Here is an 89,218-nt window from a genome sequence, read left to right as displayed (position 1 = left end):
TGTCAATATAGGAATATAGTTTATTATTTTTCTTGTTTATCCATCACCTTTTGCTTCTTTTTCCTTCATTGTTGCATTTCTTCTGACATTCAAGCCTTTGTTTTTTTCACTATAAAATCCAATCCATAAAAAAAGATACTACTGTATCAATCAAAATCGATTACAATAATATCCTTTATCTTCTTTTTACTACTCTGGTTTTTTCTTTCCACAATCTCCACAGAATTTCCCTGTGTTCTCATGTCCACATTCACATGTCCATTTTCCATCATCTGGTTTCGCATCACCACATTCACTACAGAATTTTCCACTATTCATATGTCCACATTTTTTACACTTCCACTCATTGCTTGGTGCTTGTGCTGGTTCAATGAACGGTTCAGCATCAGATGCTGTATGTTGTGGATTGTTTTCAAAGAACGGACTATTTTCTTGTTGGTTGGTTCCTTCAAACATATTTCCAGTATTCATTCCACCAGCTTGAGCAGCAAAGCCCATACCTAAGAATCCTTGCATTGCACCTGCATCATTTTCAGCTGCTTTTTCCATTGCATTTGCTTGCGCTTCTGCTAATCGTCCTGCTGCAACACGTTGATCTGACATCATAATAGCATCATCAATCTTTTCAATACGTGCTCTTGATTCATCATCTGGTGTAACTTTTTCAATTGCTACCGAAGAAATTACAACTCCACGTCTTTCCTTCCAATCATCGTCAAGTGCATCGTTCATAAACTTAGCAATTTCTATTTGTTTTTTAGGCAAATCATTGTATTGATAGTTTTCATCACTACATTTCGCAATCGCTACATCTAATGCATTTACAAATTCTGCATGCCCTTGTTGCATCAAATCACTTTTTAAATATACACGTTCAACATTTCCACTTACATTTGTATAGAAACGAATTGGATCTTCAATTTTAATTGTATACTGTCCAAAATAACGAATATAGATTCCTCGGTATGTTGGATCTTTGTAAGGCATTGGTGTAGATGTACCAAATTTATTGTCAAAAATCTCTTTTAAATTGATGAAGTATACACGTTGATCTTTCCCTGGTGTACCACCCATTGTAAAACGTTTTCCAAATGTTTTAAAAGAATCTTTTAACCCTTGAAAACCACCGCTAAACAAACTAGGCTCTGATGAACTATTCCAAGTAAAACGTCCTGGTTCCATCGTAAACTCTACAACTTTTCCATCTTCTACAATAAGAACTCCTTGTCCTTCATTAACTGCTATTCCAGTTCCATCCGTAATAATATTAGGACTTCCTTTCGTATTACTACCACTGCTAACCGTTTTTTCACCTTTTTTTAATAATTCATCATTGCTTAATGAATCACAGTAGAAATACTCTACCCATTGATCTGCTAGTGTTGTTCTAGCAGAAGCCACTGCTGCTCTAATTAAACCCATTTCTTATTTCCTCCTTGCTGTTCTCCAAGCTCCATATTTATTTAATACCCATCCATATTTTCCATTAGTAATTACAGAACGACAATATTCACATTCTCCACTTTCTGATACTTGAAGTGGAGCTCCACAATTAGGACAATTTGTCAATTTTGGCGATATCTCTGGATCGCTCTGTACGCCTATTGATCTTATGAATTCTAAATAATAAGACCTATCATTAACCTTCTCCTTATCTCCATCTAATAAAGCTCCAGTTACATCACTTGTTATATAGTCTACACAATAAGCATTCAAACGAACAACCAAAATTTCCAATGAAGTATCTTTTCGATATTCTGTAATACACACTGAATCAACTGTCTGATATTTTAAATAATTTGTTTTTTGCTCGTCTATATATTCCTGTAACTGTCTTCTATGCATATTAAACAAAGTGTCACTTTCAAACAAACGAATTTGCTTCCAATCCTTTGCTTCCCATGACTTCTGTAACATTACATATAAATCGCCAACATAATCTTTAAATTTTAATAAATCAAAATTAGGATCACTTTTTCTAATCTCTTCAACAATACTTTCTTCATCGTAATAATCCTTATTAAACGCAGAGTTATCTATTTCATTTACAATGTATGGTTCGTCATTCTTTTTCTTACGAGTATATTGCACATACATAGAAACACCCCAAAACCCTGCAAAAATAAGTATGGATATTGGGCTACTAGATCCTGATCCTCCATCTGAACTAAAATCAGACCCACCACCAGAACTCCATCCTCCTGATGAACCACCAGATCCTCCACTATCAGATCCTCCATCAAAGCCTCCTGAGTTTCCTACTTCTGCTTTGATATCATTCATTGAGCAAAAGAATAAAATGGTTGTTAGCAAAACAAATACTATTCGTTTACCACGCACCATACTTATTCAACACCCATCCATACTTTCCATTGGTAATTACAGAATGACAATACTCACATTCTCCGCTAGATGTAACCTGTGTAGGTGCCCCACAATTTGGACAATTGGTTGGATTTAAACCAACCTCTACATCGGTCTTAACACCTACGCTACGAATAAATTCAAAGCGATATGAACGTTCATTCAACTGTCTTTCATTCCCACTAATTACTTTACCTGTATTATCATCCGTTGTATAGTCAATGCAACATGCATTCACACGAACGCTCAATACTTCTTGATCACCATCAATTTTATAGCTTGCTAATGTAACTTGTCTTACATCTTGCATATTTAAATGATTTGTCCAATTCTTATCAATATATTCTTGTAATTGTCGATTATGCATATTAAACAAAGCATTGCTTTCAAACGGTCTTACTGCTTTCCAATCCTTTGCTTCCCATGCTTCTTGTAATGTAATGTAAATTTCACCAACATAACCTCTAAACTTTTCAGCAGAAAAGTTTGGATCATTTTCTTTGATTTTAGCAATCACTGCATCTTCATTTATATATGAAGTATTAAATGCTGAGCGACTACTTGTACCTCTATCTGATTGTTTAGAAGAAGCATATAAGCGAATAGCTATAAAAATAATAAAAATAATAATAGCTACTGGACCACCTCCGAAAACAAAAAAGCCTCCTGAGCCTCCCCAGCTTCCGCCTCCACCGCTTGATCCTCCACCAAAGCCACCAGAGTTTCCAACCTCTGCCACAATTGGCTGATGAAACAGTAGAAATGCACATAAAACAACCACTAAGACACCTAATAATTGCTTGTGTTTTTGTCTCATAATTCCCTCCTGTATTTATTTTACCACCAATATAAACAAATTTCATTATAATTAAGTATATCAAGACGATGATTTTATAAAATAAAAAAGATAGGTAATAATCACCTATCTTTGAAAATATTCAATTTTTTCTTGCGCCCAAGTTTCATCAAGGATGAAAAAGTAAAGATCCTGTCCATAATACTCATCCCACATCATCATACCTTGACCTTCTGCAACTTCTTGTTCTAAACGAAAATCATTAAATGCCATATCAGCATATCCAATTAACTCCCATAAATCCAAATTCGTATCACTTATTTCTTTAACATCTTTATAAAAATTATAAATGTCAAAAACACCCGAACTCTTCACTTTGGAAACCATTGCTTTGATAACTTCTTGTTGTCGAGCAGCACGATAAAGGTCACTATCACTCTTTCGATGACGTGAATATGAAAGTGCCATAGCACCATTCATATGAACACTCTGTCCTTCTTCAAAACAATAGCTTTGTGCATTGTCCTTCTCATCCATTTCGCAAAAGGTTGCTGTTGGAGTTAAATCAATACCACCAATAGAATCTACCAGTGCTATCATTTTTTCAAAATCCACTTCAATATAATACTCAAAATCTGTTTCAAACAAATACTCCATGGTTTCAATCGTTCCCTCTTTTTTTGCATATGCATATGCATGTGTGATTTTATCATTTCGATCTACCGAAGGAATATGAACATAGGCATCTCTAGGAATTGAAATTAACTTTATTTCTTTATGATCTTGATCAATATGTGCAACCATCAAAGAATCACTACGTGCTCCATCTAACCCCTCACGTGAATCAATTCCAATAATTAAAACATTTAAGCTTCCACTTTGTGAAACCTTATATTTATAAACACCATAACTACAACCACCAATCAATAAAACAACAATTACTATAATCCCTATTGCTTTAAAGGCGCGCTTCATCTTACAATCCTTGCTTAATGAAGTCAATCAATTGTGGCTTTGCTTGAAAACCTACCGTTGTAGCCAATTCATCACCATTTTTAAACAATACTAATGTTGGAATTGACATGACATTGTATTTTTGTGCAATTGCAGGGTCATTATCAACATTTAATTTCACAATTGTGACATTTTCCATTTCCTTGCTTACTTCTTCTAACACTGGTGCTTGCATCTTACATGGCCCACACCAATCTGCATAAAAATCTACTAATACAACACCTTCTTTAATTACATTTTCAAATTCACTACCGCTTACTATTTTCATAATATTTCCTCCTTCTCCTTTAAGAAATTTATAATTCCATCTTCATCATTTGTGCCACATTCAAATGCACATGCAGCTTTTACACTTTCCATTGCATTTCCCATAGCAACACTGTTTTTTACAGTTCCTAACATCGATAAATCATTTTCTCCATCACCAAATACGATGACTTCATCATCCTTCCATTGATAACGTTCCATGATCTTAACTAAAGCATTTCCTTTACTAACTGATGCTGGACCAATTTCTAACCACACAGGTAATGTTCTACCACACCAATATGCATGTTTAAATGTATCTTTTGATAACTTTTCATATAGTTCATTAACAAGCTTTTCATTTTCAAAAACACAAACTTTATTAACTGCTTCATTAATTTCATCTATATCCTTAATATAAAAGAATTTTCTATTTTTTAATCCTTCCATATTGCTACTGCTGCGGATATAGCTACTCTCTTTTTCGCCTGGAGCTAATATAATAAACACATTTTCTTCACCCATAATCAAGATTTCAACCTTTTGGGTTTTTAAAAAATCAACAATTTCTTTTACCTCACCAAATTTCATCCTTCTGATTACTTCATAAGAATCCTTTTCATAATCATATATAGCAACTCCATTTGATTCAATTATTTTTCCATCACTAACTTCAAGGTCAATTATATCGGCATAATCTTGCATACGCTTTCTCGTACGTCCACTAGCTAGAATTAATTGCACTCCTTGCTTCGCATAGGATTTCAATCCCTGTTGCGTTTTTGAACTAATTGTTTTTTCACTTGTCAATAAAGTTCCATCCAAATCCATACATATTGCTTTGATCATACATCCTCCTGTTACTTAAAATTATATCACTAACCTTAGCATAGTTCCATTTTTTTGCAACCACTAAAAAAAGAGTCCAAGACTCTTTATTTCAACTTACTTGCTGCTGCTTCATCTACAAAAACTACAACGTTATCATGGTTTTGTAAGATTGATGCAGGCATGGATTCATCGATTGGCCCATTTACCATAGCTTCAACCGCATCAGCTTTATTTTCTCCTGTTGCAATTAACAAGATTTTCTTTGCTTTCATAATTGTCGCAATTCCCATTGAAATTGCTTGCTTTGGGACTTTGGTTACATCATTATCGAAGAATCTAGCATTATCTTCAATTGTTTTTTGATCTAAACTCACAATGTGTGTAAGTGAATCAAAAGAAGTTCCTGGTTCATTGAACCCAATATGCCCATTTCTTCCAATTCCCAATACTTGAATATCTACACGAACATCACTCATCGCCTTTTCATAAGCATCACAATCTGCTTGTGTGTTTCCATAAGGCAAATGTACATTCGCTTCTTTCACATCAATATGGTCAAACAATTCTTTGTGCATGAATGTTGAATAACTTTCTGGATGATCTTTTGCAATTCCTACATATTCATCCAAATTAAATGTTGTAACATCCTTATAGCTAACATTCCCTGCTTTATAATCAGCAATCATTTCCCCATATAATCCAATTGGACTAGAGCCTGTTGCCAATCCCAATACCGCAGTTGGTTTATTTACAACCACTTCTTTCATCACTTCATACGCTTTTTCAGCTACTTCTTTTTTATCTTTACATACTATAACGTTCATTTTTGAACCCCCCAGTCACCTCTTTATTTTAATATATAAATAATTAAAAAACAACTTAATTAACTTTCTTTAGAATCATATGTATCTAGAAAGTTTACTTCTTTTTCCTCATCATAATAAGAAAGAACTTTACTAATATTTACATTCGCCATAGAATGAAAAATATTACTATCTAAATAAGGGTTTATTTCCTTATATTTTTTGATTAAGTCTTTTATTTCTTTTCGTTTACTCGTCTGTTCTTTTAAATTACTATCATTTTCTTCCGTAAACCGACATGCACATTCTAAGAAATCTAAATCATTCCACTCTTTCCAACGAATAATAGCATCTTCCTTCACTAAATATAAAGGACGAATCAATTCCATACCTTTAAAATTTTGTGAATGAAGCTTTGGCATCATGGTACGAATTTCACCAGCATAGAAAATATTCATCAAGTTTGTTTCGATTACATCATCATAATGATGACCAAGTGCAATTTTATTACAACCGAGCTTTTGTGCATAATTATAGAGATACCCTCTACGCATCCGTGCACATAAATAGCATGGGTTTTTATCAATTTTTTCTACTGTTTCAAAAATTTGAGTTGAAAATATTTCAATCGGAATTTCTAACTTTTTGGCATTGCTTTTAATCTTCTCTAGATTTTCTTGCTTATACCCTGGATCCATTACAATATATTTTACTGTGAATGGAACCTCTGTAAAGCGTGAGAGAATAGCAAAACATTTTGCCATCAACATGCTATCTTTTCCTCCTGAGATACAAACGGCTATGACATCATCGCTTTGAATTAATGCATACTCTCGTAAAGCCTTCATAAATTTTGACCAAATATCTTTTCGATAGGTTTTGATAATACTATTTTCTAATTGCTTTTTCATCTTTTCCCCTTTATTGCCTAGCTATTATATCATAGATTTAATAAAGAAAAAAAATTATCCAAATCCCTTTTTCACAATATATGTATAACAGTGGATTCCTATGTGTAAATCCACTGTTATTACATATTTGGTGTGTTAAAATCCCTTTCCTTCTTGGGAACCAGATTATCTACCCTAGTACTTGTTTCTCCATTCATAATATAAAACCAATTTATGATAGTTTCCAAAATTCAGTTGTTTTTGAAAACATCGAAATTTTATATGGGGAACCTATCATAACCCAATAATCAACCTGCTAAGAAGTTTGAAATGAAACCTGTTGGATTATTAGTGTTTACTTATGAATGCGTTTCCATCCCCATGACTAAATTTTTATTGCTCATGCCTGTCATTTATATGAGCATAAAAAATCATTATCATATCACACACACCTATGTGGTTTTTAATATTGCGGTATCAAAAACATTTGGATCGTTTTCTCACAGATGATGTGTAAGAGAAACAAGTACTACAATAGACAATCGCGGAAGAAACAAAAAGGCAAGATTAACAAAAACACATCACTGTGATTTCGTTAGTCTTGCCTATTACTAGTTACAATCCAACCTTATCTATTCTACCTGTCAATTTCATTTTAACACGATATTTGTTGTTGTCAATATCCAGTTATTGCACTTCAAACAATACCGTTTCATTCACAACCGCTTTTGTCCCTATTTTCAAGTGACAAATTGGATGTTGTGAACTATTCAACACAATAATTGGAACAACAATATCGGTTTCTTTACACATCTTCTTTGAATCAAACGTTAGAAGTAATTCTCCTTTTTTTACTCTTTGTCCAGTTTCTACGTGGGATAAACATTCATTGCCTGTTAATGTATCTGTATGGATGCCAACATGAATTAACAATTCAATTCCATTATTCAATTTCATGGCAACTGCATGTTTGGTTTTGGCCAATACTGCAATTGTTCCATCTGCTGGCGCATATACTTTACCACAATGCGTGTTAATCGCAATTCCTTCACCCATAATTCTTCCAGAAAATACAGGGTCATCTACTTGATCAAGACTCATTGTCTGACCGTCTACTGGAGCAAAAATATCCAAATGTTTTTTCCGCTTAGAAAATCGTTGAAACATTTTTTACCCCCTTGTTTTCTTCAATCAGTATGCTACTGTAAATATTCGAATTTGTCAAATAATCACATAAATAAAAAATTGACAAACCCCTTTGTACTTCATATAATGAAGGCGATTAAGGGGAAAAATAAATAGGGGGTACTGCAGGTGAATACCTATAAAAGATACTGTCTCGGTTTACTGTTGCCACTTTTAATATTGCCGATAATTACTGGATTAAGTTTAATTGGTAGTTTTTTTTATGAGACTTTTCAATTCTCTGGATTATATTTTCTAATAAATCTAGAACCTTTATATTTTCACCATTTGCCACTCTTACTTGCAGCAAGTGTTACTTTTTTTCTAACTTTAAAAATGGATGGAACAAGTATTTTAAGCGGTATCATTAGCTACATTGTAGTTACTCAAATTCTAACAAACGATACATTTCAAAAGGCACTAGAAAGTACTACCTACCAATTAGATCCAACCTTTGTTTATATTCAAACACCATTTATTGGAATTTTGTGTGGAATTATAAGTGCTTGGATTTATAATCATTTTTCAAGTGTTCAACTTCCTCAAGGATTTGCATTCTTTAGTGGAAAACGTTTGGTTCCTATTATAACTGGTTGTATTATGATTTTCATATCAAGTATTCTTTTTTTTACTTGGCCATATATTGTTGAAGGTTTAATCACCCTAATTAATGGAATAAAACAATTTCATTTCATTAGTGATGGATGGATTGCCAGTATTCAAAAACTATTAACCCCTATTGGATTTTCATTGCTTCCCATGTTTGATATTGAAAGCCAAGCATTTCTTTCAAGCATTACAATGTATATAACTCCAATAGTACTAATTATTGTTTATCTTCATTCAAACAAACAACTTAAAAATTTATATTTATCCTTATTTATAATGATTTTCTTAAATAGTATAGTAGGTGGAAATGGTATGTTATTTGATATTATCATTTTTATGAGTAGTCCAATTCTTTATGGTATTCATATATTTTTAACTGGTTTGCTCATAATAGTATATAATAATAGTAGTATTCCTATCCCACTGCTCGGAATAGGTGCAAGCATTGCATATGGGGTGATTTTCTATACCTTATTTCAAAAGTTAAATATTCATTTTGATATAGGAGTAATCAATACAAAAAAACATGATGATAAAACTGTTCAAAACTTATTTCATGCATTTGGTGGTATTGAAAACATAATTCGTTTTCAATACCTTCCTAATTTGGGAATAGAAGTTTTTGTGATATCCATAAGTTTTGTAGATATGCAGAAATTTCAAGATTTGGGCTTTGCTATCCCTTATGAAAAAGAAGCGAATATTTTGATTTTAAAAATAGATAAAGATGGTGATAAACTAACAAAAGCATTGGAAGAATTGCAAAAAGAAGAAATGCAATCTTTAGTATTTTAGGAGGAAACTTTATGAAAATTGTCCGTATTTATAATAACAATATCATAGCCGCAAAAGATGGTGATAAAGAAGTTATCCTAACCGGAAATGGAATTGGTTTTCAAAAAAAAGCCAATGATTTTGTTGACGAAAAAAAGATTGATAAAAAGTATACATTTGAAGATAAACAACGTACTCAAATCAATCAATTATTGAATCGCACACCAGTTCTATACTTTCAAATTGCAGAAGCAATTGCTAGCAAAGCAACCAAAGAATTAAATATTACTTTAAGCAATCAAATTTTAATTTCACTTACCGATCACCTTTGGTATGCTGTCGAAAGAAAAAAACGAAATATGCAAATGCCAAATTTGATGCTTACCGAAATTAGAACTTTGTATAAAGATGAATTTAAACTGGGCTTGTGGTCACTAAAATTAATTGAAGCAAATACTAAAATTGAATTAGGTGAGCATGAAGCAAGTTATATCGCTATGCATATTGTGAATGCAAATATGGGGACAACCACTGGAAATGCAACCAAGATATTGCGATTTATTAAAGATATTCAAACGATTATTGAAAATACCTTTCATTTATCTTTTGATGAAAATGAACTTGATTATTCTCGGTTGTTAACACATCTGAAATTTCTAGCCCAGCATATTTTTCAAAATACTAAAAAAGAACCTATCGATTTGGATCAACTATATACCTTGCTTGTGGGTAATCATGCATTGATGGAGCGTTGCATTGAAAACATTTATGAAATTGTTAAGATGAACTATAAGTATGAACTCACACAGGATGAAAAAGTTTACCTGATGATTCATATCAATAAAATCATAAACTAATATGACTTTACAAAAAATTGGGAAATCCTTATTACTTCCCATTGCAATCTTTCCCATTGCTGCAATTCTCACAGGATTAGGTTACTCCTTTGAACAAATCGATAATTCTACTATTTATTTCTTTGCAATCATTTTAAAAACTACTGGAAATGCACTATTGAGCTTTATGCCTATGACCTTTGCTGTAGGTGTGGCTTATGGCCTTAGTGATGATCAAAGTGGTTTTAGTGCGTTTAATGGGTTATTAACATTCTTAATTATTACTTCCCTATTAGGAAGTGATAGTGTTGCTAGTTATCAAAGTGAAACTAGCGGGGCAATTCCCATCGCTTTTGAAAAAATTGATAATCAATTTATTGGTATTCTATCAGGAGTGATTGCTTCAGGGATATACAATCGCTTCAATAAAAAAACATTCCAACAAGTTAACAAGTATTTAGTTATTCTACTAATTACTATTTTAATAACAATTATTGTTGCCATCATTTTATACTTTTTATGGCCTTTCATTTACGAAGGTTTAATTTCATTTGGAGCTTTGGTAAGTGGGTTAGGACCTTTAGGTGCTGGGATATATGCATTTTTTAACCGTTTATTAATTCCGATTGGAATGCATCATGCTCTAAACTCTGTATTCTGGTTTGATGTCATTGGAATTAATGACATTGGGAACTTCTGGGCTTCTACAGGAACTTTGGGTGTTACAGGAATGTATCAAGCTGGATTTTTTCCCATCATGATGTTTGGCCTTCCTGGTGTTGCCTTTGCCATGTTGAAAACAGCTTATCCACAGAATCGTGAAAAGATAAAATCATTCTTATTATCAGCTGCTTTTGCATCTTTTTTCACAGGTGTAACCGAGCCTCTCGAGTTTGCTTTTATGTTTATTGCTCCACCACTATATTTATTACATGCAATAATAACTGGAATTTGTGTATTCATTGCTGCACAATTTCAATGGATTGCTGGATTTAGTTTCAGTGCAGGATTCATTGACTTCATTTTAAGTTTCAATATGCCATTTTCTAAAACCCCTATTATGTTGGTAGTGTTAGGTATTTTTATCTTCTTCTTATATTACTTTACCTTTACTTATGTTATTAAAAAATTTAATATGCATACATTAGGTCGTGAAGTAAGTGAAGATACACAATTTTTATCTACCAATCTAACAAAAGAAGAAGCGCTCCAAATCGCATCAATTTTAATTCGTGATTGTGGTACTTTAGATAATATAACTTTTATGGATTGTTGTATTACAAGACTTCGCTTTCGTTTATTAGACGTTGATAAATTTTCTTTTGATGAAATAAAAAAAACAGGGGCACTGGAATATCTAAAATTAGGAAATGAAATCCAAGTTGTATATGGACCGCATGCCAGTTATATAATGGACGTTATTGAAGAAATGCAGTCCCAAAATAAAAGCTGATTTCTAATCAGCTTCTTCTCCAATAATACGCACTTCACATTCAAGTTCATAACCTGTTTTTGCTTTTACTTCTTTCTTCACAATATCAATAAGCTCCAAAAACTCTTTACTTGTAGCATGATTGTGATTAATTACAAATCCTGCATGCTTATCGCTTACCATTGCATTTTTATGTTTATACCCTTTCATACCCGATTGCTCAATTAGAGCTGATGCATAATTCCCCTCAGGACGCTTAAAGGTGCTTCCGGCGCTTGGATACTCAAGCGGTTGCTTTGCCTTTCTTCGCTCCAACAAATCATCCATCAGTTCTTTTATTTTGGTTTGATTACCATTCCATAAACCAAATTTTGCTTCTAAAATCACAACATTTTTATCGCTAAAAAAACTATGGCGATAAGAAAAAAACAATTCATCACTATTCAGCATATGAAAGTTTCCATCACCATCCATATAACTACAATGAATCATTACATCTTTCATCTCACCACCATAAGCGCCAGCATTCATATATGCTGCTCCACCTACCGTAGCAGGAATTCCCCAGGCAAACTCTAGTCCACTTAAACTGTGTTCATATGCATAGCTACAAACATCTTTTAAAGTAGCACCAGACTGCGCAATTATATTTGTATCATCATCAATCATGATTTGATTAAAATTTGTTTTCGTAACAATTATTAATCCTTGAAACCCAAAGTCTGAAGCTAGCACATTCGAACCATTTCCTAAAACATAAAACGGTATATTAAGTCGTTTTGCTTCCGTTACTAAACATTTGATTTCATCACTACAATAAGGTTCTGCAAGCAATCTTGCAGGTCCTCCAATCTCTAAACTCGTATAATCTTTCAAAGCTACATTTTCACGTACAACATAGCCTTCTTCTTTCATTTTATTGATAAATTCATCAACCGTATTTTGCGTTATCATGACTTCACCTCATGATAAGTATACCTTAAGTACATACTTACTACCAACCTTTTGCAAGCTATCCATAATTCATTTATTAAAAAATTTACGATTTATGAAAAAAAAGATAAAGTCAAACGTAGTATTGTTAGATAAGTAATTAGCGATACCATGGATCCATTATTACTTGTCTGTCCTATTTTAAAAAAGTTATGATAAGATGAGTTAGAAAGTTTAGAGGATTATTTACAATGGATCATTCACAGTTTGAAGAATATATAGATAAATATTCCAATCTCGTTTTTCATGTTGCTTTGGCAAACACGTCAAGTTTTCATGATGCCCAAGACATTGCACAGGAAGTCTATATCAAATTATATAAAAGTAAGCCTTTTGAAAGTGAAGAACACTTAAAAAATTGGTTAGTTCGTGTCACTATAAATCAATGCAATAGCTTGCATCGCCGTTTCTTCAAGAAGAAACATGTCGATGTTGATATTAATGAATTTATCATTAGCAAAGAAAGCATTCAAGTACACGATGAACTTATGGCACTTTCAAAAGAAGAACGCACAATAGTATATCTGTATTATATTGAAGGTTACACCTATAAAGAAATATCAGATATGACAGGTCGTAGCATTAGTTCTGTCTCTCGTGATATAAAAAACTCATTAAAATATCTTAAATCTCAAATGGAGGAATCATCATGAACAAAAAAAATTATAAAACCTATATAGATGAAATAAATGAAAACAATAAACTAAAAGAGCATCTTCAAGAAATATCAAATGAAAAAGTAACAAAGAATAACATGAAACCTATTATGGCTCTAGCTATCGTTGTATGTTTAATGATTATAAGTGTATTTACACTACAAAAAATGAATTCAAATCCTAAAAAAGAGGATATATCACAAACAAAGGATGCTGGATCTAATTCTCGCAAAGGAGACGATGGACTTATTTATTTAAAAAAGGATGCTGCATATCCAAACAATTTAGAAATCTCTGATATAGCATTGTATGACACCTTACCAGTTTATGAAAATATTAGATTAGACTATTCGCAAGATGGACGTATCATTCAAAGTATCACAGATATAGTTTCACAAGAACAATTTGATAAACAATATGCAGAACCAATCGAAAAAATACTAAATCTAGATTCTAAAGATAGAACAATCACAGATGATGCAACTGAACAGGGAGTAAAAACAAGCATTACGTATTCTTATCCTAATGGTGTTTCATTTTCTATCGATGCACATATATATGTAACCATTTGGTTTAAAAACCCAAAAGAATATGGTATAGAAGACAGTGAAGCTGCTAATAATTTTGCAATTAAAATTTTGGAGGAGCTTACTGGTAACCCCTATGAACCATATACTTATACAAGTGCATTTGATACTCCCCCAGAATCAAATGGAAAGGGCTATGTAACCCGTAGTGATGTTAATGATATGATGAAATCATTTGAGCGAATGGACTATGATTTATTTGAGGGAGATAACGGAAAGGAACTTAGTATATCATTGCCAAATAATTTCACTTTAACTAAAGTAGCTGACAAAAAAATGATCAGCACTAAACAAGCACTAGAAAACTTGAAAAACGATTACGCATGTGGTCCAATACAGATTCCATATTTTGATAACGCTGATACGACTTATCAGACAATTATCCAAAATGCATTAAGTGATGAAACTTATAAAGATGTATTGGGTATTGAATTATATGATAGTCGTCATTGGAGTACCAATAACTATGTATATCCCTCATACTTAGTCTTAATCAAAATACCAGATGATATTGAAACCAACGCTGCACCTGGAGAAATACCTTGTATTGTGGCAATGGTATCAGCTACCGAGCTTATGCCAACACCTGAAGAATAAATCATTATCTAACATATTATTATAAATAACAAAGCCCATGAATCATTTCATTCTAGGGCTTTGTTTCTTTTTTCAAATAAGCTATACTAGTTTTTACGTTTTAGTAAAAAAAGGATTTTCACATGCCATACTTCATTTCAGCTTCTATTCAATTACAAGAATATTTTCAACATCTATCACATTATAATCTGGATTAGATAACAAAGTATTTTGTAAAGATGATTGCAATTTATCACAACACAACTTAAAACTTACATATGTAAGCCCTCCACCAATAACACCTCCAAGTACGACTGAACTTTTTTCTCTACTTTAAACATCTTAGCGTACTTAAGCAACTTGGAAAAGTTGATTTTCCCTTTGCTTGCATACATCTTAAATGCCGGAGCAATTATTTGAACATCCATTTTATAAACGCCCCGAAGACTCTCAGTTAAAGTTCTTTCAATCTCATAGACTCGAACTATCTGTCCCCCAGGTGTTCTCACCTCTACTATTCCTTCCTCGTAGTTTGAGCGGAGAATTATAGGTTTGATACCTGCTTCCTTAATCAGCTTGGTATTAGTCCCATAAGGAAAACTCATCGTTGGTTCAAATGGAACTGTCAGTGACAAACCATGTAGCCAGAGCGCTGTTTCAAGTGAATATACACCCTTAGGATAGCGATACTGCAGTGTATATGACTCATCAACATAGACATCAGGCTTTCGATAGATACCTCTACCAGCTTTTTCAAGCTCACCAGAATCGAGCTTCTTCCGAATAACTGAGTAAGGAACACCCTCCTCCTTTACTTGACTAAATGTAATAAAATCTTGATTTATATCTAGACTATTTTCTTTTTTTGACATGAGAGCACCTTCTTTCTGATAATTTAAAGCTAACATCATATCTATACGTTAGCATATATTCGTATCAATTTCAAACTAACGTTTTGTCAATTTGTTAGCGTATTCTTTTCAAAGTTTACTTTCATGCTCCTATTCCATATGAAGCAGGCTTATTTCAAGAGTTGCGAAATCTTGGAATTGACATTCTTCCGCTTCCAAATACTCCATAAAATAAAAATCCAGTAATCATTATTCTGATGATCTCTGGATTTTTATGAGGATAATTATTATCTGGAAGATAATTCAATGTATCTACTATATCACAATTAATCAAAAAATCCTCGTCTTCCTCAAGAACTACTTGATATGTGAAATTTCTTAACCATATTAAATGTAAAAATTATGGCTGGCCTCGTCGTACTAACTAAACTTAATAATCTTATCAATTATCTAGGGAGTAAAATTTTCTACCCTCAGGTGTAATTTTTTAAAACCTACCACTTCTGCAAGATCAGTAGAGGCTCCACCACAACAGCAAACCTACAATGTCAACGCTACCTACTAAAACCGCGTCATTTCAGCTTTTTTAACACAAAAAAGACCCTCAAGACCAAAATCTTGAGTGCCTTTAAATCCTCATAAAACAAGCATTTTTGGCGTTATTTTGACTTTGTTAGTAACGCCACACTCTCCACATGTGCAGTATTAGAAAACATATCTACAGGTATTACTTCTTCAACTTCATATTTTTTACTTAATGTTTTGATATTTTTACCTAATGTTGCTGGGTTACAAGATACATAAATTATTTTTTTAATATTACTTTTTAAAATACAGGTAATCATCGTTTCATCCAATCCACTTCTTGGAGGATCTACTACTAAAACATCAATTGCTTGTTTTTTTGATATCTTTACTAACTCTTTTCCTGCATCACCACAATAAAATTCCACATTATTTATTTTATTCATATCAGCATTTCTACGTGCATTCGCAATCGCATCTGAGATCACTTCAATACCAATTACTTTCTCTGCTTTCTTTGCTAACATCAAAGACATGATACCAACCCCACAATAAGCTTCTACAATCAATTTTGGAGTATCACTGATAAATTCTTCAACAAGATCATATAATCGCTCTGCTTGCCCTGTATTAAGCTGAAAAAAGGCTTTTGGTGATAAACTAATCGTCAAACCTTTAAACTTAAACTTGATTTTCTTCTTACCAGCTAAAAGCATCATTTGGTTACCAAACAATTGTACACTTTTCTTAGACATATTAATGGACTGCCATAAAGACACTAAGCCATCAATTTCCATAATCTCATCTATACACTCTTTCAAGAAAATCGTATTTCCACTTACAATCGTACATTGGAAAACACCATGAATTCCTCGCAAAACAAGATATCGCAAGCCATTTTTATGTTGATTAGAAAATGCCTCATAATGATATTTATTTAGAATCTTCAAAATATTCATTTTTATAGTTTCTAATTGTTCTTCATGGACGATACAGTTCTTTACTTGTACAAAGCGATTTGATTCTTTTGCATACATTCCTAATACCAATTTCTTATTATGCATATGAAATGGTAATTTTAAGCTATTACGATAGCCAAAAACATTTTCATTTTTAATAACACCATGAACTTTACTTTCACTTATACCTGCATACTTTTGCAAAGATTCACTTAAAATCATACGCTTATACAACAATTGCTTATCATAATCAGCATGCATAAGAGTACATGCTTGACACTCTTTCCAAACACTACATTTGGGTATAACACGTTCTGTACTATTCTTTACTATTTGCTTCATTTTCCCTATCTTATAACGAGGAAAATGTTTAATGATTTCTATATCCACAATTTCATCAGGTAATACACCATCAATAAAAACAGGTTGCTTATTTATATATGCAATACCTTCCCCATTAATTCCAATTTTTTCAATTTTTACTTTCATCTTTTTATGATTCCCTTAATTTTTTTCTTTATATTTGATATTATATCCATCATTGTATCATAAAGTTTTTCATGTTTATATGTTCTTTCTGGATAACAAGGTCCATATACCCAATTCAAACAATATCCAAAATATATAAGACTAGCTATTAAATAAATTGATAAAAGTGCAATTACTAAACTTGCCATTGGTCCATAAATATTTTGATATGAAGTAAAATGATCCACAATAAGTAAAAATAATTGACTTGCTAACATGATTGACACCGTTGAAAAAATAGCCCCTATAATTCCAAAATGCAGCGGTCTTTTTTCAAAGGTAAGAGTTCGATATAAAATATAAAACAATACAAATAAACCTATACCAAAAGTAACACTTGCTGGATAATTGAAGAAACTTGCTAACACGCCAATAAATCCAACACTCACTACTAACACAATAAACAATATATAAGATTTAACCCGAACAAAAAGTTTTGGAATATTATAGCTCTCATTTTTAGCACTGATCATCATAAAAGAAAAAATACTTCTACTAGCTAAATTTAAAGCTGCTACAAGTGACAAAATAAGGGTCAGGGTACTAGGATAGTTCTTATCCATAATGAAAACAACAAAATCTTCAATTAGCTTTTCTGGAACAAAATGATACAGATAATCTAACAATAATCCTACATCTAAAACAGAATTATGAAATAACATAACAATTACAATTAGAACAGGAAAAAGCGCTAGTAAAAAACTAAACGCTAATGAATATCGAAATAAACTTCCTTCAAAGGAAGAAAATTGTTGTAAAACTAATTTAAATTTTTGCATCTCTTTCCTCACATCTATAATTTTAAAAACAAATAAAAAGAAAAGCAAGTAATTAACTATTACTCGCCCATTCAGGAACCTCTTGTCCACGTCTAAGCAAAACTGCTTTCTGTGATTCTGTCTGATTTAAAAAAACTAAAATTGAATGGATTTCCGCTTCACTACATCCCATAATGATTTTTACTTCACAGTCTCTTTTTAAAATATCTGCAGATACGACAATCGCTTGTACTTGTCTGTTTTTCTCTTTCCCGCTAAAAACATCAATTGGCTCATTATCACTACCAATTGTATCTTGCAAATATCCATAATCAACTGGATACACCATGTTTGCATACTTTGGATGTTGTGTATCCTTAGCCCTCTCAATCTTTAAGGTACTAGATAAAAAAATTGTATCTAGCTTCTGCCAAAACAATGCATTGTTTTCAAATTCTTTCATTTCAATTCCTCTTCTTCGGTTTACAATATTAACTATAACATAAAGAAAACAGATAAGAAACTAAAATTCGTCTTATCTGTCTTAATAATTTTTATTTTTTATCTAATTGATAACTAGTTACATAATCATCCAATTCGCCTTCTTTTAAAACTCCTGAATGCATTACCTTATTCTCTCCATCTTCAAAGATTAAAGTTGCTGGTGTACCAGAGAATTCACCATCAAATTCTTCTTTTAACTCATTAAAAACTTTATTTGCATTCTTTTCATTTGTTAGATTTAATTCATAGATTGTTAATCCATGTTCTGGTAAATATACATCCAAAGTTTCTTTTTTGTATGTTTTACAATGTGAACAATATGTCTGCGTAATCAATACCATATAAGTATCATCTGTTTTTTTCATCTCTTTATATTCATCGTATGTAATTTGAACAATTTCCCCTGGTTTTGTACTTCTCTCATAAGAAGCACTACAGCTACTCATAAAAACGACAAGCAAGCAACTGCATATCAATGCTATTTTTTTCATTTACCTTCCTCCACATAATAATTAATTGTTTTAAATATCGTATATGCACAAGCATATAACTTTTCTGGTGCTAACTCTAAAGCTTGTGCAAAGCTCATAGCACGATCTGCTACACTATAAATGCCAATAAACCCTTTATCGTATAACTTATTATATTCTACTCCTAAAGCGCCACTTATGCAAATACAAGGTTTATTGTATTGATTGGCAATTTCAACTACACCTACTGGAACTTTTCCATACAATGTTTGAAAATCACTTTGTCCTTCGCCTGTGATAACGAGGTTACTATTTTTAATCATTTTATCGAAATCACTATACGACCGTAACAGATCCAACCCACCTATATGTTTAGCTCCTAATAAAGATAAGGCTGCTCCAATGCCACCAGCTGCTCCACTCCCTTCTTCCTTGGCAATATCATATCCTAGTGATAAAAACTTTGTAGCATAGTTTTCCATAGCTTTATCAATTTTCTTTATCTGATTTGCATACAATCCTTTTTGTTTCCCAAATGTATAAGTAGCCCCTTGCTCACCTAACAACTTATTTTTCACATCACATGCAGCAATGATTTCAATATCATTCATAAATTGAAACTTTGAAAGATCAATTCGTTCAATCTTTTTTAAGTTAATAGCATTGGATTTCAACTTCATATTATTTTGATCATAAAATCTAGCGCCTAATGCTTGAAGCATTCCCATACCACCATCATTGGTGGAACTACCGCCAAGAGCAATAATAATTTTGTTAACTTTTCGCCTATAAGCATCCATTAACAACTCACCTACACCATAACTTGTAGCATAAAGAGGATGACGTTTTTCACGCTCATACATATTAAGTCCTATACAACTTGCAACTTCAATAACTGCCGTTTTACCATCATCGATTAAACCATATTTTGCTTCCAAAGATTTGAAATAGGCATCATGGACTTTCTTTTTAACCATTGTCCCCTTACATGCATCTACAAAAGCATCTACCGTTCCTTCTCCACCATCTCCCATACTAAAAGTAGTAACTTCATTTTTATCATTTACAGCTAATATGGCCTTCTTTACAATTTGATTCACAGTTTTGCTGCTCATACAGCCCTTATAAGAATCACAAGCTACAAAAACATTCATAAGTTCTCCTTTTGTCCTATTATAATATGATTATTTTTCGATTACAAATTAAAAAAAGAGTAAATGAAAATTTACTCTTAGTCATCGATTTCATATTTTATAACATTTCCATCCGTAGCAGAAACTTCTACATCATAACGAATATTATCTTTCACAATGTCAATTTCATAATATGCTATCCCATCATCATGTTCTAGTTTACTTTTTTCTACTGATCCGCCACCTACTTTGGCTAAAGCAATTTCTTCAGCCTTAGCTTGAGAAATATAATTTTTATTTGTTGCATCCACATAATCATCATCGATTTCTTTTGATATAATAGTTCCACTTAGATCAATTTCAAAATCATACTTGATACCATCTTTCACAATATCAATTTCATAATATGTAATTCCATCATCAGAATCCTGATTTGCTTTCACGACACCACCATTTACTTCTTTTAATGCAATTTCTTTCGCTTCTTCTAAAGTGATTTCAGCTTTACTTGTTTCCTTTGGGTTATTTGCTTGATTTCTATCATCATTTCTACATCCACCAACAATTACCACCATTAAAATCAAACATCCGATAATATACTTTTTCATGTATTTTTGCCTCCATTAAATGTAATAATAAATACTGTATACTGTCCTTCTTTACTTTCAATAGCAATATCAAAATGATACCATTCACTAATACGCTTTAAAATTGATAAACCTAAACCAAAACTATTTTGATTATTTTCTCTTGCTTCATCAACACGATAGAAACGATCAAATATTTTATCTCTGTGAGCTTCTTTGATTCCTACTCCATAGTCTTTTACTTCTAGTCTGTTTTCCTGATGAAGAATTTCTATAGACTTTGTTTCTTCACGACTGTGCTTTATTGCATTATCTAATAAAATTAGAATAATTTGTTCAAAATGTTCAACCCGAAGATAGATATCCTTTGGGTTCTCTGTATGAAATGCAATCTTAAAATCAGGATATAATTTTTGATACTCACTTATAATACGTGAAATAATTGGATTAATAGAAAGGGCGGCAACCTCATCTCTTTCATCAAATCCCCGTGTTAGCTGTAATAACTCATTTGTTAATGTAATCATTCTTGATACTTCAAGCTTACTAACTTCCAGAGCATTTTCCAATATTTCTGGATCCTCTTTCCCCCAACGGCTCAGCATATCCAAATTACCATTCAAGATTGCCAATGGCGTTTTTAATTCATGAGATGCATCAGATACAAATTGATTTTGTTTCTCCATAGAATCCTCTATATCATCCATCAAGGAATTAAACTCCGATCCTAGAGTATCTAATTCATCATTATTGGATAATGGCAAACGTTGATCAAGACCACCTTCCCGAATCTTCTTAATTTGATCTGTAAATTTTGAAACCGTAGTTAAAAAATGTTCTGAAACAAAGGTTCCTCCTAAAATACTAGCAATAAGTGCAAAGACGATTAACAACCCCAGAGCAATAAATATAATACTGTAAAAAGGAGTTAAGATATCATCATCAATGCCGTATACTTTTTCAATGATTTGACTAAAGTATGTAAGGAAAAGAGAAAACAAAATCGTTGTAATAACTAGAAAACTTAAAATGATAATTGAAGTGATAAGAGTCAATCGAAATCTTATATTTTTACGTCTCATTCGAATCGATACCCCACTCCACGTACCGTATGAATATATGTGTCGTTATCACTTTCTAGCTTATTTCGTAAATGGCGAATATATACATCAACAACATTAGTCTCCGCATCATTTTCATATCCCCATATCTCTTCAATCAACTCATCACGATGAAATACTTTTCTAGGATGTTTCATAAATAGTTTTAAAAGTTGAAACTCTTTTACTGTCAATAAAATTTCTTGATCCTTTTTCCATACTTGGAAAGCATCGATATGTAACACTAAATCTCGATAATTAATATTTGATAAAGTTTGTGTACTGCGTCTTAATAAAGCATGTATTCTAGCAAACAATTCTTCCATTGCAAAGGGTTTAGCAAGATAATCATCAGCTCCTGATGCCAATCCATTCACTTTATCCATAACGGCATCTCTTGCTGTTAACATGATAATTGGTGTACTTTTTTCTAAACGAATTCGCCGGCATACTTCAACACCATTCATCTGTGGCAACATTAAATCTAACAAAATTAAATCATATTCATTTACAAGTGCTTTATCCAATGCATCTCTTCCTGTTTGTGCACAATCCACCTCGTAGTGTTCATGAGTTAATTCCAAGCGCAATAAATCAAGCATATTCTTTTCATCTTCAACAATTAATATTTTTGCCATGACACCCTTCCTCCTTTAATCATAATCCACTTCTACAATGGATCCATTTTTCGCATCCACCACAACTTCGATTTCCTGAGATTGCTGATCTAATATCGTAAATTCATAATATGTATTTAAAAGTTCGTGTTCAACATCCGCTTCTATAACTTTTCCAGGAAATTGTTCAAGAACAATATCCTGCGCCTGCTCTTTACTGTAAGCAACATTGCTTGCAACAAATTGAAAGATAAGGATACTACCCGCGAAAACAGCAATAATTAATATGATCAAGCATGCAATAATCATTTTTTTATGTTTTTGAATAAGCTTCATATCTTACCTCCTAAACATAGTATACATCGTTTTCATTGCTCATGTATGAAGGAAAATCAAATTTAACATTAAAAATTTTTAATAAAAAAGAAACCTAAATGCTATGTTCCCTCTTTATAGTTTCAACAATCCTTTTGTTTACTACATAGAAGGAACATACCACCTAGATCTCTATTTTTTATTTTTAGCTTTATAAAATGAACGATTTTCCATCGCGAAGATCCTTGGTGTAAAAGTTCCAGGTTCTACATGATCATAAGCTTTTTCAAGTGTGTTCATTTTCGCATCAATATTATCTATCAAACTTAATATTTCAGCTTCTGGTACCATTGGTAAAACTGGTGAACCGAACTCATAAGCACCATGATGTGATAATATCATATGACGAAGTAAGGTAAGTTCTTCGTTATCAATATTCATACGACTCGCAATTTCATAAAGTTTTGCTTGCATGATTGAGATATGACCCAATAATTTACCTTCGGTTGTGTATTCAATAATCACAGGTCCACTCAACTCAATAATTTTTCCAATGTCGTGCATTAGAATTCCGCTCAAAAGTAAATCACGATCCAGCATTTCATACTGTTTACACAAGAACTCCCCGATTTCAATCATCCCCAATACATGAGTTGCTAAGCCACCAACAAAGTTATGATGATTCTTACTTGCTGCTGGATAGGTAAAGAAATCTTTTTCATACTCTAAAAGGGTTGCCTTCACAAGCTTTTGATATGTATCATTTTCAATAGATTCAATTACTTGATTGATTTTAAATTTCAATTCTTCTTTTCCTATACTGCTACTACGTACAAATTCATTGAGATCTTCATTATTGCGATCTAATACTTCAATACTTGAGACACGAATTTGTAATTGATTGTTATGTGATAAAATATCTGCATTAAACCTACAAATCATTCCTGCTTTATATTTATTGATTTCTGCATCACTTACATTCCAATATTTTGCATCCATTACTCCTGTACTATCTTGTAATTGAAAAGAAAGATATGGAGCTCCTTTATTGGTAATTCCTTTATTTACTTGAAATATTAATAATTTTATTTTAACATGATCTCCATTTTGCAAATCTCTTACTTTTTTATTCTCCATTTAATTCCCTCATTTCTATTGCGTGTACAACATCATCATACATAAATCCTTTACGTAATGCATATTGCTTAATTCTATCATTTAATGCTTTCCCATCGTATTTGCGACTATAATTACGATAAGCTTTATCAATTACTTTTTGCAATGCTACACTCTCTTTTAAGATATCATCTTCAAAATTTAAATCAAGAACAATCTCAGAAGCTAAAGATGAACTAAAGCCATTACTAATCAATTTTGTTTTGATGATTTCTTTCTTTTCATTCACTGATTTATTTTTAATTGTATCTTGATATCCCAAAGCCAATTTAAACGCCTTCGTATGTTCATGTGATTCATCAAAACGCTCTAGTTGTTCTTCAATCATTTCATAAGGGATTCCCTTACTCACCAATTGACGAATCATCTTTTGCTTTCCATACAAAGATTTATCCATTTTTTCAAGTTGCATAAGTGTATAAGCTTCATCATTGATATATCCTTTTTCTTCTAAAACATCAATAAGATCATTAATGGTTTTAATATCCAAAGGATTTTCCATATTAATCAAAAAGTCGTACATTTCTTTACGGGTACGGTCTTTAGAACGTAACTTCTTAAGTGCTCCACGATAAGCAGTAAGAGAACGTTCCTTATCTTTTAAAACTTCATACAAACTATATTCTAAAATACCATCTTTTTTTATTTCATATTTTAAATAATCATCCAAAGATACAAGTAACGTAACTTCTTCATTAGATTTCTTGTTGATCAAATATAAACGCATGCAATCATCACTTGTTTTAATAGATTCAATAAGAAAGCACTCTTCATAATCTTCAATCGCTTGTTCATAAGCATGATATACAGAAGTATAAAAATTCTCAATATCATATTTTTTAACTACTTCCATACAACGCTGTTTAAACGCTACACGTTGTTCTTTCGACAAAGCGAAGAACGCATCCGTTTTTTCGGCGAACTCCTCAGGAGTAGCAAAATAAAAACCTGTATCACCTTCAAAAACCAATTCTTCTAATACTTCGTCTTTACGTGCAAAGACAGGAAGTCCTGCAGCTAAGGATTCAATAAAGGTCATCCCTTGTGTCTCACTTAACGATGCAGAAACAAAAGCATCACTGATTGCATAATAAGCTGGCATATCTTCTCGTGGTTGCTTATCCGTAAAAATAATTCGATCAGCAATACCCAAATCCTTGGCTTGCTTACGTAAATCATCCAATGTTGGTCCACCACCAACAATCATCATCATAACATTTGGATCTTTTACATATTGAAAACCATCAATGATAATCTCCATACTCTTCTCTGGAGCAATTCTACCTATATACGTTATTAACTTCGTAGAATCACTAATTCCAAATTGCTCTTTAATTGAAATACATAAATCCTTTTTCACATTTTCAGGTTTAAAAGCTTCCAAATCCAACCCTGTTGGGATAATGTGAATTGGTCTTTTTACCCCATAGCGAATAAGCGCTTCTTTCGTTTTTTCACTTGGTGCAATAATCGCCGTTACCGATTCACAAAGAAACTTTGTGAAAGAACTAAACACCTTCTTAGAAAAAGTTTCCAAACTATCCAAATCAAAACGATTGATATAATGTGTATAATCTTCATACATCGTATGATATGTATAAACTACAGGGATATGTAAATTACGAGCAACGATTCTCGCAAAGACACCTACCCCGAATTCTGTTTGCACATGAATCACATCTAAGTTTAATTTTTCTACTTCTTCTTTCACCGTAAAATGATATGGTGTGCTCAAAATATATCCATATAACCATTTCAACTCTAACCCAGGCATTCGCAATACATTTCCTTCTCTAGTAGAATGTATAAAACCTTTATGAGATGTAATAATATACACTTCATGACCATGAGCCTCCAAAGCGTTTTGTAATGTTACAACAGATGAAACCACTCCGTTTATATCTGGTGTGTAGGTATCACTAAAGATTCCGATCCTCATAATAATCCTCCTCATTTATTAAAGTACTATTTCGTTTATCATATTTTTGCTTTAAATACACAAAGGTAATCCCACCAATGAAGATAATCATATGATAGGTTGAAAACCGCCAAAGAATCATAATACTATTTGCCTCTGCAGTTGCAAACAAAGTTGAAAAGATAAGCATAAAAGCCGCCTCTGTTCCCCCACTTGCACCAGGTACTGGGAAAAACGCATTTGCAATATTTACAAACGCACTCATTGTAATAATATCTAATAACATATCAACACCAACATTTAAGCCCATTGTATATGCAATAAATAATGGCAATGAATACAACACTGTTAGTCTAATTACATTCAAAAGAATACATTTTACAACCATTCCTTTATGCTGTTTTATACTTTGAATCTCATTGGTAAAACTTTCCAACTGCAAATTCCATTTTGTAATTGTTGCAACTGGATCTTTCACAACTTTCAATCTTGCTAATAATTTTACAACCCATGAACTCAATCGCTTATAAATTTTAGGGAATTTTGCCATCGTATATAACAATAAAATTACCATACTATTGACAACATATCCTATTAAAACCAATAAAAAGAATGATGAATGTTCTGTATAATAATAAGAAAATTTTAAAATCATCAAAATAGTACTATACGCTACCATTACACTTTGATAGATAATAAAATCTATCCATAGAATACTAGCTCCATTACTAATCTTAATTCCTTGTTGCTTCATAATATAAGCCTGTGCAAACTGTCCACCAGTAGCACTTGGTGTTACACCACTAAAAAAAGCACCTACAAAAGCTACTTGTACTCCCTCTTTGTATTTATAGCCTGCTTTATAGGTTTTTCCTAAGATTTTATAAATCAAACCGATGATTAAATTATAAGATAATCCATAGATAATAATAAAAATAAATGCATACCATTTAATATTACCAAGCAAATGCATAACTTCTCTAAAATTATCTTTTAAAGCAAACCACAATGCGAAAATGGTAAGCCCAATTATCAATAAAAAATTAATTATATAACTTTTCTTTTTCATAGAAACCTCTATTGCTTCAATACCTTCTCATAAATTCCCTTTAATTTTACTCCAATTTGACTAATACTACGTTCTTCTGCTGTCTTTCGACCCGCTTCTTTAGTAGACGGTAAAGTTGCTTCCACAACACCCTCTACTAACTGTTTGAATTCGTCATTATCTTTCCCTTTGTAGCAATTTACTTTATCTACTAACCAAGGATCAAATACCGGAATATCACGAACGATTACATTTTGGTGTGAAGCTAAAGCTTCTAATACAACAATTCCCTCTGTTTCTTCATTACTAGGAAAAAAGAAAGCATCACTGCCACTGAAAGCACCTTCAATAACAGCCCCTTTTACATATCCTGGAAATAAAACATTCGTTGGATGATCCTCTTGAATCACATCGCGAATATGTTTTGGAATTGTATACAGTGGTGTATGACCAAACCATATAAATTTGTATTCTGGAAGTTGTTTCGCCACTTCAACAAAGTCTAAAATCCCTTTACGTTCAAAATATAAACCTACACTGATGACCACTTTATCATCCGCTTTTAAACTAAAATATTTACGGAATGCTTTTATTTTTTCTTCATCATGATCAAAACGACAAATATCAATACCATTTGAAATATCTTCAATTGGTTGTGTTAATCCATAACTTTCTAATATTTTCTTTGAATAAGGAGTTGGTGTCAATATATAGTCTCCTTGCGAATACACATTCATTATGATTTTTTTAAAGATTGGTGACAACTGATTACTCAATACAAAAGAATCACGAAAATCTTCTTCCGTACTATGTGCATGAACAACCACTTTTTTACCTTCTTTTTTTGCTTTTGCAATCAGACGGGAACTATTAATCATATATGTATTCACATGTAGAATATCATAATCCGTTGCATCTGGATCTGTCGTATACTCTATTCCTTGACTTTCCAATGCTTCCATCTGATGTTTCATTGCTCTTCCTATCCCAGAAGTTTTCAACATCTTTTCATTTTCAAAATATAATAAGATCTTCATATATCCTCCGTCTTATCCTATATTATAGCACATGCATTTACATATATATATAGAATTTAGTCAAAAGAATAACGAAAGAAAACCAAAAAAAGTCTCATACTGAATGAGACTTTTCAAACTATCTATTTTTCACCTTTATAAGCTTTTTTCAAGATTTCTTCCATATCAGAAACGATTGGTAATCTTGGGTTTGCTGGTGAACATTGATCCTCATAAGCAAGCATTGCAATTTCATGAACTGAATCCATCCATGCTTTTTCTTCAATACCTTGTGCTTTAAAGTTGTTTTCAATGCCAACTTCTTTCATCAATTTTTCAACTGCTTGAGCAAATTTTTCTACACCATCAGCATCATCTTTAACATTTAATCCAATTAAACGAGCTACCTTTGCATATAATTTATCTGCTCTATAGTAATTATATTTTGGCCATACAGGTAATTTATCTGGTTTTTGTCCATTGTAACGAATTACGTATGGTAATAAAATTGCATTTGTACGTCCATGAGGCGTGTGGTGAACTCCACCAATCTTATGCGCCATTGAGTGACACATTCCTAAGAATGCATTTGCAAATGCCATTCCTGCCATTGCTGATGCATTATGCATTTTTTCACGTGCTTCTGGATCATTTTTACCATTCTTCACAGCTCTAGGTAAGTATTCAAATACCATTTGAATTGCTTGTAATGCCAATCCATCTGTATAATCACTAGCCAATACAGCAACAAGTGCTTCGGTAGCATGTGTTAACACATCCATACCTGTATCCGCTGTAACAACTGCTGGTAAGTTTGTAGTGAAAGATGCATCAATGATTGCTACATTTGGTGTTAATGCATAATCTGCAAGTGGGTATTTCTTATTGTTTTCTTTATCTGAAATAACAGCAAATGGAGTTACCTCTGATCCCGTTCCACTTGTTGTAGGAATACTTACCATTTTTGCTTTCTTTCCTAATTCTGGGTATTTAAATGCACGTTTACGAATATCCATAAACTTTTGTTTTAAATCATCAAAACATACGTCTGGTGCTTCATAGAATAACCACATTCCTTTGGCAGCATCCATTGCAGATCCTCCACCTAGGGCAATGATTGTATCTGGTTCAAAAGAACGCATGATTTCAACACCTTTATTTACTGTCGTAATATCTGGATCCGGTTCTACATCACAGAATAATTGTACTTTTACATTATTATCTCTAGCTGCTAATTGTTTTGTAATCTTATCTACAAACCCTAAGTCGACCATAGCTTTATCGGTTACAATCATCGCACGGTTAATACCTTGCATTTGTTGTAAATATTCAATTGAATCTCTTTCAAAATAGATTTTTGATGGAACTTTAAACCATTGCATATTGTTTTTACGTCTCCCTACTTTTTTAACATTGATCAAGTTGATTGGTCCTACATTATCACCTACTGAGTTTCTACCATAAGATCCACAACCTAATGTCAATGAAGGAATAAATGCATTATATACATTACCAATACCACCAAATGTTGATGGTGAATTCCAAATAACACGAATTGCTTTTACTTTTTTACCAAATTCAACAGATAATTCTTCACTTGCTGTATGAATTGCAGCAGAGTGACCCAATCCATTAAATTCAACCATTGCTTCTGACTTATTCATACCATCTTCTGTACTATCTGATTTAATAAACGCTAATACAGGAGATAATTTTTCTCTTGTTAATGGTTCTTTAACTCCAACTTCTTTACATTCTACACAGATAATGTTTGTTCTTTCAGGAACTTTAAATCCTGCTTGTTCAGCAATCCATGCTGCTGGTTTACCAACTACATTTGGATTCAGTTTTGCATTCTCTGCTTCACTAGCTTTATTTACACCAAACATAAATGCTTCTAACATCGCTTTTTCTTTTGCTGTTGCAAAATATGCATGGTACTCTTTAAATTCTTTCTTCACTTCTTCATAAATTTCTTCATCAACAATCGCTGCTTGCTCAGAAGCACAAATCATTCCATTATCAAATGCTTTTGATAATACGATATCTGCTGCTGCTTGTTTAACGTTTGCTGTTTTCTCAATATATGCAGGAACATTTCCAGCTCCTACTCCTAATGCAGGTTTTCCACATGAATATGCTGCACGAACCATTGCATTCCCACCAGTTGCTAGAATTGTTGAAATTCCATCATGGTTCATTAAAGCATTTGTTCCTTCCATCGAAGGTGTATCAATCCATTGGATACAGTTTTCTGGAGCACCTGCTGCTACTGCCGCATCATAAACAACTTTTGCTGCTTGTTGAGAACAACGGTTAGCACTTGGATGAAAAGAGAAAACAATAGGATTTCTTGTTTTCAAACAAATAAGTGATTTGAAAATTGCTGTTGATGTTGGATTTGTTGTTGGTACAATTCCACAAACAACTCCAACTGGATCTGCAATTTCAACAATCCCTGCTTCTTCGTCACGGTTGATAACACCAACTGTTTTTAAATCTCTCATGTAGTTGATTACATGTTCACAAGCAAACAAATTCTTTGTTGCTTTATCTTCAAAAACCCCACGCCCAGTTTCATTTACTGCTGCTTCTGCCAACACCCCATGTTGGTCAAGTGCCGCCACACTTGCTTTTGCAACAATATAGTCGACTGCTTCTTGATCAAGTTGTCTAAATGCTTCTAAAGCCACTAGTCCTTTTTCAACTAAGGTATTAACCTCTTTTTGAGCTGGACTAATTTCAGTCTTTTCTACTTTTGTTTCTTTTGCCATAATTCCTCCTGTGCACGATTGTGAAAACTTTCACTACTATTTCGTTGTGAATATATTACCATATAAAAATAAGTTAATCAAGAATTTTGTTAACTTTTTCACAATATATACATTTGTTCTACAAATTACCTTTAATAATAGCTATTTATCAATCCTATGTTATATCTTTATATCAAAAAAAAGAGGTTTAAAACCTCTTTTATGTAATATCTTTTTTCTCCATCGCAACAAGTGATCCAGCAATATAAATTGCCATAAAAACAGCACCACTGATTAACATTGTTCCCCACAATTCTGTATTCGCAGGTGTTAATAATCCAATGTTCATAATAGGAGAATATTCTGCTAAATCCAATCCTAAGAATTGATCAAGTGCTTGATATCCTAATTGCGCTGTCATCACAACTACTACGATTAATGTGATCGTAGCAGCACTGCTTCTTAAGAAGCTAGCTGCTAAAATCACTAGGGCAATAATTACCAAGTTAAGGAAAAGGGACATCCCTGTATATTGTAATATTGCTCCTACATCACCAATATCCACATTGCCAATAAACAGTGTTCCTAAAATGTAAGTCAGTAAAATCATGAGAATGAAATATATAGTTACTCCTATTATCATCGTAATAAACTTTGATAAGGCAATTGTGGCTTTGTTATTTACACTTGAAGCAATATTTTTAATATATCCACTACTGTAATCTGTACAGACATACATTGCTGCTCCAATACCAATAATCATTGGTAATACTGTATTCATAAATACGTTATATAATAAATCAATCAATTGTGGGTTATGAATGTCAAATCCATAATCAAATTGTTCTGTAGTTATTCCTGAATTGATCATATCTCCTAAAGAATACATCAAAGTTAGAATAAAGAATACTAAGATTGCTCCTACTACATAATAGCTTTTTGTTTTAAATAAGCGATATAAATCTGCTTTTATTAAATTAAACATAATTTGCTCCTCCCATCATTTCAATAAACATATCTTCTACACTTTCGTTTTGTTCAAAAATAGAAGATACTAACACACCATTTACAACAAGTGTTGAATTCAGCTTTGCTCTATCGATTTCCGTATCATATATATTAAATACATTTTCATGATATTCATATTCTGTAATATTCAATTTTTTCAATACTCTTACACTTTCTGCAACATCATCAACTACCACTTGGATTGAATTTTTAGATAATTCTTCTAACTGATCTCTTGTCAATTCTTTAACCAATTGTCCAGATGCAATCACTCCATAGCGATTTGCAATTTTTCCTAATTCCTCCAAGATATGTGAAGAGATAATAATTGTCATTCCACGTTCTTGTAATTTTAATAGAATTTCACGAATCTCCACAATCCCCTGTGGATCTAATCCATTGATTGGTTCATCCAAAAGCAATAACTGTGGATCGTTGATCAATGTAATTGCCAATCCCAAACGTTGTTTCATACCTAGCGAGAAATTCTTTGTCTTTTTCTTTGCAACTTTCTCTAAACCTACTAGTTCTAATAATTCCTTAATTTTCTTATCTGTATCTTTAATCCCCAACATCATACATTTCATTTTCAAATTGTCATATGCACTCATCGCTGGATACAATCCAGGATTTTCAATTAATACCCCTATCTTATGACGAGATTTACTCAAATCTGTACTTCCAAACAATTTGATTTCCCCATCACTTTTATGAAGTAAATTTGCAATCATTTTTAAGAAGGTTGTTTTTCCTGCCCCATTTCTTCCAATGAAACCATATATTTCCCCTTCCTTTACATGCATATCTACTTTATCAACTGCCTTTTTCTTTCCAAACTGTTTTGTTAATCCATCTGTTTCTAAAATATAATTACTCATATCCTTGTTCCTTTCTTGCTTGTCTTAATGTATCTTTGCATTCCTTATAATTTGCAATTGCTGATATAAATAGTATTCCCAGAATCATAAATATACAGATTCCAAAAATTGAACTAAATATACTATCTGTTATTGCGAATAAAATAATTCCCAAGGTGATTGCCATCCCTAAATATAAATTGTCTATACATCCCCCTTGTACCTGTGTACTAATTAACTAATACAACTATACTATGCTTTTATTGTTGTGTCAATACATTAATACAATTTTTTTATATTTTTTCACTATTCCCTTTTTCTCTATTCTCATTTATACTATCTTTAATATATATACATATATAAGAAAGGAGAATCATGGAACATTCTAATACCACCTCAATGACACAAGGAAGTATTTTAAAACAATTGCTATTTTTTTCTATTCCTTTACTTCTTGGTAATCTATTTCAGCAATTCTACAGTACTGTTGATTCTGTCATTATTGGTAACTTTGTTGGTGATGGTGCATTAGCTGCAGTAAATTCTTCTGATTCTGTTATCTATCTATTTATTCACTTCTTCATTGGATTATCAGTAGGTGCTGGTGTTGTAATTGCAAATCGATATGGTGCTAAAGATTATAAGAATTTATCAAAGAGTATTCATACAGCAATGGCTTTAACCCTAGTAGCAAGTATCGCTTTAACTATCATTGGATATCTTTCGATTCCTTTCATCTTAGATATTATGAATGTTGATCCTGATGTACTTCATGATTCTACAATCTATTTGCAAACCTATTTTCTAGGATCCTTTGGTATCATCACTTATAACATGGGAAGTGGCATCTTACGTGCGGTTGGTGATTCACGCCGTCCTCTTTACATCCTGATAATTGCTTGTATTATCAATATTGTTTTAGACCTTATTTTTGTCGCTGTTTTTAAGTGGGGCGTATTTGGTGTTGCGCTCGCCACTTCAATTGCTCAAGTAACGAGTGCTATTCTTGTATTATTAATCCTCATAAATACAAACGATATTTATCAACTAAAAGTTTCAAAAATAAAATTTCACAAAGATAGTCTTTCTGAAATTATTCGTATTGGAATGCCTAGTGCTATTCAAAATATGATCATCTCTTTATCCAATGCTATCGTACAATCAAATATCAATACATTTGGAAAACATGCCATGGCTGGAGTTGGATCATATGGAAAAATTGATGGCTTTGCTATTCTACCAGTTATTAGTTTCTCAAATGCACTTACAACTTTTGTTTCACAAAATATAGGTGCTAAAGAATATGATCGAGTGAAAAAAAGCGTTCGTGTTGGAATTACATTAAGCTGTAGCGTAGTCTTATTTATAACCAGTATCCTTTTTTTGTTTACTCATCAAATTCTTACTTTATTTTCAAGTAACTCTGTTGTTATTGATTATGGAACAACAATGATGAAATATATGGCACCAGGTTATATTATTCTAGCCATCTCACATAATTTATCCGGTATCTTACAAGGGGCAGGGCAGACAAAAACATCCATGATGATACTCGCATTTTCTTGGTGTATTTGTCGTATTGTATGGATTATGATTACGGTAGCTATCTTCCATGATATTCGTTTTGTCTTTATGGGATGGCCTGTTTCATGGTTCATAAGCATGATCATTATGCTTCTATATTTCAGAAAAGGAACTTGGTTGTATAAGCGTTAAAAGCTGTCATTCAGACAGTTTTTTTTACCTTTCATCGCATTTTATATCAGGAAAAATACGAACATGCTATAATAAATTTAATTTCAGTCATTAGCATTTTAATGGAGGACAAAATGAGCGAGATAAAGAAAAACCCCATCACATCACAAATCGTGTTAGCTTTTCAAAATGGAGATACAGAAGCATTTGAAAAAATTTATGAACATTATCATAAGCGAATATATTTTTTCACTTTGAACCATATTAACGATCCAGAAACTGCAAAAGATATTATTCAAAATACATTTATTTCTGTATACCGTAATATTAGAAAATTGAAGTATCCAGAAGCATTTCATGTATGGATTATGAAAATTGCTTATAGCGAAATTCAAAATATTATAAGAAAACCAAAATTTCAAACAATTAAGCTCTCCACAAATAAAGAAACAGACGACTATGTCGATCGTCATACAGCTGTCGAAAATACTTCACTAGAAGATCAGGTATTGTATGATCTTATCTACACAAAAATTAGTTCTTTAAAACCAAAATTCAAGGATGTAGCTTCACTAAAATATCTTGAGGGATATACTGAAATAGAAATATCGCAAATATTACACATCCCCTTAGGAACTGTAAAAAGTCGATTAAGAAGAATCAAAACCTCATTACAAGATACATTAATTGAAAATGACATTACTCCTAGTACATATAAAGCACCTGCAATTATTATTACACCACTGTTATATAAGACATATGAATATATGTATTCACTAGAAACATCTACTGTCGATAATCATCACAGTGCAACTACCGTGATTGCTTCGGCAGCTACTGAAGCCACTATTCTTTCTTCCTTAACATTAAAGCTTACGCTTGTTGCATCGACAATCATTATCGGAGGCACTTTGCTTTTAGTAAACCAACCTAACAATGATAAAACAAATACAGATGTTACTAATACAATTATTGAACATAGTAAAATCAAGGATATTCATTATAATCAAGAATTTACAAATGAACCTATCTCCATTCGTGTTGATACGACGAATGATAACTATGATAAGATACTACTCAATAATAAAGAAGATTTAATTATTAAAGAAAATGGAACATACTCAATATCTTTAATAAAAGACAACAAGACTATTGATCAAAAAGAGATTCACATCAAAAACATTGACTATGATCTTCCAGAATATTTAAGTTATCAACTCGATGGTGAAATATGTACAGTATATTTGAAAGATCAACTTTCTGGTGTCAACAATCAAAGTATTTCATATTTTAAAAATGAAGTTGCTAGTGAAGATTATACATATGATGAATTATCACAAACAATCGTTTTTAAATATCAAAAATATTCTTCCAATATCTTCTTTGTTTCTGATAATGCCGGAAACGAAATAAAGGTTTCTTTAGAATCTGAAAAATATTTTTCAAAAAAGTGATCTATATTTTTTTATCTTGCGACTTACACAATGACAGTATTACAGGATTCATGTTTTGTCATTAACTGTAACTGTCTGATATGAATAAAGGAGAAACAAAAAAATGAAAAAATTAAAAATTATACTTTGTACATTTGTATTCATGACCTGTATGATTGCTACCGGCTCACTCATGCACATAAATGCGAGTACAGATCCTGGAATTCGAGTAAACACAAAAATATCGAATACCGTTGTTGCAGGAACTGATGACACTTATACAATGACACTTGACATTACAGGTGGTAAAACAAGTGAAATAGGAGTCACAAAAGAACCTATTGATGTTATCTTATTATTGGATACATCTGCAAGTATGAACGGTGCTCCTTTGAATGAAGCAAAAGCAAGTTCAAAAGCATTTGTTGAGGAATTATTAGCAGATACAAACGCTAATATTCGTGTTAGTGTAATCGGTTTTGGTGGTGGAATTAGAATCCCTGGAGGTTCTGGTGAAGTATTTCCCAATGCCATCACTTATATGAACTTTACCAATGATAAAAGTGCCCTTCTTGCAGCAATTGATGGAATTACAATTACTGGGACAACTGCACTTAAAGATGGAATTGAAGAAGCAAATCAACAATTTTCAACAAACAGCATGAATGATCATCGAAAAATATTACTATTACTTGGTGATGGTGCACCACAAGATGGCATTACGGAAGACAGCCTTTATGTCAACCAATGTTATGATGCAATGGAAACATTAGTTAATACAAATCCCAATGTTACGGTTAATACAATTGGATATAACTTAGAATCTTTTGTTGAATTAACAAAAGAAATTTGGATGAATCTTGCGGCAATTGATCGCAATACAGGAAAATTCTATAATTCTTCTACTGATGATTTATCTGCTGTTTTCAATAGTATCTATACAGATTTATTTACTTTAATTGATTATGTTCATGTTAATGCAACTATTCCTGAAGGCTTTGAAATAGTTCCTAATTCTCTTTCAAACCCCAATGGATTACAAGTTGATACAAATAAATTAGCAAACAACGAACTTGATATCATAACAGGTGCATTGGGCGAAACAACTACCGTTTCCTTAAGTTATCAAATTCGTATTAAGCAAAATACAAAAAATTTGAATGCCAATACAATTCCATATTCGTTTTCATATCAATACACAAATTCTTCAGGTGCCCAATATGGAAATACTACCCAAAGTGTTAAGGCTCCTATTTATAAAATCTCAACAGTTGCAGATAACAATGGAAGCATTTCAACAAGTCGCCTTGTTGGTAAAGGTGCTACCCATGAAGTTAGATGGCAAGCCAATGATGGATATATACTATCTAGTTTTAATGTAAATGGTACAAATATCAATATCACTAACAATAATTCCTATATATTATCAAATATCAATGAGAATAAAAATGTTAATGTTTATTTTGAAAAGAAACCAATTAAAACTCCTAGTATTGTTCCAGATGACAGTGATAATATTATCGTTAATGTAGAAGGTGTCAATAAATCAATTGCAACCTATGATACAACCAACACTTCACTTTTAATATCTCTGCTATTGCTAGCAGGATACACTTTACTTATCTGCAAAAGTAGGCTAAAGAAAATGAAATAACAAAAAAGCCAGCTCGCGAAGCTGACTTTTTTATTACACAAATTGTACTCTCCCCAGAATACCCATGGTCAAGTTTGTAATTCATTAGCAGAACTCATGCAGGACCATGTTTATTTGTGTAACATTGTTTTTGCACAGGATACATAAATTTTGCTAATGTGAGATTTGTAATTTGATTGTGAGTCATTATATTACAATTACAACTCTCTAATTACAATAGTTTCCCAACTACTGTACCTATATAATAGCAAAGCTAAAAAAAAGAAACCAATATGAAAAAGGAATAGCAATATTCCTTTTTGTATATATCACTATCCTTTTATAACATTATTTATATACTTTCTTAGATACCTTTATTTTTTCTTCTTTTACTTTTTCCATAAATTGATTATCTAATTCACTAAACTCATAACCTTTTGGATATATCAAAACATCTTTATATACTCTCTCTATAGGATGACACCTTCTTTGTACCAATCCATATCGTGCCAAAATATTATCCGGAATTGGAGAAGTCCACATATAAGATGTAGTAATCGTTTCAAGCAAATCAAATTGATTATATCGCTCATATACATATATCTTCTTTTTCACATTGATATCTTTATTGCCATTCGTGTCTGCATTTACCAAATACGGAACCGTATTATCTCCATGTACAATCTCTACATATTTAATTAAATCTGTATATTTTACTTGTTTCGCATTTGCCAAAGGATGTTTCTTAGACATAATTGCTAGGTGTTTGAATTCCCAGATGTCTTCACTGTTCAAATTTTTACTACGTAAATAATCCGTAAAGTACTTTTCATGTACCATCTGATATCGAATCACACCAAGATGAAAAGCACCTTCTGCTACATTTGTAATCGTCTTCACAGAATTGGTTTCTTCCATATTTACATCAATTCCTTTATCAATATCCAACTCTGCTACAAACTTTGTAAACCCTTGAGCTATATAACTTCCTCGTGGAATAGAAATATTGAATACTTGGTTATTCGATGCATCTGGGTGTGCCAAATCTTTTATTTTATCAATCTGCATTAAAACACTGCGAGCATACACTAAAAATTCGGCTCCCTTTTTCGTTGGAAACATTCCTTTAGCAGAACGCTCAAAAATTTGATAATCCAGTGTCTCCTCAAGTTCTTTAATTGCTTTGCTTAAATTTGGTTGTGCCATAAATAAATTCTCTGCGGCTTGGGTTATGGAACCTGTCTTCGCAACTTCCAATGCATATTTAAAATGTAATGTATTCATCACAACCTCCTCTCTTATACCCTAAAGATATAATATTGAAATCATAATTTATTTTACCAAATATCCTTTTGGCAAACGTAAAATTTCTTTATCTGTATTTTTATTATAAATTGTATATTGATAGTAATGGGTATTTGCTTTCCCACCCTCTTCTTGCACTATTTTATAGTCGTCTACATAGGTAACTGTTTCTTTTTCATAAGGATAATATCCATGTTTCGACATATATGACAATATCCTTTGAACTAAATTATTTGCTTCTGCTTCAGACATTTGATTGTTTTGCACATCCCCTTTTAAAGCATATACTAATTCTCCATCATATGTATAAATTTCAAAATCATCTTTTCCTTCATAATCATGATGATTATAATTTACATAAATATATCCTGCACCAATGGTTACTTCATACGTTTTTTCTTTTCGAGGGAAAATAAGTTTCCCTTTCCAATTGACTACCTCAGCATTTACGCTTGTATTCTGTGAAGTATTCACAATTGTTACACCTTCTTTTTTCGCATATGCAAATTCACTAACCATATATCCTTGATAAGAAAAATCTTCTTTCATATCTTTATTAAAAACCGTAAAATATGTTTTATTATCTTCTGTGTAGGTGCATACATAACCATCTTCATATGCCTTTATATTAGAATATTTAAAGTCAGCGATAACCTTTCCCTTCGCATCTAAAACACCATAGTAAGATCCACCTTCTTTTTCTTGAAACATATAACTATTTTCATTTTTTGAAATGAATTTGTATTTTCCATCAATTGTGAAAGTGGTGTCTGTATTTAACTCATCGTCCAATTCTTGGAAAGTTTGTTTTTCTTTATGATGCATATAATACTTTTGATCGTCATAACTATATTGTATATAAGAATATTCAAGAGGATATAACTCTTTCCCTTGATAATCAATCATTCCATATTTTCCATCTACTTCTACAATAAACCCCTTAGGACTTACTTCAATAGGAATATCATAGAACTTTACAACCCACTCCTCTTCTGGTGGCAATTCTTCCCATTCTTCAACTTCTTCATAATATGTTGGTTTTGCATCAAATGCAAAAGGAATTTTAACATTTCCTTGATAATCAATCACACCACATTTTCCATCTTTAACCGCATATAAAAACTCAACATTACTTCCTATTGCTTCTAAATAATCATATTTATTTTTTAAAGATTTTTTACCATTCTTATCTACTAAGAAATATTTATCACCTTTTTCATAATCTTCTATCTCTGCTACGCTATAACCAGCATTATTGAACGATGATAATTCACCATATTTGGGTTTTACAATTTCTTCACCATCAAGGGTAAATAAACCATACTTCCTGTTATCCTGTACACGTACTACTTCTTTATTTATTAACTTATCTTCAATCACATTTATTTCATTCACTTCTAATGGTGAACTATCTTCTTTTTCCATGATTTCAGATACTTCCTTTAAATCATTAATATCCCAAGTTCCTATCTTTACTTCTTTTTTCTCTGCCTTTTCACTACAGCCTATTAACGTTGTTATTATTAATAAACTTATAATTAAATATCCTTTTTTCATATATCCGCCACCTCACTCTATTTATATTAACACAATTTACTCTATTTCGCTGAATTCATCTGCGAATTATTAAGAAGAAAAGTTAGTAATTATTGATAGAACAAAACTACATTATCGTAAAACATATGGACGGTTTTGATTGATTGTGATAGAATTCGAGTGATAGATAAAGGAGACTATACTATGTTAAGAGAAGTTGCTGAAAAATATTATCTACAAGGCTATAATTGTGCAGAAGCCATGATTCGCGCAGGTAATGAATATTATAATCTTGGATTACATGAACATGATATGCGAATGACAGCTGCATTTGGAGGAGGATTTCAAATCGGTGATGTCTGTGGCGCACTCTCAGGATCTGCCTGTGTTGTCTCATGTAAATATGTAGAAAGAAAAGCACACGATAACCAAGAACAAATTCGTTCCATCACACAAAAGCTTGTTTTAGCATTTCAAAAAGAGCTCGGATCAAGACTTTGTTCAAAAGTAAAACCTATTCATTACAACAAAGAAGTAAAGTGTCAAAATACAGTGGGTTTAAGTGCTGATGTGTTAGAAAAAATAATTAATGATTTCGAAAAAGAAATAAACGCATAAATAAAAATGAAGGCGAATAAACATTCTACCTTCATTTTTATTTGCTAAATCTTTGTTTAATTAGTTTTGTGTTATAATTAAAATATAAACAGGAGGTTTTCACTTATGGGAATCTGGACACAACCTTACTTTCGGTAAGGTAATTACACACAATATACCTTACTAATTTTTAAATAATTAAAAAATAGGAGGTAAATTATGGCATATTTTAATTATGATAATAAAAAAATTTACTATGAAGAACATGGTGATGGTATCCCTGTTATCTTTTTACACGGAAATACCGCTTCAGGAAAAATGTTTGAACATCTTATTCCATTATATGATAGTTCTTTTAAACTTATTCTTATTGATTTTTTAGGACATGGAAAATCAGATCGCTTAGATGCATTCCCAGTGGAATTGTGGAAAGATGAAGCAAAGCAAACAATTGCCCTCATAGAACATCTAAATTATAAAAAGATAAACTTAGTAGGCACTAGTGGTGGAGCTTATGTTTGTTTATATGTTGCGTTTGAAAGACCTGATTTAGTCAACAAAGTTGTAGCCGACAGTTTTGATGGACGAACACTTGGTGAAGGATTTGAAAAAGGACTTTCAATTGAACGCTCAAAATCAATAATTGATCCAAACATATCTCAACTTTATAAATGGTGGCAAGGCGAAGATTGGAAAGACATCGTACAAAAAGATACCACTTCTTTAATAGCCTTAGCTAAACAGAAAAAAGAATTATTTCCTAAACCATTTAAAGAATTAACAACCCCTGTACTTCTCACAGGGACAGAAAAAGATAATTTGACAATGAACTCTATTCATGATGAATATAATACTATTGCTTCAGAAATGAACAACTGTTCAATTCATATTTTCGAAACTGGTGCACATCCATCCATTTTAACAAACGCTGAAAAAATGGCTGAATTAATCAATCATTTTATTTGTGATTAATTACAAATAAAAGATTACATAAAAAAAGCTAACTCTACTTTAGTAAAGTTAGCTTTTTCTTATCTATTTTCGAATGTATTTTTTTCTTCTGCTTGTTCCATACATCGCAAGTCCTGCCAATGCCATCAAACCAACTAGACTATTTATATCTGTTGTATCTCCTGATGCTACTCCTTTCGCTGATGTCGATGCTTTTCTACCTCCATCTTTACTACTTGGTGCTTTGCTTGGACTATTTACTTTCTTTAAGTTTTTCATCGCTTTTTGTAACTTCGCTTCTGCTGCTTTCACTTCCGCTTCACTTACTTCTTCATTCTTAATGACTGCTTGTGCTTCTTTGATTGCTGCATTCAACGCTTTTACACTGTCTGCTGTATATCCTTTTACTTCTAAGTTGTTTGCTTTTGTAACCATCTTAGATAACGCACTTGTATCTGCTTTCAATCTTGCTTTTAACTTCTCTTTTGTTAATGCTTTTGTTGCTGCATCAATCTCGGCTTGCGTTTTACCATTTGCTAATACATTCTTAGCACTTTCTAATGCTGTTGGTAATCCTTTGATTGATGATGCTACATACTTCGTTTTGTTTGCTAAGATCTTTTCAACAGCTGCAATTTCTCTTTCTAATGCTTCCGTATTGATCTTTCTTTCTAATCCATTGATTGCATCAAACAAGTCTTTGTATGCTTTTGCCACTTGTGTTTCTGTTGCATCATCATCAGCTACTACCGTTTTCGCTGCTGCTAATGCTGTTTCTAGTTTTTCCCAGCTCTCTGCGCTGTAATCTGCTTCTTCATATTTTTCAGCAATTGCAACAAGTGCTGCTAATTCACTCTTATCTAGAATTTCCCATAGTTTGCTCATTGCATCCGCAATCTTATCAGTTGCTGCAATAATTGCTGCTTTATCTTTGCTATTTGCATCTAATAACGCTTGTCCATCTGCAACTGCTTTTTCTAGTTCTTTCACTTTACCTGGACGAACATTACTCAAATCTTCAGCTAATGTATCTTTCGCCATTTCTACATGGAATTCTAAATCTTTAAGTAATGCATTTGTTTTTGCCTTAGCGTCATCTAATACTTTCTTTTCTGCAAATAAGTCACTCATTGCTTTTGATACTTGTTTCACTGAAATATCTTCTTTACCTCTTGCTAACAGTGTTTCAGTTTCTTCAATAAGTACTTTCATATCGGCAAAATCTGCTTCTGTGAAATCATCTTCCATTGCTTTACAAGTTTCTACTAATGTTGCTAATGCATCAACCGTATATCCACTTGCACGTGTTTCTAACCTCAACATTGCCAATTCTAATAAAAGAGTAGCTTCCTTAACATCGTATTCTGAAGCATCTGAAGGTAAATTCTTAGCTACTTCATATGCATCTATAAATGTTTTCCATGAAGAAGTCGTTGTTGTATCTTGACGATCTGATTCAATAATTGCCTCTGCTTCTTCTAACACTTGACTCAATGGTGTTACACGTCTTTCCGTAACAATTATTTCAGCAATTTTAGGTTGTTGATCTGTAAATGTTAATCGAACATTTAAAATATTTGCATTAACACTTAGTGTTTTTAAACTTTCATCTAATGTTCCTACTTCTTGCCATGTTGTATCACTTGAAGATTTACCTATTATCTCCACTTCTACTTTAGCGTTGGAAATTTTCTCTTCATCTTGAAGAATAATCAAATCTTTTACATTCGTAACTGTTGTCATTGCATATTCAACACTATCCCCAGCTTTTACAGTTGGTTCATAATACGTTGTAAGACTCTTATCATATAAATTACTTGCTGTTCCAGTCGTTAAATCTGTTTTTACTAAATCAAGATCTCCTGATGCTCCTGTATTAATGTCAACTTCATACACTTGCACCCAATTACCATGTGTTTTGGTAGAAACAAAACGAATGTATTTTGCTTTTACACCACCTGCATTAAAGTTGGCTGTACATACAACATTAGCACCATTTTTCCATTCAACATATTGATTTACTGGCACTGTTCCAACCCGTGTCCATGACGTTCCATTATCTGAATATTCTAATGCTGTTTCTTGGAAGCCATCAACCCCTTCTGACATTCCTTTAGGGTTTCCTGCAAAGTGAATTGCAACATCATAAATTTCTGTTGGTTCACTTAGTTGTAATCTTACATAACTTCCATTTGATGAACCTGAACTTGAATAGAATTTTGTATCCATAGATCCATCCATCGCATATTTAATATTATTTGCACCATATGTACTCATATTCGTAGTAACGGTTGCAGAAGATACTTTCTTTAATGTTGTTAATGTGAATGCATCAATTCCTACTTCACCTTTACTTGTTGCACGAACATATGCGATTGTACCTGCAACCTTGCTAATTGCTTTACCACTATCTACTATTGTTTCTGCTTCTACCCAATCATATCCATTGATTGAATATTCTACTTTTAAAGCTTCAAGATTTGTTCCTAATATCTCTACTTGATAAATATTTGTGAGTGTTCCTAATGCAACTCCAATTTCTTGTCCATCACTAAGAATATTTACACCATTCAAACTATATTTACCATCTGCTGCAACAACTTCTGCAACTTCTACTAATTCACTTGTACCAATTGCTTCTGGAGCTTTTTCAACAAATATAGATTTCATAAGAACTTTATCTGCTGCACTATTCGCATTTGTAATAAGCGGTTTGATTCGTTTTTCACAAACGTTTACAACATTTTCTTTTTCACCTGTTGTTTCCAAACTAGTAATCGTAACTTTTTGCGCTTCAGCAAGTTTTGCTTTTGATAATGCAAGTGAATCTAAACACTCTTTAATCTTTCCTTGTTGTGCTGCTTCAAGTGCGTTTACACTGTGAAGTCCTGCTTGTACAACAAGATCATAAGCAGTTAAATGTGGTGTGATTTCTTTCAACATTGATTGATTACTCATTGCTTTAATCTTCGCAACATCAGCCTCTAATGTTTGGAACTCTATTTTCATATCAGCTACCATAGCTTCAAGATTTTCACCTGTTTCAAATGCTTTATTATAAGCTGCAACTTTATCAATTAAGTATCTTGATTCATCAAAGACAACCCCATCATTCAAATATGATGTATTATCAGCAAATCTTTCAAATGATTCTGCTACATCTGGAGTTAATTCTGAAACAGCACGTTTCCAACTTCCCATGTAGTCAAAATCATTTACATTCCAAGAATAATCAGCTCCACTATAAATCGCTACCTTACTAGCTTCTGCTTGAGGCATTGGATTAATAAAGAAACCTGATAAATTATCTACGTCTGTATCTACTGTTTCAAGTGGTGCCATATTTAAATTACTATCCTTGTAATCATTTACTGGATAATTCCACCAAGCTGCAACATCTTTCGTTGTTTTCGTTTGTGTTTTTGGCCACTCAAAATACGTTTTCTTAATAGATGACATTGTACTATTTCCAGTCCACATTACTACTACATCTGTATTTTCCAATGCTTTCATAAATGGTGTTAAATATGATGACACACTTACTCCCCATCCATTACAATAACGTGTTGGCACTGTAATAATAGGTTTTACATCACCTTTAGCTTTTACCCACTCATCATTTACTCGATTAATAATATTTGCATGATTTGTTCCACTTGGTGAACCTGATAAATCATCATAAGAAATACCAAACTGACGCACACCTAAATCATACAATTGTTCAAATTTGGCAATTAAAGTATTATAGTCAGCATCTGTATTATAATTGAAACCTGTTCCTGGATGAACACTCCAACAGAAACTTACATTATTTTCCTTAGCAATTCTTGCTAATTCTTTTAATTCTGCTGCTTTTTCCTCTGGATATAATACGCGCCAATTATCTTTATGATATGGATCATCTTTTGGTGCATAAATATAAGTATTCATCTTAAATTTACCAACACCTTCTAGCATTGATGCACGTTCTTCAAACGTCCATGGGAATCCATAGAATCCTTCTACATATCCTCTTAATTTAATATCAGGATAATCTGAAATAAGTGTTTCTACAAATCTACCATCACTTGTAGCTTGTTCAACCATTTGAGTTAAAGTTGCCACTCCATTAAACGCTCCATCTTTATCTGCTGCAAGGATTACAACTTCACCTTTAGTGTTTGTATCATTACTTGCTTTTAAGATATATCCTTGTTCTTCACTTAATGCACTTACATCAGCATCCAAATCTTTTTTACATTCTTCACAGTGCTCTGCATCCGTTGAAACCAAGATGTTAGCCTGATCAGCTTTCACCTCATCACTTTCTGTATATACAATTGCATGTGCATCAAGTAATGCTATAAGTTTTGTAAGTGTAGCATCATGATGCTCACCATGCATTACCAAATTCACACTACCTTCAAATTTCATACCTTCCTCTGAAAGATTTTGCATTGCTTGTGGTTTTGGATAAATCGCTGCGGTTGCAGGATCTCCTTCACCTTCAGCATTTACACTCATAGATCCTGGAATAGCAAACGTTAGTGTGAATGCAAATACAATTGAAAGGATTAAACTTTTTCTTAATTTTTCTATCATGCTTAATTCTCCTTTTCGTTTTCATTTTCAACAAAATATCTTCATATACTTCGTACCCTCTTTAAAATGAATCGCTGAATGAAATTACAAATATTTCCAAAACTAAAGCTACTTAGTACTTCAGCGACTATAAACTACTTCAAATCATATACACAATTCTAAACAAAGCCTTCCCCCAAAATAAATGCTTATCTACTTGTATACCTCCTTCTATATGTTCCATACACTGCTAATCCTGCCAATGCTAGCAATCCCATCAAGCCATTTACATCCGTTGAATCTCCTGATGCTACGCCTTTTGCTGATGTTGATGCTTTTCCATTGTTGCTAGTTACTGCCTTTCTTGGACTACTCACTTTCTTCAAACCACTCATTGCTGCTTGAAGTTTTCGTTCCATTACTTGCACTTCATCTTGTGTTACTTCTTCATTATTCAAGACTGCTTGTGCTTCCTTGATTGCTGCATTTAATGTATTTACACTATTTGCTGTATATCCTTTTACTTCTAAGTTGTTCGCTTTTGTAACCATCTTAGATAACGCACTTGTATCTGCTTTCAATCTTGCTTTTAACTTCTCTTTTGTTAGTGCTTTTGTTGCTGCATCAATCTCTGCTTGCGTCTTTCCATTTGCTAATACATTCTTAGCACTTTCTAATGCGGTTGGTAATCCTTTGATTGATGATGCTACATACTTCGTTTTGTTTGCTAAGATCTTTTCAACGGCTGCGATTTCTCTTTCTAATGCTTCTGTATTGATCTTTCTTTCCAATCCATTAATTGCATCAAACAAGTCTTTGTATGCTTTTGCTACTTGTGCTTCTGTTGCATCATCATTCGCTACTACCGTTTTCGCTGCTGCCAATGCTGTTTCTAGTTTCGCCCAGCTCTCTGCACTGTAGTCTGCTTCTACATATTTTTCACCAATTACAACAAGTGCTGCTAATTCGCTCTTATCAACGATTTCCCATAGTTCATTCATAGCATTCGCAATCTTGTCTGTTGCTGCAATAATCGCTGCTTTATCTTTGCTGTTTGCATCTACTAGTGCTTGCCCTTCTTCGATCGCTTTTTGTAAATCTTTTATTTTTCCTGGTCGAACATTACTTAAATCTTCTTCTAGTTGTTCATTTGCTATTTCAATATGAATTTCTAAAGCATCTAATAAACTATTTGTTTCTGCTTTTACATCATCCAATACTTTCTTTTCTGCTAATAAATCTGTTATCGCTTTTGATGCTTCTTCTTTCGAAATATCATCTCCACCCTTTGCCAATAATGTTTCTGCCTCTTCAATAAGTGCTTTCATATCTGCAAAGTCTGCTTCTGAGAAATCATCTTCCATCGCTTTACAAGTCTCTACCAAACTAGTCAATACTTCTATTGAGCTTGTACTTGCACGTGATTCCAATTCTAAGATTGCTAATTCTAATGCCAATGTAGCTTCTCTTATTTCTTCGCTTGTTGCATCATCAGCAATATTTTCAGCTGCTTCATAAGCATCCATAAATGCTGCCCATGTTGATGTTGTTTTTAATTCCTCTTTACCATCAAGAATCATATCTTCTGCTTCTGATAATATTGCATGTAATTCATCGCGACTAGGAGGATCATATTTTTCTGGCATAGTAATTGGATTTTCATATCCATATACAGCAAATTCATAAATACGTGCTGCACTATCTGCTCCTTGGGTTGGTGTATCAATATATAATCTTACATATTGTGCATTTCTTACAGGAATCATATGACTTGTTTTTCCTGCTTCATTATTTACCACCACTACAACTTCTTCAAAGTTTTTACCATCATTACTTACACCAATTCGATATGCTTTTGTATTTAGTCCTGCACCTTCTCCTCCAATCAAAGCATGCGAAATTTCAAACCCTGCAATCGTTCTTTGTTGTCCTAGATTAACTTGTAACCATTTTGCACCCCAGTTTGTTGTACACCATTTTGTAGAAGTCAATCCATCAATTGCTTTCGCTGGTGATTCTGCAGTCGCTGTATAACCAGATGCAGTTGCTGTTTTGTTAAGTGCTATATTCTCAAATGCTTCACTTGCTTCATTTGTAACAACTACAATGTCTTCTTTCACAATTTCATTTTCACCAAATTTATTCATTGCTTTCAATTTGATTGTATATACACCTTCACTACGATAAGAAATCGTTGGATTCTTTTCATGAGAAATCTTTGTACTACTGCCTTCCATCACCCACTCATATTCAAACGAAGATGATGAACTTGTATTAATTAGTGTGATTTCTTCACCAGGCACTACTAATGTTTTTGATAATTCAAAATTTGCTGTAGGATTTATTTTATATGCAATAGATTTTGTAATAAACTCTAATGCTACCTTTTCTGAAAGTAACTTTCCACTCTTTAAACTTGTAAGATTTTTATTTAAAGTAGTTGTTAATTCACTTACTTTTGCATCATCTAAAGTAACCTTAGCGATTAATAGATCTAATGCTAAATCACCATTCTTTCCTAATGCTTTTAATTTTTCTAAATATGGTTTTGCATGTGAAAGTTGATCAGCATCAAACGCTTCTAATAACACATCAGCAGAAGTTTGCATCTTATCAAATTCAGCTCTTAAAGCGATAATATCTGCATCATTGGTTAAATCAATATCTGAACCTACTTTCGCAATCACAACATCCATTAAATCTCTGATTTCTTGTGCATCTTCTCTACCTGAAGAGAAAGATGCTCCAGCTAAACGCGTTGAATGGTTTGCAAAAGTATACATATATGGTGCAAGATCTCCATATAAATAATTAATTGCATTATTAAATGATCGTTTGTCATCATATGTCTTTGTATTCCAAGCATAATCAGCACCTGTTGCTAACGTAATCTTTGATAAGTCTGCATGTCCCATTGGATTCATCACAAAATAGTCAAGCATGTCGCCTAACTCGTTATCTAATCCATAAATTGGACCTAATCCTAATTTTGCCAATTGATAGTCATTACATGGATAATTCCACCAAATACCTAAACTATCCCCATAAAGAGTTTTAATAAGTTCTGTATCACTTACACTTATTCCATCAGGAACAGTTGATGGACCTGTCCATAATACAACGATATCCTCATCAATATTTTCAGAAAATGCAATTGTATATTCTTTAAAGTTATCACCATCACGCATTGCATTTGTATCATATTGAGTTGGTACAGTAACCAAAGGAGTCACATCACCTTTCGCTTTTACAAACTCTTCATTAAATCTATTTAAAAATTCTGATTGTTGAGTTCCTGCTCCTGTACGCAATGTTATATCATCAAAGAAAATTGCAAAACTACGAACTCCACCGTCGTACATTTTATTACATTTCTTTACTAACGTTTGATAATCTGCTTCCGCATTTGCACCCGTTAAGGCAATATCATTACCTGGTGAAAGAGCGAACACAAAATCAACTTTATTTTGTTTCGCTATTGCTGCGGTTTCAATTATCTGTTTCATATCTGCTTCTGGATAATCTTCTCTCCATTTTGCCCTATGATATGGGTCATCTTTCGGTGCAAAGATGTAGGTATTCATTTTTGTTTTTCCATAAAATCTGACTTGATCTTTTCTTTGCTCCCATGTCCATTCAGCTCCACCCTTGTTGACATGTGCATAAAACCCTTCAATACTACCACGACTTGCCATCGTTGGTTCATCACTAATTACAACTTCTGATATATCTTTTCCCTGAGCAAGTTGAATCAATGTTTGAACACCATAGAATGTTCCGTCTTCATCCTTTCCTATAATCACAATGTCACCATTTGCTGTAAGTGCATTTGATACCCCTAAAACATACCCTTCCTGTTTTAAATCAGTTGCATCTTGTAAGCCCATATTATTTCTTACAGCATCTAATCCTGATACTGAATCATCACTTTCTGCCAACCAAATTGTTGTTGCATCAGCTTTTTCAGTATCTATTACTGATATTCCATTTCCCTCCAAAAATGCTTTAAGCTCGCGTACAGCATCTTCATCTGCTGTATCTGCTTTTAAATATACTTCATCACTTAAATGAAGCACACTTTCTCCATATGTAATATCTTTAGGTTGTACTACCAAGTTATTTGCAGCTCCATTATTCTCTTCTGCACCTATTCTTGTAACCATCATATTTTGAAATATACATACTATCGATAAACCAAAAACTAAAAACCGTATTAAATATCTTTTCATTTTTGTATTTGTAACATATTGATACAATCAATATGCACTTCTCCTTTCCAGCCTATTTACTGAATTCTTAAATACACAAAAAAATCAAATTCTATTCTACTTAGTTTTTGCCCTCCGTTCCCTCACTGTTTGTATATAAGCATTTATATCGACATATTGCCCATCCACCTCCTTTGGGTTAGATAGCTAAAATAGAAAACTATACAAAGCGAAAATAAAAAAACTGGTACAATCAAAAAGATCATACCAGTTTTGCCCACACACCGAAATCGTATAGTTACAATCTAGCTTTATTTATCTAATTAAATGATAGCACAGATATGACAATTGTCAATCTGGTTCTTACATATATATATATCATTATCATTTCAAAAATTCATTCTTTTAAACATAATTTAAAATCATTCATAATACTAAATAAACATGAAATATTACTTTTAATTTTTCTGCTTAAAGAAAATATTTATTATCCAATCATTTTTTTTTAAAACAACATTGCAGTTTCTAGCAAATAATTCAATGGTGCAAATCTTGTTACACAAGAATAATAAAAAGATTGTATAATTTTTATCAAACTACTCAATATAATAAGTAGCTATTACAGAAAGGTAAGATAAGTTATGAAACTATTTAAAGCAAGAGCAAAAAATAATTTAGTCGATGTTTTTAACATCACAGAAGGTACAATTATTCCATTATCAGACGTAAAGGATGAAGTATTCAGTAAAGAAATGTTAGGAAAAGGAGTTGGTATAATTCCATCTGATAACAATAGTATATATTCTCCAGTTTCAGGTGAAGTATGTACTGTTTTTCCTACCAAACATGCAATTGGAATTAAAACTGTTGAAGGTGCTGAAATACTAATACATATTGGAATTGATACAGTAAATTTAAATGGAGAACATTTTGATTGCTTTGTTGAGCAAGGACAACATATTATAAAAGGGGATAAGTTATGTGATGTTGAGTTTGATAAGATAAAACAAAAAGGCTATGATGTTACAATTATGATAATCGTTGTAAATACAAAGGATTTTGGTGAGGTACTAACAAATACAAGCCCTAACAACCTATCTGAATATATTATTCGTATTTTAAAATAGTTCTAAAAGAATTAGAGTATCTTTGTTGTTTTCTGAAAATGAATCATAGCAATTCCATTTTAATTCTATAAAAAGATGATAGAATAATTTTATATCAATAACAACTATAAGTAGAAGGAGAACCTATATGTCAAAAGAAAGGTATGGCACATTTTTACTATTACTACGCTTATATAATGAATCACCCATACATTCAACAGAAAAAATATTATCAAAATATTTCCTCAAAAGATTTGATAACATAAAAAGTATTAACATCTATGATGTATCTGAAGAATGTAACGTTTCAAGGGCGACAGTTCGCAGATTTTTTCAAAAATTGGATCATGAGAGTTTTTTGGATTTTAAAAATGAGTTTACCATTCCGTATGATATAAGTATGTTTGAAAAGGAATTAGAACGCAATAATTATGTTGATGAACATATTACTCAAATTAGCGAAATCCAATCTTTTTTCCAAAAAAATACATCACAGATTCTCGATAAAATAAAAAACTTAGCTGAAGGTATGCACAATGCCAAGAATATTTATTGGTTAACATCTACTTCGACAACAAGAATGGTAGAAGATATGCAAATGCAATTTCTACGATTTAACTGTTTTTGGGATATTATTATAAACTTTGAAAAAAGCAAAGATATAAATATTCAAAATGATGATATTATGATTGTCGCTTCATCAAGTGCTGTATTAGCACATACGATTGTCAGTGAATTAGAAGAAATAAAATGTCCTGTTTATTTAGTAACATTAAACACCCAATATAATCACTCTGTATTCAAGGATATAATTCGGTTAACAAACAATATGTTGTATAATTTCACCGATCAGATTTCTACTGAAACGATCAAAAAAGAAGTTGTTAATAGAAAATATGCAACAAATTTATTCTTTGATTTCCTATATTATGAATATGCTTCAATATATAAAAAAACAAGATAGCAATCAAACAAAAACGTCATTTCTTAAAATGACGTTTTTATTTAAAGCTAATATTTAACTTCTTTTTTTCAAAAATATTGTAGTTCCAAATCCGACTATCCCAGCAACTACAATTACAGCAATACCACTATACATATTGGATAATCCGCTGTACGGTGGAGCAGAAATTACCATCGTTGGCAATCCTGGAATCCCAGAAACAATTGAATTTTGCGCTAAGTTCGTAATACCTGCTAGAATACCACCGACTGCTCCTCCAATCATCGACCCATATAATGCTTTTTTATCATTTAGCAATACACCGAATAAAGAAGGCTCAGAAATTCCCATAAGTCCTGTAACTCCAGCTGATATTTGAGTTCCCTTTTTTACTGGATCTTTTTCTAAATATGCCACAGCTAGAGTTGCTGTTGCGATAGCAATGTTTGTCCCTAACATTGCTGGTATTAAGAATGTATCATACCCTTGTGTAGCAAGTGATGTAACCATAATTGGGACCAATGCCTTATTTGTTCCTGTTAAAACAGTGAAACCAAACAATGCACCCACGATTCCAAGCGCAAGACATCCAATTTTATTGTGAATAAATACAAAGCCATCTGTCATCCATTCTCCTAAAATCACACCAAGAGGACCTACAATCAACAAGGTAGCAAGAACCCCTACACAAATTACAATCAATGGAATTAAAACATCTTTTAGATAACTTGGTATTTTATTAGAAATTAATTTATGTGTTTGCGCCATAATAATTACTCCTAATAACACAGGTAACGCCGTGTATGAATAAGTTGTGGTTACAACTGGTAATCCAAAAAGATTAAGCCCCTCAACACCATTAATACCTTGATTTAATAACACTGCCCCTAAAAATATCCCATATACTGGATTGATATTCAGTTGTTTCGCACAACCATATCCTACATACAAAGGTAGGAAAAAGAATCCTGTACTAGCAATTGCGCTTATTAATTCATAAGTAGGTGAATCCGTCTTTAAACCTATTGTTAAAACTAAAATGTTTAAAATTGCTGAAATTAATCCTGTTGCTACAACAATCGGCATTGTTGGCAAAAAAGCTGCTGCTAAGAAACTTAATGCTCTTGAAAATAAATTCTCTTTCCCTTTTTCATCATTTTGTTCTTGTAGTTCTTCACTTTTTTGCTTTTTTGATTCGTATAATTTTGCAAATGAATTATGTACATTTTCTACATTAGGGCCAAATATAATTTGTAAAGTATCCCCTTGCTTTACAACCCCTAAAACGCCTTCTACTTTTTCAATTTTTGTTATATTGATTTTATCAATATTTTGTACTTTTACTCTAAGTCTAGTAGCACAATGAGTGACATTATTAATATTATTGCTATCAATAATCTCTAACAATTCTTTTGATATAAGTTCAAAATTCATAATATAAACCTCCCTATTTGTTTCTTATTTTGCTTACTTACACATTCAAATATACAGCTATTATATACTTCCTGTGTGACATCATTTGCACCCTTCTTCATCTAGGTTACAACATTTGTACCATGGCATGAATTTCATTGATTAAACGATAAACTTCACTTATTATGAAAAATGACAGAAGGAGGTAACTTAAATATATGACTAAAGAAAATATTTTCCCTAATAACTTTTTATGGGGTGGAGCTATTGCCGCAAATCAATCAGAAGGATTTTGGAAGCAAGGGGGCCGTGGTGCTTCAATTGCAGATACTGCATTATTCACTCAAAATCAAAATTATTCTAAATATGAAGCATTTGCAGAATTAACGATTGATGAAATGAAACAACGGTTAGATGATAAAGATGGATACTATCCAAAAAGATGGGGAAATCATTTCTATCAAAAATATGAAGAAGATATTGCTTTATTTGCAGAAATGGGATTTAAAGCTTTAAGACTATCTATATCTTGGTCTAGAATATTCCCTAACGGTGATGAAGAAACGCCAAATCAAGAAGGTCTTGATTTTTATAAAAAAGTGTTTGAAGCAATGAAAAAATATAAGATAAAGCCCATTGTTACACTTTCACATTATGAAACCCCTGCACATTTGGCTATTAAGTATGGGGGATGGATTAATAGAAAAATGATAACATTCTTTGAACGATACTGCGAAACAGTCATTCACGAATTCAAAGATTATGTCGAATATTGGATGGCATTTAACGAAATAAATGTTATTCAGCATAGTTTTTATGTCGGTGGTGCCGTTTTGAAGGATTTTATCAATAATGAAACAAATGATCGGTTCCAAGTAATACATCATTTATTGCTCGCAAGTGCTATAGCAAAAAAAGTAATGAAAAAAATATCTCCCTCTTCCAAAATGGGAGGTATGATAGCACGTAGAGAAGGATATCCTGCAACCTGTAACCCTCTTGATGTTTTAGAGTCAGTTAAGGATGATCAAAAAAACTTATTCTTTTCTGATGTATTGGTAAGAGGATATTATCCAAGTTATATGAAGGCATTCTTTAATGAAAACAAAATTAACCTTGTTTATGAAGATGAGGATATAAAACTATTAAAAAACAATACCGTTGATTATATTTCATTCAGTTATTATATGAGTGTACTATCAAAGCATGATATTGATGAAAATACTGAATTAACTACTGGCAACTTAGTAAATGGAGTTAAAAACCCATATTTAGAAAGTAACGAATGGGGTTGGCAAATTGACCCAATAGGACTTCGTATAACATTAGAAAAACTATACGATAGATACCAAATTCCATTACTTATTGCCGAAAATGGAATTGGACTAAAAGAAGAACAAGTGTCAGATAAAGAAATTGAAGATAATGAAAGAATCAATTATTTACAAAGTCACATTAAAGAGATGGGAGCTGCCATTAAAAATGGTGTGGACTTAATTGGATATACTGTATGGGGACCAATTGATATCATTAGTATGTCTACTTCAGAAATGTCAAAGCGATATGGATTTATATATGTTGATGCTAATGATTTTGGAGAAGGTACATTTCAACGATATAAGAAAAAAAGTTTTCATTGGTATAAAAAAGTTATTGAGTCGAATGGTTCTAACCTCGATTAATAAGTTTTGTTAAATAATAAACATTGTAGAAATAACCCATAAATTTCAATGATTTTATACTTAAAAAGTAGATTTATAAATCTACTTTTATTTTGCCTACAATAAATAAAATTTTAGATATTTTTTTATTGTTATTAATGTGAAGATCTACTATTACGACTAGCTAAAAAATTCACTAGTGAAAAAATGCGTTTTTTTCACATTTGCTATTGTAATTGCTTTTATGCATGCTATAATCAGTTTAATAAATTTATTATAAATAGGAAATAACTTTGGTTTTATTTTCTTATTCTATATATAAATTTTTATTTTTGTTTGAAAGAGAAAGAGAGACTACAATGATTAATATTTTACAAGAAACACAACGGTGTCTGCGCTGCAAAGCACCATTTTGTCAAAAGGGATGTCCCATCAGTACACCCATTCCACAGGTTATTGATTTACTAGAGAATGATTCAATAGATGCTGCTGGAGAACTACTTTTCAATAACAATCCATTATCAATTATATGTGCACTTGTTTGCAATCATGAACAACAATGTGAAGGCAACTGTATCTTAAATAAAAAACAGGTTCCTATTCAATTTAGTGCCATTGAGAATTATATCTCGGATACATATTTTGATAAAATGACCATTCCGATTGAACAACAAAATAACAAGAAAGTAGCAATCATTGGTTCTGGGCCCGCTGGTATTACCATTAGTTTAATTCTAGCTAAGCTTGGATATAATGTTACTATTTTTGAATCAAGAAGTGAATTGGGTGGAGTTCTTAGATATGGTATTCCAGAATTTCGTTTACCCAAAAGTATATTGGAAAGATACCATAAGAAATTATTAGATATCGGTGTAAAAATACGGCTGAATGTAACCATTGGAGGAACTTTGAAAATCGATGATTTATTCCGTGATGGTTATCTTAGTATCTTTGCTGGAACAGGTACATGGAGAGCTAATAGCCTTGGCATTGAAGGTGAAAGCTTTGGTCATGTCCATTATGCAATTGATTATCTAGCCAGCCCTGAATCTTTCCATTTGGGAGATAATGTAGTTATTATTGGGATGGGAAATGCTGCGATGGACGTTGCCCGTACTGCACTAAGAAATGGTGCAAAACAAGTAACACTCTATGCACGAAGCAATAAAATTTCAGCTAACACCATTGAATATCAAAAAGCAAAATTGGATGGAGCTGATTTCAGATTTCATATGACACCTGTAAAAATCACAGACACAGGTATCATCTTTAAAGAAGATGCTAACGAGCTTCATGTACAAGCAGATTCTATTATTATTTCCGTAAGTCAAGGTCCAAAAGATAAACTGACTACGACAACGGAGGGTTTAAATTCATCTGACAAAGGGTTACTGATAACTGATTCTATCGGGAATACAACACGCCCAGGTATTTTTGCAGCTGGTGATGTTGTACATGGTGCAAAAACAGTAGTAGAAGCTGTTAATCAAGCAAAATTAGTTGCCCAAAGCATGCACGAATATATGCAGAAAATATAGAAAATATTTCAATTTCTTATACAATTGATTATAATAAACTCATAGTAAGCGTAAAAACATTTAAAAGGAGGGCCATTATATGGTAGCTTTTATGCTAATATTGATAGGAATATCTGGATTGTATAGCTCTTTATTTGGGCGCAATTCGAAAGGTGAGCGCATTAATCAAATACTCATATTAACGATTTCTGTTGTTTTTCTAGCATATGGTAGTTATATTATTTATTTATATTATGGTGGAACTTTTGGACGCTCACTTTTAGTTGGAAATAGACATAAAACAGCATTTTCGCTTGTAGATACCATAGGTATTGGTTTAATTATACTGAGCGCTATTTCTGGAAGATTGGCTTTTAAGAATAAAAAAGATTAATACTTCTTGCATATTAGAACCGTTTAAACAAGAACTTCACATTTAGGAGGTGCGATATGAATCTCGATGAAAAAATTTCATTACTATCCAATTCAGATAACACAGTTGCTTATAAAGCTTTAAAAGAACTTTTAGAGATAAGTAGCAAATCAGATGAAGTATATGCATATTTCGATGAATTTGTTGCTATGATGAGCAATTCAAATTCTTATATCAGAACAAGAGGATTGCGTTTAATTGCTTTCAATTCAAAATGGGATAATGAAAATAAGATCAATCTTGTTATTGATGAATACTTAACACACATAGAAGATGAAAAACCAATAACATCACGACAATGTATAAAAGATACTTATATCATCGCTCAAAACAAACCTGAATTGACTGATAAAATTCTTGAATCTTTACAAACTTTTGATAAGGTATACAACGATAGTATGCAAAAATTAATCTATCAAGATAGACAAAAAGCAATTCGACAAATCCAACAAAACACATGGTAATATCTTCAATTATTTATTATGTACTCTAACAGTCAATCCATTTAAATTGACTGTTTTTAATATTGTTTGATAAATTATATTCCTTTATAATATGAGTAATGTTAGGAGGTAATTAGCAATGAATGGTGATTGTGTAAAAGTAGGAACAGCTTTATTAGCAGATGATATGGTTAAAATGGTAAAATTTTATAATGAAACATTGGGGTTTCAAGCAGAGTGGCTTGGCGATGATTTTGCAGAGATAAAAACGGCAAGTGGATATCTTGCATTATGGCTTTATAGTAGAAAAGAATTTGTAAAGACATTTAATGAGCCTTACATTCCTTCAAAAGGAATAAATCAATCCTTTGAGATTGCCTTTTGGTTACCTACTTATGAAGATGTAGATATAGAATATGAAAGATTATCCAAATTAGATGTTCCCTTTCCTGCTGGAGAACCAACAACATATCCTTTTGGAATTCGAAATTTTTATGTTGCAGATCCTGAAGGAAACTTAATTGAAATTGGAAGTACAAATGAAAAATAATACTGGTATAATATAATGAAGAAATATGAGGAAATTGATGATGGAAATAAAAAAGATAGATTATGATTTTTCAGTATGTAAAGTGGCGGATTATTCACTTGTAGATTTGAATGCTGAGTTTTGTTTTACTGGAAAAACAGATGAAGAAAACTCGTTAGTGTGTCCAACCAATAAAATACCAACTAACATATCCGAAAGAGATGATGGTTGGAAAGCTTTTCGTATTCAGGGAACGTTAGATTTTTCATTAATTGGAATATTAGCTAAAATTTCTGGTATTTTAGCAGAGAATAAGATTGGCATTTTTGCAATCTCAACATTTAATACAGATTATATATTAACGAAAGAAGAAAACTATCAAAAAGCGATAGACGCTCTAAACCATGCAGGTTATAAAATTGTAGAAGCATAGAAGTAAACTTCGGGTTATTGAATTTTGTGTATTGTTTATCTTCATAGAAAAAATTCATATGGAACTTTTAAATATTAAAAACTCATATTTTATCAAGTTCTTTTTAATACTTGACAATTATTTTTAAAAACCGTATCATATGCAAAGGATAGTAAAACTATACACTATCTCAAAGTGTAGGTATTAAAATTAAATATTTTAAAATTGTTACTTAAGGTTGTATACCTTTGTATCTGGAGTGTGGAGGAATATACCCACTCCTTTTTTTGTGTTTTGGAGTGTGGTAGAAATACCCACTTTTTTGTCTTTTTTGAAAGGAAGGATTATTATGAGGACAACCAAAATTAACAAAATGGAAACAACTCCAGTAAGTAAACTCTTACTCTTTGTTTCCACACCCATCATGTTTTCCATGATGGTACAAGCTCTCTACAACGTTGTAGATTCAATTTATATCTCCAGATTTAGCGAAAAGGCGCTGAGTGCTGTATCACTCACCGTTCCTGTTCAAACCTTAATGATTGCCATAGGCATTGGTACCTGTATTGGCATCAATACATTTCTATCACGTACTCTAGGGCAAAAGAATCATGAGAAAGTAAAAGCGATTGTACAGCACGGTGCACTATTAATTTTATTATCATACTTAATAACACTTTTTATTGGATTATTTTTTTCACATTCATTTTTTTCGCTTCAAACAACAGACCCAAAGATAATCGCTTATGGCAGTGATTATATGTTTATTTGTATGGTTTTTTCATTTTCTCTTTTTGGGCAACAGTTATTTGAAAAACTTCTACAAGCAAACGGTAAGTCAATGCTTTCAATGATTTCACAAATAATTGGTGCTATTATAAACATTGTTCTTGACCCTCTGTTTATCTTTGGGTTGGGTAGCTTTCCTGCTCTTGGTGCCAAAGGAGCAGCACTAGCTACAGTTATTGGACAAACAATTGCATTTATATGTGCATTTGTATTTCATCAACATTACAATAAAGACCTTAAATTATCTCTTACACAGTTTAAGTTTAATATTACAATTGTAAAAGAAATATACAAAATTGGTCTTCCTGCAATGGTAATGCAAGCGATTGGTTCTGTAACGAACTTTTTAGTAAATGGTATATTATTGTCTTTCTCTACTACTGTCATGGCTGTATATGGTATTTGCGCTAGACTCCAAAATTTTGTGTTCATGCCTATTTATGGACTAACAAATGGAATGTTACCAATCATGTCGTACAATTTTGGTGCAAGACAAAGAAAGCGCGTTTTGAAAACACGATTTTATGCTTTTGTGTATATGCTAATTATTATTTTTGCAGGAATACTAAGTATTCAAATATTTCCAAATCAACTTTTGGATCTTTTTGGAGCTTCTGAGGAAATGAAAAAAATAGGTATCCCTGCACTTCGTATTATTAGTGTATCTTTCATTTTTGAAGGTTTTTGTTTAATTAATCAAACAAGCTTTCAAACCGTAGGAAGAAATCTATCCAGCTTAATTTGTTCTATAACTCGACAGATAATACTGCTTATTCCTCTTGTGTATATTTTTTCACTAAGCGGAAATATAAACTATGTATGGATTGCTTTTCCTACTGCATATTCCTTAAGTGCCATTATCTGCCATATACTTTGGAAAGATGTTTTTCAAAAAAACATAGCTCCATTAACTAAAGTTGAACCCTATGCATCAAGTGAAAAACTTACTCAAAATATTATTCAATATAAACAAAATGAAAAAGGAGTTTAGATATGAAATTAAAACATATTACATTTAGCGTTCCTGATATCGAAAAATCAATAACATTTTATACAGAATTGGTAAACTTAACGATTCAATTTCGGCTTAGTCCACCAATTGGTGAAATTTGCTTTTTAGCCAATGATAAAGGAGAAACTATGTTAGAATTTATCCAATTTAAACAAGGCGCTCCATTTAAAAGTGAGGGTATGGTTTTAGCTTTTAAACATGATGGTGATTTAAAAACTTTACGTGAAAAAGCAATCTCACTTGGATATATCCCAAGTGAGATTCACTCAACTGGTCCAATGCCAACAAACTTTAAAATTACGGATCCTGCAGGTATCATGGTGGAATTTTGTAACTAAAAACGAGATAGCCAATTCAAGAAGCTATGAAACGCTTATTAAAAGGGCGTACTAGTTTTGTAGTTGCACATAGATTATCTACCATTTATGATGCCGATAGTATCATTGTGATGGAGAGAGAAAATATTGTTGAAACAAGAAACATCAAGCACTACTTGCAAATAATGGTACATATACAGATATATATAATAGTCAGTTTTCTCAAAGTGCATGATAAACATTGATAACAGATTCTATTGTGTTTAATCTTCTAGAATAAACTATTTATATATAAAATTTAATATCCTTTACCAACTTCCATATACATCAAAAATGCTGATAAACAGATCTAAAACAGTAAATAATACTACATTAAAACTTTTTTGGAAGAGTTCAAACAACTTGTATAGCTTCTATAATGCCTCTATAATATAATCATATAAATAAATTGCAATTTAAGGAGCGAAAACAATGACAAAAGAACTAAATTCATTCAATGAGTTTCTATTGACAGTTACACCAGAACATCAAGCATTTGTTGAAAAACTTAATCAAAAACTTATTAAACAAGGCTGTGACCTTGTAATCAAAAAAGCAAAAAGTGGCTATACTGTTACATACCAACTGAAGAAGAAATCTGTTATGAATTGGATATTTCGTAAAGCGGGTATGATGGCCCGAATTTATGGTGATAACGCTTGTAAAGATAAAGATATAATAACTTCTCTTCCTACTAATATGCAAAAGAAAATGATTATGTCCCGTGACTGTGCAAGACTTATCGATCCTAATGCTTGTAGTCCTGTTTGTGTTCGAGGATTTGTTTATAACCTAAATGGTGATATACATAAAAAATGTAGAAATGATGGAATGTTCTTTCAATTGACAAATGAAAATGCAGAACATATAGATAAATTAGTTTCTAAAGAAGTTAGTGTACGAAAAACACTTTTATGATAGAAAAATGAAAAGCTGAATTCCTTGATACAAAGAATTTCAGCTTTATTTTTTTATGGCACCCCCGGCGAGAATCGAACTCACAACTAGCCCTTAGGAGGGGCTTGTTATATCCATTTAACTACGGAGGCATATATGGCGTGCCTGACAGATTCAAAATTAGTTTATTCTATCAAAGGTTTCCAAATCCTATTATATACTACTTTTTTTTACTATTCAATTCTATTTGATTTAGATCTTTCATATCAATTATATCCAAAAATAGGTATAGTTATTCAATAATATTAATGTTCCCTTTATACCAATATTATCATTTAGATCAATTAATGTATCGTATATAAAAGCACTAAAAAGGACTAGGAAAACCTAGCCCAAATATTTATAATTCATTCTGACAAAATAATTGCGTTATTAATTTTTCTTTCATCTTTGTTATCTTCAAAAATCACTTTATTTTCTTTGCTGTCTATATCATATTTAAATATTGTTCTATCATTTATAAAGTAAGCATATTTATCATCAACATAAATAAGTGCTTCATACGACCAATTATCCCAATCCAGATTTTCATAATCCTTTTCTGATTTACTTGATTTTATTCTATGAAGAAATGTTCTTTGATTTGAAAAATAGTTATTATCACCATTAATTGCTACAGCATCAATTTCAATTCCATCGCTTTTCAATAACTGCTTATGATTACTTTCATTAAATCTGTAAAGATAGTTTGTTCCTGGTTCATATGGTTTAATATCTTGATTAGAAATTCTTAACTTTTCGTCTGTTGATGAATATGCAGATGCAATATAATCATTATTAACTGGGTCATAATTGATAAAAGAAAAATTTAAGTCTTCATCCCAAGTTAAGTCTTTTAATCTCTTTGTGTCAATATCATACACAAAAGGTCTTACTGAAAAATGGTTGGCATTCAATGGAATTCCGCCTATAAATATTTTTGTGTCAGTTGGTATGATATAGTTTATAGCAAAGAAACTATCAGTTAATTGAGTAATTTCTTGTTTTTCTAAATCATATTTATACACTTGATCTGCATTTCCAGTTTCATCTTTTGCTGTATAGTAGACCACATTTTCTCTTTTACTATATGCAGTTAGAGGATATTGTGACGTATATGGAACTTCAACTATTTTTTTTACTTCCTCTGTTTGTAAATCAATATAATAAACCTCACTTATTAATTCATTATTTTCTTCTTTTGTTAATGTAAATGAAATATACAAAGATTCCGTTTTTGATTCACATGATACTAAAAATAAGATGAGTATAGATATTATGTATTTAATTTTTTTCATTTTCAATAGTGAGTATATGTTGTGGTCTAGATTTTGTAGTTATGGTTACTGATACTCTAATATTAATAACCCAATTAGCATATACCGTTTTTATAAACATTTTACCTTGTGAATACATTTCTTCCGCCTTAATACGAAATCCATCAAATATGCAAATACTAGATAACATAATCAACATTATTAATAATTCATTTCCCATTGAACTCTCCTTTTTTCCTTTTACCAAATATTTCTTTAATCATATTTAATTCAATGACAAAAGTATATCATAGAAATATTTTCTTGTGGGAAAACAGATAAAAATGGTCGGTGAAACGTGACATTTGGTAACACTTTGGAAAAATTGACAATTTATTGGAATTTTTGGATAGTTAAGTGGAGTTAATAGAAAAGAAGGTTAAATTGATTTAGAAAGTATAATTAATAATTTATCAAAAATCATTCTAAAAGACAGTCGACATAAATAAAACTCCTAAAATAGGAGTTATTTTTGTATATGGCGTGCCTGACAGGACTCGAACCTGCAACCTTTTGAATCGGAATCAAAAACGCTATCCAATTGCGCCACAGGCACATGCGTTATTATTATAGCATATTCTAGTCTCATGATATAATAAATTTATATAAATGGTAGGAGGAAAAATATGAAAATATTATGTATTCTAACAAATGGTTTTGAGGAAGTAGAAGCAATTGGTACAATTGCTTTATTAAGACGTTCAGGTCTAGAAGTTGATGTGTACACAATTCATGGTACTGAGGCTACAGGAAAATACCAAAACACCATCTCTAAGCTTCATAATTTGCAAGACTTGGATTTTAATCACTACAATTGTTTATTCCTTCCAGGAGGTCCTCATTATCGCGAGCTTGAAGATAATGAGGATGTTAAACAAGTGATTAAACACTTCTTTGATAAAGACAAGTATGTTGCTGCTATCTGTGCTGCGCCAACGATATTAGGTCGTATGGGATATCTTAAAAACAAATATTATACTTGCTTTACAAGTATGAATGAAGACTTTGGAGGTATTTATATTGACATGTACACCGCAATTGATGATAAGTTAATTACAGGTAGAAGTGCTGCAGCCGTTATCGACTTTGCTTTGTTAATTATTAAAACCTTACAAGGTGATGAAAAAGAATTAGAAATTAAACAAGAAATATATTATGAAAAGAATTAGCAAACGCTAATTCTTTTCATAATATATTTCTTGTTTTATTAAATATCATTGTAAGTATAAAGTTTGATATTGTTCTCTTTTAGCCAATCTTTCACTTCTTTTGAACATGATGCTTCTACTTCTAATGTTCTTGGTATAGTAAGTGAAGAATGCTTCAATATATAATCATCCAAATATCCTGGATGGAACACTAGCATATCGTATGCATCTTCATGGGCATTCTTTACCATCTTCTTTAAAGTAATAAATGGATCATAATTTGGATTAGTTGTAGAATCCATCCACAAATATACCTTCTTATCATTTACCATTATAATTGATTCATCTCCAAAATCAAACCCACTATACTTTAATCCATGATGCTTGGCAACAATTTCAAGTCCTTTTAGAAAATTATCACTTGCTACTGCATGACCTTCAAAATATTCTGGTTCTCTACCTACCAATTCTTTATATCTTTGGTATTGGGCTTCAATCTCCATAATCACTTCATCCAAATCAACAAAATCTTCCTTGGCTTCACGATATTCTCTTGAAGATTTAAACTCACCTTTTCCATTCGTAATGCTAGGAATTAATGAAGGATCACAAATTGGTTTACCTACACAAATATTTGTATGTTGTCCCAAACAAACATCCACATCTTTCAACAAATCTATTCCATGTTTACTAGCATCCATGTTTACCATGAAACCAACATTTTTAATAATTCCATGTTTCACTGATTTTTCAATTCCATAATTTACTGCTTCCGAATATCCTAAATCATCTGCTCTAATAATAATTTTCATACTTTACCTCACTCTATTGTTTTTGTATATCCACCTCATCCTTTTTAAATCCAAATAGGTATGTTACTGCTGCAGATACAATAAATGCAATCACACTAGCAATAATACCATGAACTAAATTGGATGTTGGACCTCCAGCAAAGCTAGTTAAGCACAAGAAGCTCGCTACTGGTACTAAAGCATAAGTTCCCACATTTAATAACCCTGCATAAAGACCACCTACAAATCCTCCAGCCATCATTCCTAAGAATGGACGTTTATATTTCATTCCAATACCATACATTCCAGGTTCTGTAACTCCACCAATAATACTAGTGATAAAGTATCCAAAACTTAAAGATTTTTGTTCTTTATTTTTAATTTTTAACGCAGCTCCTAAACACATACCTGCAACAGAGATACTTGCAATACACGCTGCAGGATTTACTAAGTTTTCATATCCTGCATTAGAGAATAATAAAATCATTGTAGTAATCATCACAATATGCATTCCACTCATAACTAAGAATTGCCATAATGCTGCAATAATTGCAATTGCTAGAAAACCACCAATATCGCCAAAGCCTAATAAGAACTCTGCTACATAGTCTGCCAAGAAAGATCCCGCTGGACCTAATACACATAATGCAATTGGCAACATTACCGTTATGGTAAGAGTTGGTGCAAAAATAACTCTTAACATATCTGGTAAAATCTTTTTAAAGAATTTTTCCACATATGACATTACCCATACCGACATAATAATCGGTAAAATGGTACTTGAATACACCTGTGGACTTGAAGGAATTCCAAATACTGTAAACTTGCTTCCTTCTACCGCCATTGCCATAAATGTTGGATGTAGCATAATTGCTCCTAAAAACATTCCTAGCACTGGGGTTACACCAAACTTCTTAGAAGCTGTATATCCTACAATAACAGGAAAGAAATAAAATCCTGCATCTCCAACAAATGTAAACAATACATATAGGTCACTTGTTGTACTCAATACATTCAACATATCTGGACCTAATACAGCTACTAACATCTTAAAGATTGATGCTGCCATAATCATTGGAATAATTGGTGTTAAACTACCAGCTAAACCATCCATGATTCCATTTCCAATTGATTTTAATGTTATCTTTTTCTTTACATCAAGATTTTCATCAATTGTCTTACTCTCTTCAAAACCGCCTTCTTCACGAATACAGTTGTATACTTTTTCAACTGTTTGACCAATAATTATTTGTAATTGTCCTCCAGCATGAATTGTACCAATGACACCTTTTATACTTTTTATTTCTTCATCATTTGGAATACTTTCATCTTTCAAATTAAAACGTAATCTCGTCATACAATGTGTAACTTGCATAACATTTTCTTTTCCACCAACAGCTTTTAAAATTTCTGTTGCTAATACTTGATATTCTTGTTTCTTACTCATTCTTTTTTCCTCCACATTTTTCACCAAAATTTCTATAATCCTTTAATGGCACTAGTAACCATGTGGATATTTTTTAATCTTCTTTATTGATAATTCGATTAATATGAATCATCAAATATAAGATTTCATCATTTGTACTCTCTGCATGTAACTCATCATCGATATAGGATGATATTTTCATTGCACATTCATAAATTTCAGGTCTTTCTTCTTGCATAAATACAATTAAATCATCACAATTATCCATGAATTGTTCTTTTTCTTGGATCCGTTTCAGATAGTACCTTAGATGCATAACAAATCGATTATAATTAAACTCTTTTCGTTTAATTTCCAAAGCAAACGAGTTTTCAATCATCGAAGTAATCTCTTCAATCATTGTCTCTATCTTATCTCCTTCATCTTCAGCCAACGTTTCTTCTTCTGCATTTACAAAATGCAAAGCAATATTTGTTACTTCTGATTCAGGTAAACTAATATAGAGTTTACTTTGAATTTGACTTAATGCATATTTCCCAATTGCAGTTTCTTCTGGATATAACTGCTCTACATCATATGAAAAGGCGAATTTCATCTTCTTATAGTTTTTCATTCGAACGATCGCAAAATTAATATGGTCTGCTAAACTAAATACAATATTAGGATTTAAATTCTTATTTAATGTTTCCTGTGCTTTTGTGACAATGTTAGCACTTACTTCAAAAACATCTTCAGGTATCTCTTGTAAAAGATTATAAAATTGTGCATTTAATCTATAAAAAGTCATATCGATAGAATTCAAATCCGTTATTTCGTAAGGCATAGATGGAAATCCTATCCCTTTACCAAAGGCAATCAATTCTTTATTATTTTTATCTAGACATACTGCTACATTATTATTTATTTTTCTTATTGCCTTCATACATTTCTCCTCAACCTACTTCTCTTTATGAATAATTAACGTTTCACCTTTCGATACTTCATTTCCAATTACATTGTCTTCTAAAGCAAAAGGTATCGCATTGGTAACAATCATTGGTGTTATCAAATCTACGTTATTTGCTTCCATAAAAGCAAGATCAACACGAATAATTGCTGTACCTTTCGTCACTCTAGTTCCTGGTTGTTGTAATACTTCAAAACCTTTTCCACCAAGTTCCACTGTATCTAAACCAATATGAACTAAGATTTCCATACCGTTATCGGCCTCTATTCCAAACGCATGTTTGGTTGGAGCAATAAGTGTAATTTTCCCATCACAAGGTGAACACACTTCACCACTTTTTAATTTAAAGCCAACGCCTTCGCCCATCATTTTTGTTGAAAAAACTTGATCATTTACTTCTTCCAACAACATCGCTTCACCATCTACTGGTGAATATACATTATAGTCTGATTCTTTTTTCTTAAACATTTTAAACATGTACAAACCTCCAAATAATAAAAACTCTTCAAAGTCACCCCCTTAAACCATAGATAAAAATCCATTAGTCCTAAGGTAATGCCTCAAAGAGTTACAATCCTTAATAATATATTAGCAAGCGCTTACAAGTTTGTCAATAATTATTAGAAATTAAAAACAGGCCTAAGCCTGTCTTATTATAAATCCTCACCATTTGATGCTATTACTTCTTTATACCAATCAAATGATTTTTTCTTTCTTCTTGAAAAGTCACCACTTCCATCATCATACTTTTCAACATAAATAAATCCATAACGTTTTGCCATTTCACCAGTTGATGCACTTACCAAGTCAATACATCCCCAAGGTGTAAAGGCGCGTAAATCAACGCCATCTTGAATTGCTTCTTTCATAGCAACAATATGTTTGCGTAAATAATCAATCCGATAATCATCTTGTATTGTACCATCATCTTCAATCTTATCAATCGCTCCTAGACCATTTTCTACTACCATTAGTGGTACACGATAACGATCATACAAATCAATCAATGCATAACGAAGTCCTTCTGGGTCAATTTGCCATCCCCACTCACTAGCTTCCAAGTAAGGGTTAGGTGATCCACCAAGTAAATTCCCTTCTCCTTGTTCATCAGGTTTGGCACTTGCACAACTAGACATATAGTAAGAAAGTGAAATGAAATCTACAGTACCCTTTTTAATGATGTCTAAATCCCCATCTTTCATTTCAATTTTCACACCATTTTCATCCCAAACACGTTGTGCAAAAGTAGGATACTGACCTTTTACTTGTACATCTGTACAATAATAATTGAAATCTTGATTTTTCCTTTGTGCTGCAATCGCATCATCAGGATTACATGTTAATGGATATGTCGTTGCATAAATAATCATATTTCCTACTTTATTGTTAGCATCTATTTCATGCGCCAAATTAACAGCTTTTGCACTTGCTACAAATTGGTGATGCAATCCTTGGAATCTCTTTTGAGGATCATCTGCTTGATTCATAAAGTCTTTTGTTCCTTCATTCAAAATACCCAATGATAGAAACCCTCCAAGTTTTCCCATTGCTCCATTAATTTCATTAAATGTTAGCCAATATTTTACTTTTCCTTTATAACGTTTAAATATCGTTGTACAGTAATTCATAAAGAAATCAATTAATTTACGATTTGCCCATCCACCATATTCTTTTGATAAATGATATGGTAATTCATAGTGTGAAATTGTAATAAGTGGTTCAATGCCATGTTTCAAACACTCATCAATCATACTATCATAAAATTTAAGACCTTCTTCATTTGGCTCTGTTTCATCACCATTTGGAAAAATACGTGTCCATGCAATTGAGAAACGATATACGTTAAATCCCATTTCTGCGAACATTGCAATATCCTCTTTGTAATGATGATACATATCAATTGCTTCATGTGATGGATAAAAAGTACCCTCTTCTAATACAGGAGTAATTCTCTTTGCTTGGGTTCTTGACCCACCTGTACAAATATCAGAAATTGATAATCCTTTTCCACCTGTTAAATATCCACCTTCACACTGGTTGGCAGCTGTAGCTCCACCCCATAAAAATCCTTTTGGAAATGTATTCATTTGTTTCCTCCTTCTATAATTTTTCGCCATTTGTGGCAATTACTTCCTTATACCAATCAAATGATTTCTTCTTCTTACGTTCTAAGGTACCATTACCATCATTATCTTTATCCACATAGATAAATCCATAACGTTTTTTCATTTCTCCAGTACCTGCACTTACAATATCAATTGGACCCCACATTGTATATCCAATTAAGTCAACACCATCATCAATTGTATTGGCCATCTCATTGATATGCTTTCTCATGTAGTCAATGCGATAGTCATCTTGAATACTTCCATCCGCTTCTACTACATCTTCTGCTCCTAAACCATTTTCAACTACCATCAATGGCACATGATAACGATCATAAAGTTTATTCAATGTATATCGCAAACCAACTGGATCTACTTGCCATCCCCACTTACTAGATTCAAGATATGGGTTTTTTACTCCACCCATTAAATTACCCATTGATAATTCATGCCCTTGTTCGGTACTAACACATACACTCATATAATAAGAGAAAGTATAGAAATCTACTGTCCCTGCTTTTAAAAGTTCTTCATCGCCTTCTTCCATTTGCAAAGTAATTCCATTATCTTTCATATACTTTTTTGCAAAGTAAGAATATTCACCTAATACTTGTACATCACCACAAACATTATTAATTAGATTATCCATGGTTTGAGCCTTTAATATATCTTCAGGTTTTGATGTTAATGGATAAAAAGTAAGATGTGCTATCATATTACCAATCATAAAATTAGGATTGATTTTATGCCCTTCAATTACCGCCTTTGCACTAGCTAAAAACACATGATGTAAAGCTTGCATACGTGCTTGTGGATTATCCTTTACTGGTTTATGTTGAACGGTATTTTCATCTAATAAACCTAATACGATTAAACCACCATGTTCCATCATACCAAAATTTATTTCATTAAAAGTAAGCCAATATTTCACCTTATCTTTATAACGTTTCATTACTGTTGTTGCATAATGCACAAAGAAATCAATAACTCTTCGATCACTAAAGCCATTATATTTTTTCACAATTCCCATTGGAATTTCAAAATGACTTAATGTTACTAAAGGTTCAATACCATATTTATGACATTCATCAAAAATAGCATCATAGAATTTTAAACCTTCTTCATTTGGTTCTTCTTCATCACCTTCGGGAAAAATTCTACTCCAGTTGATAGATAATCGATATACTTTAAACCCCATCTCACCAAACAGAGCTATATCTTCTTTATAATGATGATAGTGGTCAATTGCTACATGTGATGGATAATATTGATCTTTCAAAATCGGATCATCGAATAATCTCTCTTTATGTAATCCTCCACCACGTTTATGGTCTTGAACACTAGGTCCTTTCCCACCTTCTTGCCATCCCCCTTCACACTGGTTTGCAGCTGTTGCTCCACCCCATAAAAAGTTCTTTGGGAATTTACTCATATTTAACTCCATCTGCTTCTAATGTTTTAATAACATCCTTAAATTGTGGTAAATATTTTTTATGAGCTACTAGTAATTCATTCATCACAGCAATCATTGTATCCCCACTTTCAATTAATGGGTTAATCATAAATGCTTCTTTTAATGCTTCATAACTACCACTAAGTGCTGCTTTAATTGCACACTCTTCCATTGCTTTTTGTACTTGTAACATTCCCCTTGGAGCACTATCAAACTTACCCCATCTAAGAGGTTCTGCACCATGTGCAGTAATGTAAGAAGACACTTCTGCTACACAATCATAAGGAAGATCATCAATAGCACCTTTATTCGCTGTACTTACAACCATAAGTGTACGCTTATCATTCACAATAGATGCCATTACTTCACAAGCTGCATCACTGTAGAATGCTCCACCACGTTCATTAAGTTCTTCTGGTTTATAATCTAAGTTTTCATCTTTATATAACTCAAATAATCTTTCTTCAGTTGCTTTTACAAGCTGTGCTCTAACATTATTTTTTTCATACTCTTCTTTTTCCAAGTCATACATTGTCTCTGAAATATAATAGTAACGGTGATACATACAAGGAAGAATTCCTTGATGCTTCAACAATTCATAATCAATTGGAATTTGAGGAATATTTTTTACTCCTTCTGGTACATCTTCTACATTCGCAAATGCATTGCCATCTGTATTGTATTGCTTTTCAATAATTTCTTGTGTTATTTCATTTCCTTCTTTATCCCATACACGGTGCCAGTGGAAGTGATTCAAACCTGCAAATTTAAAATACAATTCATTACTAAAAGGTGGTAATCCTTTATATGCATTCGCAATATTCATATGTACAATTGGAACATTACATAATCCAATCGTCTTCTCCCAGCCTGCATGCTTAATTGCTGCTTCTGTAACCATTCCACTTGGATTTGTAAAATTAATCAACCAAGCATCAGGACAAAGTCTTCGCATATCATCAATGATTTGCATAATTACAGGAATGGTTCTTAACGCTTTAAAAATCCCTCCTGCACCATTTGTCTCTTGTCCTAACATTCCATATTTAAGAGGAATTCTTTCATCTTTAATACGTGCATCCAGTAGCCCTACACGAAACTGTGTAGAAACAAAATCAGCATCTTTAAGTGCTGCTTCACGATCTAACGTTAAATGAATTTTCCAATCCAACCCCGCAGCCTTAACCATACGTTTTGCCATTGCTCCAACAATATTTAACTTCTCTTGTCCATCTTCAATATCTACTAACCAAATCTCACCAATATTCAATTCTTCTTTACGTTTAATAAACCCTTCAATCAACTCTGGTGTATAACTACTTCCTCCACCAATCGTTGCAATTTTTAACTTTTTCATAAGTACTCCTTTCAAGCTTTTTTACCACATTTAAAACAAATGTTCATATTATTATGATAAGCCGTATAGTTACTATACAGTCAAGTGTTTTTACTACTTTTTAAAAAAGAAAGAACTAGATTAATCTAGCTCTTCCCCATTGCTTGCAATAACTCTTTTATACCAATCAAAACTCTTCTTTTTACTACGCTTTAAAGTTCCATTTCCTTCGTTATCACGATCTACATAAATAAATCCATAACGCTTTTTCATTTCCCCTGTTCCTGCGCTTACTAAGTCAATTGGTCCCCACATTGTATAACCTAATAAATCTACTCCATCAAGTTCTACCGCTTCTTTCATTGCTTTAATATGTTCTCGCATATAATCAATGCGATAGTCATCTTCCACATATCCATTTTCATCTGGTGTATCTACTGCACCTAGTCCATTTTCAACAATAAACAATGGTTTTTGATAACGATCATACAAACTATTCATTGTAATTCTTAAGCCTAATGGATCAATTTGCCATCCCCATTCACTTGCTTCAAGATGTGGGTTTTTAAGCGAAGCGAAAATATTTCCTTCTGTTTTCGCATTGATCTCTGGATCTGCACTTGTACATCTTGATGAATAATATGAGAACGAAATAAAGTCAACGGTGTGTTCTTTTAAGATTTCTTCATCTCCTTCAACAAAAGGTATTTTAATTCCTTTTCTTTCCAATTCTTTTAATGCATATTCAGGATATGCTCCTCTTGATTGAACATCAATGAAGAAATAGTTTTCTCTATTTGCCTCCATTGCTTTCCATACATCATGTGGTTCACATGAATAAGGATATGTATCTCCAGCAGCCAACATACAACCTACCATGTTTTCTGGATCTACTTCATGAGCAATCTTAGTAGCTAAAGCACTAGCAACAAGTTCATGATGCGCTGCAGTATACTTTACTTGCTCTTTATTATCACCAGCTTCAAAATATAATCCTGCGCCCATAAATGGTGCATGTAAAATCATATTGATTTCATTAAATGTAAGCCAGTATTTTACTAACCCTTTGTATCTTCTAAAAATAACATTACATAGATTTTCATAGAATCCTATTAACTCTCTACTTCTCCATGCACCATATTTTTCAATTAAATGCATTGGACAATCAAAATGTGTAATTGTTACAAGTGGTTCAATTCCATATTTATGACATTCCTTAAATAAGTCTTCATAAAACTTTAGTCCTGCTTCATTAGGCTCTTTTTCATCGCCTTTTGGGAAAATTCTTGACCATGCGATTGACAAACGATATGTTTTGAATCCCATTTCTCCAAACAATGCGATATCTTCTTTATAATGATGATACATATCAATTGCATTTTTTGCTGGATAAAAATATTTATCATCAAAATCAAACATCTTCATTTCTCCAGAAATCACTTTGAAACGATCTGGACCCGTTGGTGCAACATCAACATTTGCTAGTCCTCTTCCATCTTCATTATATCCACCTTCACACTGGTTGGCAGCTGTAGCTCCACCCCATAAAAAATCTTTTCTAAATCCCATGTTATACCTCTCTTTCATTTAGAAAAATCAAAAGCATTAGAGATCTAATGCTTTTGAATCATCATCTTAAATAATTGCAGTAATTAATTCATCACCTGTTGATACTTTATCTGTTTGTACTTCTAATAAATCCAAGTAATCTTTTGTATTTGTTACAACAACTGGTGTTTGTAAATTATATCCTGCTTCTTTAATTGCATCCATATCAAATGTAAGCAATAGTTGTCCTTTTCTTACTTTATCACCTTGTTTTACTTTCGCATCAAAGTGTTTTCCTTCTAATTGTACCGTATCCAATCCAATGTGAATTAATAATTCCATTCCATTATCAGATACCAATCCAATTGCATGTTTTGTTGGAAATAAAGTTGTAACTGTTCCATCAAATGGTGCAACTACTTTCCCTTCAGTTGGTTCAATTGCAATTCCTCTTCCTAAAGTTCCTTGTGCAAATGCATCATCTTTTACTTTTGAAAGTGATATGATTGATCCTTTAATAGGACTACCAACAACTTCTTTTTTTACTTCTAAATTCATCTCTTCTACATTAACATCTTCTACGACTGTATCATCTTTCCAGAAAAGAATTGTCAATACAAATCCAATCACCATAGATACTGCAATACATAAGAATGAAATCCACATTCCACTTGCATCTCCTTCAGGAGAAATGTAACTTACTGTTCCAAAGATTCCAAGTCCTCCCATTACATATGCTTTTGCATTCATTACTGCCATTATTACACCACCTGCAGCTCCACCAATCATTGAGAAAATAAATGGTTTCTTGTGTGGCAGTGATAATCCATAAATTGCCGGTTCTGTTACTCCACAAATTCCTGATATAACAGCTGGAACCACCAATTCTTTTTCTTTTGGATTTTTTAATTTGAAGTACATTGCTGCTACTACTGCTGTTTGTGAGAAACTTGCTCCAAACATTCCACCTAGAATTTGTTCATATCCAAATGTACCTAAGTTAATCATTGCTAATGGAATGATACTCCAGTGTAATCCAAAGATTACAAGTACTTGCCAGAAGAATCCAACAACCAATCCATAAACTATTGGAGATGTAGCAAACAACCATGTGAATCCATCACCTAATAAGTTTGTAAGAATTGATACAATTGGTCCAATTACTAAGAATCCTACTGGTAATGCAATTAATAATACAAAGAATGGTACAAAGAAGTTTTGAATAACTTCTGGAATAAATTTTTGACCCAATTTTTGTAGTTGTGCTGCAAATGCTACAATTACAAGTACTGGTACAACACTACTTGTATAGTCATTTGCTACCCATGGAATTCCTAAGAATGTAGTTGAATAGCTAATATCCAATACTTTACCTAAAGGGTCAGCTGCATTCAATACAGATCCTTGAATGCTTGGGTAACACAATGCTGCCCCAATTACCATACCTACCATTGGATTTAAACCAAACTTCTTACTTGATGTATAACCTACTACAATTGGTAAGAAATAGAATAATGCATCTCCAATTGCGTTCAACATTAAATATACACCTGATGTATTTGTATATAATTCTAAGAAAACCAATAATGCGTTTAATCCCTTGATCATACCAGCAGCACATAATGCCCCTAAGAATGGTTGGAATGATCCACTAATAATATCAATCAAGCGATTGAATGGACCCATTTTTTCTCCACCTGCTGCTTGTGTATCTGCTGCAATTCCTGCAACTTCTACTACTTCATCGTATACTTTTGGTACATGGTTTCCAATAACTACTTGATATTGTCCTCCACTTTTCATTACCGTAACGACACCATTCATGTTTTTTAAAACATCATCGTTTGCTAATGATTCATCTTTTAATTTAAAACGTAATCTTGTAATACAGTGTGTTAAACTGTTGATATTATCTTTTCCACCAACGTTCTTGACAATATCTTTTGCTAATTGTTCATATTTTCCCATTTTTAATTACCTCCATCTTTCTGTTCTTAAATAGTTTTTAATATGAAATCTGAAGGTTTGGCCAACTTAATGTCACCATCCATAACTAATGATTTTATAACTAAAGCTTTTCTTATTAACAAATGCCTCCTTTCTGCTTTTACTTACTTTCTTAAATTAATTGATATTTCTTAAATGCTTCATAAATACCATCTTCATCATGACGTTTTGTCACATCATCTGCTATATCAATTAAAGCTTGCTTGGCATTCCCCATGGCAATACCAATATCACAATATTGAAACATATCAATGTCATTCGTTCCATCACCGATTGCAATCGTTGATGCATCTTTTTGTTTCAAATATGTTAATAACTTATCAATTGCACTTGCCTTACTCACTCCAGCAACTGCTAATTCACCACTGTTAGAACCAAAAGCAGGTACGGTACAGTGAATAACCTCATATTGATTTTCAAATTCTTTCTTTATCTTTTCAAATGAAATTCTCTCATTTCCTAAAAAACATATTTTGTTTACATCTTCGCGATATAAATTGTCTTCTCCATCAATTAATTCCTCAATAAACGGATGTGGATTTTCTTCTTTTTGACGTTTTGCATCCATATCATTTAGAACATCTCCATAAAGTAGATATTCTAAGCGATTCTTACATCTTGGACCTGCATACAATCCACCATTACTTTCTACATAAAAAGGAATTTTATTTGAAGTGAAATAATCTACAGCATGAACGACTTCTTCTTTTGCTACTCGTTCATGAAAAATCGTTTTTCCATCACTCTCACAAAAACCACCGCCCGCTCCAATGATTCCATCAAATCCGATATCCATTACATGATCGAATATTTCGGGTTTTGATCTTCCTGTACATAAATATAATTTGTGTCCATTTTCTCTAGCTCTTTGACATGCTTCAATTGCACTATTTGGTACCGTTGTAGCATCATCTAAACACAAAGTTCCATCAATATCTAAAAATACTATTCTTTTATTCATCTACTTATCACTCTTATATATAACCCTTTCTATATGAATGGTTAGATATAGTTGTTCTTCGTTGGATAATACATAATCATATTTTTCTGCGATAAACTGCGTAATCTTAACAACACATTCATATGCATTTCTATATTTAACTTTTATCACTTCCAATAAATCATCCTCAGTTTCACTCGCATACGTATTATGATTTATCAAACGTTGCGCAAAAAACTTTAAATGTGTGATAAAACGATAGAAATAAACTGAATCTTCATCAAATTCTACATTGAAGAAGTACTTTACGATATTTGAAATTTCTTGCATTACTTTCGTAATTTCATAAACATCTTCAATTTCTTCTTCCATTTGTGCATTTACAATATGTAAGGCAATAAACCCTGCCTCATCTTCTGGCAAACGCACTTTAAACTTTTCTTCTATCATATCCAATGCTTGTTTCCCAACTTCAAATTCATCTGGGTAGAACCTTTTGGTATCCCATAACAATGCATTTTTCACAACTATTCCCTCTTGAAATCTTACGATTGCTGTATACATATGGTCTACTATAGATATGTAAATGGAGTCATTAAGTTTACGTCCCAAATGTGTTTTCGCAAACTTTACAATATCTTCTCCCAATTCCAAATACTCAAGCGGAATATCTACAACTAATTCTTGAAATCTACTATTGACATCATGATTAGCCATATAGAATTCTTTATCTACCATATTCGCATCAATCTCGTCGCCAACTTTTCTTTTAAAAGCTAGCCCACGCCCCATTACAATTTTTTCAAGCCCTTTTTCATCGTGAATTACAACCACATTATTATTCAAGATTTTCTCTATTTTCATAATATGAACCTCTTTCTAAAATAATAAAAACCCATTCACCCAAATAATATAAAAACATATTATAATGAGTAAATAGGTTTAGCTTGTAAAACAATCACTATCCAACTTACACTGTCATACTACCATACTTAATTTTAGATTGCAAGCGTTTTCACAAACTAAAAGTTAAAATTCGAAAACAACAATATTCATTTTTATTTACTATTTTTGATAATCAATTAGAGCTGATTTAATTCTTCGTAAAGCATCAACCACCCGCTCATCATCTTTATATACTCCTAAGACAATCCGGATATGACCTTCTCCTCCAGGCCCATAATTAATACCATCATTCACACATACTTTCGCATGTTGAATCAAATAAGATACAATGTCTGAAGCATTGCCAAGTTTTGATACATCAACCCAACAAAGGAAACCAGATTCTGGAAGCTTCATTGAAACATTAGGAATTTGATTCAAAATTTCATAAGCTTTTTTACGTCGATAATCAAATGAGTTTTCGAATGCTTTCATGAAACTTTGATCTTCAAATGCTGCCAATACTGCTACTTGAGCAATACTATTTGTCGCTCCTAAAACACTAACTGCAGCCCCATATAAAGCATCCATAATTACATCATTTGTAACTAAATAGCCCACTCGATAACCACTAAATCCCATTCCTTTTGATACTGAAAAAACAGTAATGGTACGTTCCCACATACCAGGTAATGATGCAGGGGTAATCATTTTATTTTCATATGTGAAATCTTCAAATGCTTGATCACATACTAAAATTAAATCATTTTTAATAATAAAGTCTGCTAATTGAAACAATGAAGATTCATTAAACACTGTTGTCGTTGGATTATTTGGATGTGTTAAAACTACCATTTTTGTTTTTGGTGTAAGACGTTTTTCAAACTCTTTAATATCAATTTGAAAATCATCTTTCTCTTTCAATTGAATTGGTATCGCCTTTGCACCTAATATTTCCACGTTTTGAAAATTATTTGGATAAGATGGTGTTGGAATCATTACTTCATCTTCCGCATCTAAAAAAGAGAGCATTGCATAATACAACCCTGAATCAGATCCAGGAGTAATTAGAATATTGCGTTTTGCAACAACTTCTAAACCATTTTGTCTTTTTAACTTCTTTGCGATTGCAACCTTAAGATCATCATTTCCAATTGGTGCTGTATAATGTGCAGAAAGGGGTGCATTAACTGCATCCAATGTCGCCTTTAATACATGATCAGGAAGAGAAAAATCAGGATTATATGGATCTGCCCACCCCATCAAATCAACGCCTTGTTCTCCCAGCTTTTGATATGAATCACCAACATCCGCTTTTTCTACCTCACTAAATAGTCCACCCTCAAATTTTTGGAATGCTTTTCTCATTTTTTGTTTCATAGTATCTCCTTATATTTCATTTATAATTTAATCTTAATGTAACTCTTGCAGCAAGTCAATGACATAAAAAAAGAGAATTCTTTAATTCCCTTTTTTTATTTAACTCTTTTACCCATGTCACTTAAGGATTAGTATTGAGAAAGCAGCAATTGGTAACAATTGAGTGTAGAAACTGATAATTTTGAATCTCTTGCTTTAATTGTAGGGGTAGTTGTTGGACCATCCTATATGACATAAAGAGTTAATACTTTATCTTTCACTAGTTGCGATTTACCGCTTCAAATAACTTCATATTAAAGATATTTAATTACTAGTAAAATTCTGTTTACTTCTTCCGAACCGTTTACTAAAAACAGTTACACCTTTTATCCCTTTCTTTTCGTGATATCTCTTCCAAATATTTAATCTTATAAGATATATTATTATATATCTTATATATTATAAATATCACATAATTAAAAATGTGTCAATAGGAAATCATAATTTTAAGAATATCATTCATTTTACGCTCTTCCTCCATCCATACCTATAATGCTTGATTAAAAAGCGATTCTTAACTATTTTTTATCTCATCCGACATTTGATTAACTGTCCATCTCTACCAACTGAACTTTTAAAGTTTGAACTATATCCAAAAATATCGTATTTTATACTTTCTTCCATACTAAAAAAATTCCAATGATTGATCCTATAAGTATGATTGGAGCTAATCTGAAAAACAACCACTCAAAAGCATGAAAAGCTACCCCAATAACGCTGGTTTCAGGATTATTATAATCCCAATCTAAGTAAGGACTATTTAATACTGTTAAGATCACAAAAGTTATTACTATGAAGGCACACAATGGGATAAGTAACCAATAAAGGGTTTTTCGTCTTGTAACCTTCCTTTGTGCAAGTTGTAAGTTTATAATCTCCAATTTTTCGGAAATCGCTTTTATGTCATCAACTTTCGTCTCAGGAATCGTTTCTCCAAGCAAAGTACTTACAGGTGTTTCAAACACTTCCGATATTGATATCAACATATCAGAATCAGGAACTGACAATCCTTGCTCCCATTTAGAGATTGTTTGTCGTACCACATTCAGCTTAATAGCGAGCTCTTCTTGTGAAAGCCCTTTTGATTTTCTGATTGCTTTAATATTCTCGTTTAACATTAAGAATAACCTCCTTTCTTTCAGTTGTATCACTATTATAAGAGAGCCCACTAGTTGCCACAAGCAACGTATCTTAACATTCAAGTTTTATCATCATGAAAGTGCATAAAATATTACTTACTTTCTAAGCGTTTTGAGTTGATTTAACTTTTGTTGATTTGAACTTATACCTCCTCTTATTCCAAATACAGCTACAAGAAAAATAGGTATTAAAGATAATGCCACTAATGCAGCCATATTGAATGGATACTGATAAATATCTATGAGTTCAAAAAAATGTAGAACACCTAAAACAAATATAATTATTACAACAATAAAAAGTACAATCTTATCAAATAGCATAATTTTTTTCAACCTGATGATTGCTTTATCAATTGATTCAACATCCTGTTTATTTGATTTCGATATAAATAATTTAAAATATAGAAATATCGCAATAACAAAAAGAAATATTACCACTCCTAGGAAAAAGAAAAAAAATTGCACTTTAGAATCCATGAAATCAATTTCGCCAAAAATTTCACTTAAGAGTTTCAAGATATTCTTCATTTTCTAATACCTCCACAAATTCTAGATTATTGATATCTTCATTATAACAAAATCGATACTGCAATAAAATATTCTCATGATTCAAATAGGAATTATTGCAAATCATATGCAAAAGTACACCAAATTATAATTAAGCATAATAAAACCCCTTATTTAAGGGGTCATTTTCATATTGGTGGAGCTGGCGAGAGTCGAACTCGCGTCCAAAAATAGTCCCACGTATAAACCTCTACAGTTTAGTTTACTTTAATAATTAATAGTTTCAAGCAAACAAAAGAAAATCTATTAATCTAATCTATTTGATTTTCGTGTAGTATCCTAGACTAACAAATAACTACCTTATCTTTCATCTTTACAAAATATCTTGTGGAAAGCTACACAAAGATATTTGGCTGCAACCAGTTTTTAGGTTATATTAAGCAGCAAATGCAACACTTTGGTTACCACCAAAGATGTTAGCTAATTTAGTTTTTCCAGTTAAATTGGATTGATGATTAACGTGGATCACACGACTGCAGTTTATACCAAACATATTCCTGTCGAAACCTTTACAGCCCCAGGATATTTCTATAACAGAGTTATTATAGCATACTAATAAGATCTTTTGATTGCCTTTTGCATCATTCGATCTGCATCTCTTTGTTTTTCTGTATTTCGTTTATCATAAAGATGCTTCCCTTTTGCCAAAGCAATTTCTAGCTTCGCTTTCCCTTTTTCCAAATACAAAGACAAAGGTACAATCGTATAACCTTGTAACCTTGTCTTTTGTTCAAGCTTTTTAATCTCATGACGATGTAAAAGCAATTTTCGATCCCTTGTCTCATCATGATTAAAAATATTACCAAACTCATAAGGAGGAATATGCATGTTTTTTATATAAGCTTCATGATCAATAAACGAAATATATGCTTCTTTCAATTGAATTGACCCTTTGCGAATTGATTTTATTTCTGTCCCATGTAATACAAGTCCAGCTTCAAAAGTATCTTCAATAAAATAATCATGTTTCGCTTTTCGATTATATGTAATAACTTTCCTCATCATTTCCTCCTAATATATGATTTCTACTTTATCATTCATCACCGACTCTACCAAATCAATAAAGTATTGTCTTGTAACATCTTGATTTTGTGATGTTAATGTATGTGTTTTTGCTAATTCATCCGTGTAATCTTTCAATACATACGTACGATAGTTTTTAAAATTATCTGAAATATACGTTACGGTTGGCCAAAATGCCACTTCATCAAATGCAATCGCTTTTGTTGTTTTATTATATTTAATAGTCCAACGAGCCATGCCACCAAGCATACGATAATTTACATCTTGCGCAGATAAGAAATTTCCTAGGGAATATATGACCAATGTTTCATTTCCATTTTCCCCTTTAAGATAATCCATAGGTTGAATTACATGTGGATGTCCACCAATGATTACATCTACACCTAAATCACTAAGATATTGTGCTAATTCTTCTTGTTCAGCATTTTCTTCGAGCTGATATTCTTCGCCCCAATGCATACTTACAACTTGGATATCACTAATCTGATTTAATTGTTCCATATCTGCTTTTATTACATCCAAATCTATAAGATTGACTAGATATTCTTTTCCTGCTGGTAATTCAAACCCATTTAAACCATATGTATATCCAATCATCCCAACTTTTACACCATCAACTTCCTTTATATGATAACGCTCTGCATCGGCAGATGATTGAATTCCACTCACAGTAAGATCAGGATATTTATCTAAATACTTTAACTCATTTACAATCCCTTGTTCGCCACGATCAAAGCTATGATTACTAGAACCCGACAACCAATTAAATCCTGCTTTATGGACAGCATCTAAAATTTCATAAGGCCCATTAAATGTTGGATAGCCTGATAACCCTAATTCCGTTCCACCACAAATAGTCTCTTGGTTGATGTAAGAAATATCAGCATCTTTTGTAAGATAGTTGGTATTTGTATAAATATCATCAAAGCTATAGTTTCCATTTGCATCTCTATTATAATAATAAATTGCTTCATGAATTAAATTATCTCCAACAGCAGAAAATGAAATATCTACAATTTCCTCTTTTTTTACTTCTTGCTTATCTTCTTTCTTATTTTCTACTTTATCTGATTTTCCACCAGAACAAGCTACTAATAAGAATGACAACGTAACGATTAGTATTTTTTTCATAACGTCTCCTATATGATTTCAAAATCAATTTGTTTTTTAAACTTCGACGCATCTATAACTTTAACTCTAACTTTTTGTCCCATTTTGTATTGCTTTGCACTATGCTGAGCAATTAATGCTTTAGCACGATCATCATAGTGATATACATCATCTTTTAAAGTAGAAATATGGACTAGTCCTTCAATTGTATTTTCAAGTTCCACAAACATCCCAAACTTAGTTATTGAAGAAACAACACCATCGAACTTATGATTAATATATGCTTCCATATATTCACATTTCTTCATATCTTCTACGTCACGTTCTGCTTCTACTGCATTACGTTCCATTTTTGATGTATGTTCGCTGGCTTCATCAATAAAGTGTTCATCTTTTTCAATCATTTCTAGATTATGAACATGATTGAAATAATGTTTTCTCAACATACGATGAACGATTAAATCTGGATACCTCCGTATTGGCGAAGTAAAGTGTGTATACTCTTGCAATCCCAAACCAAAATGCCCAAGACAATTTTGATCATAACGTGCTTTTCTCATACTACGTAACATGTATGTAGATAATACATCAAAAGATGGATCTTTATGTGCTTGCTTAAGCAATTGCTGTAATTGCTTTGGATATACATGATTTACATCTGCTTTTAAAGTATACCCCATTGTATTCACTAAATGTGCAAATTCACGCATCTTCTTAGGATCTGGTGTCTCATGAACACGATAAATACTCGGCATATCCAAATGCTTTGTATGCGCTGCTACACATTCATTCGCTGCAATCATAAAATCTTCAATGATGCGTTCTGCTTCTCCTCGTTCACGTAAAACAATATCTTTTACTTTTCCTTGTTTATCAACTAAAATCTTACTTTCTTTTTTATCAAAATCAATTTCACCTAAGGCATCTTTCCGTTTCCTTAAAATCATAGAAAGCTGCTTAGCATCATCCAGCATCTCTAAAAGATCATCAAATTTCTTTTGCACTTTCTGATTACCATTCAAAATAAGATTTACATTTGTATATGTCATTCGTCTTGTTGTTTTAATATAAGATGGTGCAATCTTGTAGTCAACAACTTCTCCATGATGATTGATTTCCATGATACATGAAAGAGTAAGCCGTTCTACCTTTTCATTAAGGCTACAAATTCCATTCGATAGTACATGAGGCAACATTGGTACTACACGATCCACTACATACACACTCGTACCGCGCTTATAAGCCTCTTTATCTAACAAACTTCCTTCTTTGACATAATAAGACACATCAGCGATATGCACGCCTAGCACATAGTTCTTGCCCTTACGTTTCACGCTTATAGCATCATCTAAGTCTTTTGAATCTTCGCCATCGATTGTAATGGTTAATTCATCACGTAAATCCAATCGACCTTTTTTATCATCTTCTGTAATTTCTTCCTTTATCTGATCTGCTTCTTGAAGTACACCTTTAGGAAATGCAGGCTCAATATCATGTTCCAACAAAATACTTAAAATATCAATTCCTGGATCATATTTATGACCAATAATCTGCAAAATTGTACATTCTAAAGTTTTTCCAAACTTTTCAATATACAATTGAACTTTCGTATCATTTACTAATTTAAAATCTTTTAAATTACGAATTTTAAACTTCTGATTTGGCATCGGTGTATCTGGTAAAAACCATGTCCGATTATTTTTCTTCTTAATTACCCCTATAACTGTATGTTTTGAATGTGAAATCACCTTAATGACTTCACATTCAATACTATCATCTCGATTATGAATAATGCGAGCCAACACCTCATCACCATCTAAATACTTAACAATTTCATAGCGATTTGCATATATACTCATTTCATCATTTTCAACAAAACCAAAACCTTTAGGATTTTTACGCAACACTCCAACAAAATAACCTAACTTCTCCAAAGGGAAATATTGATTCTTTTCATTTTGAATAATAATATACTCATCTTCCAAACGATTTAGTGATTTCATCAATTGGGTCAATTCCTGACTTGACGAAACAGAAAATGCTTCTTTAAACCCATTTACATCTAAGCCCTTATATTTGTTTGATTGAATGGTATTTAATATCATATTCGTATAGTTCATTATTATCCCTCCCTTCTCTTTAAAAAAAAGACCAATTGGTCTTTTCTTATAGTCTAATTAATATTACTAACACAAAGAAAATAATTCCTAAAACCAATGTAATATTAGCTATTATTTTCTCAGGTCCTCGTTCTTTGACATTAGCGAATAAGTTCAAACCCTCACCTCCGGTAAAGGCACCGCTAATACCGTCAGATTTTCCACTTTGTAATAACGAAAGGACGATAATAGCTACTGCAACAACCATTAACAAAATATCTAACATTTCAACATCCTCCTTTCATTGCCATACTATTATATCATAGTCCAAGTAAATTTCAATAAAAAATCAATTATAATCTTCACAAGCCCTAGAATTTATCTACGTTTTTTATAAAAGATTCATAGAATTTACTACATCAATACCATCTCCAAGTAAATGAGAACTTAAATCATAACTTTTTTATTATTAGATTTATACTCTAACAAATTAAAAAAGCAGAAGTATTTTCTGCTTTTTGTAAATACCCCATGAAAAGAATGTTATATCTTTTGAGGGCGGGCATCTTCCATTATGTAAGACACATTATATTGGTAAAAAGTTCGTTTTTTTATCAATAAAGTAAAAATACCCTAAAAAGGGTATTTTAAATTACTTCTTAATATTATAGAATGCTGATAATTGTGGGTAAACAGAAATCTTTTCTTCACCACGACTATTAATTTCATCATCAATTCTTAATAATTGATTGTATTTCGCGATACGGTCTGTTCTAGACATAGATCCCGTTTTAATTTGACCAGCGTTTAATCCAACAGCAATATCTGCAATTGTTGAATCTTCTGTTTCACCTGAACGGTGAGAAACCACACAAGTATATCCTGCTTTCTTAGCCATTTCAATAGCGTCGAAAGTTTCTGTTAATGTACCAATTTGGTTTACTTTGATTAGAATTGAGTTTGCAATTCCTTTTTCAATTCCTTCTTTAAGAATTTTAGGGTTTGTAACAAACAAGTCATCTCCAACCAATTGAATTTTATCTCCTAAACGATCTGTAAGTTTTTTCCATCCATCCCAGTCGTTTTCTCCAAGACCATCTTCAATTGAGATGATTGGGTATTTATCTACCCATTCAGCATACATATCAATCATTTCATCAGTTGTTTTTGTTCCAGTTCCTGATTTTGATAATTCGTATACATTTTTGTCTGCATTATAGAATTCGCTAGCTGCAACATCCATTGCTAACATGATATCTTTTCCAGGTTTGTATCCTGCTTTTTCGATTGCTTCCATAATTACTTTCAATGGTGCTTCGTTGTTTTCTAGGTTTGGTGCAAATCCACCTTCATCACCTACTGCAGTAACTTGTCCTTTTGCCTTTAAAACAGCTTTTAAAGCATGGAATGTTTCAGCACCCATTCTTAATGCTTCTTGGATATCTTTAGCTCCAACTGGCATAATCATGAATTCTTGGAAATCTACTGATGAATCAGCATGTGATCCTCCATTTACAACATTCATCATTGGAACAGGTAATGTTTTTCCATTAAACCCACCAAAGTATTTAAACAATGGCATTCCATAGTAATCAGCAGCAGCAATTGCAGCAGCCATTGATACACCTAAAATAGCATTTGCTCCTAATTTTGATTTATCAGGAGTTCCATCTAATTCAATCATTGTCTTATCAACTAATGATTGGTCTGTACAGTCTAATCCGATTACTGCATCTGCAATAATATCGTTAACATTAGCTACTGCTTTTGTAACACCTTTTCCATCAAAACGACTTTTATCTCCATCACGTAACTCTAGTGCTTCTCTTTCTCCAGTAGAAGCTCCACTTGGAACCATAGCACGTCCGTAAGCTCCAGATTGTGTAGTTAATTCAACTTCAACTGTTGGATTTCCACGAGAGTCAATGACTTCTCTAGCGTAAACATCAATAATAATTGGCATTTTCTAAATTCCTCCTTGTGTATTTATATATCACGAATTTAGTATAGCATAAACAAGGGTCAAAATAAAGGCAAAAAATAATTATTTCACAAGTTCAAACCCATGATAAATACAGCTCTATAAATACATAAATATGATTTTATTTTCATCCGAGTTCATTCATAAAAAAAGCTGCGTTATTGCAGCTTTAATACCTATTCTTCTGTTTTATAATTTCTTTTCAAAATCATAACACTTGCCAATAACAACAGAGCATAAACTGGTGTGTTTTTTTGATCTGAAGTATTTACAGCATTTGATGTAGCTGTCATATTATTACCTTTTGCCGTTGTACTTCCAGCTACAGCAGGAGCTTTTTTACCAGTATCCACAATTGTTACCATGATTTTAGAATCGTATTCATACCCTTTATAATTCACTGTAAATCTTACATAATATTCTCCAGCCGACGAAACACTCTTTAAAGCGTCTAAATCTTCTGCATTGATAACAACGTCTGCTGCTGTTGGTAATGATCTACTCAAAGTATCTTCTACTGTAAAAGATATATCCAATAATTCAATCAACTTTTCTGCTGTGATTGTATTTAAATCTTCAAGTGTAAGTTCAAGATCATTTTTTTGAATAATTAGATTAGGCTTTGAATCTTCAACAATCGTAATTTTAGAAACTACTTGAATACCATATTCACCTTTTGCAGAAAAGCTCATAAAAAACTCATCTTCATCCCCTTTTGGATAAGCATCAATTTCTAATTCTAAAGCCTCATAAATTGGATTGCAATCCGCATCCATATCAACTGCTTTCTTTATTTCTGCTTTGGAACGAGCAATATAATCTGCTTTGGTTAAATTAGCAAGTTCACTACGTTTCACTGTAAAGTCTTCTGCATTTTGTTGATATTCAACAACCAAAGGACAATCCTTTACTACTTTTATTATAATTGTTTTAGAAATCTGAGGATTCTCTTTCATAACTAGTTTCGCTGTATATTCTCCTCTTTCAGCAAGTAAAGTTGTTGATTCAACTATAACTTCCATTTCTTCCAAATCACTTAAACGAATTATTTGTGCTTGTGATAACTTTATAATATCCTCATTCGTAATATTTTCTGCTTTATCAGCAGATATAACTATATTATATGCTGTAAACTGATAATCATCATTAAGATCACACACTTCTAGAATATCTTTTTGAGTCACTAATACACTTACTTCTTTTTCCATGATACTTGGATTTTCCGAATAAAATCTAATCGTATGTATACCAAGTTTATCAACATTTATTCCACCTTTTAAAGAAGTATAATCTACATGTATCACTTCATTTACATTTCCATCAATTTTCGCATCAAATAAATTAATAAAATATTCTTCATTAACGTCTGTTGTTGGAATTGTCCCATCACAATCCATTCCATTTATTGAAACATTCTGCTCATCTGCATTTACACTAATTTGCATTACTCCATCATCTGCATATGTGTCCAATAATGGATTACTAGCAGTAAAAGCCATCACCATTACTCCAGTAAGTAAAAATAAAAGCCCTGTTCTTTTTAATATTCTTTTTCTCATTTTCTTTCCTCCGCTTACTATTGGACGCATTTCTCACAAAACAGGTTCATAAAAGTTCAAAAAAAGAACTACAACTGATGTGAACCCCCAAAGTTAGACAATAAACTAACAAAGGGGGTTTTTCTTATGAAGTTGACTAACGAAATTAAAAAGAAGATTGTTTTAGAAAAAGATTCTGGTGTGAGTACTTCAACAATTGCTGCGAGGTATGACATTCCTATAAAGACGATTAAACAT

77 protein-coding genes, 2 tRNA genes and 1 other RNA gene are annotated in these 89,218 nt (G+C 32.1%); 22 read left to right on the top strand and 58 right to left on the bottom strand.

What is annotated here, in order from left to right; all coding sequences use genetic code 11:
* Positions 1-189 precede the first annotated feature (189 nt).
* From M2475_RS01895 to M2475_RS01855, 9 genes are all read right to left on the bottom strand, one after another.
* Entirely contained in the window at positions 190-1,422 is a 1,233-nt protein-coding gene (locus M2475_RS01895) for an SPFH domain-containing protein (RefSeq protein ID WP_277489235.1), read from the bottom strand.
* 3 nt (positions 1,423-1,425) lie between these two features.
* Positions 1,426-2,343 (bottom strand): TIM44-like domain-containing protein, encoded by a 918-nt coding sequence (locus M2475_RS01890; protein ID WP_277489234.1) that lies wholly within the window; start codon positions 2,341-2,343, stop codon positions 1,426-1,428.
* Positions 2,330-3,181, bottom strand: a complete 852-nt coding sequence (locus M2475_RS01885; RefSeq protein ID WP_277489233.1) for a TIM44-like domain-containing protein — start codon at positions 3,179-3,181, stop codon at positions 2,330-2,332. Before M2475_RS01885 ends, M2475_RS01890 begins: the two co-directional genes overlap by 14 nt.
* Before the next feature lie 105 nt (positions 3,182-3,286).
* Entirely contained in the window at positions 3,287-4,135 is an 849-nt protein-coding gene (locus tag M2475_RS01880) for an LCP family protein (protein WP_277489231.1), read from the bottom strand.
* 1 nt (position 4,136) lies between these two features.
* Positions 4,137-4,442, bottom strand: a complete 306-nt coding sequence (gene trxA, locus M2475_RS01875; protein ID WP_277489230.1) for a thioredoxin — start codon at positions 4,440-4,442, stop codon at positions 4,137-4,139.
* Positions 4,439-5,269, bottom strand: coding sequence for an HAD family hydrolase (locus M2475_RS01870; protein ID WP_277489229.1), 831 nt, complete (start codon positions 5,267-5,269; stop codon positions 4,439-4,441). The genes trxA and M2475_RS01870 overlap by 4 nt, the downstream gene beginning before the upstream one ends.
* Before the next feature lie 86 nt (positions 5,270-5,355).
* Positions 5,356-6,075: a glucosamine-6-phosphate deaminase gene (nagB, locus tag M2475_RS01865; RefSeq protein WP_277489228.1), complete on the bottom strand. Its 720-nt coding sequence runs from the start codon at positions 6,073-6,075 to the stop codon at positions 5,356-5,358.
* A gap of 59 nt (positions 6,076-6,134) precedes the next feature.
* On the bottom strand, positions 6,135-6,965 hold the full coding sequence (locus M2475_RS01860) for a tRNA 2-thiocytidine biosynthesis TtcA family protein (protein ID WP_277489227.1): 831 nt from the start codon (positions 6,963-6,965) through the stop codon (positions 6,135-6,137).
* 666 nt (positions 6,966-7,631) lie between these two features.
* Complete coding sequence (locus M2475_RS01855; RefSeq protein ID WP_277489226.1) at positions 7,632-8,111, bottom strand: glucose PTS transporter subunit IIA; 480 nt, start codon at positions 8,109-8,111, stop codon at positions 7,632-7,634.
* A gap of 147 nt (positions 8,112-8,258) precedes the next feature.
* Between M2475_RS01855 and M2475_RS01850 the strand changes: the two genes are divergently transcribed.
* From M2475_RS01850 to M2475_RS01840, 3 genes are read left to right on the top strand one after another with little or no spacing between them, the layout of a single operon-like run.
* A complete protein-coding gene (locus M2475_RS01850; protein ID WP_277489225.1) occupies positions 8,259-9,533 on the top strand; it encodes a PTS transporter subunit EIIC in 1,275 nt (424 codons plus the stop codon).
* Between the two features lie 11 nt (positions 9,534-9,544).
* On the top strand, positions 9,545-10,369 hold the full coding sequence (locus M2475_RS01845; RefSeq protein WP_277489224.1) for a PRD domain-containing protein: 825 nt from the start codon (positions 9,545-9,547) through the stop codon (positions 10,367-10,369).
* A gap of 1 nt (position 10,370) precedes the next feature.
* Complete coding sequence (locus M2475_RS01840) at positions 10,371-11,801, top strand: PTS transporter subunit EIIC (RefSeq protein WP_277489223.1); 1,431 nt, start codon at positions 10,371-10,373, stop codon at positions 11,799-11,801.
* Positions 11,802-11,804: 3 nt separating this feature from the next.
* Here the strand turns inward: M2475_RS01840 and murB are convergent, their stop codons facing one another.
* A complete protein-coding gene (murB, locus tag M2475_RS01835; RefSeq protein WP_277489221.1) occupies positions 11,805-12,734 on the bottom strand; it encodes a UDP-N-acetylmuramate dehydrogenase in 930 nt (309 codons plus the stop codon).
* A gap of 230 nt (positions 12,735-12,964) precedes the next feature.
* Between murB and M2475_RS01830 the strand changes: the two genes are divergently transcribed.
* Positions 12,965-13,426 (top strand): RNA polymerase sigma factor, encoded by a 462-nt coding sequence (locus M2475_RS01830; RefSeq protein WP_277489220.1) that lies wholly within the window; start codon positions 12,965-12,967, stop codon positions 13,424-13,426.
* Positions 13,423-14,613, top strand: coding sequence for a hypothetical protein (locus M2475_RS01825; protein ID WP_277489219.1), 1,191 nt, complete (start codon positions 13,423-13,425; stop codon positions 14,611-14,613). The genes M2475_RS01830 and M2475_RS01825 overlap by 4 nt, the downstream gene beginning before the upstream one ends.
* A gap of 251 nt (positions 14,614-14,864) precedes the next feature.
* On the opposite strand, the gene M2475_RS01820 is transcribed toward M2475_RS01825, so the two are convergent.
* The 18 genes from M2475_RS01820 to M2475_RS01735 all read right to left on the bottom strand — a co-directional run bounded on the left by M2475_RS01820 (position 14,865) and on the right by M2475_RS01735 (position 32,736).
* Positions 14,865-15,464 carry a type IV toxin-antitoxin system AbiEi family antitoxin domain-containing protein gene (locus tag M2475_RS01820; protein WP_277489218.1) on the bottom strand — a complete coding sequence of 200 codons (600 nt, stop codon included), beginning with the start codon at positions 15,462-15,464 and terminating at the stop codon, positions 14,865-14,867.
* 154 nt (positions 15,465-15,618) lie between these two features.
* Positions 15,619-15,777, bottom strand: coding sequence for a hypothetical protein (locus tag M2475_RS01815; protein WP_277489217.1), 159 nt, complete (start codon positions 15,775-15,777; stop codon positions 15,619-15,621).
* Between the two features lie 325 nt (positions 15,778-16,102).
* Complete coding sequence (gene rlmD, locus M2475_RS01810; protein WP_277489215.1) at positions 16,103-17,416, bottom strand: 23S rRNA (uracil(1939)-C(5))-methyltransferase RlmD; 1,314 nt, start codon at positions 17,414-17,416, stop codon at positions 16,103-16,105.
* Positions 17,413-18,234, bottom strand: a complete 822-nt coding sequence (locus M2475_RS01805) for a YihY/virulence factor BrkB family protein (protein WP_277489214.1) — start codon at positions 18,232-18,234, stop codon at positions 17,413-17,415. The genes rlmD and M2475_RS01805 overlap by 4 nt, the downstream gene beginning before the upstream one ends.
* A gap of 52 nt (positions 18,235-18,286) precedes the next feature.
* Positions 18,287-18,676, bottom strand: coding sequence for an inorganic diphosphatase (locus M2475_RS01800; RefSeq protein WP_277489213.1), 390 nt, complete (start codon positions 18,674-18,676; stop codon positions 18,287-18,289).
* Positions 18,677-18,767: 91 nt separating this feature from the next.
* Positions 18,768-19,208 carry a hypothetical protein gene (locus M2475_RS01795; RefSeq protein WP_277489212.1) on the bottom strand — a complete coding sequence of 147 codons (441 nt, stop codon included), beginning with the start codon at positions 19,206-19,208 and terminating at the stop codon, positions 18,768-18,770.
* Positions 19,205-20,341, bottom strand: coding sequence for a glycerate kinase (locus M2475_RS01790; RefSeq protein ID WP_277489211.1), 1,137 nt, complete (start codon positions 20,339-20,341; stop codon positions 19,205-19,207). The genes M2475_RS01795 and M2475_RS01790 overlap by 4 nt, the downstream gene beginning before the upstream one ends.
* Before the next feature lie 77 nt (positions 20,342-20,418).
* Positions 20,419-20,928, bottom strand: coding sequence for a PepSY domain-containing protein (locus M2475_RS01785; protein ID WP_277489210.1), 510 nt, complete (start codon positions 20,926-20,928; stop codon positions 20,419-20,421).
* On the bottom strand, positions 20,925-21,989 hold the full coding sequence (locus M2475_RS01780; protein WP_277489209.1) for a HAMP domain-containing sensor histidine kinase: 1,065 nt from the start codon (positions 21,987-21,989) through the stop codon (positions 20,925-20,927). Before M2475_RS01780 ends, M2475_RS01785 begins: the two co-directional genes overlap by 4 nt.
* Complete coding sequence (locus tag M2475_RS01775; RefSeq protein ID WP_277489208.1) at positions 21,986-22,645, bottom strand: response regulator transcription factor; 660 nt, start codon at positions 22,643-22,645, stop codon at positions 21,986-21,988. The genes M2475_RS01780 and M2475_RS01775 overlap by 4 nt, the downstream gene beginning before the upstream one ends.
* A 15-nt stretch (positions 22,646-22,660) precedes the next feature.
* Positions 22,661-22,960 (bottom strand): PepSY domain-containing protein, encoded by a 300-nt coding sequence (locus tag M2475_RS01770; RefSeq protein ID WP_277489207.1) that lies wholly within the window; start codon positions 22,958-22,960, stop codon positions 22,661-22,663.
* 171 nt (positions 22,961-23,131) lie between these two features.
* Complete coding sequence (locus M2475_RS01765) at positions 23,132-24,076, bottom strand: HD domain-containing protein (protein ID WP_277489206.1); 945 nt, start codon at positions 24,074-24,076, stop codon at positions 23,132-23,134.
* Positions 24,066-26,054 carry a RecX family transcriptional regulator gene (locus tag M2475_RS01760; RefSeq protein WP_277489205.1) on the bottom strand — a complete coding sequence of 663 codons (1,989 nt, stop codon included), beginning with the start codon at positions 26,052-26,054 and terminating at the stop codon, positions 24,066-24,068. The genes M2475_RS01765 and M2475_RS01760 overlap by 11 nt, the downstream gene beginning before the upstream one ends.
* Positions 26,035-27,102: a lysylphosphatidylglycerol synthase transmembrane domain-containing protein gene (locus M2475_RS01755; protein WP_277489204.1), complete on the bottom strand. Its 1,068-nt coding sequence runs from the start codon at positions 27,100-27,102 to the stop codon at positions 26,035-26,037. Before M2475_RS01755 ends, M2475_RS01760 begins: the two co-directional genes overlap by 20 nt.
* Positions 27,103-27,110: 8 nt before the next feature.
* On the bottom strand, positions 27,111-28,118 hold the full coding sequence (locus M2475_RS01750; protein WP_277489202.1) for a glycosyltransferase: 1,008 nt from the start codon (positions 28,116-28,118) through the stop codon (positions 27,111-27,113).
* A 122-nt stretch (positions 28,119-28,240) separates the two neighbouring features.
* Complete coding sequence (gene adhE, locus M2475_RS01745) at positions 28,241-30,871, bottom strand: bifunctional acetaldehyde-CoA/alcohol dehydrogenase (protein ID WP_277489200.1); 2,631 nt, start codon at positions 30,869-30,871, stop codon at positions 28,241-28,243.
* Between the two features lie 199 nt (positions 30,872-31,070).
* On the bottom strand, positions 31,071-31,835 hold the full coding sequence (locus M2475_RS01740; RefSeq protein ID WP_277489199.1) for an ABC transporter permease: 765 nt from the start codon (positions 31,833-31,835) through the stop codon (positions 31,071-31,073).
* Entirely contained in the window at positions 31,828-32,736 is a 909-nt protein-coding gene (locus M2475_RS01735) for an ATP-binding cassette domain-containing protein (protein ID WP_277489198.1), read from the bottom strand. The genes M2475_RS01740 and M2475_RS01735 overlap by 8 nt, the downstream gene beginning before the upstream one ends.
* A 354-nt stretch (positions 32,737-33,090) precedes the next feature.
* On the opposite strand from M2475_RS01735, the gene M2475_RS01730 reads away from it, so the two are divergent.
* The 3 genes from M2475_RS01730 (at position 33,091) to M2475_RS01720 (ending at position 37,497) form a co-directional block, all read left to right on the top strand.
* Complete coding sequence (locus tag M2475_RS01730; protein ID WP_277489197.1) at positions 33,091-34,431, top strand: MATE family efflux transporter; 1,341 nt, start codon at positions 33,091-33,093, stop codon at positions 34,429-34,431.
* Between the two features lie 113 nt (positions 34,432-34,544).
* Entirely contained in the window at positions 34,545-35,864 is a 1,320-nt protein-coding gene (locus M2475_RS01725; RefSeq protein ID WP_277489195.1) for a sigma-70 family RNA polymerase sigma factor, read from the top strand.
* Positions 35,865-35,967: 103 nt separating this feature from the next.
* A complete protein-coding gene (locus M2475_RS01720; protein WP_277489193.1) occupies positions 35,968-37,497 on the top strand; it encodes a vWA domain-containing protein in 1,530 nt (509 codons plus the stop codon).
* A 327-nt stretch (positions 37,498-37,824) separates the two neighbouring features.
* Here M2475_RS01720 and M2475_RS01715 read toward each other — a convergent pair whose 3' ends face one another.
* Together M2475_RS01715 and M2475_RS01710 are read right to left on the bottom strand one after the other, a co-directional pair.
* Positions 37,825-38,760, bottom strand: coding sequence for a LysR family transcriptional regulator (locus M2475_RS01715; RefSeq protein ID WP_277489192.1), 936 nt, complete (start codon positions 38,758-38,760; stop codon positions 37,825-37,827).
* Between the two features lie 48 nt (positions 38,761-38,808).
* The gene (locus tag M2475_RS01710; RefSeq protein ID WP_277489191.1) at positions 38,809-40,338 is read right to left on the bottom strand and encodes a WG repeat-containing protein; all 1,530 of its coding nucleotides are present in this window, start codon (positions 40,336-40,338) and stop codon (positions 38,809-38,811) included.
* A 183-nt stretch (positions 40,339-40,521) separates the two neighbouring features.
* On the opposite strand from M2475_RS01710, the gene M2475_RS01705 reads away from it, so the two are divergent.
* Complete coding sequence (locus tag M2475_RS01705; protein ID WP_277489190.1) at positions 40,522-40,935, top strand: C-GCAxxG-C-C family (seleno)protein; 414 nt, start codon at positions 40,522-40,524, stop codon at positions 40,933-40,935.
* Between the two features lie 198 nt (positions 40,936-41,133).
* On the top strand, positions 41,134-41,886 hold the full coding sequence (locus M2475_RS01700) for an alpha/beta hydrolase (protein WP_277489189.1): 753 nt from the start codon (positions 41,134-41,136) through the stop codon (positions 41,884-41,886).
* Between the two features lie 63 nt (positions 41,887-41,949).
* Here the strand turns inward: M2475_RS01700 and M2475_RS01695 are convergent, their stop codons facing one another.
* Together M2475_RS01695 and M2475_RS01690 are read right to left on the bottom strand one after the other, a co-directional pair.
* Complete coding sequence (locus M2475_RS01695) at positions 41,950-46,446, bottom strand: beta-N-acetylglucosaminidase domain-containing protein (RefSeq protein ID WP_277489188.1); 4,497 nt, start codon at positions 46,444-46,446, stop codon at positions 41,950-41,952.
* Positions 46,447-46,634: 188 nt separating this feature from the next.
* Positions 46,635-50,681: a beta-N-acetylglucosaminidase domain-containing protein gene (locus M2475_RS01690; RefSeq protein ID WP_277489185.1), complete on the bottom strand. Its 4,047-nt coding sequence runs from the start codon at positions 50,679-50,681 to the stop codon at positions 46,635-46,637.
* 593 nt (positions 50,682-51,274) lie between these two features.
* Here M2475_RS01690 and M2475_RS01685 point away from each other — a divergent pair.
* Positions 51,275-51,760: a PTS glucose transporter subunit IIA gene (locus M2475_RS01685; RefSeq protein ID WP_277489184.1), complete on the top strand. Its 486-nt coding sequence runs from the start codon at positions 51,275-51,277 to the stop codon at positions 51,758-51,760.
* Positions 51,761-51,887: 127 nt separating this feature from the next.
* Complete coding sequence (locus M2475_RS01680) at positions 51,888-52,703, top strand: hypothetical protein (RefSeq protein WP_277489183.1); 816 nt, start codon at positions 51,888-51,890, stop codon at positions 52,701-52,703.
* A gap of 54 nt (positions 52,704-52,757) precedes the next feature.
* On the opposite strand, the gene M2475_RS01675 is transcribed toward M2475_RS01680, so the two are convergent.
* Complete coding sequence (locus M2475_RS01675) at positions 52,758-54,116, bottom strand: PTS transporter subunit EIIC (protein WP_277489182.1); 1,359 nt, start codon at positions 54,114-54,116, stop codon at positions 52,758-52,760.
* A gap of 197 nt (positions 54,117-54,313) precedes the next feature.
* Here M2475_RS01675 and M2475_RS01670 point away from each other — a divergent pair, with 197 nt between their 5' ends.
* The 9 genes from M2475_RS01670 to M2475_RS01630 all read left to right on the top strand — a co-directional run bounded on the left by M2475_RS01670 (position 54,314) and on the right by M2475_RS01630 (position 62,165).
* Positions 54,314-55,777 carry a family 1 glycosylhydrolase gene (locus M2475_RS01670; RefSeq protein ID WP_277489181.1) on the top strand — a complete coding sequence of 488 codons (1,464 nt, stop codon included), beginning with the start codon at positions 54,314-54,316 and terminating at the stop codon, positions 55,775-55,777.
* Between the two features lie 338 nt (positions 55,778-56,115).
* Complete coding sequence (locus M2475_RS01665) at positions 56,116-57,294, top strand: NAD(P)-dependent oxidoreductase (protein WP_277489180.1); 1,179 nt, start codon at positions 56,116-56,118, stop codon at positions 57,292-57,294.
* A gap of 79 nt (positions 57,295-57,373) precedes the next feature.
* On the top strand, positions 57,374-57,667 hold the full coding sequence (locus tag M2475_RS01660) for a hypothetical protein (protein ID WP_277489179.1): 294 nt from the start codon (positions 57,374-57,376) through the stop codon (positions 57,665-57,667).
* 56 nt (positions 57,668-57,723) lie between these two features.
* Positions 57,724-58,170 (top strand): hypothetical protein, encoded by a 447-nt coding sequence (locus M2475_RS01655; RefSeq protein ID WP_277489178.1) that lies wholly within the window; start codon positions 57,724-57,726, stop codon positions 58,168-58,170.
* A gap of 118 nt (positions 58,171-58,288) precedes the next feature.
* On the top strand, positions 58,289-58,699 hold the full coding sequence (locus M2475_RS01650) for a VOC family protein (protein WP_277489177.1): 411 nt from the start codon (positions 58,289-58,291) through the stop codon (positions 58,697-58,699).
* Between the two features lie 37 nt (positions 58,700-58,736).
* Positions 58,737-59,111 (top strand): ACT domain-containing protein, encoded by a 375-nt coding sequence (locus M2475_RS01645; RefSeq protein ID WP_277489176.1) that lies wholly within the window; start codon positions 58,737-58,739, stop codon positions 59,109-59,111.
* 328 nt (positions 59,112-59,439) lie between these two features.
* Positions 59,440-60,870 carry an MATE family efflux transporter gene (locus M2475_RS01640; RefSeq protein ID WP_277489175.1) on the top strand — a complete coding sequence of 477 codons (1,431 nt, stop codon included), beginning with the start codon at positions 59,440-59,442 and terminating at the stop codon, positions 60,868-60,870.
* 2 nt (positions 60,871-60,872) lie between these two features.
* Complete coding sequence (locus M2475_RS01635) at positions 60,873-61,229, top strand: VOC family protein (RefSeq protein WP_277489174.1); 357 nt, start codon at positions 60,873-60,875, stop codon at positions 61,227-61,229.
* 450 nt (positions 61,230-61,679) lie between these two features.
* Positions 61,680-62,165, top strand: coding sequence for a hypothetical protein (locus tag M2475_RS01630; protein ID WP_277489173.1), 486 nt, complete (start codon positions 61,680-61,682; stop codon positions 62,163-62,165).
* A 56-nt stretch (positions 62,166-62,221) separates the two neighbouring features.
* On the opposite strand, the gene M2475_RS01625 is transcribed toward M2475_RS01630, so the two are convergent.
* The 4 genes from M2475_RS01625 to M2475_RS01610 form a co-directional block, all read right to left on the bottom strand.
* Positions 62,222-62,296 (bottom strand) — tRNA-Arg (locus tag M2475_RS01625).
* Positions 62,297-62,551: 255 nt separating this feature from the next.
* Positions 62,552-63,409 (bottom strand): DPP IV N-terminal domain-containing protein, encoded by an 858-nt coding sequence (locus M2475_RS01620; protein ID WP_277489172.1) that lies wholly within the window; start codon positions 63,407-63,409, stop codon positions 62,552-62,554.
* Positions 63,410-63,467: 58 nt separating this feature from the next.
* Positions 63,468-63,680 (bottom strand): hypothetical protein, encoded by a 213-nt coding sequence (locus M2475_RS01615; RefSeq protein ID WP_277489171.1) that lies wholly within the window; start codon positions 63,678-63,680, stop codon positions 63,468-63,470.
* 298 nt (positions 63,681-63,978) lie between these two features.
* Positions 63,979-64,055 (bottom strand) — tRNA-Arg (locus M2475_RS01610).
* 70 nt (positions 64,056-64,125) lie between these two features.
* Between M2475_RS01610 and M2475_RS01605 the strand changes: the two genes are divergently transcribed.
* The gene (locus M2475_RS01605; RefSeq protein WP_277489170.1) at positions 64,126-64,668 is read left to right on the top strand and encodes a DJ-1/PfpI family protein; all 543 of its coding nucleotides are present in this window, start codon (positions 64,126-64,128) and stop codon (positions 64,666-64,668) included.
* Positions 64,669-64,706: 38 nt separating this feature from the next.
* Here M2475_RS01605 and M2475_RS01600 read toward each other — a convergent pair whose 3' ends face one another.
* From M2475_RS01600 to M2475_RS01500, 21 genes are all read right to left on the bottom strand, one after another.
* On the bottom strand, positions 64,707-65,459 hold the full coding sequence (locus M2475_RS01600) for a ChbG/HpnK family deacetylase (protein WP_277489169.1): 753 nt from the start codon (positions 65,457-65,459) through the stop codon (positions 64,707-64,709).
* Between the two features lie 13 nt (positions 65,460-65,472).
* A complete protein-coding gene (locus tag M2475_RS01595) occupies positions 65,473-66,885 on the bottom strand; it encodes a PTS transporter subunit EIIC (RefSeq protein WP_277489168.1) in 1,413 nt (470 codons plus the stop codon).
* Between the two features lie 73 nt (positions 66,886-66,958).
* The gene (locus M2475_RS01590) at positions 66,959-67,786 is read right to left on the bottom strand and encodes a PRD domain-containing protein (protein ID WP_277489167.1); all 828 of its coding nucleotides are present in this window, start codon (positions 67,784-67,786) and stop codon (positions 66,959-66,961) included.
* A gap of 15 nt (positions 67,787-67,801) precedes the next feature.
* A complete protein-coding gene (locus M2475_RS01585) occupies positions 67,802-68,287 on the bottom strand; it encodes a PTS glucose transporter subunit IIA (RefSeq protein ID WP_277489166.1) in 486 nt (161 codons plus the stop codon).
* 176 nt (positions 68,288-68,463) lie between these two features.
* On the bottom strand, positions 68,464-69,897 hold the full coding sequence (locus M2475_RS01580; RefSeq protein WP_277489165.1) for a glycoside hydrolase family 1 protein: 1,434 nt from the start codon (positions 69,895-69,897) through the stop codon (positions 68,464-68,466).
* Between the two features lie 13 nt (positions 69,898-69,910).
* Positions 69,911-71,347 (bottom strand): glycoside hydrolase family 1 protein, encoded by a 1,437-nt coding sequence (locus tag M2475_RS01575; protein WP_277489164.1) that lies wholly within the window; start codon positions 71,345-71,347, stop codon positions 69,911-69,913.
* Entirely contained in the window at positions 71,340-72,725 is a 1,386-nt protein-coding gene (locus M2475_RS01570; RefSeq protein WP_277489163.1) for a 6-phospho-beta-glucosidase, read from the bottom strand. The genes M2475_RS01575 and M2475_RS01570 overlap by 8 nt, the downstream gene beginning before the upstream one ends.
* A gap of 120 nt (positions 72,726-72,845) precedes the next feature.
* Positions 72,846-74,273: a 6-phospho-beta-glucosidase gene (locus M2475_RS01565; protein ID WP_277489162.1), complete on the bottom strand. Its 1,428-nt coding sequence runs from the start codon at positions 74,271-74,273 to the stop codon at positions 72,846-72,848.
* Positions 74,274-74,339: 66 nt separating this feature from the next.
* Positions 74,340-76,220 (bottom strand): beta-glucoside-specific PTS transporter subunit IIABC, encoded by a 1,881-nt coding sequence (locus M2475_RS01560; RefSeq protein ID WP_277489161.1) that lies wholly within the window; start codon positions 76,218-76,220, stop codon positions 74,340-74,342.
* Between the two features lie 151 nt (positions 76,221-76,371).
* Complete coding sequence (locus M2475_RS01555; RefSeq protein WP_277489160.1) at positions 76,372-77,220, bottom strand: Cof-type HAD-IIB family hydrolase; 849 nt, start codon at positions 77,218-77,220, stop codon at positions 76,372-76,374.
* Positions 77,221-78,063 (bottom strand): PRD domain-containing protein, encoded by an 843-nt coding sequence (locus tag M2475_RS01550; protein ID WP_277489159.1) that lies wholly within the window; start codon positions 78,061-78,063, stop codon positions 77,221-77,223.
* A gap of 201 nt (positions 78,064-78,264) precedes the next feature.
* Entirely contained in the window at positions 78,265-79,464 is a 1,200-nt protein-coding gene (locus tag M2475_RS01545; RefSeq protein WP_277489157.1) for a pyridoxal phosphate-dependent aminotransferase, read from the bottom strand.
* A gap of 647 nt (positions 79,465-80,111) precedes the next feature.
* The gene (locus M2475_RS01540) at positions 80,112-80,621 is read right to left on the bottom strand and encodes a helix-turn-helix transcriptional regulator (RefSeq protein WP_277489156.1); all 510 of its coding nucleotides are present in this window, start codon (positions 80,619-80,621) and stop codon (positions 80,112-80,114) included.
* Positions 80,622-80,738: 117 nt separating this feature from the next.
* Positions 80,739-81,170 carry a hypothetical protein gene (locus M2475_RS01535; protein WP_277489155.1) on the bottom strand — a complete coding sequence of 144 codons (432 nt, stop codon included), beginning with the start codon at positions 81,168-81,170 and terminating at the stop codon, positions 80,739-80,741.
* Between the two features lie 173 nt (positions 81,171-81,343).
* Positions 81,344-81,728: a transfer-messenger RNA gene (gene ssrA, locus M2475_RS01530) on the bottom strand.
* A gap of 33 nt (positions 81,729-81,761) precedes the next feature.
* The gene (gene smpB / locus M2475_RS01525; protein WP_277489154.1) at positions 81,762-82,211 is read right to left on the bottom strand and encodes an SsrA-binding protein SmpB; all 450 of its coding nucleotides are present in this window, start codon (positions 82,209-82,211) and stop codon (positions 81,762-81,764) included.
* A 9-nt stretch (positions 82,212-82,220) separates the two neighbouring features.
* A complete protein-coding gene (locus M2475_RS01520) occupies positions 82,221-83,363 on the bottom strand; it encodes a CapA family protein (RefSeq protein WP_277489153.1) in 1,143 nt (380 codons plus the stop codon).
* Between the two features lie 8 nt (positions 83,364-83,371).
* Positions 83,372-85,462: a ribonuclease R gene (gene rnr / locus M2475_RS01515; protein ID WP_277489151.1), complete on the bottom strand. Its 2,091-nt coding sequence runs from the start codon at positions 85,460-85,462 to the stop codon at positions 83,372-83,374.
* Between the two features lie 46 nt (positions 85,463-85,508).
* The gene (gene secG / locus M2475_RS01510) at positions 85,509-85,727 is read right to left on the bottom strand and encodes a preprotein translocase subunit SecG (protein WP_277489150.1); all 219 of its coding nucleotides are present in this window, start codon (positions 85,725-85,727) and stop codon (positions 85,509-85,511) included.
* A gap of 366 nt (positions 85,728-86,093) precedes the next feature.
* Positions 86,094-87,404 carry a phosphopyruvate hydratase gene (eno, locus tag M2475_RS01505; RefSeq protein WP_277489148.1) on the bottom strand — a complete coding sequence of 437 codons (1,311 nt, stop codon included), beginning with the start codon at positions 87,402-87,404 and terminating at the stop codon, positions 86,094-86,096.
* A 194-nt stretch (positions 87,405-87,598) separates the two neighbouring features.
* A complete protein-coding gene (locus M2475_RS01500; protein WP_277489147.1) occupies positions 87,599-88,981 on the bottom strand; it encodes a hypothetical protein in 1,383 nt (460 codons plus the stop codon).
* Between the last annotated feature and the right edge of the window lie 237 nt (positions 88,982-89,218).

Origin of the sequence: Breznakia sp. PF5-3, from assembly GCF_029504745.1 — a bacterium.
GTDB lineage: Bacteria > Bacillota_I > Bacilli_A > Erysipelotrichales > Erysipelotrichaceae > Breznakia.
Note: the sequence above shows the minus strand (reverse complement) of the source record. Positions and strands in the feature narration are given on the sequence as shown.

Coding starts and splice junctions, on each gene's coding strand:
- M2475_RS01775 (WP_277489208.1), bottom strand. CDS start 22,645: ATGGCAAAAATATTAATTGTTGAAGATGAAAAGAATATGCTTGATTTA.
- M2475_RS01520 (WP_277489153.1), bottom strand. CDS start 83,363: ATGAAAAAAATACTAATCGTTACGTTGTCATTCTTATTAGTAGCTTGT.
- M2475_RS01635 (WP_277489174.1), top strand. CDS start 60,873: ATGAAATTAAAACATATTACATTTAGCGTTCCTGATATCGAAAAATCA.
- M2475_RS01765 (WP_277489206.1), bottom strand. CDS start 24,076: ATGGAGAATAAAAAAGTAAGAGATTTGCAAAATGGAGATCATGTTAAA.
- M2475_RS01550 (WP_277489159.1), bottom strand. CDS start 78,063: ATGAAAATAGAGAAAATCTTGAATAATAATGTGGTTGTAATTCACGAT.
- M2475_RS01785 (WP_277489210.1), bottom strand. CDS start 20,928: ATGAAAAAGTATATTATCGGATGTTTGATTTTAATGGTGGTAATTGTT.
- M2475_RS01645 (WP_277489176.1), top strand. CDS start 58,737: ATGATGGAAATAAAAAAGATAGATTATGATTTTTCAGTATGTAAAGTG.
- M2475_RS01680 (WP_277489183.1), top strand. CDS start 51,888: ATGTCAAAAGAAAGGTATGGCACATTTTTACTATTACTACGCTTATAT.
- M2475_RS01735 (WP_277489198.1), bottom strand. CDS start 32,736: ATGAGTAATTATATTTTAGAAACAGATGGATTAACAAAACAGTTTGGA.
- M2475_RS01545 (WP_277489157.1), bottom strand. CDS start 79,464: ATGAAACAAAAAATGAGAAAAGCATTCCAAAAATTTGAGGGTGGACTA.
- M2475_RS01615 (WP_277489171.1), bottom strand. CDS start 63,680: ATGGGAAATGAATTATTAATAATGTTGATTATGTTATCTAGTATTTGC.
- M2475_RS01535 (WP_277489155.1), bottom strand. CDS start 81,170: ATGAAGAATATCTTGAAACTCTTAAGTGAAATTTTTGGCGAAATTGAT.
- M2475_RS01750 (WP_277489202.1), bottom strand. CDS start 28,118: ATGAAGATCTTATTATATTTTGAAAATGAAAAGATGTTGAAAACTTCT.
- M2475_RS01780 (WP_277489209.1), bottom strand. CDS start 21,989: ATGAGACGTAAAAATATAAGATTTCGATTGACTCTTATCACTTCAATT.
- M2475_RS01650 (WP_277489177.1), top strand. CDS start 58,289: ATGAATGGTGATTGTGTAAAAGTAGGAACAGCTTTATTAGCAGATGAT.
- M2475_RS01705 (WP_277489190.1), top strand. CDS start 40,522: ATGTTAAGAGAAGTTGCTGAAAAATATTATCTACAAGGCTATAATTGT.
- M2475_RS01845 (WP_277489224.1), top strand. CDS start 9,545: ATGAAAATTGTCCGTATTTATAATAACAATATCATAGCCGCAAAAGAT.
- M2475_RS01660 (WP_277489179.1), top strand. CDS start 57,374: ATGGTAGCTTTTATGCTAATATTGATAGGAATATCTGGATTGTATAGC.
- M2475_RS01895 (WP_277489235.1), bottom strand. CDS start 1,422: ATGGGTTTAATTAGAGCAGCAGTGGCTTCTGCTAGAACAACACTAGCA.
- M2475_RS01695 (WP_277489188.1), bottom strand. CDS start 46,446: ATGATAGAAAAATTAAGAAAAAGTTTAATCCTTTCAATTGTATTTGCA.
- M2475_RS01760 (WP_277489205.1), bottom strand. CDS start 26,054: ATGAGGATCGGAATCTTTAGTGATACCTACACACCAGATATAAACGGA.
- M2475_RS01860 (WP_277489227.1), bottom strand. CDS start 6,965: ATGAAAAAGCAATTAGAAAATAGTATTATCAAAACCTATCGAAAAGAT.
- M2475_RS01590 (WP_277489167.1), bottom strand. CDS start 67,786: ATGAAGGCAATAAGAAAAATAAATAATAATGTAGCAGTATGTCTAGAT.
- M2475_RS01655 (WP_277489178.1), top strand. CDS start 57,724: ATGAATCTCGATGAAAAAATTTCATTACTATCCAATTCAGATAACACA.
- M2475_RS01840 (WP_277489223.1), top strand. CDS start 10,371: ATGACTTTACAAAAAATTGGGAAATCCTTATTACTTCCCATTGCAATC.
- M2475_RS01500 (WP_277489147.1), bottom strand. CDS start 88,981: ATGAGAAAAAGAATATTAAAAAGAACAGGGCTTTTATTTTTACTTACT.
- M2475_RS01675 (WP_277489182.1), bottom strand. CDS start 54,116: ATGAATTTTGAACTTATATCAAAAGAATTGTTAGAGATTATTGATAGC.
- M2475_RS01570 (WP_277489163.1), bottom strand. CDS start 72,725: ATGAAAAAGTTAAAAATTGCAACGATTGGTGGAGGAAGTAGTTATACA.
- M2475_RS01820 (WP_277489218.1), bottom strand. CDS start 15,464: ATGTCAAAAAAAGAAAATAGTCTAGATATAAATCAAGATTTTATTACA.
- M2475_RS01640 (WP_277489175.1), top strand. CDS start 59,440: ATGAGGACAACCAAAATTAACAAAATGGAAACAACTCCAGTAAGTAAA.
- M2475_RS01565 (WP_277489162.1), bottom strand. CDS start 74,273: ATGGGATTTAGAAAAGATTTTTTATGGGGTGGAGCTACAGCTGCCAAC.
- M2475_RS01630 (WP_277489173.1), top strand. CDS start 61,680: ATGACAAAAGAACTAAATTCATTCAATGAGTTTCTATTGACAGTTACA.
- nagB (WP_277489228.1), bottom strand. CDS start 6,075: ATGAACGTTATAGTATGTAAAGATAAAAAAGAAGTAGCTGAAAAAGCG.
- M2475_RS01725 (WP_277489195.1), top strand. CDS start 34,545: ATGAGCGAGATAAAGAAAAACCCCATCACATCACAAATCGTGTTAGCT.
- M2475_RS01830 (WP_277489220.1), top strand. CDS start 12,965: ATGGATCATTCACAGTTTGAAGAATATATAGATAAATATTCCAATCTC.
- rnr (WP_277489151.1), bottom strand. CDS start 85,462: ATGAACTATACGAATATGATATTAAATACCATTCAATCAAACAAATAT.
- M2475_RS01670 (WP_277489181.1), top strand. CDS start 54,314: ATGACTAAAGAAAATATTTTCCCTAATAACTTTTTATGGGGTGGAGCT.
- M2475_RS01890 (WP_277489234.1), bottom strand. CDS start 2,343: ATGGTGCGTGGTAAACGAATAGTATTTGTTTTGCTAACAACCATTTTA.
- M2475_RS01770 (WP_277489207.1), bottom strand. CDS start 22,960: ATGAAGCTTATTCAAAAACATAAAAAAATGATTATTGCATGCTTGATC.
- M2475_RS01730 (WP_277489197.1), top strand. CDS start 33,091: ATGGAACATTCTAATACCACCTCAATGACACAAGGAAGTATTTTAAAA.
- M2475_RS01595 (WP_277489168.1), bottom strand. CDS start 66,885: ATGAGTAAGAAACAAGAATATCAAGTATTAGCAACAGAAATTTTAAAA.
- smpB (WP_277489154.1), bottom strand. CDS start 82,211: ATGAGGAAAGTTATTACATATAATCGAAAAGCGAAACATGATTATTTT.
- M2475_RS01600 (WP_277489169.1), bottom strand. CDS start 65,459: ATGAAAATTATTATTAGAGCAGATGATTTAGGATATTCGGAAGCAGTA.
- adhE (WP_277489200.1), bottom strand. CDS start 30,871: ATGGCAAAAGAAACAAAAGTAGAAAAGACTGAAATTAGTCCAGCTCAA.
- rlmD (WP_277489215.1), bottom strand. CDS start 17,416: ATGAAAGTAAAAATTGAAAAAATTGGAATTAATGGGGAAGGTATTGCA.
- M2475_RS01710 (WP_277489191.1), bottom strand. CDS start 40,338: ATGAAAAAAGGATATTTAATTATAAGTTTATTAATAATAACAACGTTA.
- M2475_RS01720 (WP_277489193.1), top strand. CDS start 35,968: ATGAAAAAATTAAAAATTATACTTTGTACATTTGTATTCATGACCTGT.
- M2475_RS01795 (WP_277489212.1), bottom strand. CDS start 19,208: ATGAAAAAAATAGCATTGATATGCAGTTGCTTGCTTGTCGTTTTTATG.
- M2475_RS01855 (WP_277489226.1), bottom strand. CDS start 8,111: ATGTTTCAACGATTTTCTAAGCGGAAAAAACATTTGGATATTTTTGCT.
- M2475_RS01880 (WP_277489231.1), bottom strand. CDS start 4,135: ATGAAGCGCGCCTTTAAAGCAATAGGGATTATAGTAATTGTTGTTTTA.
- M2475_RS01885 (WP_277489233.1), bottom strand. CDS start 3,181: ATGAGACAAAAACACAAGCAATTATTAGGTGTCTTAGTGGTTGTTTTA.
- M2475_RS01790 (WP_277489211.1), bottom strand. CDS start 20,341: ATGAATGTTTTTGTAGCTTGTGATTCTTATAAGGGCTGTATGAGCAGC.
- M2475_RS01605 (WP_277489170.1), top strand. CDS start 64,126: ATGAAAATATTATGTATTCTAACAAATGGTTTTGAGGAAGTAGAAGCA.
- M2475_RS01555 (WP_277489160.1), bottom strand. CDS start 77,220: ATGAATAAAAGAATAGTATTTTTAGATATTGATGGAACTTTGTGTTTA.
- M2475_RS01540 (WP_277489156.1), bottom strand. CDS start 80,621: ATGTTAAACGAGAATATTAAAGCAATCAGAAAATCAAAAGGGCTTTCA.
- M2475_RS01560 (WP_277489161.1), bottom strand. CDS start 76,220: ATGGGAAAATATGAACAATTAGCAAAAGATATTGTCAAGAACGTTGGT.
- M2475_RS01740 (WP_277489199.1), bottom strand. CDS start 31,835: ATGTTTAATTTAATAAAAGCAGATTTATATCGCTTATTTAAAACAAAA.
- M2475_RS01805 (WP_277489214.1), bottom strand. CDS start 18,234: ATGCAAAAATTTAAATTAGTTTTACAACAATTTTCTTCCTTTGAAGGA.
- M2475_RS01685 (WP_277489184.1), top strand. CDS start 51,275: ATGAAACTATTTAAAGCAAGAGCAAAAAATAATTTAGTCGATGTTTTT.
- trxA (WP_277489230.1), bottom strand. CDS start 4,442: ATGAAAATAGTAAGCGGTAGTGAATTTGAAAATGTAATTAAAGAAGGT.
- M2475_RS01665 (WP_277489180.1), top strand. CDS start 56,116: ATGATTAATATTTTACAAGAAACACAACGGTGTCTGCGCTGCAAAGCA.
- M2475_RS01585 (WP_277489166.1), bottom strand. CDS start 68,287: ATGTTTAAAATGTTTAAGAAAAAAGAATCAGACTATAATGTATATTCA.
- M2475_RS01575 (WP_277489164.1), bottom strand. CDS start 71,347: ATGAGTAAATTCCCAAAGAACTTTTTATGGGGTGGAGCAACAGCTGCA.
- M2475_RS01870 (WP_277489229.1), bottom strand. CDS start 5,269: ATGATCAAAGCAATATGTATGGATTTGGATGGAACTTTATTGACAAGT.
- secG (WP_277489150.1), bottom strand. CDS start 85,727: ATGTTAGATATTTTGTTAATGGTTGTTGCAGTAGCTATTATCGTCCTT.
- M2475_RS01580 (WP_277489165.1), bottom strand. CDS start 69,897: ATGAATACATTTCCAAAAGGATTTTTATGGGGTGGAGCTACAGCTGCC.
- M2475_RS01715 (WP_277489192.1), bottom strand. CDS start 38,760: ATGAATACATTACATTTTAAATATGCATTGGAAGTTGCGAAGACAGGT.
- M2475_RS01800 (WP_277489213.1), bottom strand. CDS start 18,676: ATGAAAGAATTTGAAAACAATGCATTGTTTTGGCAGAAGCTAGATACA.
- murB (WP_277489221.1), bottom strand. CDS start 12,734: ATGATAACGCAAAATACGGTTGATGAATTTATCAATAAAATGAAAGAA.
- M2475_RS01825 (WP_277489219.1), top strand. CDS start 13,423: ATGAACAAAAAAAATTATAAAACCTATATAGATGAAATAAATGAAAAC.
- eno (WP_277489148.1), bottom strand. CDS start 87,404: ATGCCAATTATTATTGATGTTTACGCTAGAGAAGTCATTGACTCTCGT.
- M2475_RS01700 (WP_277489189.1), top strand. CDS start 41,134: ATGGCATATTTTAATTATGATAATAAAAAAATTTACTATGAAGAACAT.
- M2475_RS01755 (WP_277489204.1), bottom strand. CDS start 27,102: ATGAAAAAGAAAAGTTATATAATTAATTTTTTATTGATAATTGGGCTT.